77 protein-coding genes and 1 tRNA gene (2 of these 78 running past the window's edge) are annotated in these 115343 nt (G+C 63.2%); 48 read left to right on the forward strand and 30 right to left on the reverse strand.

All coding sequences use genetic code 11. From position 1 onward, the window contains the following. A protein-coding gene (locus IRI77_RS29330) for a glycosyltransferase (RefSeq protein WP_194448520.1) crosses the window boundary here: on the reverse strand, positions 1–51 show its 5' end (the start). The gene continues 3273 nt to the left of window position 1, outside the view; 51 of the gene's 3324 nt are visible here — the first part of the coding sequence; its start codon is at positions 49–51; the stop codon falls past the left edge of the window. A 249-nt stretch (positions 52–300) separates the two neighbouring features. Here IRI77_RS29330 and IRI77_RS29335 point away from each other — a divergent pair, with 249 nt between their 5' ends. Continuing rightward, entirely contained in the window at positions 301–1143 is an 843-nt protein-coding gene (locus IRI77_RS29335; RefSeq protein ID WP_194448521.1) for a FecR domain-containing protein, read from the forward strand. A gap of 54 nt (positions 1144–1197) precedes the next feature. Here the strand turns inward: IRI77_RS29335 and IRI77_RS29340 are convergent, their stop codons facing one another. After that, on the reverse strand, positions 1198–2505 hold the full coding sequence (locus IRI77_RS29340; protein ID WP_194448522.1) for an ATP-dependent 6-phosphofructokinase: 1308 nt from the start codon (positions 2503–2505) through the stop codon (positions 1198–1200). 58 nt (positions 2506–2563) lie between these two features. On the opposite strand from IRI77_RS29340, the gene IRI77_RS29345 reads away from it, so the two are divergent. Both IRI77_RS29345 and IRI77_RS29350 read left to right on the forward strand, forming a co-directional pair. Further along, the gene (locus IRI77_RS29345) at positions 2564–3586 is read left to right on the forward strand and encodes a Gfo/Idh/MocA family protein (RefSeq protein WP_194448523.1); all 1023 of its coding nucleotides are present in this window, start codon (positions 2564–2566) and stop codon (positions 3584–3586) included. Between the two features lie 17 nt (positions 3587–3603). After that, on the forward strand, positions 3604–4437 hold the full coding sequence (locus tag IRI77_RS29350; RefSeq protein ID WP_194448524.1) for a fumarylacetoacetate hydrolase family protein: 834 nt from the start codon (positions 3604–3606) through the stop codon (positions 4435–4437). Here IRI77_RS29350 and IRI77_RS29355 read toward each other — a convergent pair. Both IRI77_RS29355 and IRI77_RS29360 read right to left on the reverse strand, forming a co-directional pair. Beyond that, complete coding sequence (locus IRI77_RS29355) at positions 4434–4826, reverse strand: nuclear transport factor 2 family protein (protein ID WP_194448525.1); 393 nt, start codon at positions 4824–4826, stop codon at positions 4434–4436. The genes IRI77_RS29350 and IRI77_RS29355 overlap by 4 nt on opposite strands. Positions 4827–4828: 2 nt before the next feature. After that, the gene (locus tag IRI77_RS29360) at positions 4829–5365 is read right to left on the reverse strand and encodes a carboxymuconolactone decarboxylase family protein (RefSeq protein WP_194448526.1); all 537 of its coding nucleotides are present in this window, start codon (positions 5363–5365) and stop codon (positions 4829–4831) included. Positions 5366–5455: 90 nt separating this feature from the next. On the opposite strand from IRI77_RS29360, the gene IRI77_RS29365 reads away from it, so the two are divergent. The 3 genes from IRI77_RS29365 to IRI77_RS29375 are packed head-to-tail and all read left to right on the forward strand — an operon-like array spanning position 5456 to position 11132. After that, the gene (locus IRI77_RS29365) at positions 5456–7093 is read left to right on the forward strand and encodes a sigma-54-dependent Fis family transcriptional regulator (RefSeq protein WP_228486379.1); all 1638 of its coding nucleotides are present in this window, start codon (positions 5456–5458) and stop codon (positions 7091–7093) included. A gap of 54 nt (positions 7094–7147) precedes the next feature. After that, the gene (locus tag IRI77_RS29370) at positions 7148–8476 is read left to right on the forward strand and encodes a sugar porter family MFS transporter (RefSeq protein WP_194448527.1); all 1329 of its coding nucleotides are present in this window, start codon (positions 7148–7150) and stop codon (positions 8474–8476) included. A 46-nt stretch (positions 8477–8522) separates the two neighbouring features. Further along, a complete protein-coding gene (locus IRI77_RS29375) occupies positions 8523–11132 on the forward strand; it encodes a glycoside hydrolase family 2 protein (RefSeq protein WP_194448528.1) in 2610 nt (869 codons plus the stop codon). 52 nt (positions 11133–11184) lie between these two features. On the opposite strand, the gene IRI77_RS29380 is transcribed toward IRI77_RS29375, so the two are convergent. Beyond that, positions 11185–13140: a glycoside hydrolase family 127 protein gene (locus tag IRI77_RS29380; RefSeq protein WP_194448529.1), complete on the reverse strand. Its 1956-nt coding sequence runs from the start codon at positions 13138–13140 to the stop codon at positions 11185–11187. Positions 13141–13290: 150 nt separating this feature from the next. Between IRI77_RS29380 and IRI77_RS29385 the strand changes: the two genes are divergently transcribed. The 3 genes from IRI77_RS29385 (at position 13291) to IRI77_RS29395 (ending at position 20922) form a co-directional block, all read left to right on the forward strand. Further along, on the forward strand, positions 13291–16581 hold the full coding sequence (locus IRI77_RS29385; protein WP_194448530.1) for a TonB-dependent receptor: 3291 nt from the start codon (positions 13291–13293) through the stop codon (positions 16579–16581). 215 nt (positions 16582–16796) lie between these two features. After that, positions 16797–19160, forward strand: a complete 2364-nt coding sequence (locus IRI77_RS29390) for a glycoside hydrolase family 95 protein (protein ID WP_194448531.1) — start codon at positions 16797–16799, stop codon at positions 19158–19160. Between the two features lie 529 nt (positions 19161–19689). After that, the gene (locus IRI77_RS29395) at positions 19690–20922 is read left to right on the forward strand and encodes an ATP-binding protein (protein WP_407674008.1); all 1233 of its coding nucleotides are present in this window, start codon (positions 19690–19692) and stop codon (positions 20920–20922) included. 41 nt (positions 20923–20963) lie between these two features. Here the strand turns inward: IRI77_RS29395 and uvrC are convergent, their stop codons facing one another. After that, on the reverse strand, positions 20964–22790 hold the full coding sequence (gene uvrC, locus IRI77_RS29400) for an excinuclease ABC subunit UvrC (RefSeq protein ID WP_194448532.1): 1827 nt from the start codon (positions 22788–22790) through the stop codon (positions 20964–20966). 22 nt (positions 22791–22812) lie between these two features. On the opposite strand from uvrC, the gene IRI77_RS29405 reads away from it, so the two are divergent. After that, positions 22813–23241, forward strand: a complete 429-nt coding sequence (locus IRI77_RS29405; RefSeq protein ID WP_194448533.1) for an outer membrane protein assembly factor BamD — start codon at positions 22813–22815, stop codon at positions 23239–23241. Positions 23242–23245: 4 nt separating this feature from the next. Here the strand turns inward: IRI77_RS29405 and IRI77_RS29410 are convergent, their stop codons facing one another. Together IRI77_RS29410 and IRI77_RS29415 are read right to left on the reverse strand one after the other, a co-directional pair. Next, on the reverse strand, positions 23246–23713 hold the full coding sequence (locus IRI77_RS29410) for a DUF1801 domain-containing protein (protein ID WP_194448534.1): 468 nt from the start codon (positions 23711–23713) through the stop codon (positions 23246–23248). 38 nt (positions 23714–23751) lie between these two features. Continuing rightward, positions 23752–24531: a class I SAM-dependent methyltransferase gene (locus IRI77_RS29415; RefSeq protein ID WP_194448535.1), complete on the reverse strand. Its 780-nt coding sequence runs from the start codon at positions 24529–24531 to the stop codon at positions 23752–23754. 269 nt (positions 24532–24800) lie between these two features. Here IRI77_RS29415 and IRI77_RS29420 point away from each other — a divergent pair, with 269 nt between their 5' ends. Both IRI77_RS29420 and IRI77_RS29425 read left to right on the forward strand, forming a co-directional pair. Then, entirely contained in the window at positions 24801–26834 is a 2034-nt protein-coding gene (locus tag IRI77_RS29420) for a hypothetical protein (protein WP_194448536.1), read from the forward strand. After that, complete coding sequence (locus tag IRI77_RS29425) at positions 26831–28858, forward strand: alpha/beta hydrolase family protein (RefSeq protein WP_194448537.1); 2028 nt, start codon at positions 26831–26833, stop codon at positions 28856–28858. The genes IRI77_RS29420 and IRI77_RS29425 overlap by 4 nt, the downstream gene beginning before the upstream one ends. On the opposite strand, the gene IRI77_RS29430 is transcribed toward IRI77_RS29425, so the two are convergent. The 7 genes from IRI77_RS29430 to IRI77_RS29460 form a co-directional block, all read right to left on the reverse strand. Beyond that, entirely contained in the window at positions 28824–29387 is a 564-nt protein-coding gene (locus tag IRI77_RS29430; protein WP_194448538.1) for a toll/interleukin-1 receptor domain-containing protein, read from the reverse strand. The genes IRI77_RS29425 and IRI77_RS29430 overlap by 35 nt on opposite strands. Next, positions 29374–29595 carry a hypothetical protein gene (locus IRI77_RS29435; RefSeq protein WP_194448539.1) on the reverse strand — a complete coding sequence of 74 codons (222 nt, stop codon included), beginning with the start codon at positions 29593–29595 and terminating at the stop codon, positions 29374–29376. The genes IRI77_RS29430 and IRI77_RS29435 overlap by 14 nt, the downstream gene beginning before the upstream one ends. A 120-nt stretch (positions 29596–29715) precedes the next feature. Continuing rightward, entirely contained in the window at positions 29716–30984 is a 1269-nt protein-coding gene (locus tag IRI77_RS29440; RefSeq protein WP_194448540.1) for a hypothetical protein, read from the reverse strand. Continuing rightward, a complete protein-coding gene (locus tag IRI77_RS29445; protein ID WP_194448541.1) occupies positions 30971–32503 on the reverse strand; it encodes a hypothetical protein in 1533 nt (510 codons plus the stop codon). The genes IRI77_RS29440 and IRI77_RS29445 overlap by 14 nt, the downstream gene beginning before the upstream one ends. Then, entirely contained in the window at positions 32500–32802 is a 303-nt protein-coding gene (locus IRI77_RS29450; RefSeq protein ID WP_194448542.1) for a hypothetical protein, read from the reverse strand. Before IRI77_RS29450 ends, IRI77_RS29445 begins: the two co-directional genes overlap by 4 nt. A gap of 224 nt (positions 32803–33026) precedes the next feature. Then, positions 33027–35252, reverse strand: a complete 2226-nt coding sequence (locus IRI77_RS29455) for a Vgb family protein (protein WP_194448543.1) — start codon at positions 35250–35252, stop codon at positions 33027–33029. Positions 35253–35257: 5 nt separating this feature from the next. Next, positions 35258–37009 (reverse strand): SpoIVB peptidase S55 domain-containing protein, encoded by a 1752-nt coding sequence (locus IRI77_RS29460; RefSeq protein WP_194448544.1) that lies wholly within the window; start codon positions 37007–37009, stop codon positions 35258–35260. A 67-nt stretch (positions 37010–37076) separates the two neighbouring features. Between IRI77_RS29460 and IRI77_RS29465 the strand changes: the two genes are divergently transcribed. Next, positions 37077–37151 (forward strand) — tRNA-Cys (locus IRI77_RS29465). A gap of 80 nt (positions 37152–37231) precedes the next feature. Here the strand turns inward: IRI77_RS29465 and IRI77_RS29470 are convergent. The 3 genes from IRI77_RS29470 to IRI77_RS29480 are packed head-to-tail and all read right to left on the reverse strand — an operon-like array spanning position 37232 to position 40946. Next, a complete protein-coding gene (locus IRI77_RS29470) occupies positions 37232–38677 on the reverse strand; it encodes a trypsin-like peptidase domain-containing protein (RefSeq protein WP_194448545.1) in 1446 nt (481 codons plus the stop codon). Continuing rightward, positions 38674–39660 carry a hypothetical protein gene (locus tag IRI77_RS29475; protein ID WP_194448546.1) on the reverse strand — a complete coding sequence of 329 codons (987 nt, stop codon included), beginning with the start codon at positions 39658–39660 and terminating at the stop codon, positions 38674–38676. Before IRI77_RS29475 ends, IRI77_RS29470 begins: the two co-directional genes overlap by 4 nt. After that, positions 39657–40946 (reverse strand): CHASE2 domain-containing protein, encoded by a 1290-nt coding sequence (locus tag IRI77_RS29480; RefSeq protein WP_194448547.1) that lies wholly within the window; start codon positions 40944–40946, stop codon positions 39657–39659. Before IRI77_RS29480 ends, IRI77_RS29475 begins: the two co-directional genes overlap by 4 nt. 250 nt (positions 40947–41196) lie before the next feature. On the opposite strand from IRI77_RS29480, the gene IRI77_RS29485 reads away from it, so the two are divergent. The 11 genes from IRI77_RS29485 (at position 41197) to IRI77_RS29535 (ending at position 60416) form a co-directional block, all read left to right on the forward strand. After that, positions 41197–43923: a hypothetical protein gene (locus IRI77_RS29485; protein ID WP_194448548.1), complete on the forward strand. Its 2727-nt coding sequence runs from the start codon at positions 41197–41199 to the stop codon at positions 43921–43923. Between the two features lie 259 nt (positions 43924–44182). After that, positions 44183–45169 carry a hypothetical protein gene (locus IRI77_RS29490; protein ID WP_194448549.1) on the forward strand — a complete coding sequence of 329 codons (987 nt, stop codon included), beginning with the start codon at positions 44183–44185 and terminating at the stop codon, positions 45167–45169. 551 nt (positions 45170–45720) lie between these two features. Continuing rightward, complete coding sequence (locus IRI77_RS29495) at positions 45721–49167, forward strand: TonB-dependent receptor (protein ID WP_194448550.1); 3447 nt, start codon at positions 45721–45723, stop codon at positions 49165–49167. Positions 49168–49309: 142 nt separating this feature from the next. Further along, on the forward strand, positions 49310–50434 hold the full coding sequence (locus IRI77_RS29500; protein WP_194448551.1) for a tetratricopeptide repeat protein: 1125 nt from the start codon (positions 49310–49312) through the stop codon (positions 50432–50434). Beyond that, positions 50431–51573 carry a tetratricopeptide repeat protein gene (locus IRI77_RS29505; RefSeq protein ID WP_194448552.1) on the forward strand — a complete coding sequence of 381 codons (1143 nt, stop codon included), beginning with the start codon at positions 50431–50433 and terminating at the stop codon, positions 51571–51573. The genes IRI77_RS29500 and IRI77_RS29505 overlap by 4 nt, the downstream gene beginning before the upstream one ends. Then, positions 51570–52682, forward strand: a complete 1113-nt coding sequence (locus IRI77_RS29510; protein WP_194448553.1) for a tetratricopeptide repeat protein — start codon at positions 51570–51572, stop codon at positions 52680–52682. Before IRI77_RS29505 ends, IRI77_RS29510 begins: the two co-directional genes overlap by 4 nt. Beyond that, a complete protein-coding gene (locus IRI77_RS29515; protein WP_194448554.1) occupies positions 52683–53726 on the forward strand; it encodes a multiheme c-type cytochrome in 1044 nt (347 codons plus the stop codon). Then, a complete protein-coding gene (locus tag IRI77_RS29520; RefSeq protein ID WP_194448555.1) occupies positions 53707–55773 on the forward strand; it encodes a VWA domain-containing protein in 2067 nt (688 codons plus the stop codon). The genes IRI77_RS29515 and IRI77_RS29520 overlap by 20 nt, the downstream gene beginning before the upstream one ends. After that, entirely contained in the window at positions 55770–57887 is a 2118-nt protein-coding gene (locus tag IRI77_RS29525) for a VWA domain-containing protein (protein ID WP_194448556.1), read from the forward strand. Before IRI77_RS29520 ends, IRI77_RS29525 begins: the two co-directional genes overlap by 4 nt. Before the next feature lie 23 nt (positions 57888–57910). Next, the gene (locus tag IRI77_RS29530) at positions 57911–59602 is read left to right on the forward strand and encodes a CRTAC1 family protein (protein ID WP_194448557.1); all 1692 of its coding nucleotides are present in this window, start codon (positions 57911–57913) and stop codon (positions 59600–59602) included. Positions 59603–59648: 46 nt separating this feature from the next. Then, positions 59649–60416 carry a class I SAM-dependent DNA methyltransferase gene (locus IRI77_RS29535; protein WP_194448558.1) on the forward strand — a complete coding sequence of 256 codons (768 nt, stop codon included), beginning with the start codon at positions 59649–59651 and terminating at the stop codon, positions 60414–60416. A 35-nt stretch (positions 60417–60451) separates the two neighbouring features. Here IRI77_RS29535 and IRI77_RS29540 read toward each other — a convergent pair whose 3' ends face one another. The 5 genes from IRI77_RS29540 to IRI77_RS29560 all read right to left on the reverse strand — a co-directional run bounded on the left by IRI77_RS29540 (position 60452) and on the right by IRI77_RS29560 (position 66943). After that, complete coding sequence (locus tag IRI77_RS29540) at positions 60452–61183, reverse strand: hypothetical protein (RefSeq protein ID WP_194448559.1); 732 nt, start codon at positions 61181–61183, stop codon at positions 60452–60454. A gap of 79 nt (positions 61184–61262) precedes the next feature. Then, positions 61263–63227, reverse strand: coding sequence for a beta-L-arabinofuranosidase domain-containing protein (locus IRI77_RS29545; RefSeq protein WP_228486381.1), 1965 nt, complete (start codon positions 63225–63227; stop codon positions 61263–61265). Between the two features lie 109 nt (positions 63228–63336). Then, positions 63337–65406, reverse strand: coding sequence for an alpha/beta hydrolase (locus IRI77_RS29550; protein WP_194448560.1), 2070 nt, complete (start codon positions 65404–65406; stop codon positions 63337–63339). Between the two features lie 26 nt (positions 65407–65432). Further along, a complete protein-coding gene (locus IRI77_RS29555) occupies positions 65433–65786 on the reverse strand; it encodes an ArsC/Spx/MgsR family protein (protein WP_194448561.1) in 354 nt (117 codons plus the stop codon). Between the two features lie 122 nt (positions 65787–65908). After that, a complete protein-coding gene (locus IRI77_RS29560) occupies positions 65909–66943 on the reverse strand; it encodes a DUF4097 family beta strand repeat-containing protein (RefSeq protein WP_194448562.1) in 1035 nt (344 codons plus the stop codon). 210 nt (positions 66944–67153) lie between these two features. Between IRI77_RS29560 and IRI77_RS29565 the strand changes: the two genes are divergently transcribed. The 3 genes from IRI77_RS29565 to IRI77_RS29575 all read left to right on the forward strand — a co-directional run bounded on the left by IRI77_RS29565 (position 67154) and on the right by IRI77_RS29575 (position 71804). After that, the gene (locus tag IRI77_RS29565; RefSeq protein ID WP_228486382.1) at positions 67154–68515 is read left to right on the forward strand and encodes an aspartate aminotransferase family protein; all 1362 of its coding nucleotides are present in this window, start codon (positions 67154–67156) and stop codon (positions 68513–68515) included. 268 nt (positions 68516–68783) lie between these two features. Then, complete coding sequence (locus tag IRI77_RS29570) at positions 68784–71090, forward strand: DUF6600 domain-containing protein (protein WP_194448563.1); 2307 nt, start codon at positions 68784–68786, stop codon at positions 71088–71090. A gap of 51 nt (positions 71091–71141) precedes the next feature. Beyond that, positions 71142–71804 carry a leucine-rich repeat domain-containing protein gene (locus IRI77_RS29575; RefSeq protein WP_228486383.1) on the forward strand — a complete coding sequence of 221 codons (663 nt, stop codon included), beginning with the start codon at positions 71142–71144 and terminating at the stop codon, positions 71802–71804. A gap of 11 nt (positions 71805–71815) precedes the next feature. Here IRI77_RS29575 and IRI77_RS29580 read toward each other — a convergent pair whose 3' ends face one another. Next, the gene (locus tag IRI77_RS29580) at positions 71816–72313 is read right to left on the reverse strand and encodes a L,D-transpeptidase family protein (RefSeq protein ID WP_194448564.1); all 498 of its coding nucleotides are present in this window, start codon (positions 72311–72313) and stop codon (positions 71816–71818) included. 264 nt (positions 72314–72577) lie between these two features. Between IRI77_RS29580 and IRI77_RS29585 the strand changes: the two genes are divergently transcribed. From IRI77_RS29585 to IRI77_RS29595, 3 genes are all read left to right on the forward strand, one after another. Then, positions 72578–73885 carry a reverse transcriptase family protein gene (locus IRI77_RS29585; protein WP_194448565.1) on the forward strand — a complete coding sequence of 436 codons (1308 nt, stop codon included), beginning with the start codon at positions 72578–72580 and terminating at the stop codon, positions 73883–73885. Positions 73886–73969: 84 nt separating this feature from the next. Continuing rightward, positions 73970–74731: a DUF4159 domain-containing protein gene (locus tag IRI77_RS29590; RefSeq protein WP_194448566.1), complete on the forward strand. Its 762-nt coding sequence runs from the start codon at positions 73970–73972 to the stop codon at positions 74729–74731. Between the two features lie 174 nt (positions 74732–74905). After that, a complete protein-coding gene (locus IRI77_RS29595; protein WP_194448567.1) occupies positions 74906–75355 on the forward strand; it encodes a hypothetical protein in 450 nt (149 codons plus the stop codon). A 16-nt stretch (positions 75356–75371) separates the two neighbouring features. Here IRI77_RS29595 and IRI77_RS29600 read toward each other — a convergent pair whose 3' ends face one another. Next, the gene (locus tag IRI77_RS29600) at positions 75372–76274 is read right to left on the reverse strand and encodes a sugar phosphate isomerase/epimerase family protein (RefSeq protein WP_194448568.1); all 903 of its coding nucleotides are present in this window, start codon (positions 76272–76274) and stop codon (positions 75372–75374) included. A 164-nt stretch (positions 76275–76438) separates the two neighbouring features. On the opposite strand from IRI77_RS29600, the gene IRI77_RS29605 reads away from it, so the two are divergent. The 3 genes from IRI77_RS29605 to IRI77_RS29615 are packed head-to-tail and all read left to right on the forward strand — an operon-like array spanning position 76439 to position 82601. Further along, positions 76439–77401, forward strand: coding sequence for an AAA family ATPase (locus IRI77_RS29605; RefSeq protein ID WP_267239356.1), 963 nt, complete (start codon positions 76439–76441; stop codon positions 77399–77401). 34 nt (positions 77402–77435) lie between these two features. Next, entirely contained in the window at positions 77436–78350 is a 915-nt protein-coding gene (locus IRI77_RS29610; protein WP_194448569.1) for a DUF58 domain-containing protein, read from the forward strand. 3 nt (positions 78351–78353) lie between these two features. After that, on the forward strand, positions 78354–82601 hold the full coding sequence (locus IRI77_RS29615; protein WP_194448570.1) for a VWA domain-containing protein: 4248 nt from the start codon (positions 78354–78356) through the stop codon (positions 82599–82601). Position 82602: 1 nt separating this feature from the next. Here IRI77_RS29615 and phnX read toward each other — a convergent pair whose 3' ends face one another. The 3 genes from phnX to IRI77_RS29630 form a co-directional block, all read right to left on the reverse strand. Further along, positions 82603–83433, reverse strand: a complete 831-nt coding sequence (phnX, locus tag IRI77_RS29620; protein WP_194448571.1) for a phosphonoacetaldehyde hydrolase — start codon at positions 83431–83433, stop codon at positions 82603–82605. A 2-nt stretch (positions 83434–83435) separates the two neighbouring features. Continuing rightward, the gene (locus IRI77_RS29625) at positions 83436–84608 is read right to left on the reverse strand and encodes a 2-aminoethylphosphonate--pyruvate transaminase (protein WP_194448572.1); all 1173 of its coding nucleotides are present in this window, start codon (positions 84606–84608) and stop codon (positions 83436–83438) included. Positions 84609–84720: 112 nt separating this feature from the next. Then, positions 84721–86766 carry an alpha/beta hydrolase family protein gene (locus IRI77_RS29630; protein WP_194448573.1) on the reverse strand — a complete coding sequence of 682 codons (2046 nt, stop codon included), beginning with the start codon at positions 86764–86766 and terminating at the stop codon, positions 84721–84723. A gap of 40 nt (positions 86767–86806) precedes the next feature. On the opposite strand from IRI77_RS29630, the gene IRI77_RS29635 reads away from it, so the two are divergent. After that, on the forward strand, positions 86807–87325 hold the full coding sequence (locus IRI77_RS29635; RefSeq protein ID WP_194448574.1) for a gamma carbonic anhydrase family protein: 519 nt from the start codon (positions 86807–86809) through the stop codon (positions 87323–87325). A gap of 10 nt (positions 87326–87335) precedes the next feature. After that, a complete protein-coding gene (gene hisS / locus IRI77_RS29640; RefSeq protein ID WP_194448575.1) occupies positions 87336–88580 on the forward strand; it encodes a histidine--tRNA ligase in 1245 nt (414 codons plus the stop codon). A 495-nt stretch (positions 88581–89075) separates the two neighbouring features. On the opposite strand, the gene IRI77_RS29645 is transcribed toward hisS, so the two are convergent. Then, positions 89076–89531, reverse strand: coding sequence for a hypothetical protein (locus tag IRI77_RS29645; protein ID WP_194448576.1), 456 nt, complete (start codon positions 89529–89531; stop codon positions 89076–89078). A gap of 174 nt (positions 89532–89705) precedes the next feature. Here IRI77_RS29645 and IRI77_RS29650 point away from each other — a divergent pair, with 174 nt between their 5' ends. The 7 genes from IRI77_RS29650 to IRI77_RS29680 all read left to right on the forward strand — a co-directional run bounded on the left by IRI77_RS29650 (position 89706) and on the right by IRI77_RS29680 (position 98891). After that, complete coding sequence (locus IRI77_RS29650) at positions 89706–90743, forward strand: 3-keto-disaccharide hydrolase (RefSeq protein WP_194448577.1); 1038 nt, start codon at positions 89706–89708, stop codon at positions 90741–90743. Positions 90744–91000: 257 nt separating this feature from the next. After that, positions 91001–91606: an RNA polymerase sigma factor gene (locus IRI77_RS29655; protein ID WP_194448578.1), complete on the forward strand. Its 606-nt coding sequence runs from the start codon at positions 91001–91003 to the stop codon at positions 91604–91606. Positions 91607–91959: 353 nt separating this feature from the next. Further along, entirely contained in the window at positions 91960–92148 is a 189-nt protein-coding gene (locus IRI77_RS29660; RefSeq protein ID WP_194448579.1) for a hypothetical protein, read from the forward strand. A 30-nt stretch (positions 92149–92178) separates the two neighbouring features. Next, entirely contained in the window at positions 92179–93036 is an 858-nt protein-coding gene (locus IRI77_RS29665) for a hypothetical protein (protein WP_194448580.1), read from the forward strand. 39 nt (positions 93037–93075) lie between these two features. Next, positions 93076–93885, forward strand: a complete 810-nt coding sequence (locus IRI77_RS29670) for a TIGR03435 family protein (RefSeq protein ID WP_194448581.1) — start codon at positions 93076–93078, stop codon at positions 93883–93885. Positions 93886–93899: 14 nt separating this feature from the next. Continuing rightward, on the forward strand, positions 93900–96809 hold the full coding sequence (locus tag IRI77_RS29675; RefSeq protein WP_194448582.1) for a TonB-dependent receptor domain-containing protein: 2910 nt from the start codon (positions 93900–93902) through the stop codon (positions 96807–96809). Between the two features lie 21 nt (positions 96810–96830). Beyond that, positions 96831–98891, forward strand: coding sequence for a VWA domain-containing protein (locus IRI77_RS29680; protein ID WP_228486384.1), 2061 nt, complete (start codon positions 96831–96833; stop codon positions 98889–98891). Between the two features lie 134 nt (positions 98892–99025). Here IRI77_RS29680 and IRI77_RS29685 read toward each other — a convergent pair whose 3' ends face one another. Beyond that, a complete protein-coding gene (locus IRI77_RS29685; RefSeq protein WP_194448583.1) occupies positions 99026–99841 on the reverse strand; it encodes an energy transducer TonB in 816 nt (271 codons plus the stop codon). Positions 99842–100955: 1114 nt separating this feature from the next. Here IRI77_RS29685 and IRI77_RS29690 point away from each other — a divergent pair. The 6 genes from IRI77_RS29690 to IRI77_RS29715 all read left to right on the forward strand — a co-directional run. Further along, the gene (locus IRI77_RS29690) at positions 100956–103304 is read left to right on the forward strand and encodes a glycosyltransferase family 4 protein (RefSeq protein ID WP_194448584.1); all 2349 of its coding nucleotides are present in this window, start codon (positions 100956–100958) and stop codon (positions 103302–103304) included. 13 nt (positions 103305–103317) lie between these two features. Then, complete coding sequence (locus IRI77_RS29695; RefSeq protein WP_194448585.1) at positions 103318–104781, forward strand: glycoside hydrolase family 130 protein; 1464 nt, start codon at positions 103318–103320, stop codon at positions 104779–104781. A gap of 462 nt (positions 104782–105243) precedes the next feature. Further along, a complete protein-coding gene (locus IRI77_RS29700) occupies positions 105244–111450 on the forward strand; it encodes a beta strand repeat-containing protein (protein WP_194448586.1) in 6207 nt (2068 codons plus the stop codon). 271 nt (positions 111451–111721) lie between these two features. Continuing rightward, positions 111722–114103: an RHS repeat-associated core domain-containing protein gene (locus IRI77_RS29705; RefSeq protein ID WP_194448587.1), complete on the forward strand. Its 2382-nt coding sequence runs from the start codon at positions 111722–111724 to the stop codon at positions 114101–114103. Beyond that, positions 114090–115004: a hypothetical protein gene (locus IRI77_RS29710; protein WP_194448588.1), complete on the forward strand. Its 915-nt coding sequence runs from the start codon at positions 114090–114092 to the stop codon at positions 115002–115004. Before IRI77_RS29705 ends, IRI77_RS29710 begins: the two co-directional genes overlap by 14 nt. Positions 115005–115015: 11 nt before the next feature. Then, a protein-coding gene (locus tag IRI77_RS29715; RefSeq protein WP_194448589.1) for a ribonuclease E inhibitor RraB crosses the window boundary here: on the forward strand, positions 115016–115343 show its 5' portion. The gene runs 17 nt beyond the window's last position; only the first 328 of its 345 coding nucleotides appear in the window; its start codon is at positions 115016–115018; the stop codon falls past the right edge of the window.

A 115343-nucleotide genomic window follows, 5' to 3' on the forward strand; every position in this document is an offset into this window, starting at 1 on the left:
GCGCGCCCGGCGCCGTCCGGTGGGGTCGTGAAAGACGATTCTGCGTTGCATAAGCACCAACCGGAAACCGCGGCGGCCTGTTCGACGCCCGCCCGCTGGATAGGCCAAATTGCGGCCGCCACCTCATCCTGTCACGGCGCGCTGTGAAAGAACAGCACAGGTGGTGGATGTGGGCCACCTGCTGGAATTCAGCCACCACCTGCCAGTCCTTCCCCTTCGCAAATTCTTTGATTCCAGGCTGCTTACGGTTTGGCTGCCAAATTGCACTAGCAGGGATAGAGAGTTTTAGGAGAGCAACCAATGCGTGCCCCAATGATGAAACAAACGTGGCTGGGTGTTGCCGCGGTAGCCTTACTGGCTATGCCCTTGTCCCTTTCTGCCCAAACCGGCAGGCGTACCACTTCCGATAACGGCGGCGTGGGTGTCGCTCGCGTCAGCATGGTGGCCGGCGATGCCACCCGCCGGCACGGCCGCGACCGGATGACCGCTGAATCCGGCATGCCCCTGGTGAGCGGCGATTCCGTCTCCACCGGACCCGCCTCCCGCGCGGAAGTCCGCCTGGACGATTCAAACTACATTCGCCTCGATTCCAACAGCGAGATCCTGTTGAAGCAACTGGGCGAGCGTGCTTTCCAGATCAACGTCGTGAACGGCTCAGTTTCGTACACGATGATGAAGTACGGCGAGGCTGATGTGGACCTCCGTACGCCCAATGCCAATGTTGTGCCCCAGAAAGACGGCACTTACCGCATTGAGGTGATGGGTCCCAAGGAGAGCAAGATCATTGTGCGGAACGGCGAAGCCGAAGTGCTGACCCCCGCGCAGAACCTGCATGTGAAGAAGGGCAAGAGCTTCGTGATCAGGGAGTACGAGCACGGCGCACGCCAGGAGATTGTGTCGGCGCCCGGCAAGGACGCGTTTGACGAATGGGCGCAACGGCGTGACAGGATGCTCGGCGACGGGCGCGGCCGCTACGCCGGCGGACCCTGGTATCCCGGCCGTGTGCATGTCGGCGTAGGCTGGGGCGGCTATCCCTACTGGGGATCGTATTGGGGCGATCCGCTGTGGGGACCCTACTGGGGCGGCTACGGCTTCTACCGGCCTACCGTCATTGTCCGCGGTGGCGGCGGGCATCGCCGCTAAACTGCATCGGTGGCGCGAACTGGGGGGAGCCGCCAGGGCTCCCCTTTTTCGTCTCTACAGCCAGCTCGCCGGCTGACCCGTCACTGCCAGAACACCCTTCCAGAGAGCCCCTTCCAGGCCCACCTTCTTCCGGCCATTCGTCGCCATCTCCATCGGCACATGCACCATCCGGTTGTGCACATACCCGATGATCAGCCCGGACCGTCCGGCCATCGCCGCATGCGCCGCATTCCTCGCCAGCATGTCGCACAGCACCGCATCGTCCGTATTGGCGGCCAGGCCACGGATCGCATAGCTGGGGTCGATGTAACGCACGTTGATCGTTTGGCCCTGCGCCTTGAAGTGGGCGGTGATCCGGCCTTTGAGGTGAATCCCAATGTCCCCGAACTTCACGTTGCCGGACGCATCCACTTCCAGGGAATCCTGAGCCAGGATACTCTGCCCCGCGCCCTCGGCCACAACAATCACCGCATGGCGTTTCCGGGCCAATCGTTGTTCCAGCACGGCCAGCAGCCCGCGCTCGCCCTCCAGCGCGAACTCCTGTTCGGGGATCAGGCAGTAGTTCACCTCACCGCTGGCCAGCGTGGCGCCGGCCGCGATGAAGCCCGAGTCGCGGCCCATCAGCCGCACCAGGCCCACGCCATTCAGCACCGCGCGCGCCTCGGTGTGCGCAATGTCGATGATGCCGCGGGCACGGTCCACGGCCGTACCGTAGCCGAAGGTTCGCGAGACGTATTGAATGTCGTTGTCGACCGTCTTCGGCACGCCCACCACAGCCAGCGGGTAGCCCTGTTTCCGCGCCTCCGCGTGCAGCTTCAACGCCCCGCGCTGCGTCCCGTCTCCGCCAATCGTGAACAGCATCTGGACACCCAGGTTGCGCAGGTACTCCAGCATGACGGCCGGATCCTCAGGCCCGCGCGAAGTCCCGATAATCGTTCCGCCGATCTCATGGATGTCGCTGACATCGTCGACATCGAGTTCCATCGGGGGGTAGCCGTGCGCCGGATTCAGGCCGTGATAGCCATAACGGATGCCCATCACGCGCTGCACGCCGTAATGGCAGCGCAGGCTCAGCACCAGTGAACGGATCACGTTGTTGAGGCCCGGGCAAAGCCCGCCGCACGTCACAATGGCCGCGCGCGTCTGCGCCGCGTCGAAGAAGATGGATTCGCGCGGTCCGGCCTTCTCGAACAGCAGATTGCCCTCTCGCTCCTGCTCCAGGTCGACCGTAATCTGCAGCGGAATGAACTGGCTTTCCTTCACGAAAACATTCGGGTGTTCGGGGTCGGCCTCATGCAGCTTCAGGGGAGAAGGGTGTACGGTATCTCCGAGCCGGTCAACGGCTACGATTCGTGGTGTCATCCTATGCGCCAGTCTATCCACTGGAGGACGGGCCCGCCACGATAGAATCGTCGTCGCCATGACCTCACTCACCCGCCGGACCTTTCTCGCCGCCGCTCCGGCCCTGGCTCAGCCGCCGGCCCGCAAGATCAGCATCGCCTTCCTGGGCGCCGCGCACTCTCACGCGGAAGGAAAAATCGCCGTTGTACGGGCCAATCCGGCCTTTTCCCTGGCCGGCATTGTCGAAGACGACCCGAAGTTCCGGGCTCGCTACGAGGCTGCGGGGCTGCCCCTGATCACGCGGGAAAAAGCGCTGACTGATTCCGCCATCGAAGTGATCGTGGTGGAGTCCGAGGTCAAGCGTCATGCCAGGGACGGCTTCGCGGCCCTGAACGCCGGCAAGCACGTCCATCTCGAAAAGCCGCCCGCCGACAACATGACCGAGACCCGTACGGTGATCGAGGCCGCACGCCGGAAACAACGGCTGCTGCAGCTCGGCTACATGTGGCGGCATCATCCGGGCATGAACCTGATGCTCGACGCCGCCCGCCAGGGCTGGCTCGGCGACATCTATCTCATCAAGGGCATGATGAACACACTCATCACCGCGGAGCAGCGGCCCGAGTGGAACCTGTTCCCGGGCGGGCAGATGTTCGAACAGGGCTGCCATCTCTTCGACCCCATCACCCGCCTGCTGGGCAAACCCGCGAAGATCAGCTCCGTCCTGAAGACCAGCGGGGATTTCAAGGACACCCTGAAAGACAACACTGTGGCCGTCCTGGAGTATCCACGCGCCGTCGCCGTCATCACGACCGCCGTCCTTCAACCCACGGCGAACCCCTACCGCTGCCTGGAGATCTTCGGGACTAACGGCACGGCGGTCCTGCGCCCCATTGAACAACCTGTGCTTGAGATCGACCTGGCCAAGCCCGCCGGGCCCTACAAAGCCGGCCGCCAGAAGGTGGATTTGCCGCCCTTCCGCCGCTATGAAGGCGACTTCGCCGAATTAGCCCGCTGCATCACGGAGCACAAGCCGCTATCCGTGACGCTGGAACAGGAGTTCATCCTGCAGCAGGTGCTGCTCGAAGCTTCACACATGTAAAGGATACAATCAGGCCCATGGCACGCATCACCCGTCGTACGCTCCTGGCCGCGGCGCCCGTCCTGGCTTCGGCCGCACCGGCACCCACCGGCGTCACGCAGTTTGTGCGTTACCTGCGAGGGTCCGAACCCACCCACGGCATCGTCGAAGGCGACCTCATCCGGCGCATCACCGGAGACCTGTTCGGCTCGTTCAAGACAACCAAGGAGACGGTGAAGTTCAGCACCCAGAAGCTGCTCTATCCCGTGCAGCCGTCCAAGGTGCTGGCCGTCGGGTTGAACTACAAGTCGCACATCGGCACCCGAACGCCGCCCGTGAATCCGGAGATCTTCTACAAGCCCATCACCTGCCTGCAGCATCCGGGCGCGGACATCGTCATTCCCAAAGACTCGAAGAACACCCACTACGAAGGCGAACTCGTCATCGTCATCGGCAAACACATCCGCAACGCATCAGCGGCCGATGCCAAGGACGCCATCTTCGGTGTCACCTGCGGCAACGACGTCAGCGAGCGCGACTGGCAGAACGGCGCGCAAAAAGACCTGCAGTGGTGGCGCGCCAAAGGCGCCGATACCTTCGGGCCCTTGGGGCCCGGCATCGTGCGCGGACTCGACTACGCCAACCTGGATCTCTCCACCAAGCTGAACGGTAAAGTGGTGCAGCACTCCAATACGTCCGACCTGCTGTTCGACTGCCCCACCATCGTCAGTTTCATCAGCCGCTATGTCACGCTGCTGCCCGGCGATTTGATCTATACCGGCACGCCGGGCTCCACCCAACGGATGAGCCCGGGCGACACAGTGGAAGTGGAGATCTCCGGCATCGGGACGCTCTTCAACCGCGTGGTCTAGAGGATCCGGCGCTCCGTCTCGTCGATGGCGGCGTCGTTGATACTCGCCAGCCGGCGGCGCATCAGCCCGTCGTCGTTGAACTCCCACAACTCCACGCCATACGACCGGTACCACTGCCCGGCCGCGTCGTGCCATTCATACTCGAAGCTCACCGCGATGCGATTCCCGCGGAAGCCCCATAGCGTCTTCTTGAGCTTGTAGTCGAGTTCCCGCGTCCACTTCTGGCGGAGGAACTCGACGATCTCCGCGCGGCCCTTCACGAAGGTGGTCCGATTGCGCCACTCCGAATCTTCCGAGTAACCCCGCGCCACCCGCTCCGGATCGCGCGAGTTCCAGGCGTCCTCGGCAAACTGGACGCGATTCAGTGCCGTTTCCAGTGTGAATTCCATGGCTATTGCTCCAGGGAGACCAGCGGCCAATCGAGTTTGGTCTGGGCCACGTTGTTGAAGTAGTTGGTGAAGATCATCAGCGCCACATTGGCGACGATCTCGGCGATCTCCTCATCCCCATACCCCGCTTCACGGATGTCCGTAAAGGCGCCATCGGTTACCCTCCCCCTCTCCGCCACAATGGCCAGTGCGAAGTCGAGGGCGGCTTGGGCTTTGGGATCGACGGACTGACCCTTGCGTGCGGCCGCCAACTCCTCGGGCGGCAGGCCGCGCAGCTTGCCCATGGTGGTGTGGGCAGACAGGCAGTACTCACAGCCGTTCGCCTGGGAAACCGCGATGGCGATCTGCTCGCGCAGCTCCGGTTTCAGGGTGCCTCCTGCAAGAGCGCCGGAAAGGCTCAGTGCGCCGCTCAGGACGGCGGGCGACTGCGCCATCACCTTCATCATGTTGGGAACTCGCCCCAACTGGGCTTTGACGCCGTCGAGAAGCTCTTTGGCCTTACCGGCCGTGGTGGGGTCTACTGCGCTGATTCGTGACATGCCCTCTTCAAAGCAACCCGGTAGCCAATCTGGATGTTATTGAATATAAAGGGCCTTGCAGATTGCCTGGATCATGAAAATTCAAGAATCATGAAAATTCATGGGTCGGTTGTGAAGTTTCAGCATCCATTGCCCATGGACATCACCATGCTGCCGTCGATCATCCTGGCCATCGCCGAGCAGCGCTCCCTGGATGCCGTCCTCGACTCCATCATCCAGGCCATCGTCCAGCAGCCCGAAGTGGGCCTGGCCCGCATCTGGTTAAAGGAGAATGGCTTCTCCTGTCCTGCCTGCGACGGAACACCAGAGGTCGCCCTGCACCTGCGAGCCAGCGGCGGCACTCCGCTGGAGGCTGGCGTCGATTGGCATTACACGACCGGCCGCTTCCACACCGTGCCGCTGGACTCAAAACTGAAGATCGCCCAGATCGCCGGAACAGGCCGCGGCGTGCGCATCGACGATCTGGCGGCCGACTCGCAGTGGGTGGGCGAGCCCGATTGGATCCGCCGCGAGCAACTCGTCAGCTTTGCCGCTCACCCCATGGTCTTTCACGGCGAAGTCCTGGGCGTTCTGGCCGTGTTCCGGCGCGTCATTGCGGATGACGCCTGCTGGGAGTGGCTGCGTGTTCTGGCCGATGCCGCGGCCGTCGCCGTGGCCAATGCCCGCGCCTTTGAAGCGGCGGAGAAACTCCAGAAGGAACTCCAGTTGGAGCGCGACTACCTCCGCGAAGAGGTCCGCGAAGTGGGTTCGTTCGGCGAAATCCTGGGCAACAGCGCGGCGCTCCAACGGGTCCTGCGCCAGGTGGAAATGGTGGCGGCGACCGAGGCGACAGTGCTCATCCTGGGCGAAAGCGGCACGGGCAAGGAACTCGTCGCCCGGGCCATCCACCAGCGCAGCGCCCGCGCCCGCAAACCCCTGGTCAAAGTGAACTGCGGCTCCATCCCGCACGAGCTCTTCGAAAGCGAGTTCTTCGGACACGTGCGCGGCGCATTCACCAGCGCCGTCAGCGATCGCCTGGGCCGCTTCCAGTTGGCCGACGGCGGCACGCTCTTCCTCGACGAGGCCGGAGAGATCCCCATGGACCTGCAGGCCAAGCTGCTGCGGGTCCTCCAGGAAGGCGAGTTCGAACGGGTCGGCGAGAACGTCACACGAAAAGTGGATGTCCGCGTGGTGGCCGCCACCAATCGCGACCTCAAAGAGGAGGTGGCGAAGGGCCGCTTCCGGCTGGATCTTTACTACCGCCTGGCCGTCTTCCCGCTCGAGATGCCGCCACTGCGGGATCGCCGGGAAGACATCCCGGAACTGGCCGCCCAGTTTGTCCGCCACGCCGCCGCACGCTTCCACGTGGCCGAACCACGCCTCAGTCACAGGGAGCTGCAGCGGGCCATGCGCTACGACTGGCCGGGCAACATCCGCGAACTCCAGAACGCCGTCGATCGCGCGGTCATCCTGGCCCGCGATGGCCGGCTCGAACTGGATCTGCCCGATGGACCCGCGGCCGAGCCGGCGAGGATCCCTCTCGAACTGGCCGACGTCGTGCCGGAGCCGCGTTGGCGCGAAATGGAGAAGGCGAACCTCACCGCCGCCCTGAGGCGCACCAATTTCCGGGTTTCCGGTCCGGGCGGCGCGGCTGAACTGCTGGAACTGCATCCGGCCACCCTCAGCTCGCGCATGAAGGCGCTGGGGATCCGCCGCCAGCCGGATCGGTCTCCGAACCCTGGTTTGTGATACATTCGCACCTTGCGCGCGTCTGGCCTGTCCCCAGCGCGCAGGCCGCCTTTTATGAAGCTCAACTCCTATCTGTTGAAGGCCACCATCGTGGCCGCCCTGGGTGGGCTGCTCTTCGGATTCGATACCGCCGTCATCGCCGGGGCTACCCATGCCCTGACGGCCGTTTACGCCCTCACCCCCAGCCTGCTCGGCTTTACCGTCGCCTCCGCTCTCTACGGCACCATCCTCGGCTCCATCTTCGCGGGCATCCCCGGTGACAAATACGGCCGCCGCGCCAGCCTGCGCGTGCTGGCCGTCTTCTACCTCGTCTCCGCGCTTGGCTGCGCCTTTGCCTGGGATTGGTACTCCTTCGTCACCGCCCGCTTCCTGGGAGGCCTGGCCATCGGCGGATCCTCGGTCCTCGGGCCCATGTATATCGCCGAAATCGCGCCCGCCCGTTGGCGCGGCCGCCTGGTCGGCATGTTCCAGTTCAATATCGTCTTCGGCATCCTGCTCGCTTACCTCTCCAACTTCCTGGTGGGCCTCGCCGGCTTCGGAGACTCCGAATGGCGCTGGAAGCTGGGTGTCGCCGCGATCCCCGCCGCCTTCTTCCTGGTGATGCTCTTCACCATTCCCGAGAGCCCCCGCTGGCTCGTCAAAATGCGCCGTGCGCCCGAGGCCAGCGAAGTGCTTCGTCTCAGCGGCGAGCCGGACTACAAGCAGGAACTCAGCGACATCGTCACCTCCATCGACGCCGACCACGGCCGTGCCAACGAGCCGCTGTTCTCCTGGAAATACCGCTTCCCCATCTTCCTTGCCGTCACCATCGGCATGTTCAACCAGTTGAGCGGCATCAACGCCATCCTCTACTACCTGAACGACATCTTCGCCCAGGCCGGCTTCTCCAAGGTCTCCGGCGACCTGCAGGCCGTCGCCATCGGCGCGACCAACCTGCTCGCCACCATGCTGGCGATGACGGTCATCGACAAGATCGGCCGCAAAACCATGTTGCTGGTCGGGTCCGTCGGCACCGCTATCTGCCTCGCCGGCGTCTCGTGGATCTTCGCCTCGCACGCCAACCAGCATCTGCTCGTCTGGCTTCTGGTCGGCTTCATCGCTTTCTTCGCCTTCTCGCAGGGCGCGGTCATTTGGGTCTACCTCAGCGAGGTCTTCCCCAATCGTGTCCGTGCCAAAGGCCAGTCGCTGGGCAGCTTTACTCACTGGGCCGCGAATGCCGTTATTTCGGGCATCTTCCCGGTGATCGCTGCGACCTCCGGCGCCGCGCCCTTCGTCTTCTTCGCTGTCATGATGGCTGTCCAGTTCTTCGTGGTGCTGCTGTGGTACCCCGAGACCAAGGGCCATTCGCTGGAAGCGATGCAGAAACGCCTGGGTATCGAATAGTCAAGATCGTGGCGGCCGGCGGAGTTTCGGATATAGTGGTCCGTGAATGCGGCGTGCAATCCCTCTTCTCCTCCTGGCTGCGGGCCTCCTCCAAGGTCAGGCCGCCCGCCTCGATCTCTCGGGCGAATGGACCTTCGAAGGCGGCAAAATCTTCCTGCCCGGCAGCACCGACCAGGCCGGCTACGGGAAGAAGACCGACGGACCCGAGAAGGGCTGGCTGTCCCGCCCCGCCACTTTCGAAGGCGCCGTCCATTTCGAACGCACCATCCTGATCCCCGAGCCATGGCGCGGCCAGCACATCACCCTCTTTCTCGAACGCGCGCACTGGCAGACCATGCTCGAAGTCGATGGCCAGAACCTCGGCACCCGCAACAGCCTCTCCACGCCGCACATCTACGATGTCTCGCAGGCTCTCACCCCGGGGCTCCATAAGCTCCGCATCGAGGTCGACAACACTTATCAGATCGACGTCGGCCGCGACGCCCACAGCGTCGGCGAACACACGCAAACCAACTGGAACGGCATCATCGGCCGCATCGAACTGCGCGCGACTCCGCCGGTCTGGATCGAAGATGCCCAGGTCTACTCCCAGGGCCGCGTCGAAGTCACCCTGCGCAACAACACCGGCCGCCCGGTCGACGCCGAACTCCGAGCCGGCAACTCCTTCCTGAAAGTCACCGCTCTCGAGGCCGAGCGCAAAGTCGTCCTCACCCTCCCGCCCGACCCGGCCGCGAAGAAGTGGGATGAGTATGAAGGCAACCTGCAATCCCAGGAGATCACCCTCACAGCGGGGACCCTCTCGCAGCGCTACCAGCTCAACTTCGGGATACGCGACTTCACCACCGCCGCCGGACAGTTCTGCCTCAATGGCAGGCCCCTGCTGCTTCGCGCCACCCTGGAGTGCAGCATCTTTCCCCTCACCGGCTATCCGCCCACCAGCGAAGCCGCCTGGGACCGTCTCTACCGCATCGCCCGCGAGCACGGCCTGAATTCGTTCCGCTTCCACTCCTGGTGCCCGCCCGAGGCCGCCTTCGCCGCCGCCGATCGTGCCGGCTTCCTCCTCTATGTCGAACTCCCGGTCTGGAGCGGCAAGGCCGGCCTGGACGAGAAACTCGACGGCTTCATGCGCCAGGAGGGCTTCCGCATCCTTCGCACCTACGGCAACCACCCGTCGTTCATCGCCATGGGCCTGGGCAACGAACTGCGCGGCGACTTCAAGTTCATGGACAACCTGGTCGGCGAGTTCATCCAGGCCGATTCGCGCCGCCTGTTCACCTTCTCCGCCGACTATGTGCGCAAGGTCCCCGGCGAAACCTCCGAGTTCTACATCGCCCAGAGCACGAAAGGCGGCTACCTCCGCATTCACAGCGACCGTTGGGACAAGACCCCCACCGGCACCGATCTCGACTATGCAAACCGGCTGGAAGGCATCAGCGTACCGGTCGTCGCCCATGAACTCGGCCAATGGGTGACCTACCCCGACTACCGCGAAATCGCCAAGTACACCGGCGTCCTGAAGCCGCGCAATCTGGAGGCCTTCCGCGCCCGGCTGGAAGCCCAGGGCATGCTCGACCAGGCCGAAGCGTTCCAGCAGGCCTCCGGCCGCTTCGCCTGGCAGCTCTACAAGGAGGACATCGAGGCCGTCCTGCGCACGCCCTCCATCGGCGGCTACCAGTTGCTGCAGCTTCAGGACTTCCCCGGCCAGGGCGAGGCGCTGATTGGCCTGCTCGACTCCTTCTGGGACTCCAAGGGCCTGCTCACCCCGCAGCAGATGAACAGCTTCGCCGGACCCGTCGTCCCGCTCGCCCGTTTCTCCAAATTCGTGTGGACCAATGACGAGGTGTTCACCGCGAAAACGGAAGTTGCGAACTACGGCAAGCGCCCGCTGGCCGGCGTAGCCCGTTGGACTCTCACCGATGAAGCCGGACAATCCGTCGGCAATGGTACGCTTCCGGCCGTCAAAGCCGCCGTCGGTGAACTCACGCCTCTGATGGAAATCCGTGCGCCGCTGTCCGCTCTCCACCGCGCCACCCGGCTCAAGCTCACCGTCTCCATTTCCGGCTATCAGAACGACTGGGACATCTGGGTCTATCCCAAACAGCTCGACACCGCGAAACCTCCGGGAATCCTCGTCACTTCCTCCTTTGACGAGGCAGCTCGCGCTGAACTCGCCCGCGGCGGCCGCGTCCTGCTGCTTGCCAGGTCAGCCGGCCTGCCCATGGCCTTCCAGCCCGTCTTCTGGTCCCTCAGTTGGTTCCCCAAACAGCCCGGCACCATGGGCATTCTTTGCGACCCGGCGCATCCGGCGCTGAAAGGCTTCCCCAACGAGGGCCGTTCCAACTGGCAGTGGTGGGAGCTGACTCACGACTCCAAGGCGTTCCTGCTGGACAACCAGCCCATGGCGCTGCGGCCCGTGGTCCAGGTCATCGACGACTACCACCGCAACCACCGTCTCGGCGCGGTGGTCGAGGCCACTGTAGGGAAGGGAAAGCTCCTCGCCGTTTCGCTCGACCTCGAGTCTGATCCGGAGCACCGGCCCGTCGCCCGCCAGCTTTACCGCGCATTGCTCGACTACATGAGCAGCCCCGCGTTCGCCCCGGCCGTCGAGCTTACAGCCGTCCAGGTCGAGCAGATCCTCAAGCCTTCAAACCCCTAACGCCGGCGATCCACTGAAGCAGCGCGGAATCCAACCGCCGGTGGTCGGCGGGCTAGCGCGCGGGCTGGTCCTTCGAAGCCGTCGGCGCTGCCACCGCCGGAACCCATACTTCCATCCGCGCTGGACCTCGATTGTGGAATACGTAGTACGGCACGAACGTCAGCTCCGCCGGAGTACCCGGCCTCAACTCCTTCGTCGAGTAAAGCGGAGCCGACTCCAGAGGCGACCCAAACGTCAGGCCCTTGTGGTGCAGCACCGTGATCCCGCCCAGCAGCTCGGGCTTCTCCTCCGGCACCAGCGCCGCGGGCAGCGACATCGCCGCGTCGAACACCTGGGTCCCCGCCTGATCCTCCTGCTCCAGGCAGTACACCAGCGGACCCCGCTGCACCGCCACCTTGCCGTAGTCCTCCGGCACCCTCGGATTCGCCCTCAGCAGCCGCGGTTCCATATCCAGCGCCACCCGCACCCGGTCTCCCGCCTTCCATTCGCGCCGCAGCGGCAGGTAACTGTTCGGAGTCCCCTTCACCTCCGCCGGCTGGCCATTGATCGACACGGTCGTCTTCTCTGACCAGCTGGGGATCCGGACATACAGCGTGAACGTCTCCGCCTTCGCCGGGCTCACCACGATCTCCACCTGCCCCGTCCAGGGCTGGCCGGTCTTCACCTCCGCCTGCACGCCCGTACCGGATTCCAGCCTCCAGACTAGTTTACTGTTGTCAAAAAAATGAACCCACAGTCCGTTTTTTGAAGTGGAGTAGAAATATCCACCCAGCGCCGCGAACGTCCGCTGCAGGTTCGGCGGACAGCAACACGTGTCGTACCAGGAGTTGCGGATCTTCTCCCCGCCGCTCGACAACGGGTTCCGGTAACAGTACAACGTGCCATCCAGCGACATGCCGGAATTGATCCCGTTATACAGCGCCCGCTCCATCACATCCGTATACTTCGCATCTCCGGTAGCCGCCAGCATCCGCTGGTTGAACAGGAACCCCGCAATGGCCGCGCACGACTCCGTGTAAGCCTGCCGGTTCGGCAGTTCATACGCGTCCCCAAACGACTCTCCGGAAGACCGGGAACCTACGCCCCCCGTCACGAACATCTTGCTGTTCACCAGGTCCGCCCACAGGGTCTGCAAGGTCTTCCAGTACGCCGGATCGCCGGTCTCCAGGTAGTAGTCCGCCGCCCCCGTAGCGGCATACAACGCGCGCACCGCGTGCCCCTCGAACTGGGTCCGTTCCGTGAACGGACTCCCGCTGAACATGTACTCCAGTTGCGACGGCCGCAGCTTCAACCGTTCCCGCTCCACACCGCTCAACAGATAGCCTGCAAGCTTCAGATAACGCTGGTCGCCCGTCGTCCGGTACAACTCGGCCAAGGCCAGTTCCAGCTCCGGATGGCCCGTCAACAGCGGCTGCTTGCCCGGCCCCGTATCCCGCAGCAAATACTCCACAAATCGTATCGATCCGTCGAGCAACTTCCGCTTTCCGGTAGCCCGGTAATACGCGATCGCCCCCTGGATCATGTGACCCAGGCAGTACAGCTCGTGGCCCGATGTCTGCTGCTGCCAGCGCTGCCCGGCCCGCTCCTCCACCCAGTAGGTGTTGAGGTAGCCATCCGGCTGCTGCGCCGCCAGGATCACATCCACCAGCCGGTCAATGGTCGCTTCCAGCTTCGGATCCGGCCGGCTCGTCAGCGACCACGCCGCGCCCTCGATCCACTTATAGAGGTCCGAATCCGTATACAGAGGACCCCTCCTGGGCGTGTAGTCCGTCGCCGATCCCAGCCTCCGGAAGTTGTCCACCACCCCGTGCTCTTCCAGCAGCGTCAGCAGCGTGGGAATCGATCTCTCAATCGTGATCCTCTGCCTTTCTGTCCAGAATCCGCCCGTCAGTTGGACCGCCCGCACCGGCACCGGATGCAGCTTCGCCTGGGGGCTCCGCGACAGCTCCAGCAGTCCTTCATCGCGCCACGCGGGCTGGCCAAATATAGGAAAAACAAGGAGAAACAAGAAAGCACTAGGGCGCATGCTTGAGTTGTACCAAAACAAAAACCGGATCGCCACATGAATTCCAGATGAAAAAAATCACAGCGTTTCAAAAAACTGGAAACTGGTTCACTTTGATGCTACACTCCATCTCGAATGCGTCTGGGAGTTCAAATGCACCATAGACTTCTTGCTTTGTTTTGCGTGTTGGGCATGTCTCTCTTTGCCCAGAACCGTGGCTCGATCTCGGGCGAGGTTCTGGATAGCACGGGAGCCCTCATCCCCAACGCGAAGGTGACTGTGTCGTCGCCAGGCATCGGCGTGACGCGCGACACAGTTAGTAATGAAAACGGATACTTTACCGTCCCCACGTTGCAGGCCGGCGACTACGAAGTCAGGGTCGAAGCAAGTGGGTTCAAGGTGTTGACCCGTACGAACATCAGGCTGGACTCGGATCTAGCGCTCAACCTCAAGCTCCCGATGGAAGTGGGCCAGGTTTCCGAACGGGTGGAAGTCACCAGCGACGTCCCCATGGTGGAAACCTCCAACGGCGAAGTCTCGCGCACGCTCACCATGCAGCAGTTGCAGAACTTCGCTCTACCGGGCCGCAATCCTTTCTATATGCTCGGCATCATGCCGGGTGTGATCTCGCGCTACGGCAACTTCATGACCGACTTCCGCGGCGGCAGCTACTCCATGGGCGGCCTCCAGGTGAACGGTCAGCGCAAGGACACCAACTTCATCGCGGTCGACGGCATCAACAACGGCCGCAACCGCGACGGCGTCCAGCAGAACAACATCCTCGGTGTCGACTTCGTGGAAGAAGTGAAGGTGGAAACCACCCACTACGCGGCTGAGTACGGCCGCTCCACCGGCGCCCAGATCAACTTCATCACCCGCCGCGGCATGCAGGACTACCACCTCTCGCTCTACGAGTTCTGGTTCTCCGACGGTTTCGCCGCCTGCCCCTATGTCGTGGGCTGCGCCTCCAAGGGCCGCATCCGCTACCACAACTACGGCTACACCCTGGGCGGTCCCATCTACATCCCCGGCAAGTGGAACAAGGAGAAGAACAAGCTCTTCTTCTTCGCCGGCCTCGAAGGCCGCTACACCGCCGGCTTCAACCAGAAGACCTCCATCCTGCCCACCACCCTGGAGCGCAACGGCGACTTCAGCAACAGCACCATCAAGCCCATCGATCCGCTCAGCGGCGCGGCATTCCCCAATAACGTCATCCCCGTCTCCCGCATCAGCGGCCTCGGCAAGGCGCTGCAGAAGATCTACCCCGACCCCAACTACACGGGCCCCGGCGGTAACTACTACGCCAGCAACAGCCAGCCCACCGATAGCACGGACATGGTCTATCGCGTTGACTACAACATCAAGCCCAACTGGCAGTTGAACGTCCGCACCCTGCCCGGGTCGCAGGACTTCACTTCCTACTTCGACAACACCGGCAACAACATCCCGTTGTTCCAGGTGCACCGCAAGCGCTACGGCGACAACTGGGTGGCCAGCCTCAACACCGCCATCAACTCCACGACCATCAACGAGTTCAGCGCCGGCTACTCGGCCTATCGCGAAGGCTTCGACATCATCGGGAACGGCGGCAAGCGAGCCACCTACGGGCTCACCATCCCCTCCCTGCTGTCCATCAACAATCCCGACCGCATCCCGAATGTCAGCATCGCCGGCTATCAGGGGCTCGGTTCCGGCCAGGCCAACTACGCCCACACGCCCACCTTCATCGTGCGCGAGAACTTCAGCAAGATCATGGGCGCCCACACCATCAAGGCCGGCTTCTACTTCGAGAATATGAACATGAACGAAGTGAACAACCCCAACGACAATGGGACGTTCTCTTTCGGCAGTTCCTCGTCCAACCCCAACGACTCCAAGAACGCCTGGGCCAACGCCCTGCTGGGTTACTACAACTCATACAGCGAGACCGGCCCGGCCGTGCAGACCGTCTATAAGGCCTTCGACCGCGAGTTCTACGTCCAGGACAGCTGGCGCGTAAATCGCCGCCTTTCCGTGGAGGCCGGCCTGCGCTACGCCCTGATCTCCCCCTGGGGCGCCAAGCTGAACAACCTGGTGGCGTTCATGCCCCAGTTCTACGATCCCAGCAAGGCCCCGCAAGTGGCCGCCAACGGCGCCATCGTCAACGGCACTGGCGACCCCTACAACGGCCTGGTCCTGCCCGGCTCCGGCTTCCCCGACGCCGCCAAGGGCCGCATTCCGCAGTACGGCGACTCTTCCATCACCGCCCTCTTCCGCGGCGTGCCCAACCAGTTCAACCCCCTCCGCAAGACCAACTTCCAGCCCCGCTTCAGCGTGGCCTGGGACGTCTTCGGCAACGGCAAGCTTGCCGTCCGCACCGGCGCCGGCATCTTCCAGGGTGTCACCGGCATCGCCTACTCCGGCTGGTACCTCGGCGCTCGCGCACCGCTGACGCTGAACCCCACCGTCACCAACGGCAATGCCGACAACCCGGGCAGCGGTGTCGCCAACACCACCCGCTTCCCCATCGACGCGGGCGCTCTGCCCACCGACTACAAGATGCCGACCATGTATAACTACAGCTTCGGCATCCAGACCATCCTGCCTTACAAAACGCAGTTGGATATCAGCTACGTCGGCAACGCCGGCCGCCACCTCTCCTATCAGCGGCCGCTCAACTTCCTCACGCCCGACCAGCAGGCTGCCCACGTCGGCGTCGACCTCCGCCAGTACATGCCCTACCGCGGCCTCAACAGCCTGAACATGGTCGAACCCTCGGCCACGTCCAGCTACAACTCGATGCAGATGTCGGTCCGTCGCCGCACCGGAGCCTTGACCTACGCCGTCTCCTACACGGTCGGCAAGATCATCGGCTATGGCAATGAGGGCGTCGCCGGTGGTCCTCAGGATCCCCTGAACGTCCGCGCGGAGAAGTCGGAACTCGAAGAGAGCCGCCGCCACTACGCCGTCATCAGCCACACCTACGAAACTCCCTGGTTCAAGAGCCAGCAGGGCTTCCTGGGCCGCATCCTGGGCGGCTGGAGCGTCTCCGGCGTCTGGACCCTCACCAGCGGCCGCCTGTTCGCGCCCACCCTCACCAGCGTGGCCGGCAACGTCGCCAATCGTCCCAACGTCGTGGGCGACTGGTACATCGACCCCAATCAGCGGTCGCTGTTCAAGTACTTCAACACTTCCGCCTTTGCCCGGCCCGCCTCCTGGACCTACGGCAACTCCGGCAAGTGGGTCATCCGCGGACCCGGCTCCATCGACCTCAGCGCGTTCGCTCTAAAGAACGTCCGCGTCGCCGAGAAGATCAACCTCCAGTTCCGCGCCGAAGCGTTCAACGCCATGAACCACATGAACCTCGGTGGCTTCAACACGCAGTTGGGCAGCTCTTCCTTCGGCCAGATCAACGACGTCGGCACGCCGCGCTACATCCAAATCGGCGCCAAGCTGATGTTCTAACCCGATCATCCAAGCCTGTTCAGAAACGCCCCGAGCCCAACGGCCCGGGGCGTTTTCTTGCTAGGAGGGAACGGAGCTGCCCAAACGGAGCCGCGATCGTAAGAGAGCGGATAGCCCGCGACCAATCCGCAACGACCCAATCCAGACGCGACCCCCACCAGCCCGCAAGCCCGGAGCCCGCCCCCACCCCGTCTCCAGTAAACTTGGATCGTCCCATGCCACCGCAAGACCTTTCCCGCCGGGCTTTCTTCACCAGCACGCTCGCCACCCTCACCACTACGGCCACCCTCCGAGGCGCCGCCCCCGCCCCGGACGCCCCGCTCACCCTCTGGTACCGCCAGCCCGCCTCCACCTGGGTCGAAGCCCTCCCCGTCGGCAATGGCCGCCTCGGCGCCATGGTCTTCGGAGGCGTCGAAAAGGAACGCATCCAGCTCAACGAGGAGACCGTCTGGGCCGGCCACCCCCACGACGGCAACAACCCCATCGCCCGCCGCAACCTGCCCGACGTCCGCCGCCTCCTCTTCGAGGGCAAGGAGCAGGAGGCCACCGAACTCGCAGGCAACACGATGATGGGCGTTCCCAAAACCATCCAGAGCTACCAGACCCTCGGCGACCTCTGGATCGAACTCCCCGCAGCCACCCAGGCCACCGAATACCGCCGCTCCCTCGACCTCGACCAGGCCATCGCCGCCACCACCTTCCTCCTCAACGGCGCCCGCGTCACCCGCGAAGTCTTCGTCTCCGCCCCCGACCAGGTCCTCGTCGTCCGCCTCGCTTCCGAAAAACCCCTCCAGGCCCGCATCCGCCTCGACCGCCCCGCCCAATCCCAAACCACAGCCGACCCCGCCAACGCCCGCCGCCTCTTCCTCCGCGGCCAGCTCGGCGAGGACGGTCTCCGCTTCGAAGCCCACCTCGACGCCACCGTCACAGGCGGCACCCTTCAGTCCGAGGGCAACGTCCTGGTCGTCGAAGGAGCCACCGAAGTCGTGCTCCGCCTGGCCGCCGCTACCAGCTACCACGACCAGCCCTGCGAAGTGATCCCCGCCAAAACCCTCGCCAAGGCCCCCAAGGCCTGGCCGGAGCTCAAGGCCCGCCACCTAGGCGACCACCAGGTCTACTTCCGCCGCGTCTCCCTCCAACTGCCCGCCAACCCGGCCCTGTCGACCCTCCCCACCGACGAGCGCCTGAACAAGGTCAAAGCCGGCGAACGCGACGAATCCCTGGCCGCCCTCTACTTCCAGTACGGCCGCTACCTGCTGCTCGGCAGCTCCCGCCCCGGCACCCTGCCCGCCAACCTCCAGGGCGTCTGGAACGAGCACCTGAAGGCCCCCTGGAACAGCGACTACCACACCAACATCAACCTCCAGATGAACTACTGGCCCGCCGAGGTCACCAACCTCTCCGAGTGCCACCTGCCCCTGTTCGACTACATGGATTCGCTCGTCCAGCCCGGCACGCGCACCGCCAGGCTCCAGTACGGAGCCAAGGGCTGGGTCGTCCACCACCTCTCCGACATCTTCGGCTTCACCCAGCCGGCTGACGGCACGCAGGGCATCTGGCCGATGGGCGCCGCCTGGCTCGCCCAGCACCCCTGGGAACACTACCGCTTCACCGAGGACCGCGACTTCCTCGCCAAACGCGCCTACCCGCTGATGAAGGGCGCCGCCGAGTTCATCCTCGACTTCCTGGTCGAAGCCCCGGCCGGCACGCCCGTGGCGGGCATGCTCGTCACCGCCCCCTCGCACTCGCCCGAGAACCGCTTCCGCAAGCCCGACGGCACGGTCTCGATGTTCACCTACGCGGCGACCATGGACAATTCCATCATTCGCGACCTGCTGGGCAACGTGATCGCCGCGTCCAAAATCCTGAACACGGACGCCGACTTCCGTGCTCGCTGCGAAGCGGCCCTCGTCCGCCTGCCCCCGCTCAAGATCAGCCAGCGCACCGGCCGCCTCATGGAGTGGGTGGAGGACTACGACGAGCCCGAGCCCCAGCACCGCCACGTCTCCCATCTCTTCGCGCTGCACCCCAGCGAGCAGATCAGCGTGAGGAAGACGCCGGAATTCGCCGCCGCGGCCCGCAAGACCCTGGAAGTGCGAGGCGACAAATCCACCGGCTGGTCGACCGCCTGGAAGATGAACTTCTGGGCCCGCCTCCAGGACCCCGAGCGCGCCTACAAACTCTGGACGATGCTGATCACCACCTGCACTCTCCCGAACCTGTTCGACACCCACCCCCCGTTCCAAATCGACGGCAACTTCGGAGGCACGGCGGGCATCGCCGAAATGCTGCTGCAGAGCCACTCCGGCGAGATCCACCTGTTACCGGCCCTCCCGGCCGCCTGGGCGGAAGGGAAGGTCACGGGGCTAAGGGCGAGAGGCTCGGTCGATGTGGACATGGAGTGGAAAGGCGGAAAGCTAAAGACCGCGCAACTCCGGTCGCGGGTGCCGCGAACTCTACGAGTCCGTTGCGAGTCTGGCTTGAAGCTGAGGCAGGGAAAGCAGGAAGTGAAGACGAGGACAGAAGACGGAGCCATGGTCTTCGATGCGGCGGTGAACCGCGTGTACACGCTCTCCTGAGCCATCGCGGAATCTCGAAGTACCCGCACAGCCCAACGCCACGAACTACGAAAGTGAGGGACTGGTCCAAGGCCGCCCGGTGCCGCGAACCGGCTGCAAATTGAGTCGCGCACGTCAGTAAGCGGATAGCCAGCCGAAACTCCGCAATCAACTCAGCAGTGCGACCCCTTGCCGGAACGCCTTCCACGAAGGCACTCAAGGCCCTCCGCAAGTCGAAAACGAGTGAATCATCGCCTCTCACCCAGTCAGGGAACGTAAGTGACGGGCTACTCGCATCCCCTCAACGGAGCACCCGCCGGCAACCCGCATCGCCCCCGGGCCCCTACCCCAGAGCCGCACACCCTACTCGGAAGTTTTGCATCCTACTCCACTTCCGAGTAATATGCAGAGTAGTGGACCTCGTCACCCTGCTTACCCGGCAGGAAGGCAAGCCCCCCGAGTTCAAGCGCGATCTCTCCTCCCCCCCGACCGAATTCTCAAAGCGATCGTAGCGTTTGCCAATACCTCCGGCGGCATCATCGTACTGGGGGTGGAGGACGGTACCAGAAAGGTCGCGGGGATTCGTAATGTCCTGGCGGAAGAGGAGCGGCTCGCCAATCTGATTGCGGACAGCATCACGCCCAAGCTCGTTCCGTCCATCGAGGTGCTGCCCTGGCGAAAAACTCAGGTCTTGGCGGTCGAGGTCTATCCCAGTTCCAATCGGCCGCACTACCTGACTCGGCTGGGTCCGGAGCAGGGCCTCTTCGTTCGCGTAGGCTCCACCAACCGCCGCGCCGACTCCTTCCTGATCGAGGAGATGCGGCGCTACAACCGGATCTCTTCCTTTGACGAGCAGCCGATGCCTCAGTTGAACTCGGAAGGCATCGACTTCCGAGCTGCTTCCGAGTTCTTCAAGCCAGCTCGCAAGCTGACAGCGCATGGTCTACAAACACTGAAACTAACCGCTGCCTACCAGGGAAAAACGGTGCCGACGGTGGGCGGCATCCTGCTGTTCGGCTCTGATCGGCTGAACTACTTTCCCGATGCCTGGATTCAGGTCGGCCGGTTTGCGGGCCGCGACCGGCGCCGGTTGGTCGATTCAAAAGAAGTACGGTCGTACCTGCCCGCCGCAGCCGAAGAAGCAATTGGATTTCTCCAAAAACACATGACTCGCGAAGCGGTCATTGGCCCGGTCAAGCGAGTCGACCAATGGACATATCCCGTCGTTGCCGTCCGCGAGGCCATCATGAATGCGATCGTTCATGCTGACTACGCCCAGCAGGGTGCGCCCATTCGAGTCGCCCTCTTCGACGATCGGTTGGAGGTGGAGAACCCCGGACTCCTCCCGTTTGGGCTGACCATCGAAGACATCCGGAAAGGGGTATCCAAACTCCGCAATCGTGTCCTGGGCCGGGTATTCCAGGAGCTTGGCTTGATTGAGCATTGGGGCAGTGGCATCCAGCGCATGACCGCCGCCTGCCAGGACCGTGGGCTCGCCGCTCCTCACTTCGAAGAAATCGGCACGCACTTTCGGGTTACGCTTTCCTCCAAACGGATACACGAGCCACCCACCGATAGCCGCGATCAGGCCATCCTCAGCGCTCTGGCCGCCAGTGGTGGGCAGGGGCGCTCTACCGCGCGCATCGCCAAGGAAATTGGGATGTCCCCGCGTGCCACGCGAACGAGGCTTGCTTCGTTAGTGGAACGTGGGCTGGTGGTGGAGATTGGCAGTGGACCACAGGATCCCCACCGCCGCTACCACTCCGCGTCTGACTCGGCGTGAGAACACCGAGGGTTCCAGATCCGGATCTTCGCTTCCCCCGGCTACCCCTCCACTCCCGTAGCCAACCCCGCCAACGCCGCCCTCAACTTCGCCGCCGCCACCTTCCCGATCGCCGCCGCCAGCTCTTCCTCGCTCGCCGCCTTCACGCCCGTCAAACTCCCAAACGTCTTCAGCAGCTTCTCAATCGTCTTGGGCCCCACTCCCGGAATCTCCGCTAGCTCACTCGTCAACGTCCGCGCATCCCGCCGGCTCCGGTGGAACGTCACCGCAAACCGGTGCGCCTCATCCCGGATCATCTGCACCAGGTGCAGTACCGGCGAATTCCGCTCCAGCAGGATGGGCTCGTCTTCCTGCCCATAGACATACAGCGTCTCTTCCCGCTTCGCTAGCGACGCCAGCGGCTGATTCAGGATCCCCAACGCCTCCAGCGCCGCCGCCGCCGAGTGCAACTGCCCCAGCCCGCCGTCGATCAGCACCAGCCCCGGCATCGGCTTGTCTTCCGCCTGCAGCCGCCCATACCGCCGCGTCACCACCTCATACATCGACGCGAAGTCGTCATTGCCCACCACCGTCCGGATGATGAACTTGCGGTAGTCCGACTTCTTCATCCGGCCCTCTTCCCACACCACCATGCTCGCGACCTTGTCAGTGCCCTGGATATGCGAGATGTCGAAACACTCGATCCGCTTCGGAGCATCCGGCAGATTCAGCGCCTCTTCCAGCGCCTCGCTGATCGCCGCCGATGTCGGCCGCAGCACCCGGAACCGCTGCTCAAAGCTGTGCCGCGCATTCGACCCCACCAGCGCCAGCAGCGCCCGCTTCTGCCCGCGCTGCGGAGTATGGATCTCCGTCTTCTTGCCCCGCTTCTCGCTCAGCAGCTCTTCCAGTACCTCGCGATCGTCCAGCTCCAGAGGCACATGGATCACCGCCGGCACCGGTTGCCCCGCGCTGTACACCTGCATCAGCAGCGTCGTGAAGAACTCCTGCGGCTCGTACTCGCTCAGGTCCTCCCAGAAGAACTCGCGCCGGTCGACGATCCGCCCGTTGCGCAGATGGAACAGGTTCACCGCCACCTGCGGCGGCTCGGCATACGACGAGAAGATGTCGATATCGTCCCCCGACGCCGCGGCCATCTTCTGCTTCTGCTCCACCTCTTCCACCGTGTGGATCAGGTCCCGCAGCGCCGCCGCCCGCTCGAACTCCATCGCCTCCGACGCCTGCTCCATGCGCTTCCGCATCTCCGACGCCAGGTCGTGCGTGCGCCCTTCCAGGAACATCCGCACGTCCCGCACATGCTCGGCGTAGATCTGCTCCGTCGTCAGCCCCTGCACACACGGACCCAGGCAGCGGTGAATGTGAAACTCCAGGCACGGGTGCGTGTGGTTCCGCGAGAAGTCCACCGTGCACGACGGGATCTTGAAATGCCGGTGAATGAAGTTCACCAGCCGGTGCGCCAGGTTGCCCGGAAAGTACGGACCGAAGTACGTGCCGTCCTTCCGCAGCCGCCGTGTCACATACACCCGCGGCCACTTCTCGTTCGTCAGCTTGATGTACGGATAGGTCTTGTCATCCCGCAGCAGTACATTGAAGCGCGGCTTGTACTGCTTGATCAGGTTGTTCTCGAGCGCCAGCGCCTCCTTCTCGTTATCGAGCAGGATGTAGTCGAGATCGTGCGCTTCCCTGATCAGGCTGCCGGTCTTCGCCTCCGCCAGCCGGTCTTCGTTGAAATAACTGCGAACACGGTTTCGCAGGTTCTTCGCTTTACCCACATACAGCACCGTCCCGGCGGTGTCTTTGTACAGGTACACGCCGGGCTGCAGCGGCAGTTGCGAAGCTTTCTCTCGCAGCTCATCAACGCGGGAGCTCATCTATGGGGCCTATAATTTAATTGTGGCACGCATACTCCCGCTGCTTCTGTTCTCCGCCGCGCTCGCCTGCGCCCAGCAGGCTGAGCCGCCCAAGGAGAAAGCGCAGCCTCCCTTCGCCGAACCGGAGGAGGAGGACGCCAGCGCCAAACCCAAGAAGGAGTACGTCTTCAATCCGCTGCAGGCGGAAACGGAGATCAAGACGGGCAAGTTTTACATGAAGCGCGGTAAGTGGAAAGCCGCCACACTTCGTTTTGAAGAGGCGCTCCTGTGGAACGGCCAGGCCGCCGAAGCCTATCTTTTACTGGGCGAGGCCCGCGAAAAGATGGGCGAATCCGCCGCCGCGAAATCGGCTTACGAAAAGTACCTCCAGGTCGCCCCAGACACCAAGGAAGCGCCCGAAGTGAAGAAGCGCCTCGCCAAGCTGCCCCAGGGTACCCAGGCCAAAAAGTAGCCTCCTACAACGGCCGCCGCGGCCTCTGTTTGGGGGATATCGATTTGATCACCAGGAGCCGTTCCTTCCGCGCCTTCTCCATCGGCTGCGCGTCCCGGTCCATCGACACCGCCAGCGCCACGAAGTGCTCCAAAGTCGGGTCCGCGAGTTCTTCCTGCTTCTTGAACGTCAGGCTCCGCACCGTGCTGCCCGAGCCCTTCAGCCGCTTCCCTGGATCCGGCAGCGCAGCCCCCGACAGGAAGAAGATGTTCACCCAGCGCGGATACAGCGCCACGGAAAACAGCGCGTCCGAGACCCGCTCCGTCGGCCCAAACCCGACCACCAGCGCGTTGTAGTTGTCGTAAACCATCTCCACCGCGCCGGGCAGCCGCTGCCTCATCCAGCTCACGGCCGCCCGGCCCAGTGCTTCGACCTCAGGTTCAAACCGCGCCAGGAATCCGTCCAGTTCCTTCTCGGCCGGAGTCTTTTTCATCCTGAGATCCTGCCACAAATCGGCAGCGGGACCAATAGCTATTCCGGCTTCCTCCAGGCCACCATCGAGCAGGGGAACCCGAACCGCAGCTCGCCATCCCGCTCATACGCCTGAATCGACAGCCTGTCGACCCCGACGTCACCTTGGATCAGCGTACGCAGCTTCTCCGCATCTCCTGGATTCGGGAACGATGCACCCAGCAGCGCCTCCACCGAGGTGTCCACTCGGTGGAACGCCAGCCCTATTTCGGCGAGACCCAGCTGCCGGCCCAGCTCGAGAAGCTCCGGCAGCGGCACCGCCCGGGCGTGCGAGGGATCCCGCAACGTCTCCATCGCATCGTAAGCGGCGCCCTTTTCCGGCTCCGGGGTGACATCATTCACGACCACCCGTCCGCCCGGCCGGCACACGCGAAGCATCTCGCGCAGCACGGCGCGAGGGTCCATCAGGTGGTGGAAGGAGTACCGCGTCACCACCAGATCAAAGCTGTTATCGGGGAAGGGCAGCTGCGTAGCATCCCCCAGCCGCCATTCGACGTTGGCGAGTCCCTTCTCGTCTTGCAGCACCCGCGCCTGCTCGATCATGGCCGGCACGAGATCCATGCCAACCACCCACTTCGCCACACCCGCGAAGGCGCAGCTGACGATCCCCGGTCCGCAGGCGATATCCAGAACTTCATCGGATCCCTGTACCTGTGCGGTTTCCAGAAGAAGCCGCAGAGAATCCTCCGTGGAATGCGAAGGCGCCTGGGCAAAAGGCACGGCCTGTAAAGTGAATTGACTGAGAATGCGCTCGTTATGTTCTACGTGGGAACGATCCATAGTCCATTATCTCCCACCCACCGCGTCCTCCACTCCGTCCCGCGCCATCCATCTCGCCGACCCACCACCTCGTCCACCCCGGTGGAGGGCAGACGCCCTCGTCGGCAGCGGATCCCCCGATCCGCTCAACCCGGAACCACCCCGTCCCGAGCCACCCCCAACTCCTGCTCACCGCGCCGTCCACCCCGTCGGGAGGGCGGACGCCCTCGTCCGCAGCGGATCCCCCGATCCGCTCAACCCGGAACCACCCCGCCACCCGTCGTGATTCAATGCAAGGTGTGATTCGGCCCCACGTCCTCCTCCTGGCACTCGCCCTCGGCCCGCTCGCATCGGCCCAACCTCGATTCAAGGTGGAGAACCACCAAGTTCAGATCCTCTCCGGCTCGGAACTCATCGCCCAATCTCTAAGCGAAGGACTCTGGTCCCTCTCCTGCGACTGGCGCGAGAACTGGCCCGCCAACTGGCAGCACGCCCAGCCGGCCAAAATCTCTACGGAAGGCGAATGGACCATCCTCACCGCCGACCTGCAGGCCTGCGGAGGCACCTGGTCTCTCCAGGACGCCTACCGCCTCGAAAACGGCCTCATTCACGGCCTCCGCCGCTTCACCTGGAAGGGCGCTCAGCCCGCCACCCACGTCACCCTCTCCGTTCGATTCGAAGTCCCGGCCGATTCCGCCCAGCCCGTCCTCCCCGGCATCAACTACTACGGCAACCCCTCCGGAGCCCGCAGCCATCGCGTCCCCGTCTCCACCGGCCAGCCCGGCGAAGAGTCCCTCTACGAAGAGCACCGTTACCCGATGCCGTTCGCGTCCCTGGAACTCCACCGCGGCAGCAGGCTCTGGGGCGCCGCCCTCCATTCCATCCCCTCGCCCGCGCCGTATGGCAATCGCCCTGACCAGTGGTGGTCGCTTGGCTTCGTTTCTCAACAGGGATCCACGGAACTCACCCTCCTCAGCGGACCAGCCGCCTCGAACGGCCAGCGCTCCGTCATTAAGGGCCTGCAGCGCGGTTTCATGCCCTATCCCGACGCCTGGCTCACCGTACCGCCCGGAGCTGTCATCGAAAAATCCTTCTACCTAGAAGCCTTCCCCGTCGACCGCGAAGGCTCCGCCTTCCAGCACTCGGTTCTGTCTTCCCTAGACCTCTTCCATCCTTTCTACGCCGGCGACTTGCCGGCCTTCTCCGACATCGTCCGGGCCAAGTACCGCTATGCCAAAACCCGCTGGCACGAGTCCCCCGACTTCACCACCTTCCAGAAGTACGTCGACCGCCCCCAATCCGTCATGGGCTGGACCGGCCAGGCCGAAGCGCCCGGCTACGCCCTCCAGGTTCTAGCGCCGGGACTGAACGACCCTGCCGCCCTCACCTACGCCCAGAAGTCCCTCGACTTCCTCTCCGCCGCCACCTTCTACGACGGCGGCTTTCACAACTGGTACGACCTCCAGAAGAAGACCTGGGACCGCGCCGAGGTCCTCAACCAGGGCCAGGCCATGCTCGCCTTCGCCCGGGCCATCAATACCGGCCGCAGTGCCCATCGCAACACGGCCAAATGGGAAGCCTTCCTCCGCAAGGCATCCGGCATCCACGCCGCCCGCATCCTCAAAGCGGATTGGAAACCTGCCTCCACCAACGAAGCTTCGTTCATCGCCCCGCTCGTCGAAGCGGCGCGCCTCTTCCAGACTCCGCTCTACCGCCAGGCCGCCCTCAAGGCCGCCCAACACTATGCCGATCGCCATCTCGCCATGCGTGAGCCCTACTGGGGCGGCACGCTCGATGCCTCCTGCGAAGACAAAGAGGCGGCCGCCCTCGCCTTCCAGGGCTTCCTCTCGCTATATGAGGACACCCATCAACCCGAGCACCTCACCTGGGCTCGCCACGCCGCCGACGTTGTCCTCACCTACACTTACGTCTGGGATGTCCCCTTCCCGGCCGGCCGCCTGACCGACCACCGCGTCCGCACCCGCGGCTGGACCGCGGTCTCCGTCCAGAACCAGCACCTCGACGTCTGGGGCGCCATCGTAGCCCCCGAGATCTACCGCCTCGGCCAGATCGACCATCGCGAGGATCTCAGACAACTGGCCCTTGTCATGTACCGCTCCTGCGGCCAGATCATCGACCCCTACGGCAGCCAAGGCGAACAACTCCAACAGACCAACTACGCCCAGCGCGGAGCCGATGTCGAACTCGCCAAGCTCCGTGGAGACTACAACGAGTCCTGGACCGTCTTCTGGATCACCGCCCACTTCCTCACCGGAGCCGCCCGTTTCGCCGAACTCGGCGTCCCCATCTGGACCCAGCCATGACCCCGATCTCGCGCCGCGCTATCCTGACCTGGCCCTCCCTCGCCTGGGCCCAGCCGCCCGCGGCGGCTCAGTCCAGCCTGGCTCTCCATCTCGCTGCCCAACTCGACAACCTTGCTATCGAGTGGGACGCCCGCCGCGCCGCCATCACAACTCCAGCCGCCTTCCAGAACCGCATCCGGTTCATCCAGGCGCGCGTTCGCGAAATGCTCGGGCCCCTCGGACCGGCCACTCCGCTGCATGCCGAAGTCACGCGCATTACCCAACGCGACGGTTACCGCATCGAAAACCTGCTCTTTCAATCCGCGCCCAATCTTTGGGTCACGGCCAACCTCTACGTGCCGGCAAGCCCCGGCCCTCATCCGGCCGTTCTCTCGCCTTGCGGCCACTACGAAATCTCACGCCAACACCCCGACTACCAGCGCGCCTATATCCTGCTCGCCCGCGCCGGCTTCGTGGTACTCGCCTATGACCCCACCGGCCAGGGCGAACGCCGCCAATACTGGGACCCCGTCACCAAAACGCAGCAGGGCATGCTCCGCAGCGTCGACGAGCACTCCCTCTCCGGACACCTCCTTCTCCTGCTCGGACAATCCCTCACCGGTTACCTCGTGCGAGACGGCATGCGCGGCATCGACTACCTGCTCAGCCGCCCCGACGTCGACCCGCAACGCATCGCCTGTGCCGGCCACTCCGGCGGCGGAACCCTCACCATGTTCCTCGCCCATGCCGACCCGCGCATCCGCTGCTTCGTCATCAACGAGGGTGGCACCTTCCACCGCTGGCCCATGCACCTCCAACCCGGAGCCAAAGTCCCCATCGCCGACGCGGAACAGAACCTGTTTCCAGCCGCCATTCACGGCATCGACGCCTGCGACCTGCACTCCGCTATCGCTCCGCGACCTCTCCTGGCCTTGATCGAGAACTACACCCCGGCCTTCCAGGAAACGGCCGCGCACATCCGCCGGCGCTACAGCCTGCTGGGCCATGACGCCGATTTTGAAACCGCCGAAGCCCAGGCGCCACACGCCTGGACTCAAAAACTCCGTCTCGCGACGGCCGACTTTCTCTCACGCCATCTGCTACAAAAACCAGGGCCCACGGAAGAGCCGCCGGCCAACCCCGAGCCGCCCGATGTCCTCAACGTCACCCCATCGGGATCCTTGAAACACGAGCAGCGCGGCCTCACGCTGTTTCAGTTCGTCCAGCGAGAAGTCCATAAACATCAGCCAGTTACCTCCGCGGCACTACGCCAGTTCCTGCGCCTGCCGGCCCAGCCCAAACCCGAGCCCCGCCGGATCCACGGCGAGACCATCCACAACATCCGAGTCGAGACCTACGACCTGCCCATCGACTCAACGCTCGCCCTCAAGGCCACCGCCTATCACCCGGCCAGCCCTTCTCGCGAGGCGCCCATCGTCCTTATCGGCGATCAGCCCCATGTCATGAATGCCGAACTCGCTAGTCAGGGCCGCCGCATCCTCGCCGTCGACGTCCGAGGACTGACCGGGCCTCCGTCCGCCAACTTCAGCCACCTCTTCGCGCCCGAAACCGCCCACGCCTACCTCGCCTGGTATCTCAACCAGGACCTCTGCGGCCTGCGCGTCGCGGACACCCTCCAATCCATTGCCAGCGCACGGCTTATCTTCAAAACGACAAGTGTTGTTTTGGAGTCTCGCGGCCTCGCCGGCGTCTGGGCGCTATGCGCCGCCGCCATCGAGCCCGCCATCTCCGCCACCACCTGCCTCACCCCCTTGCTCTCCTACGCCGCCCTCACTCGAACGGACCGCCACCTTGTCCCAGCCAGCTACCTGGTCCGAGGCCTTCTCCAGCTCGCGGATCTGCCTGAAATCGCAGCCCTGATCGCGCCCCGCCGACTCACCATTGCCGCTCCGGTCGACGCCATGCTCCAGCCCATTCCGTTGAACGAAGCCATCGCCGAATACCGGCCCACCCGCGACGCCTATCGCCGCGTCGGACACGCCGGCCGCTTCACCCTTGCCGCCGGGCCGCTTCCTTCCGCATAGCCGCGATCAGCCGCTCCATCCCGGCTGTAAACTCTGGAAATAAATCGACATACTGCCATTGTTCACTGATCCGGGATGGCACGCCGCACTCCTCCAGCCGCACCGGCAGGAAGAACAGGTCGTCCAATGGCAGGCTCCGCGCGCAATCCAACGCATAGCGCAGCTCGCTCTGGAACGTCCCGCGCTTGCCCACGGACCGCCACGACAGGCACGCCACGAAGAAATCCGCCGTCCGGATCGCTCCTTCTATGGCTCGCGGCCAGTTCTGTCCCGGCACCAGCGCGTGCCGGTCCATCCACGGCTGAAAGCCCGCCTCCAGCAGCGCAACTCTCATCCTATCCACTACTTCCGAGTCCTCCACGGCGTAGGCCAGAAACACCTTCGGCCTCTGCTCCCGCTGGAACTCGACACCCTCCACCCCGCGCGTAAACACGCCCAGGCTGGCAATCTCCACCGCTTGCCCCTGATTCAGGCACCGTTGCAGCAGCCGGGCCACCTGCCGCGTCGTCACCGGCCTATTTGCGGCCACGGCCGGGACTCCTCATCACGCTCGCCTTCTCGAAGCGGAACGACGAGTTCCGTTCCGGCACCAGCCGCCCCAACCCCGGCAGGGAAACCACCTCGCCGTTTCTCAACCGGCTGAGGATCCGCTCCACCGTCCGGTCCAGTTCATCCGCGGCCTGGGGGATGCTCTGCCCGCCAGCCGTCAAAAGATCGATCAGATACTTGTTCGTCATCGGCCGGCATTAAACACCACGAAAACAAGAATCTGCTCGGTGTGCTCGCCACGCCTGCAGCTAAGCAATAGAAAAAGACCAAGTTGTGGCTTGAAGAAATATTTCGAAAGGCTGTGACCGCTATTTCAAAGAGCCCGGAATCGCGATTTCCACGCCGCTCCGCTCGAACCGCCGCACCACCCGCACGCCTTCGGGACGGGGCAGAGCCGCCTCGTCGGTCCGCAGGACATAGACCTCGGCCGTTACTCCTGGCCGCAGGACTACGTAGGACGCGGGCCTGTAGAAGCGCAAGCCCTGCTCCATCGGGAACTGCACGGCCACCGGACCTTTCGGGTGCAAGCCGTCCAGTGCCGCGGCCACGGCCTGGTTGTCGGCGTCAAAGCCCCACGCTGCATAGACTTGCGGCTGCACCGAGGAGACGGAAACCAGCGCCAGCAGCGACAGTGGCAGCGCACCCCAGCGCAGTCGCCGGGCCGCCTCGGCCGCTAGGAGAAAGACCAGTGGTATCAGATAGATGCCGGTTCGCCCGTAGGGCCAGGGGAAGTGTGCAAACCCATGCAGCAAGGCAATTCCAGCAAGACTCAGCCCGAGTGTGATTGTCAGTGCCCCCCGCTCCATCCAGGCGCCCCACACCACGGCCAAGGGGACGGCTACAACCAGGACCGTGGACAAGTCCGGCCAACCCGGCACATCCATCAGGCTCCGCCACGAGATCCAGGGTGAAGCGACGCCATAGTAAAACCGTTCGCTGACGGCTCGACTCACGGGGATCGCCAGAACGACCAGCGCCGCCACCAGGCCGGGAGCCGCCAGTTCATCCACCCGCCGCCACAGGCGTTTCGTGACCAGCACCGAGAACAACCAAGCTGCCGCCGGCACGACGTAGACGGGATTCGAAGCCACCGCCAACCCAAGTGCCAACGACGCGCGCCGGTATCGCTCTACCCCAGTCTCAGTCATGGCGTAGATGACGAACCCCATCCCCAGGCTGTAGCCCCGGGCCAGGGAGAAGTAGTCGATCAGGCCGGCATGCACCGCCAACAGCACTGCTGTCGCCGCCATGAGAGGCGTATCCCCCAACCGCTGCCGGGTCAGCCTCCAGACGCTCCACAGGTACAACAGCGTGCCCAGCAGCGCGGGCAGCCGGAAGCGCAACTCACCCTTACCCAGCAAGGAGATAACGGCCTTGCACAGCAGGCTGTGCAGGACGTGGTGGTTCGCGTCGTAGGTGGTGAGCACCTGCAGCAGCGGCGGGGCCACGAACTCGTTGAAAGTAAAGGCCTCATCGGTCGTGATGGAGGTCGTGGCCGCCCGCCACAGGTGAAAGCAGAACACCGCCGCCAGCAAGGCGCCAGCCCATCGAGACCACTGCAACTCATTCCAGCGCAAAGAGATGCACCTCCTCGCGCTGCCCCGTCTCCTTGGCGCCCCAGAATGCGGCGTTGCGGTGCAGTTCGTCGGCCAGGGCGCTACCCTCTCGTACTACCACATGCGTGATCCCTAATCTTTTCAGGAAGATCACAGCACCTCGGCGCAGCCCGGCGGGCGGCTCGACGGAGCGGCCGTAGCTCCCTAAAACCCGGACCTCGTCGAACTCAAACGGTTGTCCAAAATCGATCTCCACGGCACAGTCGCAGCCGCTCACCACGCTGTTGTCGAACGCCCATCCGGCCCGTTGTTCGCCCTCAGTCGCCCGGATCCGCCATGCGGGCGAGCGAGGCACTTCCACGCCCGCCCGATAGAACCGCACTTCCCCGTTAACCCCTTGCCGTGGAAGGGCATACGTCCTGCGAGCCCCGCCAGGCACGGGGATGCGCGATTCACGCCAGGTCCCGAAGGCGCGGCTCATCGTTGCCAGGAGCGCCGGGTCCCCGCTCACGGGATGCGTCATCAGGCTCCGGGCCAGGGGTATCTCGCTCAAAAAGAAGGCGTTGGGACCGACGGAGCGCTCCAGCATCCGCGCGTCTTCCACGCCCCGGCTCAGCTCCTGAACCGGTGCCAGACGCTCCGCCAGACCAGGCCAAACCGTCACCAGTTGGAAGCCCACCAACACCGCCGCCACCGCCTTCTGACGCCGCACCAGCCAGCCCAGGGCAAGCGCCGCAAACGGCACGAGGACCCAGGGCAAATGCAGGAAAAGAAAGCCAGAGAACGCGTTTCCACCCGACTCCGGAGCCACCCGCCAGGCAAACCAGGCTAGAAAGAAAGCCCAGGGCAGAATCAGCCACTGGCGCGCGGCGGCGACGAGCCAGATGGTCGAGAATATGCAGAACGCAAACAGCACCTGCGATCCGCCAAACCCGGCAAACCCAAGCAGGGGCGCAGCCGTGAAAACGAGCAACGCCGCGGTGACCGCCCCCAGCGGCTCCATCCATCGCCGGGCCGCGGCCAGGACCGTCAAGGCCAGGGCGGCATGGAAACAGAGGTGGACCAGGCGGATGGCCGGCTCCGCCCCGAAGCGATACGGCAAGGTCCAGAATGTACCTGCGTCCCACCCCGGCGGGGTCCAATGGCGCACGATCCCGATGGCTTGCACCAACGCCTCGTCCCAAACGACAGGCGTTGTTTTACCGTTCGTGAGGGCCCAAAAGCCGAACACCCCCATGACGACAGCCATCAGGGCCATCAGCCATCGGGGCAGTGGTTCGTCCGCCTCCACACGGATGTCCTTCCGCCGCCAAGTCGCCAACGCTGTCAATAGGATCGAGGCCCAGAGCAGCGCGCCTTTCCGTGGGCCGGCCCACCAGACGGCCGCCGCCGACAGAGGCACTCCAACGGCAAGTGCGGCCGGCCAGCGTTCCCCCGCGCGCAACCGGATCCGGCACAATCCGAGGATAAGCCAGCCCAGCGAGCCCGTGAGCACCACGGTCGCCAGCGAGCCCTCCAGAATGTGCCATACCTCTTTCATTCTTCGAGGAATCCAGCCCCCGTGACGAGTACGCCCAGCTTCGCGCCATCGCCAGGGGACACCCAGGGCTTATCGACAATGCCGACAAGAGTAATAACCTGCTCTTCCTGGGCCAGGGCTTTTGGGATGGGGGCCCGGAATCTGTACTGCGCCGCATGGTCACAGCGCAGTGTGCCCACCTTCTGCCCATTTACTTCAAATGTCAGAGTGATGGGGCCGGTGTCCCTAAGCGTCGCGTCCGCTACCTCGAAGTCGAAGGCCGCCAACCACTTGCCGTCCCATGGGAGGGTACAGCGCACGGTAGGCCACGCACCCGTCCAGCGCTTCCATCCAGTGTTCGCTATGTCATTCAAAATGAAGGAGCTGGTGCGAGGCTCGCTCATGGACGCAAAGCACGGCATCTCTAGCGGATCCTCTGCCGTAACTTGTGCAAGTTGCTCAGGAATCGGGGCGAACCGCGGCGTGCGCGAGCATCCGGCCAGGACGCCCGCCAACACGAGAACCGCTGTTCGCCACATCGGAGTTAGCGCAAGACCAAACGCGCCAGGCCCGGATTGCCAGCCGAATCGAATACCCGCACGACGACACTGTGCTCGCCGGAAATGGCGTTGAACCGGACGATGAAGCGTTCCTGTTTGCTGTCCGCAATGCCATCGGCCGCATCCATCAGTTTCCAGGCGGAGCCGTCAAACGAGAACTCTCCGCGCCTCACTGGGGAATGCGCATCGGAAGCGTCGACATCGATCTCGATCTGATTGCCGTTCACGCGGGGCGTGCCCATCGTCACCGTGGGCGGGGTCTGGTCGATCAGCACAGGCTGGCTCACCAGTTCGCCCTCGCGGGCCGAGGCCGGGCTGTTGGCGAGTCGGTCCGACGCCAGTACGCGGAAGTAGTAGCGGCCGTCCGCGAAGACCTCGGTCTCCTGCATGTAGGTGTTGTCGGCGATCTCGCTTTTCAACAACTTCCAGGTGACCTCGTCTTCAGCCCGGTACCACAGAGAATAAATGAGCTTGTCGCCGTCCGGGTCGTCCGCCTGCCAGGCGATGAAGAGCTGGGGCGTGCCACTGCGGCTGATGTTTTGGGTGGGTGTCCCGCTGCTGGTGGCCGTGCCGGCGTCGCCCGAGTCAGTCACCGTAATGCTATACGAGATCGGGGTTTGCGGCGCGGCGGCGGCAGTCTTTTGGGCCGAGGCGACCCACTGCGGCGTGACCTGAACGCTACGCACCACAGGGCGCCCGTTCTGCGGCTGGTAACTCACTGAAACGGAATCGAGTAGCGGCGACTGGCCGTTCACGGGCTGGAACTCGGCCTGCCACTGGATATAGCGGGCATTCGGGCTCGAGATCAGGGCCTTGGCCAGGTCCGAGACCGGCTCGGACCAATCACTCCAAGTGCGGTCCGGCCGGGCCGAGTTGCCGGCGCGCGTCCGGAAGCTCATCTTTCCAGACGAGTTATCCGTTCGCCACTCCAGCCGGCCCCAACGGGCGACGTTGCCCGCATCATGGACAGGCGACTCGTAGGTGCCCTTCGCTATGGGCTGGTTTGAAAGCCGGTAGAGTTTGGCCTGATTGCTGGTCGCGGCCACGATGCCCTGCGCCGTGGGCAGCAACCGGGTGGTCTCGGACTCGTGCGTTTCCAGCAGCAGCGTAGCCTTTAAGTCCTGGGAAAGACGGTAGATGCGGCCGCGCTGGTCGGTTGAAAAGACCAGGTCTCCGTCTTTCAGGATGAGATCGAAGACATTCTCTTCCTTGGACGACCAGACCGTCTCCACCATGTTGTCGGGCGCAATGCGGTAGAGCGCCGCTTTCTCCACTCCGGTGACATCGACGGGAGCCGGCGTGGGCGGGGTTTCCGCCCCGGTGGCGGCCGGCGGCTTGGCGGCCTCGGGTTTGGGTTTGATGTCGACGCCGGCTTGCGCGTCGGATGTGACTGTAATCGTGGAGGTTACGACGCCCTGGGGCTGCTGGCTGGTGGCCGCCGCTGCCGCTGCCTGGGCCTGCTTCTGGGCGAGGGCTCCGCCGAGCGCGGCTACGAAGATCGACCCGTCCGGAGCGAGCACGATGGAGCGGATCTCGGGCAGGCTGGAGTCGTAGAGAACAAAGGCCTTATCTTTGGCCTCGATACGGAAGAGGATGCCGTTCGGCTCGGTGCCGGCCAGCACCCGGCCATTCGAATCGATGGCCAGGGCCGTGACATGGGATTGGCCGGTCTCGTACCAGACTGAGCCCCTGCCCTCCGGGGTCACGCGCCATACCTGGCCCTGGTCGCCCGTGGCGGCGTAGACCGCGCCATCCGGACCGACCGCCAGGCCCCAAATGTACTTCGACCTGGGGTTGAAGAACTCCGTCGCCTTGCCGCCTTCGATGCGGTAGATGCGGCCGTCGGGCGAGGTTCCGGCATACAGGCGGCCCTGGCTATCCAATGCCAGCGCAAAGACTTCCGGCTGCTGCGAGGCCCAAACCACGGTGGGCTGGCCGCCGGGCTTCACCTGATAGACGCGGCCGCGATGGCCGGTGGAAAAGTAGATGGTGCCGTCGGGTGCGGAGATGACGCTCCAGATGCCGGCTTCGCCGGTGGAGGCGAGGGTGTCGAGCGAAGGCGCGAGCGTCAGGCGGCCGTCGCGCGTCAGGGAAATGCCCTGGAACCGGCCCTTGATGAAGTCGGCGAAGGTGTTGCTTTCCCAGGCCGTGGAGCCGCCGGCCCAAAGGCTCGCCATGGCCAGTGCGGCGCACGGCAGGAGTCGTCTCAAGCGATTCATTCCTTTACATCCACTTGAACAGTCTTGGAACCGGAAAACTGGAAGCCCGCGGAAGGCATCTCAATGGATGCTACCAGTGCATTGGCCTGTTGGGTAGCGGTGTGGCTCAACGCCATGGCCATGGACGGCGGAGGACTCGGCATGGTCTCGCCCTGGACCAGCCAGGACGGTTGGGACCGCCAGACCCTGAGGTACGGCCGGTCGTTGGGATGGAGGCCGGTGAGGAAATCGTACAACTGCGGCGCGGAGCGCGGCGGGGTGAGAAGAAACTGTTTGAAGTCGGAAAGATTCGCCGAGGGGCCGTCGGTGACCGTGAAATAGAGCGGACCCACCGGGGCACCGATGGGCACCTGATACTTCGCGGTGCGCATCATTTCGACGCCATGTTCACCGGCGAAAGTGGCTGTAATCTCCACCGATTCACCGGGCCGGACCTCGCGCTGCGAGGCCCAGATGGAATCGAGCTGAAGCTGCTTCTTCTCATTCGATACCTCGATGTCCAGATCGAGGCCGCGCAGCTTGAGGGCATCGAAGCCGCTCTGGAGGACGGCCGAGACCGGAGCGGCGATGGCGGCGGAGACCTGCTGGGGGGCGCCGAGGTCGGCGGCATAGATGTTGTCGAACTTGACGGCCGGCGCTCCGTCCATCAGAACCTGGCCGCGCAGGGTGATGGTGCTGACTCCGGTGCTGCGCTCAGTGGCGTCGATGGCCGAAAAGACCGCCATCTGGACCAATAAAGGGGTGAAGAGGCGATCCTCCACCATATCCATCTTGTAGGACCACTCGCGCGTCGAGCCGCCCCGGCTTTTGACGCGGATGGACAGCGGGATCATGTCGGCCTTCTTGCCGAGCTCGCCGGAGATGGCGACGCTGCGGTCCTGTGTGATGGCGCCGAGCCATTCGCGCGGGGTGGAGATCTTAAAGGACTGGTTGTTGCTGGCCAGGAGCGTGATGACCTCGGAGCGAGCGAAGGGCATCTCCGTATCGCCGATCGCCAGGAAGCGATGACCGAAGGCGTAGACGCGGTTGCCGTCGATGTGGGTCACGGTGCCGTCGGCTCCGACGTTCAGGTCGCCGCGCACGAGCTGGACGCTGATCATCGAGCCTGGCTCCAGGGGCGTCTTCGATGCGCCGGCGGCCTGGATGGCGCGGCCTCCGCCGGAGACGCCTTGCACCGGTTCGAGGCCGGCGGCTCGCAGGGCGGGTGCGAAGTAGTCCACGGTATTGCGGGTGAAGCCGCTGAGCCAGAAGGGGGTGGCGATCTCCATCATGCGCTGCGGGCCGACTTCGAGGCCCTGCGATCTGGGCAGCGAGTCGCGACCGTCGTAGGGGAAGCGGACCTCGGCGGTCTGGCGGGTGGAGGGGCTGACGGTGAGCATCTCCTCGATGGGGCGGATGCCGGCGATGGGGTCCTTGGAGAAAGGGAACGAGAGGGCGACGGCGCCCATCAACCGGCCGTTGTAGTAGACGGGGCTGCCGCTCATGCCCTGCATGACGCCGGTTTTTTCGAGGCCGGCTCCGCTGAGGCGGGCGAGGATGATGGACTGTTTGGGACCGGCGTTTTCCAGGACGCCGAGCACTTCCACCTGGAACTCTTCCACTTTCATTCCGGCGAAAACACTGCGACCGACGGCCTTCATGCCTGGACGGACTTCCCGCAGCGGGAGGATGCCGCCGGTCTGCGCCTGTAAGGCGGCAGCGAGGACGAGTACCAGGAAGATCGGGGAGGTCCGGGGCACGTTCACCATTGTAGACGCCAACTTCGCGCAAAATGCTTCAGTGCGTTATAGTAATAGCGTATCCTGCCACTGACGGGGCGCGGTAGCCAAGTGGTAAGGCAGAGGTCTGCAAAACCTTTATTCACCGGTTCGACTCCGGTCCGCGCCTCCAACATAGCTAGACCCCCATCAACCGAGCTGCCCGGAGTGCTTTCGAATTGCGGTTCGATCCGCGCGAATGCTGCTTGGCTCCTATTTGCCCAGCGTCACCAGGACTCCACCGGAAAACACGTCCAGGCGGTCCGGCACGCCGAAGATCGGTGCCTTTACCCAAATGGACCGGCCGGAGAATTGGACACCCCAGGGAGCGCGAGCTTTCCGCCAGCGCCAACCGTATTCCAGGATGGCCGTGTTGCTGTACTCCTTGAATTGCTCCGCGAACGAGCCAACCAGGCTCTGGTTGGTCATTTGGAGGAACCCGTAGCCCGCGCCGACGTAGAGTCCGCCGAGTTGGGAGCCCCGGAGCCAGGGCAGGTCCTGCCCGATTGGGTACAAAGCGGAGACCGAGGGCATCAGGAGTCCAGGCTTGGAGCCGGCTTCATGGAACTCGGGGTCGATGGTGGTGCGTTGGTTGACGAAGAGCAGTTCAAAGGCCGCCTGCAGGTTGCGCAGGGAGCCGATCGACTTCGCGGCGCGGATCTGTACGCCCTGAGATGTCGATTCGCCCATAATGGCCTGGGCTCCAATGGCGATTTCGGTTTCGCCGCGCGCGGGGGTAGGGACGCCCTCCGGCCGTGTGTGGATGCGGCCGGCTTTGCCCTGCCAGAGCAGCGTGGCCTTCTGGCAGTTGGTGGCCGGAAGGGAATCGGACGGCTGCCCGCAGTCCAGTTTGCTGTCGAGTTTGCGGTCGATCCAACGCTCGACGGAGTTCCAGGCGATAGCCTGCAGCAGCGAGTCCGGCGTGACGCGCTGTTGGATGGCAACCATCCGGCCGCGTTTGTCGTAGACCGCGCCGCCCGAGAATCCGCCGATATCGAAGCCGAACGAATTGGCGAAGCTGAAGTACTCGAGCTCAGCGGAGCTGACACGGATGAGCGGGGCGTAAGCGGGCGTGAGGCTGAGTTCGCCCTGGCCGCCCAGGTTGCCGACCAGCCCGACCAGCGCGCCAGGACTCTCATTGCCCGGAGAGAGGATCATCTTCCCTGCGTGGTCCCCGGCACTATCCGGACAGAAGAGGAGAGCCAGATCGGGCTCACGGCTGACATCACAGCCATTGCTGCGATAGGGATCGCAGCCTTTCGCAATGATGGTGCATTTGCGAAATTCGCGCCGATTGCCGGGCTCAGATTTCTTTCGCTGCGGAGTGCGGCGAGCCAGCTGTCCGACGGCCACCGCTCCACCGACCAGTGAGGGCAACTGGCTGCTCGCCCGGATAGGCGCGCCCGATGCGGAGGGACCCGACTGTCCTGGTGGGGATTGGGACGACCCGGCACGACCTGCGTCTGGCGGTGCAGTCCGATAGGCGACGTGCGCCGCAGTCACGACGAGAAAGCCCGCCGGCCCTTCGGCCACCACGACGCCGGAGCCCTCTTCGACGGCGACAGTGTGGCGAACGAGGTCATTCAGCGGCTGGGCGGGCAGGATGGCGGGAAAGCCCAGCGCAGCCCAGATCAGGAGCAGTTGGGATGGAAGCCTCATTGGCCCTGCTCGAGAAGCACCTGAATCCAGGGCGTGTGTTCATCCGGCCGGACTGCCGGGTCGCACACATTCCCGGTCGCCGGGAGAAGGAAAATTTCCGCCTCGGTAGTGAGGCCGAAGCCGACCGGATTCAGGCTCCCCGCGGGTAGGAACGTGGATTGCGGCGGGATGGAGACATAGAGGCAGTGGCCACGCGGAGATGAGTCCGGAGAGGCACCGGCCTGAGGGGCCTTCGGCACGACGGTGTGGGTGGCCGGGGCGGGTCCGTCCAGACCAAAAACGAGCGGTGAGATGTAGCCCCAATCCTTCAAATCGCCCTCGGGGGCTTCCTCGAGTTCCTGCATGAGGACATGAGCCACGGAATCGCCCCGTAATAGGGCCACCTGGTCAGGTGAGGGTCTCCAGTCGAAGCGCGTTTGGCTGCCCGCGGTGGCAGGACAGCCCAGGACTATGTCCAACACGGCCTGGGCGGTGCCCGGCTTGTGTGCGCGAAGGGAGAGGCGCACCTTGGAGGACGCCCTACGGCAACGGTAGACGAAGACCCATTCGTCCGGGTGGTCAGGGAGTTTGTTCTGGAAGCGGGCGAGGGAGAGGATCCAGTCGTCGGAGCCAGTCGACGGAGCGCCGCCGGCGGAGGTGGGCACGGGGGCAATGCCTTGGCAGGAGTCATTTGCGAATTGAAGGCCAAGCGCGGCACAGCCGTCCTCTAGCAGGGCTCGGATGCCACCTGTTTCCGTTTTGATCTGGTTCTCCCGCTTGGGCAGGGGGAGGAAGCGGGGGTAGCGCGAGGGATGCTGTTTTGCATTGGAGGGCTCAGGTGGCTTCACCTGCTGGCTGTGCCCGCCAGGCGCCAAAACCGTGGGCGCCACGACCGGAGGCTTCACCTGCTGTGGTTGAGAGCTTGGCGTTTGATCGAGGAGTGAGAACCGGCCGGTGACAACAACGGCGGCAATGGTTGGCAGGAACCGGCCTAGAAAAGTCACTGATGACTCCTGATATGGAATTCGACGGTGAGCGACTCGATGAAGGCGAGAAACAAGGTCGGAATGGAAATATTCGTGAGATCGGTATAGCGATGCCCGATGGACATGCAGAGCCAGACAAAGACCAGCATCGCTACAGCACTAGCGGCGATCCAAGGCAGGCGGACGAGGCCAGCTCCCCTGGTATCCAGAAAATAGAAGAACGCCAGGACGAGCGCGTAGTCGGCCAGAGTCGAAATCCTGCCGAAGAAGCCTTCTTCCGGGAATAGAGTGGCCAGGTAGTCATCATGCAGCAGGTTCTCGATGGTGTTGGCGTGAGCAATGTAACCGGGGCTTGAATCGGAAGGTCCGGGCTGCGTGGATTCGGCCGCTGAAGCGAGGACGACCACACCATCGAAGGTGCCGGTTGTGAGTGTCGGGTCAGGAATCGCGGTTTCTTTCTTCTGGTTGTCTGGATTGACCTGGAACCAGGTGAGGGCATCGCCAGCATGTGGATTCTTCCAGCGGACCCGGTAAAGCCGGCCGGCCTCGGCATATTTCTTTTCCGAGCGGTCGAGTTGAAACGCGGGGCCGGACTCCAGGAACTTCGCCACCCTCCTCAGTTGTGGCTCCTTATGGGCAATGGTGAGGGCCGCAGTCGCCAAAGTGGGCTGCGCCTGGCCATTCACCTCCAGGCCGAGGACGATCTTGCGGCGATCAGTGGCGACGGCCATGAGTCCGAATCCGAGAGCCTGGTCGGGTTTGGGTCCGTGTGCCTCGTCTGGATTCGTTTTACGCGCCTGGCAGGCGGATTCCTGCCAGAGGCCGCAGTGTTCCTCGCCATTGACGGGGACGGTGCCGAAGACAATTGGGATCGCTTTGCGTTCCTTGGGCCTTCGCTGAGCAATCGACATGGAGTCGACCAGGGCCGTGAGTCCCTTGTTCTCCTTGTCGCAATTTGGCTGAGTGCCCAGGTAGGCATCGACGACGATTGCGGTGGGGCCCTGTTTGGCGAGAGTGCGGAGGACCTCTGTGAGCGTCCGCCTAAACCCGCAGACATCCAGCACAGGGTGCGCAACCGGATCGTCAATGAGGATGACACTGGTGAGAGTCGGTTGATCGCTGGTCCGCATGGCGCTCTTCAGGGCCGGGTAGAAGGTGGCGACGAGCGAGGCCCGATTGTCTTCGAGGTGAAGCCAGTCGTGGAAGACCAGTCGTTCGAGCCCGACGATGAGCACGAGGAAGCCGAGGAGCCTGCACAGGCGGAGGAGAGAGCGGCGCAACTCCGAGCCGGAGGGAAGAGTCATGATTATCCTCGATTGAGCCAAGGCGAAAGGCACGGCACAAGGCCACGCCGAGGGGTAGGCTAAGCCAAGTCCCGTGCATTATATCAGCAGGAACAAACGGAGAACAATTTTATGGAGAGATTTTCATTTGTCCCTAAATTAGTGAAGATGTCTGTCGCTGCCGGAGCGCTAAAAGAAAAAGGTTGAGGCTCGAGGCAGGGGTGAGCGAAGATGCACTGTTCTTCAGCAATTGCTGTGATAGGATTCGACAATGCAGGCCCTGCTGACCGTCCTTCTACTCTTTACATTCATTCAGGGATTGTCTGCCCAGGTTCCGCTGGCCCTGGGTGCCATCGTCGGCGAAACTTCTGTGCGGCCGGGTGAGCCGTACCGGTTTCGATTTCGAGCGGGAACGAAGGATCGAATCACCATATATGCGAATGAGCTGACGACATCCGCCTGTTTCTCGGCGAAGATCACGCGGGGGAAGGACGAACTTCTCAAGCAGTCCTGCAGCACGAACAACACGGTGGTGTCGGCATTCCCGCCCCCGGTCGAGGATGAATACGTTGTAGAGATCGGGACTACGCGAACGGGCGGGGCTGCATTCTGGCTTGTTCTGGCCTGCGATGGTCCATGCAGTGCGGAGCCACCGGAGGGGGCGGAAGCGGGTTCGATGGAGGTCAATCGAATGGCTCCGGGCGCGTTGCCGCTGGAGGGCTTGCTGGAGTCTGGAAGCCGCGTGCGCCGGTTTCAGTTCCCGGTGGTGAAAAACGGCCGGTACCAGGTGCGGTTGGAGCGAACGGATGGATCTGGGCTGCCGAGATTCAATCTCTACAATCCGGCCGGCAAATACATCCCGGGCGCTGAGACGCACGGCTCCGCCGTATACCAGCAGACCGTTTCGGCATCTACCGATGGAGATTACCAATTTGTAATGTATGAATCGGGTTACAACAGCGATCTGCCATATCGAGTGGAGGTGAATTGTCTATTGCCATGCTCAATGGCGCCGGCGTACGAAGATCCAACACTGCGATCGGGCGATGTCGTCGGAGTGACGACAATTCATCCGGAAGAGTTGTATAGTTTTCAATTTCTGGCGGATCAGAAAGATCGAATCACCCTTTATTTGAACGATATTGGGGTTAGTTCCATCAACTGTCTGACATTGCGCGCGCAGGGCGGGCAGCGAGTGGTCGACAATGCGTGCACGAGCAGGTCGCCGATAATTTCCGACCTGACTTTGCCAACCACTGGTGTCTATCGCGCGGAGATCACAACGACGCGCGATGGCGGCTCAACTTTCTGGCTGGTGCTGGGTTGTGACGGTCCATGCGGGGGGGGAGTTCCGGTTGGCGCCGACGGAAAGGAGCTGCCGAGTGCGGCTGTGATGCCGCTGATTCCATTGAAAGCCGGAGCCTCGCAGAAAGGGCTGCTTTCGACAGCGGAGCGGATGCTGCGATTCAATCTCGACACGGTGCCGAGTAACACATACCAGGTCAAGTTGACGCGAACGGCGGGCAACGGCCTGCCGGTGTTCTACCTTTACAACAGCGTCGGCAAGTACATTCCGGGCGGCGCCGGGTCGACGGTGCGGACTCAGACGCTTGTGCCAGCCTCCTCAGGTCCGCACCAACTGGTGATGCTGGAATCCGGCTACAACACGGATCTTCCGTACAAGCTGGAACTGGTCTGCCAGAGCCCTTGCCTTGGGACCGAAGCGGGGGCGGAGGTGACGATCGCGCCGGATGTAATCCGAATGGAGGTGAGCGAAGGGGACGGCGGGGTGGTGCGGGTTCCGATCGACATTACGACTTCGGTTCCGGGTACGGCGGTGCAGGTGGAGGTGGTGAATGCGCCGTGGGTGCGGGTTTCGCCGGGTGCCATCGTCGCTCCCGGCCAGGTTGTCGTCGAGCTGCGCGACGGCGCGGACTATTCAACCGTAAGCCCGGATGCGGCGATCCGTGTGACTTCGGTGAGCGGCGGGGCCTCTGTATTGGTGCCCATCGAATTGCGTACGCCGGCAACAGCCAGAGAGTCGTTCTCGGTCACTACGGAGGGGGTGCAGTTCGATGTCGAGGCCAAGGGGCAGAAGAGCGAGATCGTGGAGGTGACGAGCGAGAGTGAAGTGCCGATCGTGGTCCGTGCGATATCCGGCCTACCCACGTCGGTTTTGGAGGTAACTCCAGCGGAAGTGGCGCTGGAGCCGGGAGAGACGAAGGCCTTCGCACTCACGGCGAAAGGTGCGCTGGCGCAGGACGCGCTTCGCGCCGCGGTGGTTCTGTCGACGGGGACCGAAAGGAAGTTAGTGAGCGTTACGGTGATCAGGACGGGCGGGGGGGACTTGACGGTCGGCGTCGCACCAACCTCGATCGATCTGTACACCTCAAGGAATTTCCCTCAAACGGTGCAGGTCTGGAACAGTAAGGACGACCAACTACGCTGGGACGCGACGGTCAGCAGCACTCTGTTCTCGGCGGAGCCGCGTTTTGCTTTGACACTGCCAGGCGCCCATCCGAACACTTTGGAAGTCTCGTTGGGTAGTACCGCGATTAGCAACAAGCTGTTGGAGCCGGTGCCCGGCAGCCTGGTGTTTCAGGTGCAGAGTTCGCAGATCGAAGTAGGGCTCATGGCGAAGCCGAGTTCGCCACCGAAGCTATATGCGCTGGAAGCGGCGGCGGTGCTGAGTCCGGACAACCCGTCGAAGTCGATACAGTTGAACAGCGCAAATCCGCGGTATGTGGCGTGCGTCACTCTCTCCGGGACAGATAGTTGGTTGAGGGCGAACGGCTCGGCCGTGAGCGGTGGCGTTGCCCTGTCCGTTCAGCCCGGCAAGTCGGCACCGGTGACTTTTTCTATATCTGAGGCGCCACCGAGCGGCACACGGGCGTTTGTGACTGTGGAGTCGAGACACGGAGAGAGCTGCAGCGGAGAGGTGGAGAGGATGAGCCTGGAAGTTGTCTATGTATCCGGGCAGCAGGGACAGGTGTTCTAGGAATACCCGGCATGGGCCTCGATGCGAGCGCCTACACCGAGGTTGGACATTTGCATAATAGTTCGCCACCAAGGGTTCTGACTCAATGCGACCCAGCGAGGCGAATCCGCGACTCCCTGCACGAAACGACCGTTTGGGCCCATCCCCCGGGTGATTGGCTGCTCTTCCGGCTACGGTGAAGCGAACCGCATTTAGCCTATGGTTGATGCCATTCCTGCGCCAAATCCCTGCCTCCGCCTGCGGAGCCTTCCTTTCTTTGATGCCTCTTGTTTTTGGGCAAACCGTGCCCACGGCCGATCCGGTGTTGAGTTACCCCCTGACGGACGCCAGTGCTCTCACGGGGCGGGGGGTGAAGCTGGAACCGGTGGAGTACCTGGGCCGCAAGGCGGTGCGGGTGACGATGGACGACTCCGAGGACGGAATGGCGTTCATCAACGGTCTGGAGTTCCAGGACGGCACGATTGAAGCCGATATGGCCGTGAAACCGCTGACGCCGCCCGGGGTGCGGATGCCGGGCTTTCTCGGGCTGGCTTTCCGGGCGCGGACGGATGGCTCGCACTACGAGTTGTTCTATCTGCGGCCGGGGAATTCGAAAGCCGAGGATCAGTCCATGCGCAACCATACGGTGCAATACTGCGAGGGGCCCGATTTTGGGTGGTACCGGCTGCGGCGCATGTGGCCCTGGGTGTACGAGGCGCATGCCGATATGGCTTTGGAGAGGTGGATCCACGTAAAGCTGGAGGTGGCGGGCCGCCGGGCGAAGTTGTTTGTGAACGGCTCCGCTGAGCCCTCGCTCGTCGTGGATGGGCTGAAGGGCGAGGATCTGAAGGGCCGTGTGGCGTTGTGGGGCTATGCCGGGGAGGAGAGTTACTTCGCCAACCTGAAGGTGACCCCAGCGAAAGCGCAGCCGGTGTCGAACGGTGGGGAGGCCGGCGGCGAATGGACGGTGAAGTGCACGAGCGACTCGGGTGTCTTTCAAGGAGCGATGAAGCTGGAGAGGGAAGGCGGCCAGGTGAAGGGGACGTGGTCGGGTTCATTCGGGACCGAACTGCCGGTGGAAGGGACTTGGCGGGACGGGTATGTGGAACTGACCTTGCGCGGTGAGTGGAAGCCGGCCGGACCGAAGGACACGGCTGGACCCGCGGTGGCGACGCTTGCCGGCTGGATCGATGGGAACGGGGCGAAGGGGCGGATGAAGGTCGTGGACCGGGCCGACGGGCAGTGGATGGCCGAGCGGAAGCAGTAGGCACCTAAGGGCGACGTCTCTTTCCTTCGCGCTGCCCGGAGAGGAAATGGCGTCGCCCCTCTGTTGAAAGACGCTCGGGCAGAGGGTGGACTGGGGTGGGTTGTTGCCGCTCTTCAGCGGGTTATCCGCTCATTCATGTTCGCGGCTCGATTTGCGGCTTTCGCGGAGGGTGGGGACTCCTCACATTTAGTGTTAGTCGAATAACCGGCGAAATCTGTCTCCATAACGACACTCCGAAAGAGCCTACCGAACGATTGCGAGCTTGTGGACTGCGGTGTTCATTTTGCGTGAGCCGATTCACGGAATCGCAATAAATGCTATTAAGGTTCTTATATCTTATTTGCTAAGCGTCTGATGAAGCACGAGTTACGCAATCTTCTTTAGTGCGTATTTTTTCTATTGACGCCCCTATTTAATCGCACTAGTATGTATCTGCTATTCCGTCCGGGAAGACGGGTCTGGGGTCCTTGGTGTTGGGTTCGCTAAATCCTTCCAGGGAATCCGGGCGGAACGCATCGTACGAACGGGCTCGCGAAAGGGGCAAGTTTCCGATGACCAAGTCGCTCAAGATCACCATTGTCGTGATTGCTGTCGCACTCTTGGCCGGGGCTCTTCATGCGCAGTCGGTCTTTGCAACGCTAACCGGCATTGTCTCAGACCCCGCACAGGCAGTAATTCCCAATGCCAAGGTCACGTTGAAGAACTCCGCATCCGGCGACGTTCGCACAACGATGACCAATTCCGAAGGGTATTACACCTTCGCTTCGGTTCCGATTGGAACTTATGCCCTGACGATTGAAGCCTCCGGCTTTCAACCCACGAAGATGGACGGGCTTGCGTTCTCGGGATCGGACAAGCGGAATGTCGATGTTTCCATGAAGGTGGGCTCGACTTCGGAGACGGTGGAAGTCTCGAGCATGGCCGACATTGTGGCGCCGGTGGATTCCGGTGAAAAATCGGCCACATTGAATGTCAAGCAGTTGCAGGATTTCTCGGTGGTGGGCCGCAGCGCGGCCGAGTTCATCAAGATCATGCCGGGTTTCGCGATTGCGGGTACGGGCACTGAGAACCGCGCGAACTTCACGGGTGAGACGATCGGGATCAACGGCAATGGGGACGGCGGCAGCCAGAGCGCGTTCAATGGCGCGTACAGCGTCAACGGCCTGCCGGGCGGGTCGTTGGACATCACGGCGGATGGCGCGCACGTGTCCGATCCGGGCTGCAACTGCGCGACGCCGGTGAATCCGAATACGGACATGATCCAGGAGTTCAAGGTATTGACCTCGAACTTCGGCGCGGAGAACCAGAAGGGGCCGGCGGTGGTGAGCAGCGTGGCGAAGTCGGGCGGTCGTGATTTCCACGGCGGCACCTATCTGTATGCGCGCCACTATGCGATGAATGCGAATGACTGGCTGAACAATCGCCTGGGCCTGCCGAAGCCGGAGAACCGATACTTCTTCCCGGGCGGCAACATCAGCGGCCCGGTGCTGATCCCCGGCACGAACTTCAACAAGAACCGCGACAAGCTCTTCTTCTTCGCGGGCTATGAATATTACGCCCAGAAGCTGGATACCGGCGTGCTGCGCGCGACCGTGCCGACGGCGGGCATGCGGACGGGCAACTTCAGCCCGTCAGAGCTGGCCGGCCTGGGCAAGATCACATCGTCCGGCGGACCGCCGCAGCAGATCACGGATCCGACGATTCCCGGTGGAATCATTCCGGCGAGCATGTTGGACAAGGGTGGCCAGGCGTTGATGAACCTGCTGCCCAAGGCGAATGCGGATCCGAATTCGAACGGCGGCTACAACTACGTTCAGCAGATCAACTTCAACCAGAACAGCAACCAGTTCATGACGCGTGTGGATTACAGCATCAGCGATTCGACGAAGCTGTTTGTACGCTACAACCGGCAGTGGGAAAACCAGCAGTTCCCGGTGGGCCTGTGGTGGCGCAACGGGAATCAGGTGCCATATCCAACGCCGGTGATCGGCAAGAACAGCTCCGACTCGATTTCCGCGAGTCTGACGCACGTGTTCTCCCCGACATTGACGAACGAACTGGTGGTTGCCTATACGAGCATCAAGTTCCCGAACGTGTTCGAGGATCCGTCGAAGGTCGATCGGGCCAATGTGGGCTATCCGTACAAGGGCCTGTGGAAGAATGGCGTGGCGCAGATTCCCTCGTTCACGGGCTGGGGCGGTGAGATGGCGACGGTCCTGAATCCGGGCGGCTTCGAAGTGGGCGGCAGCCGCGGCCTCTTTGCCGACAAGTACCTGCCGACGATTTCGGACAACGTCTCGAAAGTCTGGGGCACGCACACGGTCAAGTTTGGCGCGTTCTATGAGTACATCCGGAACAACCAGCCGGCGAACGGCAATACGAACGGGCAGATCTCGTACTCGAACACGGCGGTCAATTCCAGCGGCAGCGTGTACGGAGACATGATCCTGGGCCGCGTGGGCGGTTACAACGAGCAGAGCTTCAACCGGCTGAACGACATCTCGTACACCACGTTCGAAGCGTTCGCGCAGGATAGCTGGAAGGTGAACCGGCGGTTTACCTTGGAATACGGCCTGCGCATTTCGCACTTCGGACCGTGGTCGGACAGGACGGGCGCGGGGTATTCGATCTTCGACATCAACCGCTACAATTCGAATGCTCCGGCCCTGGATTACTCGGGGTTCTTCTGGCACTCGCGGGATAAGAACGTGCCGCTCTCCGGGTTCCCGAGCCGTGCGTTGTACTACGCTCCGCGCGTGGGTGGTGCGTTCGACCTCTTCGGCAGCGGCAAGACTGTGCTGCGCGGAGGGTGGGGCCGCTATTACTTCCATTCGGCGCAGTTTACCAGCGGCCTGGATGTGTCGGCCGGAGTGAAGGCCTACAGCTTCCCGAACCCGACGACCCTGGCGGCGATCGATGCCTACACACCCGGGTTGGGCGACCGGCTGGGTGCGCAGGCGGTGGATAGCCTGGATGATCAATCGCCATGGTCGGACAGCTATAGCTTCACGATCTCACAACGCACCCCGTTTTCCGGGTTGCTGGAACTGGCCTATGTCGGCAACCGCAGCGGTGCGTTGCTGAACACGGGCGGTCCTGGCAACAACCTGAACGCGGTGCCGGCGGGCGCGCTGTTGAGGGCGGGAGTCGGAGATCCGAACGCGGCGGCCTATGACTCGTTCCGGCCGATCGCGGGCTTCCAGGATCTGCGTATCAATACGCACGGACTGTACCAGAACTACAATTCGTTCCAGGCTACGTGGCTGCGCACGAAGGGCCGCTACAACCTGAACCTTAACTACACCTACGGCAAGAGCCTGGGCATCACCGGCAACTACGATGAATTCAATCAGCGCAACAACTACGGGCTGATGCCGGGCGACCGCCGCCAACTGTTCAATGCGGCGTACTCGGTGGAGGTGGGCAATCTGTTGAAGGGCAACAAGCTCGCCGGCGGGGTGGTGAACGGCTGGCAGATCTCGGGGATTGCACAGGTGCAAAGTGGCATCAATGATCTGGCCAACACCAGTTACAACTTCAGCATGGACACGGCCGGGTACAAGCTGGGGAGCGGGTACAACCTGAGCGCACGCTCCATCAACGGGACGGACAGCATCGCGTTGCGCCCCACGTACACGTGTCCGGGCAACAGCGGGCTGGGTCCACACCAGTTCGTCAACGGCAATTGCTTTGCGCTGCCCACTGGGCCGGGCGGCAATGGGCCGACGATCGGACCTGGTATCTATGGGCCCGCATTCATGAACTTCGACCTTGGATTGTTCAAGAACTTCCAGTTGAGCGAATCGAAGAAGATCCAGATTCGATTCAACGGGTACAACTTCCTGAACCATCCGCTGTACACGTTTGTGAATGGATCGAACAACCTGAAGCTCATCTACGATCCGAATACGGGCAAGATCTCGAACCCGAACTTTGGAATCACGACTGAGAAACAGGGCCGGCGCATTGTGCAGGTAGCGATCAAGTTCTATTTCTAGAACCAGGCCGCGAGCAGTGCAACGGATGCTTCGAGACGGGGTGGCCGCCGCCACCCCGTTTTTGTCATCTGGACCGCAGTCGAATATCGAGCATGTCTGGTTTTAATCTATACCGGCTCTTATACAATCGAGATGGCGGCCTATGACCACGATCGTGCTGGCGCTACTTCTCGGATTGCAGGCAACCCGCGCGCAAGCGCCGGATGCGGTGCTGGAGAAGGCGGTGGCGGCCCATCAGGCAGGGAATCTGGATGCGGCGGTGGCGGGGTATCGCGCTTACCTGAGGGCGGGTCCGGACAATGTGAATGTGCGCTCCAACCTGGGGGCGGCCTTAGCCCGGCAAGGGCGGTATTCGGAAGCGATCCAGGAGTACAAGGCGGGCCTCAAGCTGGATCCCAGCCACACCGGCATTTCGCTGAACCTGGCGTTGGCCTATTACAAGATGGGCGACATCGGGGATGCGGCGAAGGAGTTGACGACACTGCGGGCACTGACTCCGGACAACCTGCAGGCCACGCTGCTGCTGGCTGATTGCTGGCTGCAGATGGGGGAAAACGGCAAGGTGATCGAGCTGTTGTCGCCAGTGCAGAAGGAGCATGCCGCCGACCTGGGGATGGCGTACGTGCTGGGCACCGCGCTGGTGCGGGACAAGCGTGAGCAGGAAGGGCAGAAGATCCTGGATCCCATCTTCCAGCGTGGCGATTCGGCGGAGACGCGGCTGCTGATTGGGACGGCGAAGCTGAACTCAGCCGATTTCGCGGGCGCGATGGAGGATCTGGCGAAGGCGGTTCAGATGAATCCGAACCTGCCGTCGGCCAACGCCTACTACGGGCAGTCGCTGATGGCGACCGGAGACACGGCCGGCGCGGCGAAGGCGTTCCAGCAGGAGTTGAAGCTCAATCCGAACGATTTCAATTCGAACCTGAACCTGGCGGTGATCCTGAAGCAGGACCAGGAGTGGGACGAGGCTTTGAAGTACCTGGCGCGCGCGCTGCGGGTGCGGCCGGGCGACCTGCGGGTACGGTATCAACTGGGCACGATCTACCTGTCGCAGGGGAAGGTGGAGCAGGCGCGGAAGGAGTTGGAGGCGACCGTGAAGGAGGCTCCGCAGTTCACGGAAGCGCATGTGTCGCTGGCAACCGTCTACTACCGGCTGAAGCTGAAGGCGGAGGGCGACCGCGAGCGGGGCATCGTGCAGAAGCTGAACGCGGAGGCGCAGGCGCGGCAACCGAAGGGGCAGACGGAGACAGAGCAGAAGAATCCATGAGCTCAGTGACGCTGGCCGCAGTGCTGTGGGGGGCGTGCCTGGTGATGAGCGCGCAGGGTACGGCTGCGGGGCCTGCAGCTCCGCCGGCGGCGGTGGCGGGCCTGGCGCGGCAGGGGGCCGCTGCACGGTTAGCGGGCCGGGGCGCGGAGGCGGCGGAGTTGTACGGCAGGGTGGTACGGCTGGCCCCGCAGTGGGCCGAGGGTTGGTATCACTTGGGTGCGCTCAACTACGCGGCCGGACGGTTTGCGGAGTGCCGGGATGCGATGAGGCGCTTCGTGCAGTTGGAGCCCGGCTTGCCGCAGGGCCACGGGTATCTAGGGTTGTGCGCGTTTCGTACGCAGGAGTTTGGGGCGGCGCTGGAGGCGTTGGAAAAGGCGCTGCTACTGGGTGTGCCGGCAGACGAGCCGCTATTGCGGCCGATTCAATTGCACGCGGCGATGCTTTCGACGAAGGCCGGGTTGTTCGAGAAATCGATGCCGCTGTGCAGGGCGCTCGCGCTGCGGTTTGGCGAGTGGCCGGAGCTGGTGGCGCTGGCTGGCGCTACGGTGCTGCGGCGTCCGATCTTTCCCGCTGAGGTGGCGGCGGAAGACAGGGCGCTGATTTTCCTGATGGGGCGGGCGGCGCTGACGGCGGGCGCGGGCCAGATGGAGGCGGCGCGGCGGATGCTGGATGGCGTGGTGAAGGAGTATGACAGGACGCCGGGCGTCCACTACGGGTATGCGAGCGTGCTGCTGGCCGGGGCTCCGGAGGAGTGCGCGGTGGAGCTGCGGAAGGAGCTGGCGGTGAATCCGGAGCACCTGCCGAGCCTGGTATCGCTGGCCGTGATCCTGAAGAAGAACGAGCAGTATGACGAGGCGCTGGGGCTGCTGCAGCGGGCGTTGGCGGTGAAGCCGGGCGACCTGCGGGCGCGGTATCAGCGGGCGACGATCTATCTGGCGCAGGACCAGGCGGATGAGGCGCGGACGGAGTTGGAGGCGGTGGAGCGCGAGGCGCCCGGGATCGCGGAGGTGCATGCCACGCTGGCTTCGGTGTACTACCGGTTGAAGAGGAAAGCGGATGGCGACCGGCAGAGGCTGCTGGTGGTGCAGTTGAAGGGCTCCGCGCGGAGCGGGCAGTTGGAGGCGCCGGTGAACCCATGAAAGCCGCGTTGGGGTTGGTCTTCGCGGGTTGGGTCTATGGGCAGGCGCCGGCATCGCCGACGGCCGCCATTGCGCAACTGGCGAGCCGGGCCGAAGAGGCTGCGCAGGCGAACAGGCCGGAAGATGCGATGCGGCTGTTCCGGCAGGCGGTGACGCTGGTGCCCACGTGGGACGAAGGCTGGTGGCGCCTGGGTACGCTGCAATTCGAAGCACAGCGCTACGCGGCGTGCCGGGATTCGTTTCGCAGGTTCGTGGGGTTGCAGCCCAAAGTTGGCGGCGCCTTCGCCTATCTGGGGCTGTGCGAGTTTCAGACGAAGGAGTACGCGGCGGCGCTGGCCGATCTGGAGAAAGGCTACGCGCTGGGGCTGAGGACAGAAGAGCCGGTGACGCGTGCGGCGTTGTACCGGGCGGCGGTGCTGCAGACGCATGCCAGCAATTTCGAACGGGCGCTGCAGTTGTGCCGGCTGCTGACCCGCATGAAGCCCAACGATCCGGCGGTGGTGGCGGTGGCGGGGATCGCGGCATTGCGGCTGGCGATCTTTCCGCAGGAACTGGCGGAGGGCGACCGCGATGTGGCGTTCAAGCTGGGCAGTGCGATGCTGACCGGGGGCGAGCATCCGGTGGAAGACGCCACCCGGCGGTTTGAGGAGCTGGTGAAGGAGTATCCGGACCGGCCGAATGTCCATTATTCGTATGCGATGATTCTGCTGGCGAACGATCCGGACAAAGGCGTGGCGACGCTGCAGCGGACGTTGGCGTTGGATCCGAAGCATCTGCCGGCGTTGGTGTCGATGGGCTTTGAGTATCTGAAGCGTGGGGAGGCGGCGCTGGCGCTGCCGTATGCGGAGCGGGCGGTGGCCGCGGCTCCGGGCAGTTTTGCGGCGCGCGGGTGCCTGGGCCGAACGCTGGTGGAGCTGAACGAGTTTGACAAGGGTGCGAAGGAGTTGGAGCTCGCTGTGAAGCTGGAGCCGGCGAGTTCGCAGTTGCAGTATCTGCTGGCGTCGGCGTATGCGAAGCTGGGCCGCAAGGAGGATGCGGCGCGGGCGCGGGCGGAGTTTGCGCGTCTGAAGGCGGCCGAAGGCGAACGGATGGAAAGGGATGCGAAGTAGATGCGGGTGTTCGCGCTGATGCTCGTGCTGGCGATGCCGCCCGTGATGGCGCAGCAGCACAAGACGTGCGCGCCGTGTCATCCGAAGGAGTCGCAGGGGCACGCGCACACGCTGATGGCGCGGACGTTGGAGCCGGGTGGGCAGGCCACGATTCTGGGCACGCATCCGGAGCTGCAGCTGAAGCTGGGTTCGTTTGCGTACCGGATCTATCGGGCCGGCGGGCAGGACCGGTATGCGGTGAGCGATGGCGCGTCGACGATGGACGGCGTGGTGGCGTGGGCGATGGGGCAGGGCGCGGCGGGCCAGACATATGTGCTGGAGCGGGAAGGGAAGCTCTACGAGAGCCGGGTGAGCTTCTATAACGATATCCAGGGGCTGGACGGAACGCTGGGGTCGCCGGCGGGTGTCCCGAAGAACCTGGCGGAGGCATTTGGCCGGGAGATGCCGCCGCTGAGCGTGACGGAGTGTTTCCAGTGCCACGCGGCGGCGGGGCCGGCGGCGGGCGCGGGTCCGGCAAAAGGATCGCTGGCCTGGACGAAGACACTGGTGCCGGGGGTGCAGTGTGAGAACTGCCACAAGGGCGCGTGGAAGCACGCGACCGCGCGGGCGGCGGGTGACATGAAGTCGGCGCGGCTGGCGAAGCTGAAAGAGGCGAGCACGGAAGAGATCTCGGATGTGTGCGGAGCGTGCCACCGGACGTGGTCGCACATCCAGTTGAACGGTCCGCGCGGTGTGGCGAATGTGCGGTTCCAGCCCTACCGGATTGTGAAGAGCAAGTGCTATGACGCGCTGGACCGGCGCATCGGCTGCACGGCGTGTCATGATGCGCACAACCGGCCGGAGGGGGCGGTGGTGAACTCGGATCCGGCGTGCCTTGGGTGTCATGCGGCCAAGACGGGTGGCGTGCCTGCGAAGGTCTGCCATGTAGGGACGAGGCAATGCGCGAGCTGCCATATGCCGAAGTACGAGCTGCCGGGCTCGCATTTCCGGTTTACCGATCACTTCATACGGATTGCGAGGCCCAATGAAACGTATCCGGATTAGCGGACTGACTCTCGGCCTGCTGGCTGCGGCCGGCATGACGCACGGGCAACCGGCGAGTACGGCGCAGTTGATTGCGGCGGGGCAGCAGTCGGATCCAGCGCTGAGTTCCGCGGCGGAGGAAGTGGTGCAGGACTTCGTCGTGCGGGACAAGCGGGGCCGGCTGGTTAAAGATTTGAAAGCCGGCGAAGTGAAGGTGGCGGACGACGGGGCGGAGCATCGGGTGACCGCGCTGCGGCTGGTTGATGGGGCGGAGGCGGGTCAGCGCATCGGGTTGGTGACTCTGGTGTTTGAGCGGCTGGGGAATGCGGCGCGCCGGGTCGCGCGGGATGCGGCGGAGAGCCTGGTGAAGGGTGAGCAGGCGCAAAACGTGCAATTCGCGGTGGTCGCAGTCGATTCGCAGTTGTTCGTGCTGCAGGAGTTCACGACGGACAAGGAAGCGCTGAAGCGGGCGATCGGCCGGGTGACGAACGGGCAGTATGCGACGTATGCCGTCGAGTCGGAACGGATCAAGAAGAGCCTGAAGGAGACGGTGGCGAGCGCGGATGGTGCCCCGGCGCAGAAGAAGACAGCGCAGGTGATGCTGGACATGCTGCAGTTCAATTCCAGTTATGGGCGTGAGGAGGCGACGAGGATGTCGATCTTCTCGCTGCTGTCGCTGGTGCGGGGCCAGTACTCGATGGCGGGCCGGAAGAGCATCGTGTACTTCTCTGAGGGCATGGAGGTGCCGACGCATCTGGACGAGCCGTTCCGCAGTATTCCCAGCGCGGCGAATCGCGGCAATGTCGCGATCTATACAGTGGACGCGCGCGGGGTCCAGACGTCGAGTCAGAACGCGGGTTCGGAAGACCTGGCGAAGGCGGCAAAACTGACAGGTGATGCCACAACGGCGACGAGCGGTGCGGTTTCGAAGGACGAGCTGCAGGCGAGCGATCTTGCGGAGAACAGCATGCGCAAGAACATCCAGTTGCCGCTGCAGACGCTGGCGGAGTCGACCGGCGCGTTCCTGATGAGCGACTCGAACGATCTGTCGAAGCCGATGCGGCAGGTGAGCGAGGAGGCGGCCAGCTACTACGAGGCGGTCTATCATCCGGGCATCGGGAGCTATGACGGACGGTTCCGGAAGACTCAGGTGGAAGTGGCGCGGAAGGATACGGTGGTGCATGCGCGCCTGGGGTACTTCTCGCTGCCTGTGACGGCGCGCGGTCCGGCGTTGATGCCGTTTGAGTTCGCGCTGACGAAGGCCCTGGGCATGAATCCCATGCCGAAGGATGTGGAGTTCCGGTCGGCTGCCCTGGTGGTGCGGCCCGGGCCTACTGAAGCGAAAGGGCTGGTGGTGGTGGAGGTGCCGATGAGCGGCATCAAGTTCACTGAACATTTAGACACGAAGACGTTCAGTTCACGGGTATCGCTGCTGGCGCTGGTGAAGGATGCGAAGGGCGAGGTGGTGGCCAAGGTGAGCAGCGATCTGCCAAGGCGGGGGCCGCTGGCGCTGCTGCCGCAGGCGCGTGCGGGAAACTACATCTACAAAGAGCCGCTGAACCTGCCGCCGGGCCGGTACACGCTGGAGACGGCGGTGATGGACCACGAAGCCGGTACGGTGGGGACGCGCAAGAGCTCGTATGTCGTGACGCCGAAGGCGCAGGGCGTGGCGATGTCGAGCCTGTACCTGGTGCGCAACTTCCAGGCGAATGCGAAGGATCTGGATCCGAATGAGCCGCTGCAGTACCAGGGCGGAAGGATCACGGCTACGTTGGGCGGGCAGGTGCTCGCGGTGAAGGGCGCGCAGATGTCCACGTTCTTCGTGGTGTACCCGGATCCGGCGATCGCGGAGAAGCCTGTGGCGGAGGCGGAGTTTAGCGTCGACGGAAAAGTTATCGCGAAGAGTGCGCTGCCGCTGCCGGCGCCGGACGCGCAGGGGCGGATCGCGTATGTGTTGTCTTCGCCGGCGGAGAGCATGCCTCCGGCCACCTATCTGATTCACGTCATCGTGAAGCAGGGCAACTCGACGGCGGATGGCATGGCGCAAGTGCAGATTGCGGCCCGATGAGGTGGATCCACAGAGCTGTTGCGCTGGTGGTGCTGGCGGCGGAGCTGCCAGCCCAGCCGCCCGCGTTCCGCTCGGAGTCGACGGACGTGCTGGTGGATGTGGTGGTGCGGGACAAGCGTGGCCGGCTGATTCGGGGATTGACGCAGGGCGACATCGTGGTGAAGGAAGACGGGGTGCCGCAGACGGTCACGTCCTTCCGGGCGGTCAGTGTTCAGCCTGGGGCGGTGGCTCCTGAGGGGCCCGCAGCACCGGTGGAGAGCACGCGGCGGCAGGAGCGCGTGCAGGTCTCCGCGCAGAACCGGCTGATCTCGCTGGTGTTCGACCGGCTGGGGCCGGATGGGCGCAGGTTGGGGCGGCAGGCGTCCCTGGATTTCCTCAAGAAGGACCTGGGGCCCAACGTCTACTATGCGGTGTTCACGGTGGATCGCGGGTTCCAGGTGGTGCAGCCGTATACGAACGACGCGGCACGGCTGAAGCGGGCGATCGAGGCGGCGACGAGCGGGGAACGCAGCGATTTCCAGAGCGATCTGGCGAACATGGCGAGGACGGCGGATGCAGCCGGGAACAGCACCGGCACTACCGCACCGGCACAGGGAACGGTGGACGGGGCGGCGATGTCCAGCGCGCAGGCCGGGCAGATGGCGAAGGAGATGCTCGATTTCTCCGAGGTGCTGGAGCGCGAGGATCTGGGCCGCATGTCGGTGTTCTCGCTGTGGGCGATCGTCAAGGAACTGCGCAAGCTGCCCGGCCGCAAGACCGTGCTGTACTTCGCCGAGGGGCTGCAGATGCCGAACAGCCTGGTGGAGCAGTTCAAGTCGATGATCAGCGAGGCGAACCGGGCGAACGTGACGGTGTATGCGATTGATGCCCGCGGGCTGATGACGGCCAGCGACCAGGGTGCCGCCAATGCCAAGCTCAGCGAGGCTGCGCAGTGGAGCCGCTACGCGCGGACGACGCAGAACGAGACGGCGGCGGGGAATAAGCAGGAGTTCCGGACTTTCGACCGGGCGGTGGACAGCCTGCGCGCGAACCAGCAGTACGAGATGCAGGAACTGGCCGAGGCCACGGGCGGTTTCCTGATTGCGAATACGAACGACCTGCGGCCCAATCTCGAGAAGTTGAGCGAGGAGTTCAACACCTACTACGAGATCTCGTACCATCCGCAGAACCAGTTGTACGACGGGCGGTTCCGGGCCATCACTGTGTCGGTAGCGAGCCGCAAGGATGCGGTGGTGCAGGCTCGGGACGGCTACTTCGCGATGCCGGTGATGGAGGGCCAGACGGTGTTCTCGTACGAGGCTCCGCTATTGCGGGTGCTGTCGCGGAATCCGCTGCCGAAGGATCTGGAGTTTCGCGCCGGGGTAGTGCAGTACCGGCAGAGGCTGGGGCTGCAGCAGGCGGAGCTGGTCTTCGATCTGCCTTTGAAGAACGTGGCGTTTGCGAAGGACGAGAAGGCGGCGAAGTACCGGACGCACATTACCGTGCTGGCGCTGGTGAAGGACGCCGAAGGCCGGGTGGTGGCGAAGCTGTCCAGGGACGTGCCGCTGAACGAACCACTGGACCGGCTGGAGGGGTTTCAGCAGGGGCGGTTTATTGTGACACGGGCGATGAACCTGGCTCCGGGGCGCTACACGGTGGAGAGTGTGGCGGCGGATCAGGAAGGGCAGCGGGTATCGGCGAAGAGGTCCGTGCTGGTGGTGGCCGCTCAGACGAGCAAAGCGAGTGTCAGCGACATTGTCCTGGTGCGGCGGATCGACAAGCCGGCTGGGGAGAGGGATCCACGGGAGGCGCTGCAGATGCCGCAGGGCCGTATCGTTCCGACGTTGATCGACGCGGTGCCGGGTGGTGCAGGGAAGCTGCTGTCGCTCTTCTTCACCCTGTATCCCGATGAGTTGTCGCAGGAGCCGCCGAAGATGGTGCTCGATCTCCTGAAAGACGGGCAGGTGGTCTCGCGCACCTCGCCTGCGCTGCCTGCGGCCGGGCCGGATGGTTCCATTCCTTACGTCGCCAACATTCCCCTGGATTCGGTCCAGCCCGCGCAATATCAGTTCCGGGCCACGTTAATCCAAGGCAACTTCGGGGCGCAGAAGAGCATCTACCTTAACATTGAGTAAGGACCTGGGGCGGTATTCGTTGAATGCGGTACAGCAGAAGAACCTTCCTGGCGTGTCTGGGTGGCGCGCCGATGATCCCGAATTCCAGTCTGGCCGCGCCGCCGGCTGATTCTGTGTGGCTGTTCGAAGAGGTGCCTGCGTCGGAGAGTGGCATTCACTGGGTCCACGTGAACGCCATGTCGGCGGAGCGCTACCTGCCGGAGACGCTGCCTCCGGGCGTCGCCTTCATCGACTATGACAACGACGGGTGGATGGACATCTTCCTGGTGAACACGGGCGAGTGCAACTTCTACAAGCCGTTGAAACCGGTGTGCAACGCGCTCTATCACAACAACCGGGACGGCACGTTCACCGATGTCACGCAGAAGGCCGGGCTGCTGGGCGGGCACTCCTTTGGGATGGGCGTGGCGGTGGGTGACTACGATAACGACGGCTTTCCCGATCTGCTGGTGACGGCTTACGGGCGGCCCACGCTGTACCACAACAACGGCGACGGCACGTTCACCGACATCACGGAGAAGTCGGGGTTGGTGGGGCCGGAATGGACCACCAGCGCGGTGTGGTTCGACTACGACAACGACGGCAAGCTCGACCTGTTCCTGTGCAGTTTTGTGAATTACAGCGTGAAGGAAAGGTTCGGCTGTGGTGACAACAAGCTGGGGCGAAAGTACTACTGCATTCCGCGTGTGTTCAAGCCGACGGCGAGCTTCCTGTATCACAACAACGGTGACGGCACGTTCAAGCTGGTGAGCCAGGGAACGGATATCGAGAAAGCGCTGGGCAAGGGGTTGGGTGTGGTGGCCACGGATGTGAACAACGATGGCCGCATGGATCTGTTTGAGGCCAACGACACGGTGCAGAACTTCCTCTTCCTGAATCGCGGCGGCGGCAAGTGGGAGGAGGTTGCGCTGGCGGCGGAGGTGGGGTTCAGCGCCAACGGGCAGGCGCGCTCCGGCATGGGCGTCGATGCGGCCGATATCAATGGCGACGGCTGGGAAGACCTGTTCGTGGCGAACGTCGACCAGGAGATGTTCTCGCTCTATGAGAACAACAAGACTGAGTCATTCACCGATACGGCGCACCGGCACGGCGTGGCGCAGAGTACGCGGCTGCTGAGCGGCTGGGGGCTCAAGTTCTTCGACTATGACAACGACGGGCTGACCGACCTGATCCTCTCGAACGGGCATCCGGACGACATGATTGAGCAGTATTCGCAGCAGGTGAAGTACAAAGAGCCGCTGCTGCTGTTCCACAACGATGGCGGGCGGATGAGGAATGTGACGGCGCAGGCCGGGCCGGCTTTCACAAAGTCGTATCCGGCGCGTGGGCTGGCCGTAGGCGATTATCTGAACAACGGCCGGTTGTCGGTGCTGGTGGGGAACAACGGCGAGGCGCCGCTGCTGCTCAGGAACACCGCGGGTGCGGGCAACCACTGGGTGGGGCTGAAACTGCAGGGTGTCACCTGCAATCGGGACGCGATCGGGGCGAGCATCACGTGGTCGGCCGGCGGTGTGAAGCGTACGCGCAAGAAGAACAGCGGCGGCAGTTACCTGTCGTCGCACGATCCGCGAGAGGTGCTGGGGTTGGGCACGGCGGCCAAGGTGGACTGGGTGGAGATCAAGTGGCCAGGGCCCAGCACCCGCGTCGAGCGCCTGACGGATGTGCCGGTGGACCGCTATGTGACCGTGGTGGAAGGCAAGGGGATCGCCAGGTAGAGCCGGCGCATGTTGGATAATTCGGATAGCAACATCCGGAGGAGCCATGGCGTCCGATACATACCGCTGGCTGGCGCGCTACTACGACCACCTGTTTGAATTCCGGCGGCAGTTCGATACGGCCCGCGAGTCGGTGATCGGGCCTGTGCTGCCTGAAGTGAAGGCCGCCTGCGACCTGTGCTGCGGCACGGGTACGCTGGCGCTGGAACTCGCAGCGCAGGGGATCGAGATGTACGCCGTCGACTTGTCCCCCGACATGTGCAAGATCGCACGGAAGAAGGTGCGGGGCACGGGCCTGCCGGTGCATGTGATCCAGGCCGACATGCGCGCGTTCGTGCTGCCCAAACAGGTGGATCTGGTCACCTGCGAGTTCGATGCGCTGAACCATGTGCCGCACAAGCGGGACCTGGGGCGCGTGCTGCGCAGCGTGGCGAAGGCGCTGCGGCCGGGCGGCCATTTCGCCTTTGATGTGAACAACCGGCGGGCGTTTGAACGCGTGTGGGCCAACACCTGGTTTCTGGAAAAGGATCCTGTCGCGATGATCATGCATGGCGGGCACCGGCGCGGATCGGATCGCGCGTGGTCGGACGTGGAGTGGTTCATCCGGTCGGGGGATAAGTGGAGCCGTCACCGCGAGCACATCGAGGAGGTGTGCTGGAGCGCGGCGGAGATCCGCTCGGCTCTGGCGGTGGCGGGGTTTGATCAGGTGAAGGCGTGGGACGCGGCGCCGTTCTTTGAAGACGCACTGACTCCGGCGGGCAACCGGACGTTTTGGCGGGCGAGGCTCAGACCGGGTGCGAAGGCCAGGGCATAGCGCCGCCGGCCTTCCCATTCCGCGGAAAACTGAGACTACTTGGCGGGCGCCGCCGGAGGTGCCGGAGGCGCGGGTTTGCGCATGACGAGCGCGAGCGTGCCGCCACCTTGGCTCCACTCTCCAGTGATCTGGGTGCCTTCCTTGTTGAGCGTGCCCTTGTAGGAGCCGCCCACGACGGGCACCTTGAGCTCGACGGCCAGTTCCTTCTGTGTGATTTCCGACATGGCCAAGCCGGTGGCGCCTTGAATTGGGCTGTCGAGTGTGGCCTTCACCGTGCCGTCCGGCTGGTTCTTGAAGTGCATCACAATCTTGAGTCCGCCCTGCGGGGTCTCCAGGCTGCCTTCCCAATCCCCTTCCAGCACCTTCGAGACGGCGGGGCTGGGCTTCTGGGTGGCTACCTTGCCGTCGCCGGTCCGCTTCAGGTCAAAGGTGACAGCGCCGTTGGGCGTATTCAGCGAACAGTTCATTGCCGTGGGCGTACCCATCTTGCATACGAACTCCGGACCGCTGCCCGAGACGATGTGGAACTTGACCGTCTTGTCTTCCACTTTGAGTTCGACTACCGGGACATCACGGATGCCGGGCGGGGTCTGCGAGAACGTTCCGTTCCAGGCGCCCTTGTCGTCCTTGGCGAAATCCAGGCCGATCTGGAGTTCCTGGCCGCCCGCCTGGACAGTGCCTTCCCAACGGCCAGCCTGACCAAAAGCGAGTGCGCTTGCGAGTAAGATAGCCGCCGTCAACTTCAATACACAGAAAATGAAACGCATGTCCGAGGATACGACGAAATTGGGAGAAATGGTCGCGAGAGGGGCCGAACAATGATCCGCCCCCACCGGCGCCAAAGGGTTAGCGCACCAGAATGGGGAACGCAGTGATGCGGAGCTTGGCTGAGCCGTAAGGGATCAGCTCCAGTTGTTCAACCGGTTCCGACGAGGTTACAGGACTGACCGGCGGTGGGGCGGCCGAGCCTTTCTCCAGCGTCCAGGCCGGAATTTTGCGGCCCTTCACCTGAATCGTGACAGCCGGTGTTTCCCCAGTGAACGGATTTTCGCCGATGGGCGACTCCTTCACCTTCAGCGAGGCCGCGGGATTGTTCGCGTCCAGCAGCAGGCCGTAGTTCCAGGCCGTGGTGGGGCTGACGGTCCAGTCCGCTGCCGGTCCCTTCTCGCGCAGCTTCTTCCACTCTTCCCCGATCTTCAGTGAGAAGACCAGGGGGCCGCGGTCAATGGCGACGGACTGGTTGTACCAGCGGGACACCCGTGGGTACATGGGGAAGCGCAGGACGATGGTGTCGCCAGTCTTCCAGGTCCGGGCGATGCGATGATAGGCGCCCGGCTGGATGCCTTGCTCGGCTTTGCCGTTCACAGTGATTGAGGCGCCGGTGGCCCAGCCGGGCACGCGCAGCACCAGCGGGAAGGTGCCGGGTTTGTCCGTGGTGAGCTTCAGCCGGATGGTGTCGCGGAAGGGGTAATCGGTGGTCTCCTCGATGGTCACCGCGGCGCCGCCTGCGCTGGTCTTCACGGCGCTGGGGGCGTAGGCAACGGCGGCGATGCCGTCGTCCTGGGTGGCCATCCACAGGTTGGCGGCGAACTTGGGCCAGCCCTGGTGGAAGTTGGCGGTGCAGCAGCCGAAATTGGGCTCGAGTCCGAAGAGATTGGAGTCGGGCCCGTTCGACACCCAGTTGCGGGGGTTGACGTCGACCAGCACCTGGTTGGGCTGCTGATCGTACTGGTGGGCCCACATCGTCTTGTCGAAGGTGCCGGGCAGGGGGTTGAAGGCCATCTTCTCCAGGCGGTCGCCGATGGCGGCGTCGCCCAGGATGCCGGACAGCAGTTCGAGCGAGAACATGGCTTCCACCACGGAACAGACCTCGGTGCCCTGCACGGGACTGAGGCCGGCGTAGTGCTCGTCGCAGCTATGGACACCGTTGGGCAGCAGGTGGTGCTGGTCCATCACCAGGAAGAGCTGGTACATCGCCTCGCGGTCGGACTTGTCGTTGGTGAACCAGGACCAGACGCCCGACGTTTTGATCGCCATGGCGTTATTGACGCCGTGGGTATTCAGCTTCGACTGCTCCTTCGTCACGCGGCCGGGGAATTGGAAGTTGGCGAAGTGCTCCTTCCAGTCGTAACCCTGCTTACTCACCTTCTTCGCGAGGTCGAGCAACTCGAGATTGCCTGTGCGGTTGTAGAGCCAGGCGATGGTGAGTTCCTGGTCGCCCCAGCGGTAAATGGCCCACTCCTTCAGCGGCACCGCGTCCAGCTTGCTGCTCATGTAGGCGAAGTACTTCGTCATGAACGGCACGACGCGCGGATCGCCGGTGGCCTCCTGATACTGCGTGAGGACCTTGAGCATGACGAAGTTCGGCCACCAGTCTGTGTTCTTCAGCGGGCCGAAATTGCCGTCGGGACGCTGGCTGTTGAGGGTCCATTCGATCCACGGCTTGACCTTGGCCTTGAGTGCCGGGCTGTCCAGCAGGTAGGCAAGCGGGACGAGGCCGTCCAGGTAGTAGGGGCCGCGTTCCCAGCTTTCGCCCGTGCCGCCCAGCCAGCCGCTGGTCTTGTCGAGCGAAGGCCAGAATTCATCGAGGTGGCCGCTTTGTCCTCCGGCCTGGATTTCGAGCTGGCGCCGCAGCCAGCCGGCCGGCTTCACGGCCGTCAGCGGCAAGGGATTGAAGACATTGGGGGCCAGCGGAGCACGGTTCTTCACGGCCATCGCATCGGCCGGCGCGGTGGTCTGGGCCGTCGCGCAGGGAAGGACAGTGAGGGCGAGGACGGTGAGCAGGAATGGCGGAAACCAATAAGACTTCATAGTTCGAACCTGCCGCCCGCTGGTACGGCCTGGCTCAGAACGAGCATCCGCTGTTGGGCCGGATGGCGGGCGGAAAAAGGCAAACTCACGATATCACAGCCCTGCGCGGTTAGAACTTGTAGAGCGCAACGATGCTATCGGCGGCGGCGCGGCGCGCGGCTGAGGGGTAGGTCTTGCGCGACTCCGTGAGCGGCGCGGGTTGTCCCAGCGGGTTTACCGCGTCGATTACCGCGGCGCTGCGCTGGCCCAGCATACGGACCAGGTCCGGCAGGTCGTAGAGCTTCAGGGCTCCGGGCACCACCTGCTCGAAGAGGCCGCGGTGGATGCGGGCGTCGACCACCGCCTGATAGGAGATCAGGGTCCGTTCGAGCGCGATTTTGCGGAGGCGCGAGTCGAGCACGGCCGCATGCAGCAGGGGTACGCCGCCCGCCTCGACGCCCACGCCATACAGGCGGCCGGCATCGACCTCGCCGCGGGCCGCCAGCACATCGAGGCCGCGCGAGATGTCGGCGGCGCGTTGCCCGGTGAGCGTGGAGCCCATCATGATCGCGGTCATGCCGCTGTTCCAGTCGCCGAAATAGCGGAACCAGTCGGAGCCGTTCTGGAATGCGGCGATGCGGGTCTCGCCCAGGCCGCGGGCGTCGATGGAAAGGACGACGTGGCCCGCCTTGACCAGCGCCTCGATGTCGGCAACATGCGCCGCTTTGCCCGCGCCGTCGACATAGAGAACGCCGGGATGCTTGCCCGCGCTATCCGGCACGAAAAGCAGGGCGGGGATCACGATGCCGGGCTCGGTCTCATACACAAGCTTCTCAATGCGGTAGCCGCCGCGTGTCAGGGTTCCAAACGGCTTTATGGAGAGCGGGCCGGTGGGCTGGTGGTAATCGATGAGCTTGGCGATTTGCGCGGGCGTGGCTTGCCCACGCTGGAACTGCTTCGCGCGCTTCTGGTTCAACGTGGTGACGGTCTCGCCGCCCAGGGAAGAGGCGACCTGCCCCGTGGGTGTGCAGTAGAGTTCTTCCTCGCGGAGAGGAAGCACCTCATCCTCCACTCCGGAGAACTCCGCCTTTTTCAGCCAACGGTCGAACCAGGCGTAGGCGGCCAGGCGGCGCGGCTTTGTGAACCCGTGCCCGTCGTCGGCCTGGAAGAAGCGCATCTTGTCGCCCGCGCCCAGCCGGTCGTAGGCGCGTGTGGCGTCCGCGTTGGTCTCGCGCGCTCCAGTGATGGAGAAGAAGTCGCGGATCGCGGAGAGCTGCAGGTAGGGCTTGGGCGCGAAGGACAGCAGGAAGTCCTCATGATCGAGGCCGTCGGAGATCCAGTTGGGGATGCATTGTTCGGCATCCTGCGGCCCGATTGTTTCCAGCAGGCGGCGCCACGAGGTGATGTAGCAGGAGGGGGCGGCCACCTGGATGCGATCGTCCAATGCGGAGAGATAGGCCGTGAGCGTGCCGCCGCCGGAGTTTCCGCTGCACGCCACGCGCTTGGGGTCGACTTCGGGCCGCGAGAGCAGGTAGTCGAGCGCGCGCATGCCGTCCCAGATGTAGTACTGCGCCAGGGCGTCACCGACGAGCAGCGTCTGGATGCCGAGGATGGTGTGCTCGAGGGTGGAGCTGAACACTTTCGACGAGTTGAAGTCGGGGTCGTAGAGCTGGACGCGTTCGCCCTGGCCCGGACCGTCCCACGCCAATCCGACATAGCCATTGCGCGCCAGGGTCACCAGCATCTGCTGCCAGGCGACATGGGCCTTGGCGCCCTCTTCGTGACCCAGAGGGTACAGCACGGCCGGATAGGGGCCCTGGCCGCGTTTGGGTAGATAGAGGTTGGCGGTGACGAAGAAGTTCGGGCGGCTCTCAAAGATGATCTTCTCGATGCGATAGTCCTCGCGATCGATGACGCCGGTGACGCGCGCGTTCAGCGGCGTGCGTTCGGGCAGGCCGCCGATTCCGCGCAGCATGTGCTCGCGCAGATACTGTTTACGCCCGGAGATCTCGGCCGCAGTCCAGTTGGCCGACGCGGCGCGGCGTTTGTCGAGGAGTTCGAAGGCCCGCTTTGTCGTGTAATCGGGCAGCATCGACCGCAAATTCCGGTAGTCGGTGTGGCTGGAAAGGAAATTGAGTTCCGAGGGGTCCTGTGCCGCCGCCGTGGCGGCCAGTAGAAGTGCTACGACAAAGATGCGCATGAGCTTCTAAGCAGTGTAGCGCCCGATCAAGTGGCGGCGGCGATCGATTTCCAGCCGTCTTCATCGTGACCGATGCAGACGGTTTGCCCGCAGCGGACGAGAGGCAGGCGCAGCAGCCTGGGTTCCTTCTCGATACGGGTCATGAGCTGCGATTCGGACTGCTGGATGTACTTGAGGCCCGCGTCGACGAACGCCTTGCCCTCCGTGTCGAGCAGTCCATTGAGGGTGAAGCGCTGGACGAAGCGGCGGATTTCGCCGGCGGCCATGGGCTTCACTTTGAGGTCGATGAGCTGGATGTCGATGCGGCGTTCCTTGAAGAAGCGCTCCGCCGCGCGCGTGGCTTGCGAGCCTTTGACTCCGAAGATCTGGACGACGGCCATAACTTCTGATTCTGGCAGATGAAGGGTGGCTGGTTGCTGTCCTTCCCAGGCGTGGCGCACATCCCTCGAAGCTGTCGTGTCGCGCCCGCCGGCCCGCACCCGACCAGAGCACGTTTGTGGCTCTACCGGATCTCGATCCGCGACGAACGCGTATCCAGGTCAACCAGCGGCCCACCCGGGCCCATTGGAGCCCTGAGGCTGTGACCATCTTTCGAAACGAGGCTTGCGACTGCGGTGGGCGCCGAAATCTTGCCGGAGTGGGACAGGGCGTCGAGCTGATAACCGCCGCCGCTGGCCAGTTGAACCTGGATCGAGCCCGATCCCGCCAGTGCGCGGATGGGTGCGGGGTTCAGTTGCGAGATCCGGATGGCGCCCGATCTTGTTTCAGCGTCCACGGAACCTCCGGCTTGCAGAGCCGTGATGCTGCCCGAACTGTTCCTGGCCACCACGGCAGCCTTTGCGTTCTCAATGCGGATGTTGCCGGACTGGGTTGCCGTGCGAAGCGACCCTGCGACGTCGCTGATCTCCGTGCCCCCTGACGTCGTTTCGGCATCGACTGCTCCCTGGACGCCCGCCAGTTGCAGACCGCCGGACTGGCTGCGGACGAAGGCGGAGCTGCCGGCATTGCGAACGATGACGGAGCCCGACTGGACACTCACCCTGATCTCGCCCGCTACATTGCTGATCTCCGTGCGGCCTGACGTCGTCGCAGTCACAACTGGTCCCGTGATCCCGTCGATCTGGATGCCGCCCGATGTCGTGGTGGCGTGCACCTCGGTCGCGCGCGGGGTTTCGACCTCAAAGCGGATGCTGACGGCCCTCAGCAGGGAGGGGTCCTTCACGTAGCCGAGGCGGATCCGGCCACCCACCTGCTCGATGGGCGGGTTCTTCTCGAGAGCGCGGATATTGGCCTCGGCGATGTCGAGATCAAGCCGGCCGAACAAGGGTTTGATCACCGCGTGCACTCGAACGGTACCGGCCGCGCCGGCCGTGATGACAACGCCTCCGGGATCGCTCTTCACGTCAAGATACACAGGCCCCGCCACGGGGAGAGATCGATCGAAGGAGCCGGGCTCCGAGCCCAGGGCGAGGCAGGCACCAGCCAGCAGGATGCTGCCCGACAGAAAGAGAGGACCCAGGCGGTACCGGTCGTGCATGGTTCCCAGGTTACAGGAGGCCCGGGTCCGCGTATATCCAACGAGATCAGGATGTCGAGTGCGGGCGGGAAGCATCGAATGTGCCTGCTGCCCGGTCATGCGGCCTGCCTACCGCCCGTTCGCTATATCAGAAGAGAGCCGTAACACACCAGGTGCGGCGCGCATCGCAACATTACTCGGGCATTTTGCCCGCGCAGTTTAGGAGCAGTCTTGGTAAAGTTTGCAGCCCCCTCTCGTGTAGACATCGACTACAGCAACAGCGTGAACCCACTTTGGGTAAATCTTCTCAATGTCCTGCAGATGAATGTCCGGTATGCGCGCTGTCAGGGCGCGGAGCTGATTACGGAGGATGGGCGGCGCATCCTGGATTTTCTCTCCGGCTACTGTGTGCACAATGCAGGGCACAATCACCCGGACATTGTGGCCGCGGTGAAGTCGGAGCTCGATCGGAATGGTCCTGGCATGCTGCAGAGCCACGTTCCGGAGATGGCCGGGACTCTGGCGCAGGAGCTTTGCCGGCGAGCTGGCGGGCGTCTGGCCAAGGCCCTGTTCTGTAGCTCGGGCAGTGAAGGCGTGGAGGCGGCCATCAAGTTCGCTCGCGCTCATACCCGCAGGAATGCGCTGCTTTCCGCAGATGGCGCTTTTCATGGGCTGACGTGTGGGGCGCTGTCCCTGATGAGCGATCCGTTCTGGAGCGAGGGCTTTGGGCCGATGCTGGCGGACGTCGAACATGTGCCGTTCGGCGACTTGGAGGGGCTTGCGGCGCAGTTGTCGTCCCGGCGGTTCGCCGCGCTGGTGTTGGAGCCGATACAGGGCGAAGGAGGGATCCGGATTCCTGAGCCTTCTTATCTGAAGTCCGCGCAGGAGCTATGCCGCCGCTACGGCACTCTGCTTGTGCTGGACGAAGTGCAGACCGGCCTGCACCGCACCGGGCCATTTCTCGCTTCGCATCACTACGCGGTGGACCCCGACATGGTGGTGCTGGCCAAGGCGCTGAGCGGCGGCCTGGTGCCTACGGGGGCGTTGCTGATGACGGATGACATCTACGGCTCGGTCTTCAACTCGCTCAAGCGTTCCATCGTGCACACCTCGACGTTTGGCGAGAACGGCTTGTCGATGCGGGCCGCCCTGGCAACCCTGGGCGTGCTCGATCGTGAACACTTGGGCGAGCAGTCGGCGTCGCTGGGTGCAGTGCTGCGTGACCGTCTCCGTGCGCGGCTGTCCGGCTACGAGATGGTGAAGGAAGTGCGTGGCATGGGATTGATGAATGGCATTGAGTTCGCGCCGCCGCGCAGGATGGCGTTGCGGCTAGGATTCGAATCGTTCAAGGCCATCCATGCTGGAATGTTCGGTCAGATTGTCGTGATGAGATTGTTCCGCGACCACGGTGTGCTGACGCAAATGTGCGGTAACAACTTCATGGTGCTGAAGGCCGCGCCCCCGCTGGTCGTGGACGAAGCCCAGATCGACACGTTTGTCGAGGCCATGGGCGCGGTGGTGGAGCTCATGCATACCTCTGCCTCGTTCTGGACTGAAGCGATCGGGCTTGCGCGCCGCGTCGTGAATATTTGAGCCGGGTTGCGGTGCATCGCGCCCACTCCTGCTGGGCGTGACGTAACCAAATGCGGTCATCTGACCGGGCGGAGTCATCCAGGCCATCGCTATCCATTCGCCGGCGGCCTGTCGGATGCTGGTGACCCGTTCCCTGGGAAAGCCGCGCTTTCTTCCCAGGAGCCAGGGCAACCCCGTAGGAGGATGCAATGGCATCGCACGTGCATTGGCAATACTCGTGACTGAATCGTGGCTACCACCACGAGAGAAGGAGAAGCGAATGCGGTGCATGCGGCAGATTACGATGGTTGCGCTCATCCTGGCAGCCTCAGCAGGTTTCCTGGCAGCCCAGGATCCTCCTGGCCGGGTGGCCCGCCTCAACTACCGGGAAGGGCCCGTGTCCTTCCAGCCGAATGGGGTGGACGAGTGGGTGGACGCCGGCATCAACAGGCCGATGACCACGGGCGACCAGGTCTGGGTGGGCGACGGTGGGCGCTCAGAGTTCCACATCGGTTCGATGGCCTTGCGGCTCAGCGCGCACTCCGATTTCGAGTTCCTGAATCTGGACGATCAAACGGTTCAAATCCGTCTCTCTGAGGGTTCCCTGCTCATCCGCTTGCGCAATCTTGCCGCAGGCCAGGTGGTGGAGATCGACACGCCGAATCTGGCGTTTAACCTCAGGCGGCCTGGCATCTACCGCATCGATGCGCGCCCCGATTCCCAAACGACGGTGGTCACCGTGCGTGATGGCGAAGGAGAAGTGACTGGTGATGGCCAGTCTTTCCCGCTCTACGCGCGGCAGCGGGCGGAAGTGCGCGGCGGGGACCAGTTGGAATACAACCTCACGCCCGCTGGCGGCGGCGATGAATTCGACCAATGGTGTTCCTCGCGCGACCGCCGGGAGGATCAATCGCAGTCGGCGCGCTACGTTTCCCGCGAGGTTCCGGGCTACGACGACCTGGACCAATACGGCAGTTGGTCGAACCAGCCTGACTACGGTCCAGTGTGGATGCCCGCGTCGGTGGCCTCAGGTTGGGCTCCCTATCATGACGGGCATTGGGCCTGGATTGCCCCATGGGGTTGGACTTGGGTGGACGATGCCCCCTGGGGGTTCGCACCCTACCATTACGGACGTTGGGCTTCCTTCGGTGGACGCTGGGGTTGGGTCCCCGGTCCCAGCGGAGTCGCTCCGACCTACGCGCCGGCCATGGTCGCCTGGGTGGGCGGAGGGGGTGGCGGCTCCGGATTCAGCATGAGCTTCTCGACGGGAACCGCCGCAGCGATCGGCTGGTTTGCCCTGGGCCCGCGTGAGCCCTACTACCCGTCGTATCCCGTGAGCCAGCGCTACTTCAGCCGAGTGAACAGCACGAACACGGTGATCAACAACGTCACCATCAACAACTATTACAATTCGCGGAATACCCGGAATACGAACGCGGTTTACGTGAACCAGCGGGTCCAGAACGGTGTCATCGCGGTGCCCCAGAGCGCCTTTGCCAGCGGCGGCCGCGTGAATCAATATGCTCGTCCCGTGAGTGCCGCGCAGGTTGCTGCGGTCCACATTGCTCCAGGGCCGTTCATCGTGCCGCAGCGCCAGAGTGTCCTGGGTCCGCAGGGCGGCTCCAACGGCCGGCCTGCGATGAGACCTCCAGCCAGCGTGCTCACCCGGCGGGTGGTCGCGAGGACCGCGCCGCCGCCGGCTGCCCTGCCTTTCGACCGTCAGCAGGCCGCGCTCGCGAGGAATCCCGGTCGTCCCCTGCCGGTAGCCGAGGTGCGCCAGATTCGGCAGGCCGCCCCGGCGCCTGCTCCCCAGGTGCGCGTCGTGGACATGAGCAAGGTGAAGCGGATCCAGCCGGCAATGCATACGGATGCGCGTCCGGGACAGCAGCCCAATGCCCCGCAGGCGCCAGGCCCCGAGCGTAAGAATTTTCCGTCAGGACAACAGCCGCAGAAGCAGCAGCAACAGGATGCGCGGGAGCAGCAGCAGAAGCAACAGCAGGATGCTCAGCGCGGGCTGCGGGAGAAGCAAGAGCAAGGACACCCAGCGCTTGCAGCAGGAGAAGCAGCTACGGATGCGCGTCCGGGACAGCAGCCCAATGCCCCGCAGGCGCCAGGCCCCGAGCGTAAGAATTTTCCGTCAGGACAACAGCCGCAGAAGCAGCAGCAACAGGATGCGCGGGAGCAGCAGCAGAAGCAACAGCAGGATGCTCAGCGCGGGCTGCGGGAGAAGCATTTCCGTCAGGACAACAGCCGCAGAAGAAGCAGCAACAGGATGCGCGTGAGCAGCAACAGAAGCAACAGCAGGATGCTCAGCGCGGGACAGCGGGAAAAGCAGCAGCAGGACACCCAGCGGTTGCAGCAGCAGAAACAGCAGCAGGATGCCCGGGAGCAGCAGCAGAAACAACAGCAGGACGCTCAGCGGGCACAGCGCGAGAAACAGCAGCAGGATGCCCGGGAGCAGCAGATGAGGCAACAGCGGGAGGCCCAACAACGCCAGAAAGCGGCACCGGCTCCTCGAGCCCCCGCACCGCAGCCGCGCCCGGAGCCCAAGAAGGAGCAGAAACCGCCAGAGAAGGAAGATAAGCCGAAGAACTAACGGCCCAGCCGCTGCCAAGGCTCGCTCCAGGAACAGGCTACGATCGTCTTCTTGGCGGATGCCTCCCAACGAGACCTGAACCTGTGGAAGCAGGAGCTGGGCGAGGTGCCGGACTGGGTTTGGTTGCAGAACCATCTCCAGACCCTGGTATTGGCTGACAACCGCCTGACCCAGCTCTCAGGCCGGGTCGGGCGTATGCAGGGATTGCGGATGCTCGACCTCGGCCACAACCAGTTGACCGAGCTGCCAGAGGAACTAGGCGAACTGACCGGCCTCCGAGATTTTCTGTACCTGCACGACAACCGCTTGGGCTCACTGCCGTCTTCGCTGCAGCGGCTGACCCGCCTGCGCTATCTGAACATCAGCCAGAACGCCTTCGAGGAATTTCCTGAATGTGTTTGCGGCATGACGAGCCTGATCGAGCTCAGAGTCTCAGACAACCCGTTGACCGCTTTGCCGGAAGCCCTGGGCCGCCTGGCGCAATTGCGGGAACTGCACCTGCGGAACACCAAGGTGGCCGAACTGCCGGATTCGCTTGGGATGTTGCGCGAACTCCGCCATATCGACCTGCGCGGGAATCCCCTGCGGGCCTTGCCCCTGACCCTGACCGGGTTGCCACGGCTCGAGAAGCTCGACGTGCGCTGGGTAACAACCCTGGATCCGCCGGCCTGGCTGGACGAACTCGAAGAGCGCGGCTGCGCGGTCTATCGCTGAGGCCGGTCGTGCTACGGCAGGATCTCCACCACGACCCCGTTGGGGACCAGCTTCCAGATCTCTTCAATCTCTTCATCCGTCACAGCAACGCAGCCCCAGGTCCAATCGCTTTGCAGGTGGGCTTTCCCCACTGCCCCCTGGCCGTTGGGCAGCCCGTGTATCAGGATGTCTCCGCCGGGCTGGACGCCCAGTTTCCGCGCCCGCGCCCGGTCTGACTCGTTCGGGTAGGAGATGTGCAGCGCCCTGTGGTACTGGCTCCTGGCATACCGCCCGTCGATCCGATACAGCCCCTCCGGCGTGCGCATGTCCCCTTGCTGCACCTTGGCTCCCACCGGCTGCTTCCCTAACGCCACTTTGTAAGTCCGGAAGACTTTGCCGTTCTGGAGCAGTAGCAACTCGCGTCGGGCCTTGTGGATAACGATGCGGTCCGCTTGCTCAGCCGCACGGAGCAGAGCCAGCGGGACGGCCAGCAAGCAGCTTGCGAAGGCGAGGGCGCTTCGGCGAGTCATCGAACTCCATTCTAGTGCGACGGGTCCGGCATCCCCGGTCGGCTGGGGGCTTGGGCCCGGATTTCCGGCTTGTTATAGTACGGACGGCGGCCGGATGTTCCAAGCTCGGTCTGAATCGGTCATTCGTGTTCGATTCAGCCTCTCTGGGGTTACCCCAGGGCATCGGGAATAGCCAGGCATTCGTCGCGTGTGCTTCGGCTGCGCTGTCGCGCAGTTCTGCCCACGCCAGGTGAGACTCGTTGGAGCATCCGGACGCGCCCGGCCATGGCTAACCCCGCACTTCTCTCGATCCTGGCCCGCTGCTTTGCCAGTGGAGAACCCACCGCGGACGGGATCGCCGCGCGCACCGCGCAAGCGCTGGGCCGGCCATGGTTCTGGCTGCTCCCACTCGCCCGGCGCTATCTCAAGGCGCACGGCGCGCTCACTCGGCCCAAGCGGCAGGAGGTGATCCGGTTTCTCCTCGACGACACAGGGTTCAGGCACCGCGCCCACAAGCTCTCCGTCGCGAAATGGCTCACTGAGCCTCAGCGCATGCAGCCGGTGCAGGCCGCTGCTGAATGGAACCTGCCGGAACTCGTGACCGAAGGCGATCTGGCGTCCTGGCTCTCTGTTCGTCCCGAGGAGTTGGACTGGTTCGCCGACCCGAAAGGATTGAATGCCCGGACGAGCAGACCGCCGCTGGAGCACTACCACTACCGGGTTCTCGCCAAGAGGCGCGGAGGTATCCGGCTGATCGAGGCGCCCAAACCGCGGCTCAAGGAGATGCAGCGCCAGATCTTGGGCGAAATCCTGGATCTCGTGCCGGCTCACCCGGCGGCGCATGGCTTCTGCCCGGGCCGGTCCATTCGCACATTCGCCGAGCCGCACGTCGGGCGGCCGGTTGTCCTTCGAATGGATCTGCAGGATTTCTTCCCGTCCCTACCGGCTGCCCGCATCCAAGCTGTCTTCCGGACCCTCGGGTATCCCGAGTTGGTAGCCGATCTGTTGGCGGGCGTCTGCACCAATCGAACCCACTCCAGCGTGTTGCGGACCCCACGACCGGCGATCCCGCAGGTGGAGCTGATCGAAGCGCGCCGTCTCTACCACTGGCCGCATCTCCCGCAAGGTGCGCCCACCTCGCCGGCCCTGGCCAATCTGTGCGCCTACCGCGCCGATTGCCGGCTGACCGGGCTCGCGCGCAACTTCGGCGCCATCTACACCCGGTATGCCGACGATCTCGCCTTTTCGTTCGGCCAACCGTCGGACGTACGCCGGTTCTCGACCTACGCCGCCGCGATCCTCCTGGAGGAGGGCTTTGCCGTCAACCACCGGAAAACACGCATCATGACTCGAGGCATGCAGCAGCGCCTGGCCGGGTTGGTGACGAATGACCACCTCAACATCCCTCGCTCGGATTTCGACACACTGAAGGCCATCCTGACCAATTGCGTACGCCTTGGGCCCGCAACCCAAAACCGCGCGGGTGTGCCCGACTTCCGGGCCCACCTGAATGGCCGTGTCGGTTTTGTCGAATCCATCCACACAGGGAAGGGAAGCCGCCTGCGCGCGATTTTTGACAATATTTCCTGGTGAAGTTTGGCTATCTCGCGGTAGTCTCTTACCATGCGGGCTTCGTGTGGTCTCAGATCACGCACTGGCGCCCTTCTGGGACTTCTCTTGCTGGGCGCTCTCCTGGCGTTCGCGCAGATTCGCGACCGTGTCTGGGCTCGCTATGAACACGAGATGCAGGATCCGGTGGAGGACCCGCCCGACGCCCTGCACAAAGCTGAGTTTGCCCTGGGCCGCCTGCGCTACCGTTCGCCGATGGACCGCGGCCGCCGCTATTACCGCTGGGGCATCGACGTCAACAAAGGTGACCGCATCTTTGTTTCGCTCCTGAAACGCCTGACACGGGTGGACATACAGCCCATCGAGACCATCGTCGATGTCAGTAGCGATGAGATCTTCAACCTGCCCTGGATCTTCGCCGGTTCGGTTGGCGATTGGCGGCTTTCCCCCACTGAGGCCGAGCGGCTCCGGAAGTACTTCGATCGCGGCGGGTTCCTGATGGTCGACGACTTCCACAACGAGCGCGAGTGGGCCAACTTCATGGCCGGCATTCATCAGATCGACCCCACCGCCCGGGTGGAGGAACTGGAAGACGGGGACCCCGCCTTTCGCACTGTATTCGACCTGAAGCAGCGAGTGCGGGTGCCGGGCGCCAACGTCGTCCACGGCGATATGATCGAGCGCGGCGGAGTCGAGCCTCACTGGCGCGCCATCCGCGACGGCCAGGGGCGCATGAAAGTCGCCATCTGTTTCAATATGGATGTCGGAGACGGCTGGGAGTTCGCCGATGATCCTGACTATCCGGAACGGTTTTCCTCTGAAGCGATCCGGCTCGGAGTGAACTACGTCATTTACTCCATGACCCATTAGTCCAGTACTCCTCCGAGCTTCTTCCGGCTGGCTGGGGGAGGAGCTTTACCTAGATGGTCCGGTTTTTACTCTTAGTACGCACAGGACGCATTGTCCTCTCAGGACCCTATGTTACTCTTCCTATAGGTTTACGCTGGCTCGGATTGTCGGCCGGGACGGAGCACACAACTTAAGATGGTCGCAAGCATCATCATCATCGCTTTTTCAGTAGTCCTGTTTGCGTATTGGTTTCGATACAGTTGCATCCTGATCCTGCGCACCAGGACCTCAGTCGACTACGCGACTCATGTTGCCAAAGCATCCAGTCTCGCTGTGTTGGAAATCCAACGCCTGCTCGAAGGTTCGGCTGACGAACTGGATCTGTCTGCCTTCCGTAGTGCCCTGGAAGAAGACTACCTGATCGTCAACCAGTTGTTGAGCAAGGCGCCGATGGTGGAAGAGCACCTCTCCAGCGTCGAACAGATCATGCTGCGCATCGACTTCCGGATGATGAGCATCTGGGACTCAGTCTCCCGCACCTGCCTGGGCGGACCTTCCCGCGTGGCTGTGGCGGAGATCGCCTCCATCGTGGGCTGCCTCGCGAACGCCGCCGGTTCCGCCGGTGTGCTCAGCGTCGAATCCTAAAAACAACTCCCCTAGATCAAGCAAATCCAAGACCGGCCTCCGCGCCGGTCTTTTTTATGTACGCTGCACCTTCGGCATACTCTTCCGCCGTTTTCAGATGCTCCAGCATCAGGGGCGCTTCGTGGGGCAGGGCGGCGAGCGCCCCGAGGTAGACCTTGTAGTCCAGCTTGCCCCGGCCCGGCACCACCTCCACGAAGTGCAGGTTCATCTCCTTCACCCACTCCAGGTCTTTTGCGTGACACGAGAGAATCCACTTGCCCAGTTTCTGGAAGCAGGCGTGGATCACCGCTGCATTGTTGTAGAACCTGTCCGGGGAACTGACAATGTTGCACACGTCGATATGGACGCCGAAGCCCGGCCGGTCAATGGCGTGGATGAGCTTCAGGTAAGAATCGGGCGAATCGGGCACGGTCCAGCCCATCATCTCGTAGGAGAACTTCGCGCGTTTCGGTTTCACCGCGTCGATAATCGCCCTGGCGTTCTCTACCGCCGCGTCGAAACACTCCTGGGTGACGTTGCGCGGATCCGGCCCGTCCCAATACTTCGGGTTGTACGACCCCACGATGTCGACGCAGCAGAGTGTGCCGGTCTCGTCGGCGACAGCCAGCCCGTCGGTCACCTTCTGGAGATTGAGCTTACGCTTCACCGGGTCCGCTTCCAGGAGATTGACCCAGACGCCGACCTCCGCCAGCGTGACATTCTCGGCCTGGAAGCCCGCCTCGATCGCACGCAGCAGGGCGGTGTCGCCGGGTTTGGCCGGCGGGCAGTAGGCGGCGCTGTAGCCGAGCTTGCGGTGCTCGCGAGCCAGTTCGCGCGGGTCCTCGGGCTTTTGGAACACCGGGCCTCCGAGCCGGATCCTGCGGCCGGAAGCGGCCGGCACGGCGGCCAGGCTGCTGAGCATCATTTCACGGCGAGTCATCGTCAGACTCCTTCCCTGGGCGAAGTCACGGACATCATACCGGAACCGTCCGCAGGAGTAACATTCCTCTCCAGGGAAATGGCGGGCTGGAACGGCTGCGTTCCTGCTTGCCCTACAATGTTCATGTGGCTCACTCTTCGCCTTTTCCGGAAGCCGTTTCGCGGTTGGATCTCGTTCGCAGCGAGATCGGCAAAGTCATCGTCGGGCAGCAGGACGTCGTTGACGGCGTATTGATCTGCCTGTTGGCGGGCGGCCACGTGCTGCTGGAAGGAGTGCCGGGGTTGGGCAAAACCACCCTGCTTCGAACGCTGGCGCGCGTTCTGCACTTGAAGTACTCCCGCATCCAGTTCACACCGGACCTCATGCCGGCCGATATCGTCGGCAGCGTGATCATGGAGACCTCGGATACCGGCGGCAAGGCGCTGAAGTTTCAGCCCGGTCCGGTGTTCTCCAATCTGGTGCTGGCGGACGAAATCAACCGCGCCACGCCGAAAACCCAGTCGGCCCTGCTCGAGGCCATGCAGGAGCGGACCGTCACCTCCGGCACCGTCACCCACCACCTGGAATCGCCCTTCCTCGTCATGGCTACCCAGAATCCCATCGAGATGGAAGGCACCTATCCGCTGCCCGAAGCGCAGCTCGACCGTTTCCTGATGAAGATCCTGGTCCAGTACCCCACGCGCGAGGACCTGAACACCATCGTCGAGCGCACCATCGCTCGCGAGGAGCCGGAACTCAGCCAGGTGATGGACCGCGACACAATCCTCTCCATTCGCCGCGCCTGCCGCGAAGTGCTCGTCGCTCCCCACGTGCAGGACTACGCCGTCAGCCTGGTGATGTCCACGCAGCCCGGCACCGCTTATGCGCATGAACTGGCCAACAAGTACATCCGCTACGGGTCCTCGCCGCGCGGCGCGCAGTCCCTGGTGGAATGCGGCCGGGTCTACGCGTTCATGCACGGCCATGCGCACCTCTCGATAGACGACATCAAGACCATCGCCCCGGCCGTCCTGCGGCATCGCATCATCCTGAACTTCGACGCCCACGCGGACGACCAGACTCCGGAAACGCTGCTGAAAGAGATCATCACCGCGGCGACCTCGAAAGCCGCCCAAACCCGCGCCTGAGGGGAGCTTTCCGGACGCACTGAATCGAAACGCCATGGCTGCTCCCCTGCTGGACCGTCAAATCCTGGAACGGCTCGAACGTCTGACCATTCGCTGGCAGCAGTCGTTTCGCGGACTGGTGGGCGGGCACAACATCTCCCGTTACGCCGGTCCCGGCCAGGAGTTCCTCGATCACCGGAATTTCCATCAGGGCGACGACCTGCGGGCCGTCAACTGGCGCGCCTTCATGCGCCTGGAGAAGCTCTTCCTGAAGATGTTCCAGGTGGAGCCGCGCACCCCCATCCGCCTGCTGCTCGACTCTTCCTCTTCGATGACCGCTTCTCCGGAACCCGGGGCGGGCAGCAAATTCGACTATGCCCGTAAGCTGGCCGCGGCTCTCACCTATGTCGGGCTGGTCCGCCACGACTCCATACTGCTGCAGCCGTTTCACGAGAAACTGGACGATTCGCACTTGGCTTCCGGCGGCCGCCACCGCTTTGGGCCGGTCAACGATTTTCTCTCTGCTCTCGAACCCGGTGGACGCACGTCTTACTTCGAGATGGTCCGGCAGTTCATCTCGGCCTACCAGAAGCCGGGGCTGCTGATCCTGGTCTCCGACTTCCTGGATGATGGGGAAGTGTTGAAACCCTTGCAGTATCTCGCCGATTTCGGCCACGAGCTGATGCTGGTGCAGGTCTGGACCGACTCCGACCGGTCGCCGAACCTGAAGGGCGACGTCACCCTGACCGACGCTGAATCGGGCGGGTCGCTGGAGATCTCCCTGGACGAGGCAACTTGCCAGGCGTATACGGAAGAGTTCGATCGGTATGCAGGCGCCATAGAAAATCTCGCGCTGCGCTCAGGCGGACGTTACGCCGGCTTCTCGACATCCGTCCCATTGGAAGAGGCCATTTTCTCGGCCTTGAATCAAGCCGGCGCGGACCTGCAGCGCGCCCCGCGGAGTGCATAGCCTTTGTTTTTTGCCAATCTGAGCGCGCTTGAGTTTCTGGCCCTCTTCACCACGCTGTCGGCCGCCACCGTGGCGCTATACCTGCTCATCCGGTCGCGGCGCCAGTATACCGTGGCCACCCTGCGCTTCTGGCAGACCGCCCGCCAGGACGTCCAGCAGAAACGCCGCCGCAAAGTCGACCAGCCCTGGTCCCTGCTGCTGCAGTTGCTGGCTATTGCTTGCCTCCTGCTCGCCATCGCCCAGCCCCGCCTGGGCCGGCCCGACACCTCGGGTCTCGACCATATCCTCCTGCTCGACAACTCCGCCTGGTTGCAGAATCCTGCCCTGCACGCCGACTCGCAACGCCTGGCCCTGGCCTGGCTGAAGCGCGTTCCCTCGCAGGACCGTGTGATGGTCGTGCGGGCCGACTCGCTGGCCACGCCGGTGACCCGGTTTGAGTCGAACCACACCGCCGTGGAAGCCGCCATCAAAGCCTCAGTGCCGTCGTCCTCCGCTTTGGATCTGCAGCCCGCCTTCGACCTGGCCCAGCAGGCCATGCGGCTGGAAGCCAGAAGTGCCGGCGAGATCCTGTACGTCGGACCCGGTCAGATTGAGCCTTCCTCGAACCTGAATCCGCCCAAGAATCTACGCGTACTGAGCACCAAGGACGTTCCGGCGAACCTTGGCCTCACCCGGGTTGTCGTCCGCCGGGATACCAACGACGCGACCCTCTTCAACGCCTCGGTGACCGCCCGCAACTACTCGTCAACTCCTTACAACGTGCCTCTGACGGTCGGCCTGGGCGGCGCCCTGGTCTCGAACCAGTTGGTGACCCTGCCTCCGCACAGCGATGCGGTTTCGAACTTCTCCTTCCGTTCCACGGCGGCCGGTTGGCTGGAAGCCCGGCTGAACGCCCGCGACGGCCTGCCCGCCGACGACCGGGCGCTACTTGAGATTCCCGTGCCGCGGCGGCTCCGCGTGGCGGTTTACTCCAGCGAGCCCGATCTGCTGCGGCCCATGCTCAGCTCCGACGCTCGCGTGGAGGCGGCTTACTACCAGCCGTCGCAATACGCCTCGAATGTCGACGCGGACCTGGTGATTCTCGACTCGTTTTCACCGGCCACCCTGCCTCTGAAGGCCAGCCTGTGGATCCGGCCCGGTACGGCCGACGCCACGATTACGCGCTGGAACTCGGGTCAGCCCATCGCCTCCGGTATCCACTCCAAGGACATGAAGCTGAAGGGCGCGCGGGTGCTGACGCCCGGCAGCGGCGATGTCGTGGTGGCCGAAACTGCCCAGGGGCCCGTCATCCTGGCCAGCGCCGTCCAGGGCCAGCCCAAGCGCGTGACGCTCGGTTTTCACCCCCTCCACGCCGACCTGCGCTACGAGCTCACCACGCCCCTGCTGTTCGCCAACCTGATGCAGTGGATCTCGCCGGAGACGTTCCTGCGGCAGGAGGTCCTGGCCGCCACGCCCGGGTCGGTGAACGCCGAGTTGAACGAGTTGGCGGCGCCGGATCAGATTCGCGTGCTGGATTCCGACGGTGCCGCGCTGCCTTTTACCGTCGATGGCCGGACGGTCCGTTTCTTCACCGCCTCGCCCTCCACAGTGCGTGTTCTCGCACCCAATTCCGAACTGATGTTTGCCCTGTCGCTGCCCGGCCTGGGTTCCACCGCCTGGCAGATCCCCGACAGTGCGGCGCGCGGATTGGCGCCTGCGGTGGCGACCACGCCCCTCCCCAAGGAGATGTGGCAGATTCTGGCCATCCTCGGAGCGCTGCTGATTGGCTTGGAGTGGTTCCTCTACCGCGCCAAGCCCACTTCGCCGATCGCGTTGGCCCTGAAGGTGGCCAGCATCGCGGCTGTCCTGATCTCGCTCTTCCAGCCGGGCCTGCCGGTGCACGAGACGAAGCTCGGCGTCGCGGTTTTGGCTGACACCTCCGCCAGCATCTCCGGCTCCGACCTGGCCCAGGAGTCGAAGCTGGTGTCCAGCATTGACGACGCCCGCGGCCGGCACATCGTGCGCGTCCTGCCCTTCGCCCGGTCGATTCGCATGGCCCAGCCGCAGGAGTACGCTTCCGGGTGGAAACTGCGCGGAACCGGCGGAGAGATGGGCCGCGAGACCAGCCTGGAGAGCGCCATCCGTGAAGCTTCGGCCACCCTGCCCGCCGGCCTGATCCCGCGCATCGTGCTGATCTCGGATGGCAAGGAGAACTCCGGCTCAGTGGCGCGCGCCGCCTGGCAGGCCCGCCAGTTGGGCATTCCCATCGATACCTTCGCCCTGCCCGGCCGGCCGGAACCCAAGCTGAAGCTGGAATCGGCGCGATTGCCGGAGGTGGCCTTCACCGGAGAACGTTTCCCCATCGAATTGAACGTCGAAAGCCCCTCGAAAGCCTCGGGTACGCTGGAACTCCTGGCCGAAGGCAAGCCGCTGGGCTCGACGCAGGTGAACCTGGAGCCGGGGATGAACCACCTTCGCGTCAGCGCCGCCGTCGCGACCGCCGGAGCGATCGATTTCCTGGTTACCTTGAAGTCGCCGGAACTGGGTGAACTTCGCGTGGAACAGGCGGTTTCCCTCCGCCGTCCGCGCCTGCTCTACCTCTCCCAGGACCCCTCGGGCATGGAGTCCCACCTCTTCGGCACGCTCACGGCCGCCCAGTTCGATGTGGTCTCCAACGTCCTCTTCGCCGACGCGCGCTTCGACGACTACCAGTTGGTCCTGTTCAATAACTGGGATATGGAAGCCATGCCGCCCAGCCGCAAGGCCGACCTGGAGCGCTTCGTCCAGCAGGGCGGCGGCCTGATGGTCATCGGCGGCGAACACAACATCTACGTCGACAAGAAGAATCAGCCTCAGGATGCGCTCGACCGCACGCTGCCGGCCCTCATCGCGCCCCCGCGCAGTCCCGAAGGCGCGTCGGTCATCCTGATCGTCGACAAGTCTTCCTCCATGGAAGGCCGCAAGATGGAGTTGGCCCGCTTGGCCGCCATCGGCGTCGTGGAGAATCTGCGGCCCATCGATCAGGTGGGTGTGCTCATTTTTGACAACTCCTTCCAGTGGGCCGTGCCGCTGCGCCGCGCCGAGGATCGCACGCTGATCAAGCGCCTGGTGGCCGGCATCACCCCCGATGGCGGTACGCAAATCGCGCCGGCTCTCACCGAAAGCTACAAGCGCATGACCACCGCGACCGGCGCGTACAAGCACATCGTGCTGCTGACGGACGGCATCTCGGAGGAAGGCGATTCGATGAGCGTGGCGCGCGATGCGGCCAACAACCGGATCACCATCTCGACCGTGGGCCTGGGGCAGGACGTGAATCGCGCCTACCTGGAAAAGGTCGCCTTAACCGCCAAGGGCAAGGCCTATTTCCTGACGGACCCCTCCGGCCTGGAGCAGATCCTGCTCAAGGACGTCATGGAGCATACGGGCTCCACCACGATCGAGAAGACCATCCAACCGAAAGTCGCCCACCAGGCCGAGATTCTGGAAGGCCTGCCGATGGACAAGGCGCCCGCCCTCAAGGGCTACGTCCGTTTCCAGGCCAAGCCGACCGCCGAGACGATCCTCTCCATCACCTCCTCCACCGCTGGTGAGAAAGACGACCCGCTGCTGGCGCGCTGGCAGTATGGCCTCGGCCGCGCGGCCGTCTTCACCTCCGATGCGAAGTCTCGCTGGGCCGCCGCGTGGGTCTCCTGGCCGGGCTACGACAAGTTCTGGGCTAACGTACTGCGGGACCTGCTGCCGCACTCCCAGCCTGGTCTCTCCACGCTGACAAATGATTCCGCCAACGGCAACCTGGTGGTCGAATACCGCCTCTCTCAAGCGGTTCCGGCTCCGGATAAGCTGCCGGCCCTCTTCGCGATCGGGCCCGATGGCTTCCAGGCGCCAGTGACGCTGGAGCGCCTCAGCGCCGATCACTTCCGCGGCAAGGTCCAGGTGGGCAATCGCAAGGGTCTCTTCCGCGTGCGGCCGCTGGTTGAATCGCGGGCATTCCCCGAAGTCGGGCTCTACCTGCCTGAACCCGAGGTCACCACCTACGGCAGCAACCCGTTGCTGCTGCAGCAGTTGGCGGCATATACGGGCGGACGGTTCAACCCCGCGGCCAAGCGCATCTTCGACACCACAGGTCCCGGCCTGCCTGCCTCAATGCGGTTGTGGCCGGGGCTGCTGGCCGCGGCCATCCTGTTCAACCTGCTGGAACTGGCCTGGCGCCGGCTGTTCCCAGGCCTGAAGTGGAGCGGCTTGAAGGTCCGGCTGCCGCGCGCGGCCTGATCTACGGTTTCGCTCCGGCGGCCATGCGCGAATCGATGGCTTCGATCACCGGCAGCAGGTCCTGCACGCTCTCAATGACGAAGTGCGCGCCCGCCGCGCCCAGTCGATCCGTGGCGCGGGTGACGCGGCGAGTCAGTTCGTCGGGCCCCAGCGACTCGCACTCCTGCTCGGAGAGTCCCACCTCATTGCCGGCCCAGGTGATGCCGACGGTCCACATGCCCGCATTCAGTCCCTCTTCAATGTCGGCCACCGTGTCGCCGACTTTGACACAGGCTTCCAGCGGGTAGATGCCGAGCTTCATGGCCGAGGTGACCGCCATCCAGGGCGCCGGCCGTCCGGCTGGGACATCGTCGGCGCAGATGAGATTGTCCGGCTGGAAACCGCTGGCGGCAACGTCGCGCAGCAGGCCCTTCACCATTTCCCTGGAATAACCGGTGGTGGCGCCGATTCGTATGCCGCGTTTGCGCAGCTGATTGATCGTTTCGCTCACGCCGGGGATGACATCCGCGTGGCGGCCGATGGCGGCGGTCTGGATGGGGATGAATTCCGTAAACAGACGCTCCGTGTCGGCCTCATCGGGCGTCTCACCATGCGCGGCGCGCCACTGCCCGGCGACGACCCTGGACTGGAGGATCGCACGCAGGTGGTCTTTCTTGTGGATGCCCATGGCTTGCCGCACGTCTTCCACTGGGACCTCAATCCCATGCCTCTGGAAAAGCTCAATCAACGCTTCGACCGGAGCGCGGCAGCCGAAGTCGACCGTCGTGCCGGCCAGGTCGAAGATCACTGCGCGGACACGGCCGCGATAACTGCGGCGATAGACGAAATCCATACTCACCCCCTCACCATAGTGTCGCTCGCCTCGGCCGTCGCCGCAGGACGCGCCCAGTCGACCCCCATGGTGGTCAGGACGCGATGGGCCGCACAGGTGAACCGTTCAAAGTCACCGGGATAGAGATCACCGATGGCAGCCACGGGAAAGTACCCATCGCGCTGGCGTGTGCCGGACTCCAGGGCGTAGCCGTCCTTCCGCAGCAGCGCGGAGAACAGGTCGTACTGAAAACCTGGATGGCCCGGGTAGCGGAAGGCGGTTGTGATGTGGCTGCGGACCTCGGGTTGCAGCAAGGGCTCGAAGCCCAGCGCACGCATTCCTGCCAGAAGAGTGCGGGTATTGGCGGAATAGCGTGTTGCGCGCCCTCTGGCGCCCCCTTCCTCCCTCAATTCCTCCAGGGCCTGCCCCAGCGCGAACAACGAAGGCGCGGGCGGCGCGGCACGCAACTGTCCATTGTGCGTTTGTGCCATCCATTGGGCCGCCAGGTCGTAAGTGAAGCCGCGAGCCTGGCCCACGCAGCGCTCCAGGGCGGTGCGCCGGGCGAGCACGAAACCTACACCCGGTAGGCCTTGCAGGCAATTCTCGGACGAGGACGCCATAAACTGTACGGATCCGTCCGCCGGTTCCATCGGCACGCCGCCGAGGCTGCCCGAGGCATCGACCAGGAGCGCCCGGCCCTGCCGGGCGGCCACCCGTCCGATCTCACCAACGGGATTGAGCAGCCCAGTGGACGTTTCGCAGTGCACCACCGCGACATGTGTGATCGCCGGATCACTCTCCAGGATCATCGCAATCTGGCCCGGCTCCAGGGGCGCCTGCGCCGGCCACTCCAGGCGGCGCGTATCCACGCCCAGCGCCAGGCCGATTCGGGCGATGCGGCGGCCGGACTCTCCATTGATCCCGACCAGAAGCCGGCCCGTGCGCGGAATCGCGGAGCCGATCACGGCCTCCAGCGCCGCTGCGCCGGAGCCCGGCAGGAGCACTGCGTCGTATTCCGCCTGATCCAGGCCCGCCGCGCTGAGCAACTCGCGGCGGATCCCGCGGACCACCTCCGGAAAGTCTCCCTCCACCGCGCCCAGGCCCCGCAGCAGGGCGGCTTGGACACCCGGGCTGATAGTGACTGGCCCCGGAGTGAGTAGTATTGATTCACGGCGCGAATGCTCCAGCGCCGTCACGTCAGATTTCCCATGTCAGCCGGCAACCCTCTTTTCGCCTGTTGACTGTATCGAAAGAGTGTTGCCGTTCAATGACGATGGCAATGCAGGGCGATGACGTTTGCGGTTCGAGCTACGGCTTCTTCGTCCACTCCTCCACCCAGTCCAGGAAGGTGGAGTACCACAACAGCGAGTTCTGCGGTTTCAGCACCCAGTGGCCCTCGTCCGGGAACACGAGCAGCTTGGAGGGCACCTTCTGTGCCTGCAGAGCGGTGAACAACTGGAGGCCCTGGCCATACGGCACTCGATAGTCCAGTTCGCCGTGGATGACGAGCGTCGGCGTCTTGAAGTTGGCCGCGCTGCGCGAGGGCGACCACTTGTCGTACATCTCCTGGTTCTGCCAAGGGAAGCCCTTGAACTCCCAGGTGGAGAACCACAGCTCTTCCGTCTCACCGCCCATGCTGGAGAGATCATAGACGCCCGCGTGGGAGACCAGCGCCTTGAAGCGGTTGGTGTGCCCGGCGATCCAATCCACCATATAGCCGCCGTAGCTGCCACCCGAAGCGGCCATGCGGTCGCCGTCGACATAGGGCAGCTTGGCCACGTAGTCGGCCACAGCCATGATGTCTTCGTAGGCGCGTCCGCCCCAGTCGCCGTTGATGTCGTCGGTGAACTTGGTGCCGTAGCCGGTAGATCCCCGCGGATTCGGCATCACCACGACAAAGCCGGCCGTGGCGAACACCTGCTGGTTCCAGCGGTAGCTGAACGATTCGCCCCACGCGCCCTGCGGACCGCCGTGAATCAGGAACAGGACCGGATACTTCTTGGACGAGTCGAAGTTCGGCGGTTTCAGCAGGAACGAGTGAACCTGCCCGCTCTCCGCGCCGGTGACCGTGAACTCCTCCAGCTTGCGCAGGTCGTGGCTGGCCAGGAACGCCTCGTTCAGCCTGGTCAGGGGCTCCGGAGCGCCGCCCGAACTGGCCGCCTTGTAGATCTCGGTCGGGCTGGCGCCGGTCACCTCGGTGTAGATGAGCGTCTTCCCGTCGGCGGTGAACTGCAGGTCGTCGACGTGCGTCGCGCCCTGGGTCATGGACCGCACTCCTCCGCCGTTCACGGAGATCAGTTGCGCCTGCTGGCGGCCGCGGTCTTCCACGGTGAAAGCCAGCCGGCGGGAGTCGGGATGCCAGGTGAAACCGGTGACATGCCGGTCCAGATTCTCGGTCAGCACGTTGATACGGCCGGATTCACGATCCATCACCACCAGCCGCCAGCGGTCGCTCTCATAGCCCGCGCGAACCTGCATGCGCCACGCAATCCACTTACCGTCGGGCGAGTACTGTGGGCTGGCGTCGGCTCCGGGACTGGTGGAGATCTTCTTCGGTTCCACGCCGTCGGACGGGCCCTCGATCGGAATCGTGTAAAGCTCCCAGTTGGTACTGGTGGCTTGGTCTTCATCCAGGTTGGCCGCGTAGCAGACTTCTTTCCCGTCCGGCGAGATGGCATAGTCGCCACCGCCGCCCAGCGAGAAGGGCGGCACATCGTACTTGAAGCCAGGGGTGAGATCCTTTACCGCTCCGCCATCCACCTGGGCGGTCATCAGGTGCTTCACCCGCTTGCCGCGCCACGCGGTCCAGTGCCGGTACAGCAGGCTGGTATAGGTGCGGGCCTTGACCTTATTCTTCTCCTCCGCCGCGATCAGTTTCGCATTGCAGGCGTCGTCGGCGTTGCATTCGGGGTACACCTCACTGGTGAATACCACTGACTTGCCGTCCGGCGCCCAGATCACCCCGTCGGCCTCGCTGCTCAGCTTCGTGACCTGCCGGGGATTCCGCCCATCGGCGTCCATAATCCAGATCTGGCCGGAGCCGCCCCGGGTAGAGATGAATGCGATTGATTTGGAGTCCGGGGAGAATCGAGCGCCGGTATTCCGGCCTTCTGTAGTGAGCTTGCGTAAACCGGTTCCGTTCGGCGAGACGATCCAAAGCTGGCGATCCTGGGCGTTCTTGTCGACGTCCACTTCGCCGACGGTAAAGACAACGGCGTGTCCATCAGGGGCGACATTCGGCTCCGAGATTCGCTTTAACTTCAGCATCTCGGCGGCGGTGAATGGCGCCTTCTGTGCATGGGCCGCCACATTCGCCAATAGCAGCACCGCCGTGAACAGCAAACAGAGCTTCATACTCTCGATGATACGATGGTAGTTTCTTGCGGGAACATCTATGATTCGTCCTTATCGGGGTATCTACCCCAGGATTGCCCAGACCGCCTACGTCGACCAGGCCTCCACTGTCATTGGAGATGTCACGATGGGCGAGCGTTCGTCCGTATGGCCCAGCGCGGTGCTGCGCGGCGACGTGAACAAGATTGTGATCGGTGACGAGACCAACATCCAGGACGGCTCCGTGCTGCATGGAGAGCTGGACCGGTACCCCGTGATTCTGGGGAACCGCGTGACCGTTGGCCACATGGTCTGTTTGCACGGCTGCGTCGTGGAAGACGACGTTTTGGTCGGAATTGGCGCCATTGTCCTGAATGGGGCGAAGATCGGGCGAGGATCGGTGATCGCCGCCGGCTCGCTGGTGCCCGAAGGCATGGAGATCCCGCCGGAATCGATGGTGATGGGCGTGCCGGCCAAGGTCCGCCGCCAGGTGACGGAGGAGGAGAAGGCGCGGTTCAAGGAGAACGCCCAGCGCTACATCCGTTATCGCCAGGACTACCGCGACGAAGCGGCTCACTAAACAAATCCAAATGATCAAAGCAGTCCGAGGGACCCGAGACATTCTGCCGCCTTCATCGGCCGTGTGGAACCACGTGGAAGCCGTCACGCGCGAGGTGTTTCGCTCATTCCATTACCATGAGATCCGCACGCCTATCTTTGAAGAGACGGCCCTGTTCGCCCGAGGCGTGGGCGAAGAGACCGACATCGTCTCGAAAGAGATGTACACCTGGGACGACCGCGACGGCTCGTCCATCACACTGCGGCCTGAGAACACGGCGTCGGTGATCCGCGCCTACATCGAGCACCGTCTGGACCAGATCCCGGGGCTGACCAAGCTCTATTACATCGGGCCCATGTTCCGGCGCGAGCGCCCTCAGAAGGGGCGCTACCGGCAGTTCTCGCAGATCGGCGCGGAGTGCATCGGCACGGAAGCCCCGGCCGTCGACGCGGAAGTCATCGAACTGGCGATGGAGATCCTGACGCGCTGCGGCGCGCAGAATCCAACGCTTCTATTGAACTCCGTGGGCTGCAAGAAGTGCCGCCCTGTTTTTGTGGAAGCGTTGCGCGAGCGGTTGCAGTCCGTGAAGGACACCATGTGCACAGATTGCCAGCGCCGCGCGGATACGAATCCGTTGCGTGTGCTGGACTGCAAAGTGCCCGAGGATCAGCCCATCATCGACGCGCTGCCGTCGATCCTCGACTACCTGGACCCGGAGTGCTCAGCGCACTTCGAGACGGTGAAGTCGCTGTTGTCGGCGCGCGAACTGAAGTACGAGATCCGGCCGCGCCTGGTGCGCGGGCTGGACTACTACATGCGCACGACCTTCGAGGTGACGCACGGAGCCCTGGGCGCGCAGAACTCGATTCTGGGCGGCGGGCGCTACGACGGACTGGCTGAGTCCTTGGGCTCGAAAGTGCCGGCGCCGGGCATCGGCTTCTCGATCGGCGAGGATCGTCTGGTGATGGCTATCGAGGAGCAGACAAAGGCCGAGGACCTGGCAAAGCTGGATGTGTTCCTGGTGCCCATGGGCGGCGCGGCGGTGAAGCATGCGGCCCTGCTGGCCCGCGATCTGCGCCGCGCCGGCAACGTCGTCGAGGTCTCTACCGATCACAAGCTGAAGCGCGCCATGGAGACCGCTAATAAGCTGAAGGCGCGATATGCGCTGATTCTTGGCGACAACGAGATCGAAGCCGGGGTCTATGCGTTGAAGAACATGGCTACGGGTGATCAGCAGAATTTGACCAGGGAGCAACTCCCGTCGGCGCTGCTGTAGAGGCGGCGGGATTCAGGCGGGGAACGAGCATCCTCCGACCGGTCCCGCGTAACCTAACCATACTCATCAGGAAGTGCCGGTGCCAGGCCGCAACCCGCACGCCATACGGTGACCCCCTGTACGCTTGCGGCGTGGGCTGGTACCGTTATCGCGTGGGTTTCATCGAAGGAATACCAGCCTTACTTGTGGGGATTGTATTGATACGTTTTGCCAGTCAACTCGCCTCGTTGCAGCGCGATTGTTCGCGGGGCCATTCTCGGTGGGCTCGGTACTACTTGACCTTTCGAACTTCACCCCGGTTCTTCGAATCAGATCGCGGGGTGTTAATCTTGACCTACTTCTGGCGATTCTGTGGGGGCTGCTGGGTGATCTCGGGCGTTGTCCTTGCCGCCGGAGTAGCCCCACCGCTTCTCCTTCGGCCTTAAGTGTGGTTCGACAGCAGGCCGGGTCGATGACGGCGCGGCCCCTAAACTTTGTTTGCCAACAGGCATTCGGCTATTGCGCATCGCGCCGTTTGTATCGGCGAATATGCTCTTCGAAATCGCGCTTCTGTTCAATACTGCGAACGCCCGGATCGATTCCCCCGTTCCCTGGCGGTTCCCAGGTCCGTTGATCTTCCGAGCGCAAGAACCAGACGCCTTTTTCGCCGAAGAGCTGACCGATTCGTGGCGGTGGCCATGTTTGACAGACAGCCCACCCACATGTGAACTGATACCGGATTTGGCGCTCCACGGTCGAGCCATACAGAATCTCATCAACTTTCAGAGATCCGGAGACGTGCCAGCCATCCAACCACGGATACGTCCACCCCTGAGAATAAGTAGCAACCACGATTAGCTGGGCCTGGCTGGCAATCCAGTATTTCTCCGTCGCTCCTGCTGGTGCTGCGATGCAGCTGAGTGCAAGGGCTGCGACAGTCACCTTCCAAGTACCTCGGGCCAGCGAGCTCATCTGCCTTTTAGAGTTCAATCGATTCGTGGAAGTTCCCATCGAGCGCTTCGCACCAGAGGGGGGCTGTGGATATTTGGGAAGTTTGGAAGGCGTCCGGCTTGTTTCTGAACAGCCCGCCGCTCTGCCGGAGCACGGCCACCTCGCCAATCCAACCAAACACGCTACACTCTGCACATGAATCAGGGATGCTACGCCCTCCTGCTGCTCAGTCTCACTGTCCCGGCCCCCTCACAAACGCCGGACCACTTCACCGCCGAACGCGGGGTGCGGGACACCATCGGCCGCTACTTCGTGGCCTGGCAGGACGGCAACCGCGAAACCCTGGCCTCCCTCACCAGCCCGGCCTCCACTCGCTTCAGTTCCGGTGGAACCCGCCTGGGCAACCTGTTCGGACGCACCACCGGCGACAAAAGAAAGATCGCACACTTCATCCGCCACCTCGAATTCCTGCGCCCCGACGTGGCGGTGGCCGTCGGCCTGTGGCGAGACACAACTCCCGGCGCGCTCTACTCCTCCGGAGCCTTCAATTACACACTCATTCGCGAGGGACCGTCCTGGAAACTGGCCACTGTGCACGAGACGCTGAATCAGCCGCTTCCTCTATTGGACACTTCTGCCCCGGCCGAACCCCTCAAGCAGGATGGAGACTGGGAGATCCTGTTTGACGGGCAATCCGGTGGGCACTGGCTGACCCTGGTCGGAGCTCGCGACCTCGGCCAATCCTGGCGGGTGGCGGAGGGATGCCTCATCTCCGTGCCCGGCAGCCAGGGCGCCGACCTCCGCAGCGACCGCGAATACAGGTCCTTTGAGCTGCGCTGGGAATGGATGGCGTCCGCGCGCAGCAACTCCGGCGTGAAATACCGGTTGTTTGGCGCCGACACCATCGGCTTTGGACCTGCCCGTTATGCCGCCGGATGGGAATACCAGATGGCCGACGACGCAGGCGACCCCGGAGCCCGCGTCGACGACCGTCAAAAAAGCGGAGCACTGTACGGCGTCGTCCCCGTCTCCAAACCGGCTGCCCGGCCGGCCGGCGAGTGGAACGAGTCCCGGTTACTGGTCACGGACGACCACGTGGAGCACTGGCTCAACGGAGTGATAACCGCCCGCTATCCCGTGGACTTTGCCTTCGACAGCCCCGTCCTGCTGCAGCATCACGCGTCCGAGGTCCGCTATCGCAACATCCGTCTGCGCAGGATCCCTCCAAACTGACCATCCTCAGTGGAAGCCCACGCATCGCGGCCGCCCTGGGCCGGGGTCTGCTATCGAAATGGCGGCCACGGCGCCACCTCGCATAACTGCGCGCCGTCCCTGCCGCGGGCTCCCAGTTCGGCTCGGCCTGCTGCGCCCTGGATGGAGGCAGGAGAAAACTGAGCGAGCCCCACTTCGCGATGATCCTGGTCCGAAAATGAAAATATTCCTGGATCCAGGAGAACTAATTCCAGTCTCGCGGTAATCATGGAAGACAGATGATCTGGCGCAGGGCACGCAAGCGGGCTGATGAATCGACGTCCGAGTGCGATCTGCTCGACTCGCTTCACACTGGCAGCGAAGAGGCCATGGGCGAACTCTACCGTCGCCACGGAGGGTTGGTCTATCGCTTTTCGTTGCGGTTGGTGCAGGACGAATCCCTCGCCGAGGAAATCACGCAAGAGGTCTTTCTGGCTCTGCTCAATCAGGCGCACGATTTCGATTCAGAACGCGCTTCGCTCTCAACCTGGCTCTGTGGAATCGCCCGGCGCCAGGCGTGGAAACAGCTTCGGGCGCAGCATCGGCACGCTGCAATGCCGTCCGGCGAAGAGCTCGAGAACATCGAATCTTTGGACGAGGACCCGTCCGAGATTCTCACACGCAGGGAGGCGACCCAAGCGGTGGAGCGGGGCATCGAGACTCTTCCGGTCGAGCTTCGCGAAGTCATTGTGCTCTGTGAACTGGAGGAGATGAAGTACGAAGATGCCGCGAAAGTGCTCGGCATTCCAGTCGGAACGGTGAGATCGAGATTGCATCGCGCCAAGCACCGGCTCGCGGCGCTCCTGAAGGTTGGGCTGGTTCAGAAAAGGGAGGAGGGGCAATGAGGAGTCTCAGGGATGAACTGGAAGACGCACTAGGGGAGCTTCGCTCAAAGCACCGCTCCATCGCAGCGCCTCCAGGCCTGGAACGAAAACTGCGCACTGAGATGCGAACCCGTCGTCCTGCTCGTCCGATGCTCTATTGGCCTCCTGCCTTGGCTGCCGCGGCGCTGATAGCCTTTCTCGTCCTGCGCGTTCCGCCGTCGACCGTAACAGTTCCGGCTCCAGTCCCTCGCACGGCGGCCCTTGCTCCAGAGAAGACCGAATCGCAGTTCCAACCAGTCGAGCCGGTGGCGAAAACAAAGACGGCCGCCGTCCGACCCGTTCCTGCCCCGCCTCTGGACCCAATCTTTGCTTTTATGCCCCTTCCCTCGAGCGAATTTCTATCGCCCCCGCAGACCACGACCATCCTGACGATGCAGTTGAGGAAGGGCGACCTGCGTCAATACGGCCTGGATGTGCCGGCGCCGCTGACCTCTGAACTCGTCCGCGTCGATTTTGTGGTTGGCGATGATGGGCTCGCTCGAGCCATGCGATTGGTTCGATAAGCCGCAAGTTGAGAAGAAAGGCTGAAATTCATGATCCCGTGCACCGATCTCTTCCGCTCCATCATTCTCGTTCTGGTCGTGGGTTGCACTTGGGCTCAGGAACCCGATGACGCGCAAAGGAAAGCAAAGCTGGAAGCGGAGCGCCGCCAACTCGGAACGTCGCCGCGGGCTCAGCCTGCGAGTCCGCGGGACGCCGCTGCGGACTACGCGCAAAAGAGGGCTGCGGAGGCGATGCACTCCGCCGTACTCACACTGGGTGGAAACGGCCCGGTTGTGAAAGACAAACCCTATCGGGCATTGGCAGTCACCGAAACGGTGCGCTCCCTCACCGACGGCAACCGCATCGTCCGGCAAAACAGCACTCAGCACTATCGGGACCGAATGGGGCGAACTCGCCGCGAACAGACGATTGAAACCCTGGGCGGTTCCACTCCCATCACCCCGCTGCGAATGGTTGTGATCTCCGACCCCGTCGCGGGTTTGGACTACATCGTGGATGACTCGCGGATGAGCGTGCGCAAGTTTGCCCGCTATGAGTCTGGATCCCCTGATCGGAAGCCAGCCCCTGGTTCGATCGAAAGTAGCCTCGGAACAAGAATGATCGAGGGAATGGAATGCAATGGAACGAGGACCATCGTCACCCTTCCGGCCGGTCAGATTGGCAATGTTCTGCCCATCGAGATCGTGACGGAAAGCTGGTATTCACCCGCGATTGAGGCGCTCGTTCGCTCCACAACGTCAGATCCGCGCTTCGGACAAACCTCCTACACACTGCGGGACATTGTGCTTGAGGAACCGCGGCGATCGCTCTTCGAAACACCACCCGGCTACAAAGTGGAATTCGAGGGACGGCCCGGCGTCATGATGAATCGCCCGGACCGCCACTAAGTTAAAGACCAATCCAGATTGATGCCTGAAGGAGGCCCCATGACCTACCGCACACTACGTGTGTCCGGACGTACGAAAATGAGCGTTCTGCTGCTGCTAGCCAGCGCCGCGCCGCAGCTCGGACTGGCGCAAACCTTGTCCCCTCTTGCCTTCTCTGTCGCTTCCGTACGGCCCAATCAGGCCGGCAATGCGGGCGGGGAAGGCAGCGAACGGGAAACGATCACCCTAACTCCCGCGAACCTGACAATGCGCAACGTGAGCCTTCGCTCCGCCATCCGCTGGGCCTACGACTTGCGTGATTCGCAGATTTCAGGTCCCGGATGGCTGGAGTCCCAGCGCTACGACATCTCCGCGAACACGCCCGGCCAGACAGCCCAGGCCGAGGTCCGTCTGATGTTGCAGAATTTGCTCGCAGACCGTTTCAAGTTGTCGGTTCGCCGCGAAACGAAGGACCTGTCTGTGTATGCCATGACCGTGAAGAGAAGTGGGAAATTGACCATTGCCAGTGGCGGGGCGAACAGCGTGCTGCCAAACGGGGGAGCGATTGAGTTTCACAACTACTCCATGGCTGAGTTGGCGGAGCGCCTGGGCTCGCGCCCTTTTCGGCTCGACCGTCCGGTGGTGGACAAGACCGGGTTGGAGGGCGTGTTCGACTTCAGTGTGAAATTTGCCGATAACGCCTCCGATCTGAAGCACACGTTGGAAGGGATGGAGCAGGGCAGTGCGGACGGAGCTCCCTCCATGATCACGATCCTTCAGGAACAACTGGGGCTTGCCTTCAAAGTTGCCAAGGCTCCTGTCAGCAGTCTGACCGTGGAGCATGCAGAGAAAGTCCCAACCGGCAATTAGCCAGGGCTATTCCAATGGCGTTCACTGCGATTCAACGCGGCACCGTGCTTTTGCTCTCGATCGCGGCGGCGAGCGCCCAGCACCAGGGGGTAGTGCGCTTCCATGGCCAACCTGTGCCGGGAGCAGTGATCACGGCAACGGAAGGTGCTGCCAGACAGTCGACCATCACCAATCGGGAAGGCGCCTATCAGCTACCGGGCCTGGGAGCCGGCGAATGGACCATTCGAGTCGAGATGCAGGGATTTGGCACGCAGGAGCGATTGGTGACGGTAGACGGGAAGTTCGAACCAGTGCAGTGGGCTCTCACGATCGCACCGGATGGGCCCCCGCTGCCTGTCGTCGCCGGTGCCCGCGGAGGTGCTGTCTTGGAAGTGGAACAGCCTACCCTTGTCAATCCTCAGGCTGCCGACAGCATGCTGATCGCCGGCAGCGCCAATAACGCGGCGCGCTCGCCGTTTGCCCAGCCTGTGGCCTTCGGCAACGTTAGGCGATCTCGCCAGGCTCGTTATCACGGGAATCTTGGAGCCATTGTGGGCGACTCCGCTCTGGATGCAAGATCCTTCTCCCTCACCGGACAGGACTCGCCAAAGCCTGCTTACACGCGCTTCACCGGAGTTGCTTCCCTCGGTGGTCCTGCTCGCATTCCATGGATTCCCCACAGTGGCTTTACCTTCTCGGTCAACTACCAATGGACTCGAACTCGCAACGTCACCTTGCTGGCCGGGCTCATGCCGACCGCTGCGCAACGGGCTGGCGACTTGTCCAGCTCTCCAGGGCCTTTCAGTGATCCCGCGTCAGGAGTCGCCTTTCCGGACAATCAGATTCCACAGGATCGCATCACTCCGCAGGCAAGGTCGTTGCTCGCACTCTATCCCCTGCCGAACTTGCCTGGGGGTTCGCGCTTCAACTATCAGGTGCCCAGTGCGAGCGCCATCCACCAGGACAACTTCCAGGCGCGAGTGGATCATCGAATTGGCAATCGTGATCATGTCGCCGCCCGCCTGGATGGGCAATCGTCCAGGAATGATTCTGCGAGTATCTTCAACTTCGTGGATCGGAATCAGGTCACGGGGAGGAACGCCGCAACGACGTGGCGGCACAGCGTCGATCAGCGGCTCTTCTTTACCCTTGGGTTGGAGTTCAGCAGTCTTCGCACTCGCACGATGTCGAACTTCAGCGACCGCGAGAACATCTCCGGCAATGCAGGCATCGCGGGCAACAATCAGGAGCCTCTCAACTGGGGGCCGCCGAACCTGGCTTTCGCGAGCGGCATCGCCTCCTTGTCGGATGTCCCTCCCGCGTTCAACCGGAATCAGAGTGTGGGCATCAGTCAGAAGACGAGTTGGAATCGTGGACGCCACAACTTTCTGGTTGGCGGTGATTTCCGGCGGAAGCAGTTCAACTGGTTGTCGGACGCCGATCCGCGCGGAACCCTGGTGTTCACAGGGGCGCGAACCGGGTCTGACTTCGCGGGCTTCCTGCTCGGTTCGCCGGATTCCAGTTCGATCTCCTTCGGACACGCGGACAAGTATTTGCGCGCCTCTGCCTACAGCGCGTTTGTCAACGACGACTGGCGATTGGCTCCTGGCCTCACACTGAATGCGGGGCTCCGTTGGGAGTACTCCACTCCGCTGACGGAACGCTATGGGCGCCTCGTCAATCTCGATCTTTCTCCCGACTTCACCTCTGCCACGCTTCAACTCGCGAGTGGCGCAAATCGAAACACGGACTTCCCGGCCTCCTTGGTGAATCCCTACCGGCGAGCCGTCGCTCCTCGGGTTGGAGTGGCCTGGCGTCCGCGGGCCGCTTCCTCTCTCGTCGTTCGAGTTGCCTACGGCGTTTACTTCGATACCGCGCTCTACGATGACATCGCGCAGCGGATGGCCCAGCAGCCCCCACTCTCGAACACCTTGGTCGTAGGCAGCAGCGACAGTCATCCGCTCACCATCGCCGATCCCTTTCGGGGCGCTCTTGGCGGAATCTCGAACTCCTTTGCCGCCGATCCGCTGGTCAAGCCGGGGTCCGCACAGAACTGGCAACTCCTCGTGCAGCGGGACATCCCGCTCGGCATGGTGCTGTCCGCAAGCTATCTCGGGATTAAGGGGACTCACACGGTCCAGCAGTCTCTCCCCAATACTTATCCTGCAGGCTCCAGCAACCCTTGCCCCGGTTGTCCCGCCGGATTCGTTTACCTCAGTTCCTCCGGCAATTCGACACGCCAGGCAGGCCAGGTCCAACTGCGACGGCGGATGCGCAGCGGCTTCTCGGCTGACCTTTCGTATGCGTTCTCGAAATCGCTCGACAACTCAAGTCTGGGAGCCGGCGTCCGGGGCGATTCCGGGATTGCACAGAACTGGCTGGATTTTCGTTCGGAACGGGGTCTCTCCAGCTTCGACCAGCGTCACCTGCTGACCGGCCAAATGCAATTCACCTCAGGCATGGGCGCCAGTGCGGGCTCTCTCCTCAGCGGCTGGCGCGGCGCGGCGTTTAAGCGGTGGACGTTCACCACACAGTGGAGTGCCGGCACCGGCTTGCCTCTCAATCCCCTGTACCTTGCTGCCGTACCAGGGACCGGGATCACCGGAAGCCTTCGGCCCGACTATACAGGAGCCGGGCTCTACTCCTCACTCGACGGACACAATCTCAACCACAATGCCTATGCGGTGCCGGTGGCGGGTCGATGGGGCAATGCGGGCCGCAACTCGATAACTGGTCCAAAACAGTTGACCCTGAATAGCTCGATCAGCCGGGTGTTCCAGTTGGGCGATCGCTACAGCGGCGACTTGCGCCTGGATGCCGTAAACCCTCTGAACCATCCGACCTTCCCTGGCTGGAATACTTCGATCACCAGTCTCCAGTTCGGTTCGCCGAGTTCAGCGAACCCCATGCGATCCGTCCAGACGACGTTCCGGGTGAGGTTCTGAATCGTGCGCAGGACACTTCTCGTGAGCCTCCTCGCACTCGCCGCGCAGGCGCAGCAAATCGGGCAAAATGGCGTCTTCCAGAAAGAGGAGGCTGTGACGTTCAAGACGACGGCACGGCTTGTCATTCAGGCGGTAACGGTAAAAGACAAACAGGGAAGGACTGTGGCCGATTTGACGGCGGACGACTTCACTCTCCTCGAGAATGGTAGCCCGCAGGCAATTCGCTTCTTCGATTACGAGAACCTGCCTGAGAACCCCGCCGGGATGGATGCCGTCGCGCCGGGCGCAGTTACCACGGAAAGCGGAAGCAACGGAGGAGACGGCCCTGCTCCAGTTGTCCGTCATAGGAACAGGAGACTGCTCGCGCTGTACTTTGACTTCACAGCCATGCCTGTGGTCGACCGCTTGCGGGCTCTCTCCGCGGCGCAGCACTTCGCCGAAACAAGAATGACAAGCGCCGATCTCGTTACCGTGATGGTCTACGCAGGCGGTTCGGTGCAAGTGGTCCAGGAATTCTCGGGCGAGCCCGGAGCCATCGCGGGGACGCTTCGCACTTTGAGTGCCCAGGCGATTCAGGGCGCTGACGATACGACAGGGATCGGCATGGACGGCGCTACCGGAGCGGCCTTTGGCCAGAACGACGCTGAGTTCAATATTTTCAGCACGGATCGTCAGTTGTCCGCCTTGCAGACGGCGTCGGCGCTGCTGGGCCGCCTCAACGAGAAGAAAGCGTTGGTCTACTTCGGCAGTGGCTTGCGTTTGAACGGAAGCGATAACCAGGCTCAGCTTCAAGCGACCATCAACGCCGCGGTTCGGGCGGGCGTGTCGCTCTGGCCCGTCGATGCGCGAGGACTGACAGCCGAAGCGCCGCTGGGGGATGCCTCGCAAGCTTCACCAGGCGGTCTGGGGGCTTACTCGGGGACCGCTGCACTCAAATCCAATACCTCGCGAGACCGTTCCCAGGACATACTTTGGACCTTGGCCGCCGACACTGGCGGCAAGGCTCTCTTCGACAGCAACGACTTGTCTGCGGGCGTAGTGCAAGCGTGGAGGTCAATGTCCAGCTACTACCTCATCGGGTACTACTCGAGCAATGACGCTCAGGACGGCAAACTCCGCCGGATCCAGATCAAAGTGGGCCGAAGTGCAGCCCTGCAAGTCGACTATCGGCACGGTTACTATGGGCCGCGAGTCTTCCGCAACTTCACCCTCGCTGACCGGGAGCGTCAACTCGAAGACGCCATGATGTCAGGGGATCCGCTGACGGAACTGACGCTTGCGATGGAAATCGACTACTTCCAGTTGAATCGCGCCGAGTACCTCGTTCCACTCACGGTCAAGATCCCTGGCAGTGAACTGACGCTTTCCAGCCGCGGCGGAGCCAGTCATACGCGGATTGATTTCATCGGAGAGATCAAGGACGCCTTTGGCGCTACCGTGCGCAACGTCCGTGATTCCATTGATGTGAAGCTCGACTCTGAAATGGCCGGCGGGTTTGCAGACCACCCTGTCGCCTACGAAACCGCGTTCACGCTTCTTCCCGGGCAATACTCCATCAAATTCCTGGCCCGCGATCTGAACACCGGCAGGATTGGCACGTGGCAGATGCCGTTCCTTGTGCCCGACCTGAATCGCGAGCTCCAAACGGTGCCCATCAGCTCGGTCGTTCTGAGCAGTCAAATGGTTCGGCTCGATCAACTGCCCCACAAAGCGGGGAAGAAGGCCGATCCGGTCCACCCGCTGGTCAAGGATGGCCAAAAGGTGATTCCCAGTGTCACCAGGGTCTTCCGTAAATCGCGCAGGTTTTACTTGGTAGTGGAAGCGTACCCTCACACCGGCCCTGCGGCGCCTCGACTCCAATCGTTCCTGGCGTTCTATAGCGGAGAGAAAAGGGTCTTCGGGACGGGGCCCGTCCAGGCTGCGCAAATTGCTGCCACGAGTCGAGGGCGGCGATTCTCCATCCTGCACGCTACATCCTTAGCCGGCATAGCGCCCGGTGAATATATCTGCCAGCTGACTGTCACGGACTCCGGTGGTGATCAGGCGGCCTTCTGGCAACAACGGATTCTGATCGTGCCCTGAGTGGGTTCAGCCGGTTCTGGTGTGCCGGCTCTACGGATTCGCCGGAAGAGCCGGCACACTGTCAGGCAGTCACAGTCACACGGGCCTCCGCACGGGATCCCCACGGGAGCTGGCTCTTTGCCGGACTTCCCCGCCTACTTCCGCGGCTGGTACGTCACTTCCACCTCGGTTCTCACCTTCACCGGGTGGCCGCCCTGGACCGGGGGCTGATATCGAAATTGCGACCACTGCACCGCTTCACATAGCTGCGCGCCGGTTTCGAGTTCAGAGATTTTCCCGTCCGAACCAATAACGACCTTGCACCGCACCGTTCCTGCCGCGGGCTCCCAAATCGGAGCGGGTAGAGTCGCAGCCCCCTCAACCAGCAGGGCCTTCTGCTTCTCGGCGGGCACGGAGACGACCGTCAGGGCGTCCTCTTTGTCCGCGGCTGCTTTTTCTTCCTTCGTGGCAGGAGCAGACTGGATCTTCGTCACCAGGATGATGGGCCGGGCCGGATACCGCGACACACGGCCGCGCAACGCCGAAGCCTTCACATCGACCTCTTCAAAGGACATGCCTGGCCAGGCTGTCTTGACGACCCGCTCGCAACTCGACAACAGAGGATAGCCGCCCTTGCCCCCATTGGGATCGCCGATCTCGTCAATCATCTTCTGCGCATGAATGCCCTCGACGATGTAGTGCTCCCCGTCGACCACGTTGGCGGTCCGTTTGGAGAACAGCCGGTATTGCTGCATGCCCTCCCAAATGAATACGGAAGGTCCCCCGCCGTTGAGAACGGAATCGCTCGCGGCGGTGGCGATATCCATGGTTCGCAGCTTGCCCTGGACCTTGAATGTCGGGGGGGCGGCCTTCTTCGCTTCACCCGCCGGTGGCGTGCTGGAGCATCCGCTCAAGGCGGCAAACGCAGTCATGACGATTGAGAAACAAACGATGTGTACTTTGCGGTCCATTCGACATGTCCTCGATTTTGAGATGTTTTAGTCCGAACCGAGGCTATCACGGAGCATCCTCGCCTGCAACGGACCCGCCCACGGCCCGCCAGGCCGCCAAAGCAGCAGAAGCCGCAACGAACCCCGACCGTCAAGGAGCAGGCCCCGCCGCGTTGTGAGCCGCGGCTGGCAAGGAGTCCCCATGGCCCTGCGGACCGCCAAAGCGGATGAAGCCGCACATTGAGCCGCGAATGTAAATGAGCGGATAGCCACCGAAAAGCCCCACACCGAAAGTCTCGCGACCCTTTGCCAGCGCGTCTTCAACGGAGCGGGCCACGAAAACCCACGAGTCTTCAATGGAGTCCCCCAGGGCCCAGCAACCCGCCAACGTGGATACAGCCGCAAGTAGCCGCGAGCATGAGTGAGTGGATAGCCCCCGAAAGGCTCCACTCAACTCAGCAGTGCGACCCCCGCTTCCCGTGCGTCTTCAACGGAGTCACCCGCGGCCCGCCTGACCGCGAAATCGAAAGACGCCACGTTCAGAGCCGCGACTGAAAGGAGCGGGCAGCAACGGCAAGCCCTCAACCAACCAGCGAAAGGGGCCGTGCTCCATTCCCGCGAGTCTTCCACGAAGCCCCCCATGGCCCAGTCACCCGCCAAAGCGGACACACCCACAACGAACCCCGACCGTAAGGGAGTCTCAGTATGGCCCTGCGGGCCGCCAAAGCGGAGGAAGCCGCCCCCACATCCCCAGTCCCAGAGCGCAGCGACGGGCTACGCGGGCGTCTTCAACGGAGGGGTCCCCACCGCGTTGCGAGCAGCCCGCCTGAGTAACTGGGTGCCTGCTTCCTTTTCCTCTTCAATCCAGCCTCATGCTACCCGTGCCTGCCATGCCTCTCCGTTCCGGCAAGAAGTGTCAACCCCGGACACACACCGGAATTCGATACGATCGCACCCTCCCTCTTTCTGGCCGGTTTCGGCATTTTTGCCGCACAAAGCCTCTACCCGCTCCATCAAACATCCTGCCCCGGACGGACAGGGCAGGCGCGGCAACCGGCACGATCCACGTTCTCCGCCGGTAATTTCCACTGCGTACGAGGGGATGGCCTTTTGATTGCTCAGAAAGAACCACGACATGCCACAACGGAAAGAAACCAGTGAGGCCGCCCTGGTCGAGAATCAGGGAAAAATACTCATCAAAGAAACCGCGAAGGCCCGCAAGATCGCATTCGTCGGCGACCACCTGCCACGCAAATGTGGCATCGCCACCTTCACGTCCGATCTTCTGTCGGCAATCGCCACGGCTTACCCCGAAAGTCAGTGCCTCTGCGTCTCGATCAATGACATCAAAGGCGGGTACGAATACCCCGAAGTCGTCCGCTTTGAGATTGAAGAACAGGACCTGTCGTCCTACCTCCGCGCGGCGGACTTCCTCAATATCAGCAATGTCGACATAGTCTGTCTTCAGCACGAGTTCGGGATCTTCGGCGGACCGGCGGGCGGGCACATTCTCGCATTTCTGCGCGAACTCAGGATGCCCGTCGTGACCACGCTCCACACCGTGCTGCGGGAGCCCAGGCCCGATCAGCGGCGCGTCATGCAGGAGATCATCTCCCTCTCCACTCGAGTGGTTGTGATGGCGGAGCGCGGACGCCAGATGCTGCAGGAGATCTACGCCGCATCGCCCGGCAAGATCGATCTCATCGCACACGGCATCCCCGACGTGGGCTTCGTGGATCCCGCCTTCTTCAAAGATCAGTTCGGTGTCGAAGGCAAGATTGTCCTGCTCACCTTTGGCCTGCTCTCCCCCAACAAGGGCATTGAGTATGTGCTCAAAGCCTTGCCCCAGGTTCTGGAAGAATTTCCCGATGTCGTCTACATCGTCCTCGGCGCCACTCACCCCAACGAACTGCGGGAACACGGCGAGGCCTACAGGATGAGCCTGGAACTCCTCGCCAAGAAAAGCGGGATTGAGAAGAGCGTCATCTTCTACAACGACTTTGTAGAACTCGAGAGCCTCAAGGAGTTCATCGGCGCGGCGGATCTCTACATCACGCCCTATCTCAACGAGGCGCAGATCACCTCCGGCACACTGGCCTACACGTTTGGCGCCGGCAAAGCCGTGGTGTCCACCCCTTACTGGCATGCCGCGGAACTGCTCGCCGGCGATCGGGGTGTCCTGGTTCCTTTCGCCGATGCGGAGGCCATGGGCCGCGAGATCTCCGCCCTGCTGCGGGACGACATCCGCCGCCACGCCATGCGCCGCAATGCCTATCGCTGCGGCCGCGAAATGGTGTGGAGCAACGTGGCTCAGCTCTACATGCAATCCTTTGAACAGGCCCGCCTGCAGGGCACGGCGCCCTCGCGCAAATCGCTGCTCACCAAGACACTCGACCTCCGGCCGCCTCAACTGCCCGCCCTGAAGCTGGACCATCTTCAGCGCATGACCGATTCCACCGGTGTCTTCCAGCACGCCAATTTCAGCATCCCCAACTTCGCTGAAGGGTATTGCACCGACGACAATGCGCGTGCCTTCATTCTCACCGTGCTGCTGGAGGAACTCGGCCAGGACCGCGAAAGCGTCTGCGCCATGGCGACCACCTGCGCCTCGTTCCTGCAGTACGCGTACGACCCGCACACCCGCCGCTTCCACAATCACCTCGGATTCGATCGCCGCTGGCTCGATGAGCAGGGCTCGGAGGACAGTCAGGGCCGCGCCATCTGGGCGCTCGGCTTCGGAGTGGGCCGCTCCCCCTATCGCAGCTTCCAGTTCATTTCGGGGCAGTTGTTCGCCCAAGCGCTGCCGGCCATGACGGAGTTCACCTCTCCCCGGGCCTGGGCCTTCGGCCTGCTGGGCATTCACGAGTACCTGCGGCATCTCAGTGGCGACACCCTCGTCAACCAGACACGCGAAGCTTTGCTGTCGAAGCTGGTGGATCTCCTCGATCGCAACTCATCCGCTGACTGGCCCTGGTTCGAACAGGAACTGTCCTATGACAACGCGAAACTCGCGCACGCCCTCATCCTCACCGGCCGCGCCACCGGTCAGCAGGACGTCCTGCAACGGGGCTTGGATGCGCTACGCTGGCTGAACCAGGTACAAATTTCCGGGAAAGGGCACTTCCTGCCGATCGGTAGCAATGGATTCTACAAACGGGGAGGCCCCCGCGCCGAGTTCGACCAGCAACCCATCGAGGCGCAAGCCATGGTCTCTGCTTGCCTCGAAGCCTATCGCGCAACCTCCGACATCTGGTGGTACGAACAATCCCAGCGCGCCTTCGACTGGTTCCTCGGCTGGAATGACCTCGGCTTGGAGCTCTATTCCCCGGAAAGCGGAGCCTGCGGCGATGGCCTCCATGTGGATCGGGTCAACCGGAACCAGGGGGCCGAATCCACACTCGCGTTTCTGCTCTCCCTGGCCGAGATGAAACTCACCAACAATATGATGACCAGCTTCAGGAAGCCGACCGCTAACGGCAACTAGGCCACTTATGATAATGACCGCTGTCCATGTCACTCGCGAATCCACGTTCCTGCAGCCCAATCAGGCCCGTGTGCTGCTGCGGCCGTTCAATCACGGCGATGCCCGCAAGACCAGTCAGATCATCGGCCGCATCCTGGCGCTGCCGGAAGAGCAGGTCGTCCGGTTGCTCGAGGGGATCACCGCTTCGTTCTCGCATCGGCACAGGAATCTCCACGACACTTTGCTGGAACGGTGCGATCAGTTGCGCGACCTCCTGCCTCCCGGTCAGTCTCTCTCGGAACCCCGGCGGCTGTTGATCGGCTCGTGCTTCCTCGCCGAGTACTCCGTCGAATCGGCCGCTCTCTTCAACCCCTCCATCGTCCGCCACCCCGATCAGTCCGGACTGCCTGCCGGAGCGCTTCGCTTCGTTCTCAGCCTGCGCGCCACGGGGGAAGGCCACATCTCCTCAATGACATTCCGCACCGGAATCATCCATCCGGATCAGCGCATCGAGATACTCGCCCCTTCCCCCTTCCTCACTGAGCCGCGCCAGATCGTCAACCCCTGGTACGAGAAGCCGCTGTTCGAACGGAAGCTCGGCGAACTGAATCTCGACATCGAGTTCACGCGGCGCATCATGCACGTCCTGCCGCCAGTCTTCACGCTCGATCAGCTTCGGGAGGCACTCAATACAGAACAAGCCCGCCTGCCCGACGGCTTGACGCTGAAGGATCAGGCTGCGGCGCAGGGCATCTGGCTCCTCGCGCGGTCGAACTTCGAAGTGGAGTTCCAGCCCGATCGGGATATGTCGGAGCGCGTGCTGTTTCCAGCCACTCCTTCCCAGAGGAATGGGATCGAGGATGCTCGCTTCGTCTGCTTTCAGAATGACGATGGCAGCCACAATTACTACGCAACCTTCACTGCCTATGATGGCCGGGTAGTTGTTCCGGAATTGGTGGAAACGTCAGACTTTCTCCACTTCCGCTTCATCACCTTGAACGGTCCGGCGGCCATCAACAAAGGGATGGCCCTCTTCCCCAGGAAGATCGGCGGCCGCTATGTCATGCTGTCGCGCCAGGACAACGAGAGCACCTCCATCATGTTCTCCGGCAACGTCCACTTCTGGAATGAATACACCCTCCTGCTGACGCCGGTCTTCCCGTGGGAAATCGTCCAACTGGGCAACTGCGGCTCACCCGTCGAAACGGAGGCCGGCTGGCTGGTGCTGAGCCACGGTGTGGGACCCATGCGCGAATACTGCATTGGCGCCTTCCTCCTCGATCTCGAGGACCCCACCAAGGTGCTCGCCCGTCTGCGCGAACCCCTACTCAAGCCGAATGCAGCGGAGCGGGAGGGCTACGTGCCGAACGTCGTCTACACGTGCGGCTTCCTCCTCCACCAGGGCCAACTGATCATCCCCTACGGCCTGGCCGATCACTCCACCGGCTTCGCCACCGTGCCCCTGTCCGAAGTCCTGGCCGCCATGGAGCCGGTATAGGCAGGCAATCGGCCGAACTGATACCAGACCCTCGGTGCGGGGTTCGGCCCGGCCAACGCGAGTCCCCCCCCTCGCTGTCTTCTTTCTTACGACATTACTCAGCAGGCGATGCGGCCGGAACCCCGCCGCTTCTGCCTGGGGCCCCCAGGATCGGTGCGCAGCTTCTCCTCTCCAAATGGCAGGATTGCGCCTCCCTTTGGACCCGCATTTGAGCGTGTCCTCGAGCAATCAGTCTGTCCGCGCAACTCACGCCACCGCCCGTTCAAACGAATGGCCCCGAGACGTCCCGGCTACCTGCCGCCCGAAGGCCGCACCGCCGGACACTCCCTCTCGATTCCGGGGGCGTCCTTCCGGCACACGAAATCGTAATGATTAATTCCGGGGGAAACTCAAATGCATGCTTGCCGTCCCGGCCCCATGTCCTCATAATTGAGATTTCTATTGGTCAAATTCGTGAACAAAATGTTGTTACGGTCTTTTCATCTCTACCCGCTCGCCGTCCTGCTCTGCGCATCAGCCACGGCGATCGCCGCCCCGCCGAGTGTCATTGGGTGCGCCCCCTGCCAGGTGAACGCGGGCGGGCCCGGCCACACCATGACGGTGCTCGGCAACGGCTTTGTTCCGGGATCGGCCATTGAATGGGCGGGCAGTCCCCTCACCACCACTTTCCTTGCCGCTACGCAGTTGTCGGCGCAGGTGCCGGCCAGTCTGCTGCCGTTGTCAGGTAAATTTGCCATTACTGTCCGGAATCCAGACGGTGCGGTGGCGGCCAGCACTACCTATGCATATGTCCAGCCAGTTCTTACCGCCATCAGTCCCACAGCTGCGTCCGCGGGAATGTCAGGTCTGACGATCACCGCCACCGGTATCGGCTTCTCGAATCACAGCACGCTGGTCTTCATCAATCACAGCGGCGCCATGTGGAATATCGATATGACCTTCACCAACTCCGGTAAGGTCTCCGCGCTCATCCCCATGGATTCGTTGGTCCCCGCTGGAGGCGCGAACATCAACATTGCGGACTTCACGACCGGCACTTTCTCCAACGTACTGCCGTTTGTGATTACCGCCGGAGGCCCGAAGATCAGTGCCATTGCGCCCAACGCCGCCACCGTCGGCGGACCTGCCTTCACCCTGGCGGTGACCGGGACCGGATTCACCTCTGATGCATTGGTCTACTTCTCGAGCATTCCACTCACCACCACCTTCGTAAGCTCGACCCGTTTGGATGCGGCCGTTCCTGCCTCTTACCTCAACTTCGCGAGTGTCGTGCCCATCACGGTGGTCACCGCCAGTGGCGGATCGGCCGCCGTGTCTTTGACCGTCACTGACCCGCCGCCGCCCACGCCTGCGGTCGCCGGCGTCAGTCCGGCCTCCGTGGACGCGGGCACGTCCGGCTTTGCTCTTTCGGTCACGGGAAGCGGCTTTGTCCAAGGCTCCAAGGTCCTCTGGTCCGGCTCCCCTTTGACCACCACGTTCCAATCGGCCGGCGCGCTCACGGCGCAGGTGCCGCCTCAACTGGCCGCGCTCTCCGGCCGCTTCAATATCTCCGTAAGCAATCCCGCGGGCACAACCAGCAACTCGACGGCGCCCGTGAGCGTTCTGCCCGTGCTCTCCTCTGCCTCTCCTTCCTCGGCGGCCTGGAATGGAGCGGCCTTCACCCTCACCGCCACGGGCGCCGGCCTCAGCAGCGGGCTGCAACTCCAGATCGCTACTCCGGACAGCAAGACCATCTCCGTGTCGACCGTCGCGTCCAGTTCGACATCGCTCACGGCGCAGGTGCCCGCCGCGGCGCTGGCTGCGCCGGGCACCGCTTATCTGACGCTGATCAATACTGGCAGTAACCTGCAGTCCCGGGCGCTGGCCTTCCCGATTGTCGCCTCCGGTCCTTCCATCACCTTCTTCAGTCCCAGTTCGGCAGTAGCGGGCGGCCCCGCCTTCACTCTCTCCGTGACGGGTAGCAACTTTTCGACAGGTTCTGTTCTGTACTGGAATTCGACCCCTCTCAGCACGGCCGTCCAGGGGCTCACTCAACTCACAGCGCAGGTGCCCGCGCAACTCATCGCCGGCAGCGGTGTCGTCTCCCTCTCAGTGGTCGCGGGCGGCAGCACCTCTAACACGGCCAGCTTCACGATCAATGGTCCGCTCACGATCTCGTCCGCATCGCCGGCCCAGGTCTACGCCGAGGCCGCCGAATTTCGACTGACCGTCAATGGCACTGGCTTTGTGCCGGGCGCGACCGTGCAATGGGCGGGCACGTCTCTGGCGACTACCTTTGTGAGTTCAACTCAACTCACGGCCATAGTGCCGCTGCAACTGCAGACCGTGCCGGGCAACTACGACCTGACGGTCGCAAATCCGGGCGGGCTCCTCTTCGCTCGCTGGAGCAGTATCTCGGTCTACCCATCGCTTCAGTCCATCGACCCGGCCGCGGCCCGCATTCCCATCGCCGGGGTTGGCATCGTCGCGTATGGCGGCGGTTTCAACAACACCTCGGTGATCGTCTTCGACTCGTCCAGCGGGCGGCTCAATCTCCCCACGACGTATTACAGTACTTCGAAAATCGCCGCACTGATTCCCGGATCGGCATTGACGCGCTCAGAAACGGCCCGGGTCTATGTGCTCGATGCACGAACCGGTTACACTTCAACTGCGCAGTCATTTACGGCCCAGCAAGTCGCGCCGGTCATCACAACGCTGGCGCCTGTTTCTGTGTCTGCGGGTAGTCCCAGCTTCCAGCTCACCGTCGCCCTCGACTATATGGGCGCCAATCCGGTCGTGAAATGGAACGGTACTCCGCTTGGCCTGGTCGAGAAATACGCAACCGCAGTCACGGTCCTGGTCCCGTCCTCACTGGTCGCTTCCCCCGGCACCGCCCAGATCACCGTCGAATCGGACGGACTGGTCTCAGCCGGAGCCGCGTTCACTATCGGCCAGGGGCCGACCGTCCTGACTGCCTCGCCCACGCCAATCGATGCGGGAGGACCCACCATCACGATCGACGTGGTGGGGAGCGGCTTCGTATCCGGCTCCAAGGTCTATTGGGTCGGCCAGCCGCTGGCCACGGTGTTTCGCAGCGCCACGGCGCTCTCGGCCGTGTTGCCCTCGAACCTGACGGCCCTCACAACGGCGGCAGACATCACGGTAGGCAATCCCGACGGAACGATGTCGGGATTGCCAACTCCGGCAATCTCCGTTCAACCGGTGTTTTCTTCCCTCAGTCCCGGCTCTGCCCTGCCGGGGAGTGCCGACATTCAATTGGTGGTCAAGGGGATCGGATTCCGTCCCACCAGTCGCGTGGATTTCTTCTCTCGCTATGCGGCACACCCCCTATCGACAACTTACGTCGATTCGACCACGCTCTCCGCCCTGTTGCCGGCGGAGTTGCTGTCGGCCGCGGTGTCGGCGACCGTCTATGTCTCTGATTCGTTCAGCCGGGGCGTCTCGCGATCGCTCCCCTTCACGGTCGGCGCACCTTCGCCGGTGTTGAGCACGCTGAAACCAAGTTCCGCTCGTGCCGGTGATCCCGGCTTCGAACTGAAGGTGGAAGGCTACGAACTACGCCCGGGCACGCGCGTGCGATGGAATGGCGTCCCGCTGACCATGCTGCAGGCGGGGCCGGAGTGGATCGCCAGCGTTCCGTCGAGCCTCATCGCCAGTCAGGGATCGGCCGCCATCACGCTGATCAACGACGACGGACTGGTCTCCAATTCGATGGACTTTCCCATCACCGGCAGCGGCACGGTTGTTCCTGCCATCACGTCTCTCAGTCCCAATCCGATCTCCGTGGGCGGTGCAGCCGCCAAACTTCTCGTCAGTGGCTCCGGTTTTGTCACGGGTTCGGTTGTCTATTGGAACGGCACTCCGCTAAGTACGGTTTTCCTGAGTTCCGCTCAGTTGGAGGCCACCGTGCCGGGCAGCCTTCTGGGGAGTCCCGCGAGTATCAGCATCACGGTAGCCAATCCTGGCGGAACCACTTCGGCCGCCACTACCCTGGTCCTCCAGGCGGCCGCGCCGGTCATCTCGTCCATCGCGCCCAGCCTCTTTCCCGCGGGCAGCAGTTCCACCACGATGATCATCAATGGCTCGGGCTTCGTGCCGGGTGCCAGCGTCTACTGGGGCGCAATCTCTCTGGCCGTGACCGGCAATGCCCCGGCTCAGTTGACAGTCACTGTGCCCTCGAATCTCCTCGCCACCCCCGGCGCGGTGCTGATCAAAGTGGTTTGCGGAACCCAGGCGTCGAACCTCTACGCTGCCGTCGTATACAGCGTCTTCAGCGCCCCACAGTTGACGAGTGCCAGCCCGGCACAGGTGGACGCAGGCGCTCCGGGCTTCACTCTGACCGCCACCGGGGCAAACTTCCAGTCCGGGGCAAAGGTCCATTGGGCGGGCACGCCGCTCGCCACCACGTTTGTGAGCTCCACCCAGTTGACCGCCGTGGTACCGGCCAACCTTGTGGCGACCTCCGGCCGTTCTGTCGTCACCGTGATGAACCCCGACGGCGAGGCTTCGTTGCCCTTCACACAGATGTATGTCCAGCCGGTTCTGTCGACCGTGGCGCCCCTGTCCTTGCCGGCCGGCGCCGGAGCCACACTGTCGATCACGGGCCGAGGCTTCCGGCCCACGGCTGTGGTGCAACTAACTGCCTCCGGCCGGGAGTGGCCGCTGCAAACCAGCTACCTCAGCGCCACGGCGCTGAGCGCGGAAGTCCGTCCGGAACAAATCAAGGATGCGGGCACGGCCTACGTCACCATCACCGACAGCACCGACGCCACATTCTCGCGGAAACTGGCACTCACCGTCACCAGTACCGGACCGTCCGTCACAACGCTTCTGCCCAACACCGCGACGGCGGGCGAGCCAGACTTCCAGTTGACCGTCAACGGGCAGAACTTCGATTCCGGCGCCGTCGTGCGCTGGGAGACAACCAGCCTCCCCACGGTCTTTGTGAGCGCCCGTCAACTGACGGCATCGGTGGCATCCAGTCTCCTTGCCTCGCCCGGAACCGTCAGTGTCGGCGTCGTCAACCAGTCCGGTGCGAAATCGCCCTCGATCGTATTCCAGATCGTCCCCCGCAGCCCGAGCATTCTGAGTCTGAGTCCCAACTCGGCCGAAGCCGGCGGGCCCGAGTTCGTCCTGTCTGTCCATGGCGCCGACTTCTCCCAGGGCGCCATTATGAGCTGGGGGGATGCCCCCTTGGCCACATCGTTTGTCAACCCTTCCGAACTGGCAGTCACGGTGCCGGCCGGCCGCGTTGCAACGCCCGGCATGCCGTTCCTGGTTGTGGCCAACCGGAATGCCCAGTCCGCGCCAATCAGCTTCCCCATCAAAGCCGCCGGGCCCGTGATCGCTCGGCTCGACCCCGCCGAGACGACGGCGGGCGGAGCGTCGTTCCGTTTGACCGTCACCGGCAAGGGCTTTCAACCGGATGATGCCGTACGCTGGAATGGCACCGCCCTCCCGTCCGAGGCCGTGAGCTCCACGCAGATGACCGCCATGGTTCCAGTGGAATCCATCACATCCGCGGGGAGTAGCACGGTGACGATTGCCCGCGCCACTGGCGAGGAATCGCTCGCCGTCTCCTTCCTGGTGAATCCGGCCGACCCGTTCATTCGGGAGGTCTCTCCGAACTCAGCGACCCAGGGCGCCGGCGCCACCTCCCTGGCGATCAAAGGCAAGGGGTTCCTGCCGGGCGCCGTTGTGGCGTGGAACGGCCAACCGCTGGAGACGGAGTTTGTGGAATCCGGCTGGGTGACGGCCCACGTGCCGGCGGAACTCGTCACCTCCGCCGGGGAAGCGAGTCTGGCCATCACCAACCCCGCTGGAACCCCTGGCGCGCCCGCGGCGTTCCTCATCCATCCGCCCGTGCCGGAACTGCTCCGCCTCTCGCCTTCTTCCGCGACGAGCGGCGGGGCCGACCTGGCACTGGTGGTCCACGGGGCCGGCTTCCTGAAAGGATCCGCGATCCATTGGGAAGGCGTCACGCTGGAGACCACTTTCCTCGACTCGACCCGCCTCAAGGCCGTCGTCCCTGCATCGTGGATTCTCGGGGGCGGCATGGCCGGTGTGGCCGTCTCGAACCCGGATGGGCTGACAACGGACCCGAGTTCGTTCCCGGTGCTGGAGGCCAAGCCGACGATCTCCGCCGTGTCGCCAGGCACTTTGGGTGCAGGCGTCTCCGGTCTCGTGGTCACCGTGGATGGCAGCGGGTACCTGCCCGGAACCATCCTGACATGGGAAGGGGCTCCTCTGGAGACGAGCTTCATCGATCCCACGCGGCTCACCGCACAGGTCCCGGCGGACCTCATGGCGAACTCGGGCAGCGCCCGCGTGACGGCCGTCAATCCACAGGGCCAGACCTCCGCACCTTGGCTTCTGAGGATTCTGGGACTCAGCGTAGTGGGCTTCGATCAGCAGCATCTGGTGGCAGGCGGACCGGATACGATGCTCAAGGTCTTCGGTAATGGCTTCCAGCCGGGCGCGACCGTCTACTGGAATGGGTCGCCGCTGGGCACAACCTTCGCCAATAATGCATTGACAGCGTCAGTGCCGGCGCGATTGATTGCCACTGAGGGCATTGCGAGCATTGCCGTGGCCATTCCGGGAGGCCTGATGTCGAGTGCGCAGACTCTGTCCATCAGTGCGCCCGATCCAGTAGGGCACGAATAGCAGGCGTGAGGGCTTCCGGTGATAAGGCGAGGGCAGGACTTCTGAGCTCGTCGCCTTCTCCCGTAAGAACTCGCCGGGTGAATCCAGTTCGACCATTACAGGTAGGAAGACCTTCTCCTACAACGGGCCCTGCCATACAGTGCTGGATGAGGCTGCCAACGCACCAACGGCCGCAAATCCCGGAAGCAAGCTGGCGACTTGCGTCGATGCCGCTGGAAGAATCGCAAGCGTCACCGAGACAAAAGTCCTTACCCCTAGTCCCGTCACATATGTGACCACCTATGCCTACGATGCGATGGACAATCTGACGGACGTCTATCAGGGAGTTCAGCACCGGGAGTTTCGTTACGACCAATTGGGCCGGCTGCGGACCGCCAAGAACCCAGAGAACGGCACGACCACCTACGCGTACGACAAGAACGGCAACCTCATCTCGAAGTTGAGCGGCAACGACTACACGTGCTTCGGCCCAGTCGTGACCTCACCGCCCGCCTGCAACGCTTCTGCCGACTTCGACTCCTCCGGAGCCACTAACTACTATGATGCGCTCAATCGTCCAACGTCCAAGCAATACAGTGACGGAACCACGCCATCTGTCACGTACCGCTATAGTGAAGACCTAAGTGGAGGACCGCTCAACTACCAGAAAGGGCGGTTGACTTCTATCGTTTCTGGGAACACGACGATTCAGTTCAACTCATTCGACGCTGCTGGGCGGGTATTGCGCCATACGCAGACGACCACGGGCGCGGTGGGTTCACCCTACGTTTTTGGTTACCAGTACAACACAGGGGGGCTGCTCACGCAGTTGACTTACCCGTCTGGTAGAGTGGTTTCCACGACCTATGATGATGCCGGACGGGCAGGTAAGGTGTTGGGTCAACTGGGCAGCGTCTCGACGGCGTATGCCGGACCACCAACCGGCAAGATCTATATTCAATACGCTCCGCATGGTGCGGTGAGCCAGATGTTGTTGGCGGGAGGGACCAGCGAAACCTGGCAAATGAACGAGCAGCACGGCTACAATTCTAGGCTGCAGCCGACCTCGATCTCCTTGGCCACGACGGCCGGTACACCTGTGACAATTCGCAATCTGACATTCGGCTACGGTGGTGCGGAAAATAACGGCAACTTGCTATCTCAGGGCATAGCGGGCACCGGTCTGGCTTCCGCTTTGAGCCAGTCATATCAGTATGACAGGCTGAACAGAATCACCAAGGTAGGCGAAGGCACGACCTGGAACCGCAATTTCGATTACGATCAATACGGCAATGGGTGGGTGTCCGCCTACACTCCGAGTTCCTTTGCCCCGGATCCGTCCACACCCCAATCGCAGGGGACGATCAACGCCGACACGAATCAGACAGGCATAGCTGGATCTACTTGGGACGGCGCGGGCAATCTAAACAACATCGGGACAGGGAGTTTTCTTTTCTACTATGATGCGGAAAACCGCATGATCCGCAGCGTGCTGGGCTCGGCGACGGTGTACCAGTATGATGGGCAAGGTCGGCGTGTGGCGAGGATCGACTGTCCCTCGAATATGACTACCTGCGACGCGGCCACTGCGGGGGCGGCGGTGACCTCGTTTGCTTACGACGCCCAAGGCCAATTGGCGGCGGAGTATTCGAATCATCCTTCCTCGCAGCCCTGCACCACCTGTTACCTGCTCGCTGACCATCTCGGGAGCACCAGGGTGATGACCGACAGCATCGGAACGGCCGTTCAGTGTCACGATTACCTGCCGTTTGGTGAGGAGTTGCTCGCTGGTACATCCGGACGGAATGGATGCTACTTACCGGCCAGCGGATCCGGTGTGCTGTTTACCGGCAAGGAGCGGGATGCCGAGACGAGCCTCGATTACTTCGGGGCACGGTATTACTCGAGCGCACAAGGTCGCTTTACCTCGCCAGATGAGTTCCCCGGCGGCATCGTTGATCCATTCACAGACCAGCAGGCGAGCCAACCAGGGCCGCTTCCTTACGCCGACATCACTGACCCGCAGACATTGAACAAGTACGGGTATGTTCGGAACAACCCGCTCCGGTACACCGATCCTGATGGACATGACTGGCAAGATGCAGTCGAGTTTGTGGCTGGCGTCGGCAGAGGAGTAGCCGCAAGCGAGAGCTTCGGTGCAGTTGGTGCGCCGAGTGAGTCCGACTCGATGTCAAGCAGGATAGGACAGGCCGTTGGCACCGGCGTAGTTGGGGTCGTTGGAGCCATTGCGAGCGTTGGAGGAATCACTGGCGGTGTGCTTACAGCGCCGACAGGAGTGGGTGCGCTGGCAGGAGGCGCAGTCGCATTAAAAGGTGCCGCCTCGGCGGTGGGAGCCGCCAAGAACTTAGGCGCAATTCTAACTGCGCCGATGCAGCGCTCCTCGGATTCAGGTTCGTATACAAACACGCATGAAAGCGGTGCGGTCTACGTCGGTAAAGGAGATCGTGCGAGGTCGCAAGCTTCTGGACGGAGGGTTGCGAAGGAGACCGGGGATAAGCACGTTGCGACCGACCACACGTCTGCATCTAGTTCGAGAGAGGGATTCAAGGCTGAGTCTCGGCGCATGGATCAGGCTAGGAGTGAGGGTAAAAAGCTGTACAATAAGAGAGAGTCACCGGGCAAAAAGATGCGGCAACAAGATGGCGAAAACTGACATCTACGCCAAATATCGGGCCACTGGTCAGCAGCTCCAGAATCTGCGCACCATTGATCTTGGAGGGGGGCGTGCCGCGCTTTGGATGGACTCTGATTGCCTTGAAGCTTGCGTAGACTATTTTATTCGGAATAAACTATACGGAATCGCAATCTCGCCACTTGATGGCTTCAAGTTGTCAGATCTCGGCTTTCTGACTAGATGCGTTCCGGCAGTCGAGCACCTAGTTGTTCTCCACGTAGATATGATCGACGTATCCGCCCTTAATGACCTCCGTCTGCTCCGCAGCTTGCATATGACCGGGAGACCCAAGCAGAAACTGGACATCGCTAATCTCGACGCTCTGCATGAACTCGATGTTCAATGGTGGCCGAAATTGCGATTTGATGGGCGTCTTCCCAAGCTGCGTGTGTTGAAACTTAAGGGCTACCGCTCGAATGTTAACGGGGCTTTGGACTTACCCGCCCTTCAGGAATTGGAAGATCTGGAGTTGATTCAAACACCCATTCCCAGCCTTGCAGGTATCGACAGGTTTCCTGGGCTGAGGCGGTTGGCGTGCTATTATCTGCCGAAACTTCGCCACATCGCTCCCGTTGGGCATTCTTTTTGCGATAGGGATCTTACGACTCTTGAGTTCGGCCATTGCCCACACATCACAGATAACGACAGTGTTAGCTCAATCAGATCTTTGAGAACCTTGTGGTTCAATCATTGCGGGAAGGTGCCATCTCTGCGGTTCCTGGATGCGTTGCCTGAGCTCCAAAATTTCCGCTTTGTGGGCACGGAAGTACTAGATGGAGACCTGGCGCCTTGTCTGCGCATTCCATCAGTTGGATTCTCTGACAAGAAGACCTACTCTCATCGCTACGCAGATTTTGAGGCTAGGTCTAGCAGGGCATGATAGGAGAATTTATGGCGAATCCCTTTCCAAGCGATGATAACGGTCGTGTTCTACTTCGAATGCAAGAGAATGGCGATGATCTAGCAAAGCCTCGGGATATTGATTTCACGGTCGTGTTTCCCGGGCAGAGTTCTGCGGTGGCATTTGCGGACTACTTCAGGCGATCCGGATACAAAGTTTCCGTCGAAAAGACAGGATCTGTTCCCGAGTTGCCTTGGGATGTGATCGTTGTGAAGCATATGATCCCGTCGCACAACGAAATCGCTGAGTTCGAAAATACGCTCTCGGATTTCGCTTCGCCGTTGGGAGGGCGTAACGATGGGTGGGGGTGCTTTGCTC

Source organism: Paludibaculum fermentans, assembly GCF_015277775.1.
Lineage (GTDB): Bacteria > Acidobacteriota > Terriglobia > Bryobacterales > Bryobacteraceae > Paludibaculum > Paludibaculum fermentans.

What these genes read in the sequence shown, in the direction of transcription:
- IRI77_RS29385 (WP_194448530.1), top strand. Translation starts at nt 13,291, where the DNA reads ATGCACCATAGACTTCTTGCTTTGTTTTGCGTGTTGGGCATGTCTCTC.
- IRI77_RS29460 (WP_194448544.1), bottom strand. Translation starts at nt 37,009, where the DNA reads ATGGTGAACGTGCCCCGGACCTCCCCGATCTTCCTGGTACTCGTCCTC.
- IRI77_RS29505 (WP_194448552.1), top strand. Translation starts at nt 50,431, where the DNA reads ATGAGCTCAGTGACGCTGGCCGCAGTGCTGTGGGGGGCGTGCCTGGTG.
- IRI77_RS29525 (WP_194448556.1), top strand. Translation starts at nt 55,770, where the DNA reads ATGAGGTGGATCCACAGAGCTGTTGCGCTGGTGGTGCTGGCGGCGGAG.
- IRI77_RS29650 (WP_194448577.1), top strand. Translation starts at nt 89,706, where the DNA reads ATGAATCAGGGATGCTACGCCCTCCTGCTGCTCAGTCTCACTGTCCCG.
- phnX (WP_194448571.1), bottom strand. Translation starts at nt 83,433, where the DNA reads ATGGATTTCGTCTATCGCCGCAGTTATCGCGGCCGTGTCCGCGCAGTG.
- IRI77_RS29435 (WP_194448539.1), bottom strand. Translation starts at nt 29,595, where the DNA reads ATGACGAACAAGTATCTGATCGATCTTTTGACGGCTGGCGGGCAGAGC.
- IRI77_RS29685 (WP_194448583.1), bottom strand. Translation starts at nt 99,841, where the DNA reads ATGGACCGCAAAGTACACATCGTTTGTTTCTCAATCGTCATGACTGCG.
- IRI77_RS29665 (WP_194448580.1), top strand. Translation starts at nt 92,179, where the DNA reads ATGATCCCGTGCACCGATCTCTTCCGCTCCATCATTCTCGTTCTGGTC.
- IRI77_RS29515 (WP_194448554.1), top strand. Translation starts at nt 52,683, where the DNA reads ATGCGGGTGTTCGCGCTGATGCTCGTGCTGGCGATGCCGCCCGTGATG.
- IRI77_RS29610 (WP_194448569.1), top strand. Translation starts at nt 77,436, where the DNA reads ATGGCTGCTCCCCTGCTGGACCGTCAAATCCTGGAACGGCTCGAACGT.
- IRI77_RS29410 (WP_194448534.1), bottom strand. Translation starts at nt 23,713, where the DNA reads ATGAAAAAGACTCCGGCCGAGAAGGAACTGGACGGATTCCTGGCGCGG.
- IRI77_RS29700 (WP_194448586.1), top strand. Translation starts at nt 105,244, where the DNA reads ATGTTGTTACGGTCTTTTCATCTCTACCCGCTCGCCGTCCTGCTCTGC.
- IRI77_RS29695 (WP_194448585.1), top strand. Translation starts at nt 103,318, where the DNA reads ATGACCGCTGTCCATGTCACTCGCGAATCCACGTTCCTGCAGCCCAAT.
- IRI77_RS29690 (WP_194448584.1), top strand. Translation starts at nt 100,956, where the DNA reads ATGCCACAACGGAAAGAAACCAGTGAGGCCGCCCTGGTCGAGAATCAG.
- IRI77_RS29415 (WP_194448535.1), bottom strand. Translation starts at nt 24,531, where the DNA reads ATGGATCGTTCCCACGTAGAACATAACGAGCGCATTCTCAGTCAATTC.
- IRI77_RS29595 (WP_194448567.1), top strand. Translation starts at nt 74,906, where the DNA reads ATGGTCGCAAGCATCATCATCATCGCTTTTTCAGTAGTCCTGTTTGCG.
- IRI77_RS29555 (WP_194448561.1), bottom strand. Translation starts at nt 65,786, where the DNA reads ATGGCCGTCGTCCAGATCTTCGGAGTCAAAGGCTCGCAAGCCACGCGC.
- IRI77_RS29570 (WP_194448563.1), top strand. Translation starts at nt 68,784, where the DNA reads ATGCGGCAGATTACGATGGTTGCGCTCATCCTGGCAGCCTCAGCAGGT.
- IRI77_RS29585 (WP_194448565.1), top strand. Translation starts at nt 72,578, where the DNA reads ATGGCTAACCCCGCACTTCTCTCGATCCTGGCCCGCTGCTTTGCCAGT.
- IRI77_RS29340 (WP_194448522.1), bottom strand. Translation starts at nt 2,505, where the DNA reads ATGACACCACGAATCGTAGCCGTTGACCGGCTCGGAGATACCGTACAC.
- IRI77_RS29495 (WP_194448550.1), top strand. Translation starts at nt 45,721, where the DNA reads ATGACCAAGTCGCTCAAGATCACCATTGTCGTGATTGCTGTCGCACTC.
- IRI77_RS29375 (WP_194448528.1), top strand. Translation starts at nt 8,523, where the DNA reads ATGCGGCGTGCAATCCCTCTTCTCCTCCTGGCTGCGGGCCTCCTCCAA.
- IRI77_RS29600 (WP_194448568.1), bottom strand. Translation starts at nt 76,274, where the DNA reads ATGACTCGCCGTGAAATGATGCTCAGCAGCCTGGCCGCCGTGCCGGCC.
- IRI77_RS29645 (WP_194448576.1), bottom strand. Translation starts at nt 89,531, where the DNA reads ATGAGCTCGCTGGCCCGAGGTACTTGGAAGGTGACTGTCGCAGCCCTT.
- IRI77_RS29510 (WP_194448553.1), top strand. Translation starts at nt 51,570, where the DNA reads ATGAAAGCCGCGTTGGGGTTGGTCTTCGCGGGTTGGGTCTATGGGCAG.
- IRI77_RS29655 (WP_194448578.1), top strand. Translation starts at nt 91,001, where the DNA reads ATGATCTGGCGCAGGGCACGCAAGCGGGCTGATGAATCGACGTCCGAG.
- IRI77_RS29630 (WP_194448573.1), bottom strand. Translation starts at nt 86,766, where the DNA reads ATGAAGCTCTGTTTGCTGTTCACGGCGGTGCTGCTATTGGCGAATGTG.
- IRI77_RS29660 (WP_194448579.1), top strand. Translation starts at nt 91,960, where the DNA reads ATGCCCCTTCCCTCGAGCGAATTTCTATCGCCCCCGCAGACCACGACC.
- IRI77_RS29390 (WP_194448531.1), top strand. Translation starts at nt 16,797, where the DNA reads ATGCCACCGCAAGACCTTTCCCGCCGGGCTTTCTTCACCAGCACGCTC.
- IRI77_RS29485 (WP_194448548.1), top strand. Translation starts at nt 41,197, where the DNA reads ATGCAGGCCCTGCTGACCGTCCTTCTACTCTTTACATTCATTCAGGGA.
- IRI77_RS29445 (WP_194448541.1), bottom strand. Translation starts at nt 32,503, where the DNA reads ATGAAAGAGGTATGGCACATTCTGGAGGGCTCGCTGGCGACCGTGGTG.
- IRI77_RS29710 (WP_194448588.1), top strand. Translation starts at nt 114,090, where the DNA reads ATGGCGAAAACTGACATCTACGCCAAATATCGGGCCACTGGTCAGCAG.
- IRI77_RS29545 (WP_228486381.1), bottom strand. Translation starts at nt 63,227, where the DNA reads ATGAAGTCTTATTGGTTTCCGCCATTCCTGCTCACCGTCCTCGCCCTC.
- IRI77_RS29540 (WP_194448559.1), bottom strand. Translation starts at nt 61,183, where the DNA reads ATGCGTTTCATTTTCTGTGTATTGAAGTTGACGGCGGCTATCTTACTC.
- IRI77_RS29425 (WP_194448537.1), top strand. Translation starts at nt 26,831, where the DNA reads ATGACCCCGATCTCGCGCCGCGCTATCCTGACCTGGCCCTCCCTCGCC.
- IRI77_RS29500 (WP_194448551.1), top strand. Translation starts at nt 49,310, where the DNA reads ATGACCACGATCGTGCTGGCGCTACTTCTCGGATTGCAGGCAACCCGC.
- IRI77_RS29420 (WP_194448536.1), top strand. Translation starts at nt 24,801, where the DNA reads ATGCAAGGTGTGATTCGGCCCCACGTCCTCCTCCTGGCACTCGCCCTC.
- IRI77_RS29480 (WP_194448547.1), bottom strand. Translation starts at nt 40,946, where the DNA reads ATGACTCTTCCCTCCGGCTCGGAGTTGCGCCGCTCTCTCCTCCGCCTG.
- IRI77_RS29560 (WP_194448562.1), bottom strand. Translation starts at nt 66,943, where the DNA reads ATGCACGACCGGTACCGCCTGGGTCCTCTCTTTCTGTCGGGCAGCATC.
- IRI77_RS29370 (WP_194448527.1), top strand. Translation starts at nt 7,148, where the DNA reads ATGAAGCTCAACTCCTATCTGTTGAAGGCCACCATCGTGGCCGCCCTG.
- IRI77_RS29345 (WP_194448523.1), top strand. Translation starts at nt 2,564, where the DNA reads ATGACCTCACTCACCCGCCGGACCTTTCTCGCCGCCGCTCCGGCCCTG.
- IRI77_RS29365 (WP_228486379.1), top strand. Translation starts at nt 5,456, where the DNA reads ATGAAAATTCATGGGTCGGTTGTGAAGTTTCAGCATCCATTGCCCATG.
- IRI77_RS29360 (WP_194448526.1), bottom strand. Translation starts at nt 5,365, where the DNA reads ATGTCACGAATCAGCGCAGTAGACCCCACCACGGCCGGTAAGGCCAAA.
- IRI77_RS29530 (WP_194448557.1), top strand. Translation starts at nt 57,911, where the DNA reads ATGCGGTACAGCAGAAGAACCTTCCTGGCGTGTCTGGGTGGCGCGCCG.
- IRI77_RS29670 (WP_194448581.1), top strand. Translation starts at nt 93,076, where the DNA reads ATGACCTACCGCACACTACGTGTGTCCGGACGTACGAAAATGAGCGTT.
- IRI77_RS29350 (WP_194448524.1), top strand. Translation starts at nt 3,604, where the DNA reads ATGGCACGCATCACCCGTCGTACGCTCCTGGCCGCGGCGCCCGTCCTG.
- IRI77_RS29675 (WP_194448582.1), top strand. Translation starts at nt 93,900, where the DNA reads ATGGCGTTCACTGCGATTCAACGCGGCACCGTGCTTTTGCTCTCGATC.
- IRI77_RS29535 (WP_194448558.1), top strand. Translation starts at nt 59,649, where the DNA reads ATGGCGTCCGATACATACCGCTGGCTGGCGCGCTACTACGACCACCTG.
- IRI77_RS29470 (WP_194448545.1), bottom strand. Translation starts at nt 38,677, where the DNA reads ATGAGGCTTCCATCCCAACTGCTCCTGATCTGGGCTGCGCTGGGCTTT.
- IRI77_RS29490 (WP_194448549.1), top strand. Translation starts at nt 44,183, where the DNA reads ATGCCTCTTGTTTTTGGGCAAACCGTGCCCACGGCCGATCCGGTGTTG.
- IRI77_RS29335 (WP_194448521.1), top strand. Translation starts at nt 301, where the DNA reads ATGCGTGCCCCAATGATGAAACAAACGTGGCTGGGTGTTGCCGCGGTA.
- uvrC (WP_194448532.1), bottom strand. Translation starts at nt 22,790, where the DNA reads ATGAGCTCCCGCGTTGATGAGCTGCGAGAGAAAGCTTCGCAACTGCCG.
- IRI77_RS29520 (WP_194448555.1), top strand. Translation starts at nt 53,707, where the DNA reads ATGAAACGTATCCGGATTAGCGGACTGACTCTCGGCCTGCTGGCTGCG.
- hisS (WP_194448575.1), top strand. Translation starts at nt 87,336, where the DNA reads ATGATCAAAGCAGTCCGAGGGACCCGAGACATTCTGCCGCCTTCATCG.
- IRI77_RS29580 (WP_194448564.1), bottom strand. Translation starts at nt 72,313, where the DNA reads ATGACTCGCCGAAGCGCCCTCGCCTTCGCAAGCTGCTTGCTGGCCGTC.
- IRI77_RS29355 (WP_194448525.1), bottom strand. Translation starts at nt 4,826, where the DNA reads ATGGAATTCACACTGGAAACGGCACTGAATCGCGTCCAGTTTGCCGAG.
- IRI77_RS29550 (WP_194448560.1), bottom strand. Translation starts at nt 65,406, where the DNA reads ATGCGCATCTTTGTCGTAGCACTTCTACTGGCCGCCACGGCGGCGGCA.
- IRI77_RS29635 (WP_194448574.1), top strand. Translation starts at nt 86,807, where the DNA reads ATGATTCGTCCTTATCGGGGTATCTACCCCAGGATTGCCCAGACCGCC.